Origin of the sequence: Pseudomonas sp. LRF_L74, assembly GCF_965644255.1 — a bacterium.
In the GTDB taxonomy this organism is placed as follows: domain Bacteria; phylum Pseudomonadota; class Gammaproteobacteria; order Pseudomonadales; family Pseudomonadaceae; genus Aquipseudomonas.
Window position 1 is genome coordinate 1 of record NZ_CBFFRH010000010.1, and the last position, 115,343, is coordinate 115,343.

At 64.5% G+C, this 115,343-nt stretch carries 99 protein-coding genes; 66 read left to right on the forward strand and 33 right to left on the reverse strand.

Annotated elements, in window-relative coordinates:
• Positions 1–260: 260 nt before the first annotated feature.
• The 4 genes from pssA to ACSZPK_RS21960 form a co-directional block, all read right to left on the reverse strand.
• Entirely contained in the window at positions 261–1,073 is an 813-nt protein-coding gene (gene pssA / locus ACSZPK_RS21945; RefSeq protein WP_437883715.1) for a CDP-diacylglycerol--serine O-phosphatidyltransferase, read from the reverse strand.
• 136 nt (positions 1,074–1,209) lie between these two features.
• Positions 1,210–2,226, reverse strand: a complete 1,017-nt coding sequence (gene ilvC / locus ACSZPK_RS21950) for a ketol-acid reductoisomerase (protein ID WP_437883716.1) — start codon at positions 2,224–2,226, stop codon at positions 1,210–1,212.
• Between the two features lie 48 nt (positions 2,227–2,274).
• On the reverse strand, positions 2,275–2,766 hold the full coding sequence (gene ilvN, locus ACSZPK_RS21955) for an acetolactate synthase small subunit (RefSeq protein WP_437883717.1): 492 nt from the start codon (positions 2,764–2,766) through the stop codon (positions 2,275–2,277).
• Positions 2,767–2,768: 2 nt separating this feature from the next.
• A complete protein-coding gene (locus tag ACSZPK_RS21960) occupies positions 2,769–4,499 on the reverse strand; it encodes an acetolactate synthase 3 large subunit (RefSeq protein ID WP_437883718.1) in 1,731 nt (576 codons plus the stop codon).
• Between the two features lie 402 nt (positions 4,500–4,901).
• Between ACSZPK_RS21960 and ACSZPK_RS21965 the strand changes: the two genes are divergently transcribed.
• On the forward strand, positions 4,902–5,327 hold the full coding sequence (locus tag ACSZPK_RS21965) for a DUF4124 domain-containing protein (RefSeq protein WP_437883719.1): 426 nt from the start codon (positions 4,902–4,904) through the stop codon (positions 5,325–5,327).
• On the opposite strand, the gene ACSZPK_RS21970 is transcribed toward ACSZPK_RS21965, so the two are convergent.
• Genes ACSZPK_RS21970 through mrcB form a run of 3 tightly spaced genes read right to left on the reverse strand, consistent with a single transcriptional unit; the run spans position 5,308 to position 8,728 of the window.
• A complete protein-coding gene (locus ACSZPK_RS21970; RefSeq protein ID WP_437883720.1) occupies positions 5,308–5,661 on the reverse strand; it encodes a YqcC family protein in 354 nt (117 codons plus the stop codon). The genes ACSZPK_RS21965 and ACSZPK_RS21970 overlap by 20 nt on opposite strands.
• On the reverse strand, positions 5,661–6,380 hold the full coding sequence (locus ACSZPK_RS21975; protein WP_437883721.1) for a tetratricopeptide repeat protein: 720 nt from the start codon (positions 6,378–6,380) through the stop codon (positions 5,661–5,663). The genes ACSZPK_RS21970 and ACSZPK_RS21975 overlap by 1 nt, the downstream gene beginning before the upstream one ends.
• A 23-nt stretch (positions 6,381–6,403) precedes the next feature.
• Positions 6,404–8,728 (reverse strand): penicillin-binding protein 1B, encoded by a 2,325-nt coding sequence (gene mrcB / locus ACSZPK_RS21980; RefSeq protein WP_437883722.1) that lies wholly within the window; start codon positions 8,726–8,728, stop codon positions 6,404–6,406.
• 118 nt (positions 8,729–8,846) lie between these two features.
• On the opposite strand from mrcB, the gene ACSZPK_RS21985 reads away from it, so the two are divergent.
• The 4 genes from ACSZPK_RS21985 (at position 8,847) to ACSZPK_RS22000 (ending at position 12,071) form a co-directional block, all read left to right on the forward strand.
• Positions 8,847–10,406, forward strand: coding sequence for an AAA family ATPase (locus ACSZPK_RS21985; protein ID WP_437883723.1), 1,560 nt, complete (start codon positions 8,847–8,849; stop codon positions 10,404–10,406).
• 63 nt (positions 10,407–10,469) lie between these two features.
• A complete protein-coding gene (locus tag ACSZPK_RS21990; RefSeq protein WP_437883724.1) occupies positions 10,470–10,823 on the forward strand; it encodes a pentapeptide repeat-containing protein in 354 nt (117 codons plus the stop codon).
• Positions 10,824–10,907: 84 nt separating this feature from the next.
• Positions 10,908–11,171 (forward strand): TfoX/Sxy family protein, encoded by a 264-nt coding sequence (locus tag ACSZPK_RS21995; protein ID WP_437883725.1) that lies wholly within the window; start codon positions 10,908–10,910, stop codon positions 11,169–11,171.
• Positions 11,172–11,270: 99 nt separating this feature from the next.
• On the forward strand, positions 11,271–12,071 hold the full coding sequence (locus ACSZPK_RS22000; RefSeq protein ID WP_437883726.1) for a Crp/Fnr family transcriptional regulator: 801 nt from the start codon (positions 11,271–11,273) through the stop codon (positions 12,069–12,071).
• 347 nt (positions 12,072–12,418) lie between these two features.
• Here the strand turns inward: ACSZPK_RS22000 and ACSZPK_RS22005 are convergent, their stop codons facing one another.
• The gene (locus ACSZPK_RS22005; RefSeq protein ID WP_437883727.1) at positions 12,419–13,294 is read right to left on the reverse strand and encodes a YihY/virulence factor BrkB family protein; all 876 of its coding nucleotides are present in this window, start codon (positions 13,292–13,294) and stop codon (positions 12,419–12,421) included.
• Between the two features lie 131 nt (positions 13,295–13,425).
• Here ACSZPK_RS22005 and ACSZPK_RS22010 point away from each other — a divergent pair, with 131 nt between their 5' ends.
• Positions 13,426–13,764: a zinc ribbon domain-containing protein YjdM gene (locus ACSZPK_RS22010; protein ID WP_437883728.1), complete on the forward strand. Its 339-nt coding sequence runs from the start codon at positions 13,426–13,428 to the stop codon at positions 13,762–13,764.
• A gap of 4 nt (positions 13,765–13,768) precedes the next feature.
• Here the strand turns inward: ACSZPK_RS22010 and ACSZPK_RS22015 are convergent, their stop codons facing one another.
• The 3 genes from ACSZPK_RS22015 to ACSZPK_RS22025 form a co-directional block, all read right to left on the reverse strand.
• A complete protein-coding gene (locus tag ACSZPK_RS22015; RefSeq protein WP_437883729.1) occupies positions 13,769–14,518 on the reverse strand; it encodes a hypothetical protein in 750 nt (249 codons plus the stop codon).
• Positions 14,519–14,666: 148 nt separating this feature from the next.
• Complete coding sequence (gene cysC / locus ACSZPK_RS22020) at positions 14,667–15,275, reverse strand: adenylyl-sulfate kinase (protein WP_437883730.1); 609 nt, start codon at positions 15,273–15,275, stop codon at positions 14,667–14,669.
• Positions 15,268–15,969, reverse strand: coding sequence for a sulfotransferase family 2 domain-containing protein (locus tag ACSZPK_RS22025; protein ID WP_437883731.1), 702 nt, complete (start codon positions 15,967–15,969; stop codon positions 15,268–15,270). Before ACSZPK_RS22025 ends, cysC begins: the two co-directional genes overlap by 8 nt.
• Before the next feature lie 314 nt (positions 15,970–16,283).
• Between ACSZPK_RS22025 and ACSZPK_RS22030 the strand changes: the two genes are divergently transcribed.
• Both ACSZPK_RS22030 and ACSZPK_RS22035 read left to right on the forward strand, forming a co-directional pair.
• Positions 16,284–16,622, forward strand: a complete 339-nt coding sequence (locus ACSZPK_RS22030) for a hypothetical protein (protein WP_437883732.1) — start codon at positions 16,284–16,286, stop codon at positions 16,620–16,622.
• A gap of 223 nt (positions 16,623–16,845) precedes the next feature.
• Positions 16,846–17,148 (forward strand): hypothetical protein, encoded by a 303-nt coding sequence (locus ACSZPK_RS22035; protein WP_437883733.1) that lies wholly within the window; start codon positions 16,846–16,848, stop codon positions 17,146–17,148.
• A 56-nt stretch (positions 17,149–17,204) separates the two neighbouring features.
• Here the strand turns inward: ACSZPK_RS22035 and ACSZPK_RS22040 are convergent, their stop codons facing one another.
• Together ACSZPK_RS22040 and ACSZPK_RS22045 are read right to left on the reverse strand one after the other, a co-directional pair.
• Positions 17,205–18,701: a CoA-acylating methylmalonate-semialdehyde dehydrogenase gene (locus ACSZPK_RS22040; RefSeq protein ID WP_437883734.1), complete on the reverse strand. Its 1,497-nt coding sequence runs from the start codon at positions 18,699–18,701 to the stop codon at positions 17,205–17,207.
• Between the two features lie 22 nt (positions 18,702–18,723).
• Positions 18,724–20,070, reverse strand: a complete 1,347-nt coding sequence (locus tag ACSZPK_RS22045; protein ID WP_437883735.1) for an aspartate aminotransferase family protein — start codon at positions 20,068–20,070, stop codon at positions 18,724–18,726.
• Positions 20,071–20,199: 129 nt separating this feature from the next.
• Between ACSZPK_RS22045 and ACSZPK_RS22050 the strand changes: the two genes are divergently transcribed.
• The 4 genes from ACSZPK_RS22050 (at position 20,200) to ACSZPK_RS22065 (ending at position 26,365) form a co-directional block, all read left to right on the forward strand.
• Positions 20,200–21,123 (forward strand): LysR family transcriptional regulator, encoded by a 924-nt coding sequence (locus ACSZPK_RS22050; protein ID WP_437883736.1) that lies wholly within the window; start codon positions 20,200–20,202, stop codon positions 21,121–21,123.
• A 138-nt stretch (positions 21,124–21,261) separates the two neighbouring features.
• Positions 21,262–21,921 carry a TetR/AcrR family transcriptional regulator gene (locus ACSZPK_RS22055; protein WP_437883737.1) on the forward strand — a complete coding sequence of 220 codons (660 nt, stop codon included), beginning with the start codon at positions 21,262–21,264 and terminating at the stop codon, positions 21,919–21,921.
• A 294-nt stretch (positions 21,922–22,215) separates the two neighbouring features.
• Positions 22,216–26,115 carry an EAL domain-containing protein gene (locus ACSZPK_RS22060; RefSeq protein ID WP_437883738.1) on the forward strand — a complete coding sequence of 1,300 codons (3,900 nt, stop codon included), beginning with the start codon at positions 22,216–22,218 and terminating at the stop codon, positions 26,113–26,115.
• Positions 26,116–26,185: 70 nt separating this feature from the next.
• The gene (locus tag ACSZPK_RS22065; RefSeq protein ID WP_437883739.1) at positions 26,186–26,365 is read left to right on the forward strand and encodes a hypothetical protein; all 180 of its coding nucleotides are present in this window, start codon (positions 26,186–26,188) and stop codon (positions 26,363–26,365) included.
• Here the strand turns inward: ACSZPK_RS22065 and ACSZPK_RS22070 are convergent, their stop codons facing one another.
• On the reverse strand, positions 26,366–27,550 hold the full coding sequence (locus ACSZPK_RS22070; RefSeq protein ID WP_437883740.1) for a Bcr/CflA family multidrug efflux MFS transporter: 1,185 nt from the start codon (positions 27,548–27,550) through the stop codon (positions 26,366–26,368).
• Positions 27,551–27,728: 178 nt separating this feature from the next.
• Between ACSZPK_RS22070 and ACSZPK_RS22075 the strand changes: the two genes are divergently transcribed.
• Complete coding sequence (locus tag ACSZPK_RS22075; RefSeq protein WP_437883741.1) at positions 27,729–28,373, forward strand: TetR family transcriptional regulator; 645 nt, start codon at positions 27,729–27,731, stop codon at positions 28,371–28,373.
• On the opposite strand, the gene ACSZPK_RS22080 is transcribed toward ACSZPK_RS22075, so the two are convergent.
• Positions 28,352–28,549: a heavy-metal-associated domain-containing protein gene (locus ACSZPK_RS22080; protein WP_437883742.1), complete on the reverse strand. Its 198-nt coding sequence runs from the start codon at positions 28,547–28,549 to the stop codon at positions 28,352–28,354. The two genes, ACSZPK_RS22075 and ACSZPK_RS22080, sit on opposite strands and share 22 nt — an antisense overlap.
• A 208-nt stretch (positions 28,550–28,757) precedes the next feature.
• Between ACSZPK_RS22080 and ACSZPK_RS22085 the strand changes: the two genes are divergently transcribed.
• The 3 genes from ACSZPK_RS22085 (at position 28,758) to ACSZPK_RS22095 (ending at position 33,923) form a co-directional block, all read left to right on the forward strand.
• A complete protein-coding gene (locus tag ACSZPK_RS22085; protein WP_437883743.1) occupies positions 28,758–31,130 on the forward strand; it encodes a heavy metal translocating P-type ATPase in 2,373 nt (790 codons plus the stop codon).
• A gap of 11 nt (positions 31,131–31,141) precedes the next feature.
• Positions 31,142–31,543 carry a Cu(I)-responsive transcriptional regulator gene (gene cueR / locus ACSZPK_RS22090; protein WP_437883744.1) on the forward strand — a complete coding sequence of 134 codons (402 nt, stop codon included), beginning with the start codon at positions 31,142–31,144 and terminating at the stop codon, positions 31,541–31,543.
• Between the two features lie 184 nt (positions 31,544–31,727).
• Entirely contained in the window at positions 31,728–33,923 is a 2,196-nt protein-coding gene (locus ACSZPK_RS22095; RefSeq protein ID WP_437883745.1) for a TonB-dependent siderophore receptor, read from the forward strand.
• 58 nt (positions 33,924–33,981) lie between these two features.
• Here ACSZPK_RS22095 and bfr read toward each other — a convergent pair whose 3' ends face one another.
• The gene (bfr, locus tag ACSZPK_RS22100) at positions 33,982–34,446 is read right to left on the reverse strand and encodes a bacterioferritin (RefSeq protein WP_437883746.1); all 465 of its coding nucleotides are present in this window, start codon (positions 34,444–34,446) and stop codon (positions 33,982–33,984) included.
• A 300-nt stretch (positions 34,447–34,746) separates the two neighbouring features.
• On the opposite strand from bfr, the gene ACSZPK_RS22105 reads away from it, so the two are divergent.
• The gene (locus ACSZPK_RS22105) at positions 34,747–35,073 is read left to right on the forward strand and encodes a sigma factor-like helix-turn-helix DNA-binding protein (RefSeq protein ID WP_437883747.1); all 327 of its coding nucleotides are present in this window, start codon (positions 34,747–34,749) and stop codon (positions 35,071–35,073) included.
• Positions 35,074–35,098: 25 nt separating this feature from the next.
• Entirely contained in the window at positions 35,099–35,437 is a 339-nt protein-coding gene (locus ACSZPK_RS22110) for a FecR/PupR family sigma factor regulator (protein ID WP_437883748.1), read from the forward strand.
• Positions 35,438–35,521: 84 nt separating this feature from the next.
• Here the strand turns inward: ACSZPK_RS22110 and pcaC are convergent, their stop codons facing one another.
• The 10 genes from pcaC to ACSZPK_RS22160 all read right to left on the reverse strand — a co-directional run bounded on the left by pcaC (position 35,522) and on the right by ACSZPK_RS22160 (position 47,007).
• Complete coding sequence (pcaC, locus tag ACSZPK_RS22115; protein WP_437883749.1) at positions 35,522–35,920, reverse strand: 4-carboxymuconolactone decarboxylase; 399 nt, start codon at positions 35,918–35,920, stop codon at positions 35,522–35,524.
• Positions 35,921–35,954: 34 nt separating this feature from the next.
• Positions 35,955–36,743 carry a 3-oxoadipate enol-lactonase gene (gene pcaD, locus ACSZPK_RS22120; RefSeq protein WP_437883750.1) on the reverse strand — a complete coding sequence of 263 codons (789 nt, stop codon included), beginning with the start codon at positions 36,741–36,743 and terminating at the stop codon, positions 35,955–35,957.
• On the reverse strand, positions 36,744–38,093 hold the full coding sequence (locus ACSZPK_RS22125; protein WP_437883751.1) for a 3-carboxy-cis,cis-muconate cycloisomerase: 1,350 nt from the start codon (positions 38,091–38,093) through the stop codon (positions 36,744–36,746).
• A gap of 10 nt (positions 38,094–38,103) precedes the next feature.
• Entirely contained in the window at positions 38,104–39,417 is a 1,314-nt protein-coding gene (locus tag ACSZPK_RS22130) for an MFS family transporter (protein ID WP_437883752.1), read from the reverse strand.
• Between the two features lie 190 nt (positions 39,418–39,607).
• Positions 39,608–40,813 carry a 3-oxoadipyl-CoA thiolase gene (pcaF, locus tag ACSZPK_RS22135; RefSeq protein WP_437883753.1) on the reverse strand — a complete coding sequence of 402 codons (1,206 nt, stop codon included), beginning with the start codon at positions 40,811–40,813 and terminating at the stop codon, positions 39,608–39,610.
• Positions 40,810–41,592, reverse strand: coding sequence for a CoA-transferase subunit beta (locus ACSZPK_RS22140; RefSeq protein ID WP_437883754.1), 783 nt, complete (start codon positions 41,590–41,592; stop codon positions 40,810–40,812). Before ACSZPK_RS22140 ends, pcaF begins: the two co-directional genes overlap by 4 nt.
• The gene (locus ACSZPK_RS22145) at positions 41,592–42,443 is read right to left on the reverse strand and encodes a CoA transferase subunit A (RefSeq protein ID WP_437883755.1); all 852 of its coding nucleotides are present in this window, start codon (positions 42,441–42,443) and stop codon (positions 41,592–41,594) included. Before ACSZPK_RS22145 ends, ACSZPK_RS22140 begins: the two co-directional genes overlap by 1 nt.
• Before the next feature lie 352 nt (positions 42,444–42,795).
• Positions 42,796–44,139, reverse strand: coding sequence for an MFS transporter (locus ACSZPK_RS22150; protein ID WP_437883756.1), 1,344 nt, complete (start codon positions 44,137–44,139; stop codon positions 42,796–42,798).
• 314 nt (positions 44,140–44,453) lie between these two features.
• Positions 44,454–45,296, reverse strand: coding sequence for an IclR family transcriptional regulator domain-containing protein (locus ACSZPK_RS22155; RefSeq protein WP_437883757.1), 843 nt, complete (start codon positions 45,294–45,296; stop codon positions 44,454–44,456).
• 91 nt (positions 45,297–45,387) lie between these two features.
• Positions 45,388–47,007 carry a Na+/H+ antiporter gene (locus ACSZPK_RS22160; RefSeq protein ID WP_437883758.1) on the reverse strand — a complete coding sequence of 540 codons (1,620 nt, stop codon included), beginning with the start codon at positions 47,005–47,007 and terminating at the stop codon, positions 45,388–45,390.
• Positions 47,008–47,173: 166 nt separating this feature from the next.
• On the opposite strand from ACSZPK_RS22160, the gene ACSZPK_RS22165 reads away from it, so the two are divergent.
• Both ACSZPK_RS22165 and ACSZPK_RS22170 read left to right on the forward strand, forming a co-directional pair.
• Entirely contained in the window at positions 47,174–47,578 is a 405-nt protein-coding gene (locus ACSZPK_RS22165) for a DUF4878 domain-containing protein (protein ID WP_437883759.1), read from the forward strand.
• A 58-nt stretch (positions 47,579–47,636) separates the two neighbouring features.
• Positions 47,637–48,221 (forward strand): hypothetical protein, encoded by a 585-nt coding sequence (locus ACSZPK_RS22170; protein ID WP_437883760.1) that lies wholly within the window; start codon positions 47,637–47,639, stop codon positions 48,219–48,221.
• Positions 48,222–48,414: 193 nt separating this feature from the next.
• Here the strand turns inward: ACSZPK_RS22170 and ACSZPK_RS22175 are convergent, their stop codons facing one another.
• Positions 48,415–48,792: a hypothetical protein gene (locus ACSZPK_RS22175; RefSeq protein ID WP_437883761.1), complete on the reverse strand. Its 378-nt coding sequence runs from the start codon at positions 48,790–48,792 to the stop codon at positions 48,415–48,417.
• 284 nt (positions 48,793–49,076) lie between these two features.
• Here ACSZPK_RS22175 and ACSZPK_RS22180 point away from each other — a divergent pair, with 284 nt between their 5' ends.
• From ACSZPK_RS22180 to ACSZPK_RS22285, 22 genes are all read left to right on the forward strand, one after another.
• Positions 49,077–49,742: a response regulator transcription factor gene (locus ACSZPK_RS22180; protein ID WP_437883762.1), complete on the forward strand. Its 666-nt coding sequence runs from the start codon at positions 49,077–49,079 to the stop codon at positions 49,740–49,742.
• Positions 49,735–51,141, forward strand: a complete 1,407-nt coding sequence (locus ACSZPK_RS22185; RefSeq protein ID WP_437883763.1) for a HAMP domain-containing sensor histidine kinase — start codon at positions 49,735–49,737, stop codon at positions 51,139–51,141. Before ACSZPK_RS22180 ends, ACSZPK_RS22185 begins: the two co-directional genes overlap by 8 nt.
• A 110-nt stretch (positions 51,142–51,251) precedes the next feature.
• Positions 51,252–51,452 carry a Flp family type IVb pilin gene (locus ACSZPK_RS22190; protein ID WP_437883764.1) on the forward strand — a complete coding sequence of 67 codons (201 nt, stop codon included), beginning with the start codon at positions 51,252–51,254 and terminating at the stop codon, positions 51,450–51,452.
• Positions 51,453–51,472: 20 nt separating this feature from the next.
• Complete coding sequence (locus ACSZPK_RS22195; RefSeq protein ID WP_437883765.1) at positions 51,473–52,030, forward strand: A24 family peptidase; 558 nt, start codon at positions 51,473–51,475, stop codon at positions 52,028–52,030.
• Between the two features lie 6 nt (positions 52,031–52,036).
• Positions 52,037–52,948, forward strand: coding sequence for a Flp pilus assembly protein CpaB (cpaB, locus tag ACSZPK_RS22200; RefSeq protein WP_437883766.1), 912 nt, complete (start codon positions 52,037–52,039; stop codon positions 52,946–52,948).
• A 39-nt stretch (positions 52,949–52,987) separates the two neighbouring features.
• The gene (locus tag ACSZPK_RS22205; RefSeq protein WP_437883767.1) at positions 52,988–54,445 is read left to right on the forward strand and encodes a type II and III secretion system protein family protein; all 1,458 of its coding nucleotides are present in this window, start codon (positions 52,988–52,990) and stop codon (positions 54,443–54,445) included.
• Positions 54,446–54,459: 14 nt separating this feature from the next.
• Complete coding sequence (locus ACSZPK_RS22210; RefSeq protein WP_437883768.1) at positions 54,460–55,107, forward strand: CpaD family pilus assembly lipoprotein; 648 nt, start codon at positions 54,460–54,462, stop codon at positions 55,105–55,107.
• Between the two features lie 18 nt (positions 55,108–55,125).
• Complete coding sequence (locus ACSZPK_RS22215) at positions 55,126–56,364, forward strand: hypothetical protein (protein WP_437883769.1); 1,239 nt, start codon at positions 55,126–55,128, stop codon at positions 56,362–56,364.
• Between the two features lie 15 nt (positions 56,365–56,379).
• Positions 56,380–57,738 carry a CpaF family protein gene (locus ACSZPK_RS22220; RefSeq protein ID WP_437883770.1) on the forward strand — a complete coding sequence of 453 codons (1,359 nt, stop codon included), beginning with the start codon at positions 56,380–56,382 and terminating at the stop codon, positions 57,736–57,738.
• Complete coding sequence (locus tag ACSZPK_RS22225) at positions 57,738–58,733, forward strand: type II secretion system F family protein (RefSeq protein WP_437883771.1); 996 nt, start codon at positions 57,738–57,740, stop codon at positions 58,731–58,733. Before ACSZPK_RS22220 ends, ACSZPK_RS22225 begins: the two co-directional genes overlap by 1 nt.
• The gene (locus tag ACSZPK_RS22230; protein WP_437883772.1) at positions 58,730–59,695 is read left to right on the forward strand and encodes a type II secretion system F family protein; all 966 of its coding nucleotides are present in this window, start codon (positions 58,730–58,732) and stop codon (positions 59,693–59,695) included. Before ACSZPK_RS22225 ends, ACSZPK_RS22230 begins: the two co-directional genes overlap by 4 nt.
• Positions 59,696–59,708: 13 nt before the next feature.
• Entirely contained in the window at positions 59,709–60,566 is an 858-nt protein-coding gene (locus ACSZPK_RS22235) for a tetratricopeptide repeat protein (RefSeq protein ID WP_437883773.1), read from the forward strand.
• 1 nt (position 60,567) lies between these two features.
• The gene (locus ACSZPK_RS22240) at positions 60,568–61,083 is read left to right on the forward strand and encodes a TadE/TadG family type IV pilus assembly protein (RefSeq protein ID WP_437883774.1); all 516 of its coding nucleotides are present in this window, start codon (positions 60,568–60,570) and stop codon (positions 61,081–61,083) included.
• A complete protein-coding gene (locus tag ACSZPK_RS22245) occupies positions 61,080–61,661 on the forward strand; it encodes a TadE/TadG family type IV pilus assembly protein (RefSeq protein WP_437883775.1) in 582 nt (193 codons plus the stop codon). The genes ACSZPK_RS22240 and ACSZPK_RS22245 overlap by 4 nt, the downstream gene beginning before the upstream one ends.
• Positions 61,662–61,801: 140 nt before the next feature.
• Entirely contained in the window at positions 61,802–62,248 is a 447-nt protein-coding gene (locus tag ACSZPK_RS22250; protein ID WP_437883888.1) for a YbaN family protein, read from the forward strand.
• 198 nt (positions 62,249–62,446) lie between these two features.
• Positions 62,447–64,057 (forward strand): TadE/TadG family type IV pilus assembly protein, encoded by a 1,611-nt coding sequence (locus tag ACSZPK_RS22255; protein WP_437883776.1) that lies wholly within the window; start codon positions 62,447–62,449, stop codon positions 64,055–64,057.
• Positions 64,058–64,103: 46 nt separating this feature from the next.
• A complete protein-coding gene (locus tag ACSZPK_RS22260) occupies positions 64,104–72,932 on the forward strand; it encodes a beta strand repeat-containing protein (protein ID WP_437883777.1) in 8,829 nt (2,942 codons plus the stop codon).
• 23 nt (positions 72,933–72,955) lie between these two features.
• Positions 72,956–74,659, forward strand: a complete 1,704-nt coding sequence (locus tag ACSZPK_RS22265) for a TolC family protein (RefSeq protein WP_437883778.1) — start codon at positions 72,956–72,958, stop codon at positions 74,657–74,659.
• The gene (locus ACSZPK_RS22270) at positions 74,649–75,431 is read left to right on the forward strand and encodes an efflux RND transporter periplasmic adaptor subunit (RefSeq protein WP_437883779.1); all 783 of its coding nucleotides are present in this window, start codon (positions 74,649–74,651) and stop codon (positions 75,429–75,431) included. Before ACSZPK_RS22265 ends, ACSZPK_RS22270 begins: the two co-directional genes overlap by 11 nt.
• On the forward strand, positions 75,428–76,783 hold the full coding sequence (locus ACSZPK_RS22275) for an efflux RND transporter periplasmic adaptor subunit (protein WP_437883780.1): 1,356 nt from the start codon (positions 75,428–75,430) through the stop codon (positions 76,781–76,783). The genes ACSZPK_RS22270 and ACSZPK_RS22275 overlap by 4 nt, the downstream gene beginning before the upstream one ends.
• Positions 76,784–78,934, forward strand: a complete 2,151-nt coding sequence (locus ACSZPK_RS22280) for an HlyD family efflux transporter periplasmic adaptor subunit (RefSeq protein ID WP_437883781.1) — start codon at positions 76,784–76,786, stop codon at positions 78,932–78,934. It abuts the gene before it with no gap.
• Positions 78,935–79,072: 138 nt separating this feature from the next.
• Entirely contained in the window at positions 79,073–79,666 is a 594-nt protein-coding gene (locus ACSZPK_RS22285) for a biliverdin-producing heme oxygenase (RefSeq protein ID WP_437883782.1), read from the forward strand.
• A 121-nt stretch (positions 79,667–79,787) separates the two neighbouring features.
• Here ACSZPK_RS22285 and ACSZPK_RS22290 read toward each other — a convergent pair whose 3' ends face one another.
• Positions 79,788–79,997, reverse strand: a complete 210-nt coding sequence (locus tag ACSZPK_RS22290) for a hypothetical protein (protein WP_437883783.1) — start codon at positions 79,995–79,997, stop codon at positions 79,788–79,790.
• Between the two features lie 218 nt (positions 79,998–80,215).
• Here ACSZPK_RS22290 and ACSZPK_RS22295 point away from each other — a divergent pair, with 218 nt between their 5' ends.
• The 17 genes from ACSZPK_RS22295 to ACSZPK_RS22375 all read left to right on the forward strand — a co-directional run bounded on the left by ACSZPK_RS22295 (position 80,216) and on the right by ACSZPK_RS22375 (position 101,668).
• Positions 80,216–81,220: a D-2-hydroxyacid dehydrogenase family protein gene (locus ACSZPK_RS22295; protein ID WP_437883784.1), complete on the forward strand. Its 1,005-nt coding sequence runs from the start codon at positions 80,216–80,218 to the stop codon at positions 81,218–81,220.
• Positions 81,221–81,931: 711 nt separating this feature from the next.
• A complete protein-coding gene (locus ACSZPK_RS22300) occupies positions 81,932–82,612 on the forward strand; it encodes a polysaccharide lyase family 7 protein (RefSeq protein ID WP_437883785.1) in 681 nt (226 codons plus the stop codon).
• A gap of 224 nt (positions 82,613–82,836) precedes the next feature.
• Positions 82,837–83,661 carry a class II aldolase/adducin family protein gene (locus ACSZPK_RS22305; protein ID WP_437883786.1) on the forward strand — a complete coding sequence of 275 codons (825 nt, stop codon included), beginning with the start codon at positions 82,837–82,839 and terminating at the stop codon, positions 83,659–83,661.
• An 8-nt stretch (positions 83,662–83,669) separates the two neighbouring features.
• On the forward strand, positions 83,670–84,641 hold the full coding sequence (locus ACSZPK_RS22310) for an ABC transporter substrate-binding protein (RefSeq protein WP_437883787.1): 972 nt from the start codon (positions 83,670–83,672) through the stop codon (positions 84,639–84,641).
• 201 nt (positions 84,642–84,842) lie between these two features.
• Complete coding sequence (locus ACSZPK_RS22315; RefSeq protein WP_437883788.1) at positions 84,843–87,275, forward strand: TonB-dependent receptor plug domain-containing protein; 2,433 nt, start codon at positions 84,843–84,845, stop codon at positions 87,273–87,275.
• A 52-nt stretch (positions 87,276–87,327) separates the two neighbouring features.
• Complete coding sequence (locus tag ACSZPK_RS22320; protein WP_437883789.1) at positions 87,328–88,653, forward strand: LLM class flavin-dependent oxidoreductase; 1,326 nt, start codon at positions 87,328–87,330, stop codon at positions 88,651–88,653.
• Between the two features lie 11 nt (positions 88,654–88,664).
• On the forward strand, positions 88,665–90,263 hold the full coding sequence (locus ACSZPK_RS22325) for an ABC transporter substrate-binding protein (RefSeq protein WP_437883790.1): 1,599 nt from the start codon (positions 88,665–88,667) through the stop codon (positions 90,261–90,263).
• A complete protein-coding gene (locus ACSZPK_RS22330; protein WP_437883791.1) occupies positions 90,260–91,207 on the forward strand; it encodes an ABC transporter permease in 948 nt (315 codons plus the stop codon). Before ACSZPK_RS22325 ends, ACSZPK_RS22330 begins: the two co-directional genes overlap by 4 nt.
• Positions 91,204–92,046 (forward strand): ABC transporter permease, encoded by an 843-nt coding sequence (locus ACSZPK_RS22335; RefSeq protein WP_437883792.1) that lies wholly within the window; start codon positions 91,204–91,206, stop codon positions 92,044–92,046. Before ACSZPK_RS22330 ends, ACSZPK_RS22335 begins: the two co-directional genes overlap by 4 nt.
• Entirely contained in the window at positions 92,043–93,665 is a 1,623-nt protein-coding gene (locus tag ACSZPK_RS22340; protein WP_437883793.1) for a dipeptide ABC transporter ATP-binding protein, read from the forward strand. Before ACSZPK_RS22335 ends, ACSZPK_RS22340 begins: the two co-directional genes overlap by 4 nt.
• A gap of 584 nt (positions 93,666–94,249) precedes the next feature.
• On the forward strand, positions 94,250–95,170 hold the full coding sequence (locus ACSZPK_RS22345) for an ABC transporter substrate-binding protein (RefSeq protein WP_437883794.1): 921 nt from the start codon (positions 94,250–94,252) through the stop codon (positions 95,168–95,170).
• Positions 95,167–96,318 (forward strand): phosphotransferase enzyme family protein, encoded by a 1,152-nt coding sequence (locus ACSZPK_RS22350; protein WP_437883795.1) that lies wholly within the window; start codon positions 95,167–95,169, stop codon positions 96,316–96,318. The genes ACSZPK_RS22345 and ACSZPK_RS22350 overlap by 4 nt, the downstream gene beginning before the upstream one ends.
• A 2-nt stretch (positions 96,319–96,320) precedes the next feature.
• Entirely contained in the window at positions 96,321–97,196 is an 876-nt protein-coding gene (locus ACSZPK_RS22355; protein ID WP_437883796.1) for a sulfurtransferase, read from the forward strand.
• Between the two features lie 163 nt (positions 97,197–97,359).
• Positions 97,360–99,522 (forward strand): TonB-dependent siderophore receptor, encoded by a 2,163-nt coding sequence (locus tag ACSZPK_RS22360; RefSeq protein ID WP_437883797.1) that lies wholly within the window; start codon positions 97,360–97,362, stop codon positions 99,520–99,522.
• The gene (locus ACSZPK_RS22365; RefSeq protein ID WP_437883798.1) at positions 99,522–100,346 is read left to right on the forward strand and encodes a 5'-nucleotidase, lipoprotein e(P4) family; all 825 of its coding nucleotides are present in this window, start codon (positions 99,522–99,524) and stop codon (positions 100,344–100,346) included. The genes ACSZPK_RS22360 and ACSZPK_RS22365 overlap by 1 nt, the downstream gene beginning before the upstream one ends.
• Positions 100,347–100,349: 3 nt before the next feature.
• A complete protein-coding gene (gene pnuC / locus ACSZPK_RS22370) occupies positions 100,350–100,919 on the forward strand; it encodes a nicotinamide riboside transporter PnuC (protein WP_437883799.1) in 570 nt (189 codons plus the stop codon).
• A complete protein-coding gene (locus tag ACSZPK_RS22375; RefSeq protein WP_437883800.1) occupies positions 100,916–101,668 on the forward strand; it encodes a UTRA domain-containing protein in 753 nt (250 codons plus the stop codon). The genes pnuC and ACSZPK_RS22375 overlap by 4 nt, the downstream gene beginning before the upstream one ends.
• Before the next feature lie 186 nt (positions 101,669–101,854).
• Here ACSZPK_RS22375 and ACSZPK_RS22380 read toward each other — a convergent pair whose 3' ends face one another.
• From ACSZPK_RS22380 to ACSZPK_RS22400, 5 genes are read right to left on the reverse strand one after another with little or no spacing between them, the layout of a single operon-like run.
• Positions 101,855–102,841 (reverse strand): ABC transporter permease, encoded by a 987-nt coding sequence (locus ACSZPK_RS22380; protein WP_437883801.1) that lies wholly within the window; start codon positions 102,839–102,841, stop codon positions 101,855–101,857.
• A 1-nt stretch (position 102,842) separates the two neighbouring features.
• Positions 102,843–103,835 (reverse strand): ABC transporter permease, encoded by a 993-nt coding sequence (locus tag ACSZPK_RS22385; protein WP_437883802.1) that lies wholly within the window; start codon positions 103,833–103,835, stop codon positions 102,843–102,845.
• Complete coding sequence (locus tag ACSZPK_RS22390; protein WP_437883803.1) at positions 103,825–105,342, reverse strand: sugar ABC transporter ATP-binding protein; 1,518 nt, start codon at positions 105,340–105,342, stop codon at positions 103,825–103,827. The genes ACSZPK_RS22385 and ACSZPK_RS22390 overlap by 11 nt, the downstream gene beginning before the upstream one ends.
• Before the next feature lie 19 nt (positions 105,343–105,361).
• On the reverse strand, positions 105,362–106,390 hold the full coding sequence (locus ACSZPK_RS22395) for a sugar ABC transporter substrate-binding protein (protein WP_437883804.1): 1,029 nt from the start codon (positions 106,388–106,390) through the stop codon (positions 105,362–105,364).
• Complete coding sequence (locus ACSZPK_RS22400; protein ID WP_437883805.1) at positions 106,387–107,346, reverse strand: sugar ABC transporter substrate-binding protein; 960 nt, start codon at positions 107,344–107,346, stop codon at positions 106,387–106,389. Before ACSZPK_RS22400 ends, ACSZPK_RS22395 begins: the two co-directional genes overlap by 4 nt.
• Positions 107,347–107,879: 533 nt before the next feature.
• On the opposite strand from ACSZPK_RS22400, the gene ctlX reads away from it, so the two are divergent.
• The 7 genes from ctlX (at position 107,880) to ACSZPK_RS22435 (ending at position 115,303) form a co-directional block, all read left to right on the forward strand.
• Positions 107,880–108,803 carry a citrulline utilization hydrolase CtlX gene (gene ctlX / locus ACSZPK_RS22405; protein ID WP_437883806.1) on the forward strand — a complete coding sequence of 308 codons (924 nt, stop codon included), beginning with the start codon at positions 107,880–107,882 and terminating at the stop codon, positions 108,801–108,803.
• Positions 108,800–110,008: an acetylornithine/succinylornithine family transaminase gene (astC, locus tag ACSZPK_RS22410; protein WP_437883807.1), complete on the forward strand. Its 1,209-nt coding sequence runs from the start codon at positions 108,800–108,802 to the stop codon at positions 110,006–110,008. Before ctlX ends, astC begins: the two co-directional genes overlap by 4 nt.
• Positions 110,005–111,033 (forward strand): arginine N-succinyltransferase, encoded by a 1,029-nt coding sequence (locus tag ACSZPK_RS22415; RefSeq protein ID WP_437883808.1) that lies wholly within the window; start codon positions 110,005–110,007, stop codon positions 111,031–111,033. The genes astC and ACSZPK_RS22415 overlap by 4 nt, the downstream gene beginning before the upstream one ends.
• A 10-nt stretch (positions 111,034–111,043) precedes the next feature.
• Positions 111,044–112,084: an arginine N-succinyltransferase gene (gene astA / locus ACSZPK_RS22420; protein WP_437883809.1), complete on the forward strand. Its 1,041-nt coding sequence runs from the start codon at positions 111,044–111,046 to the stop codon at positions 112,082–112,084.
• Positions 112,081–113,535, forward strand: a complete 1,455-nt coding sequence (gene astD / locus ACSZPK_RS22425; RefSeq protein ID WP_437883810.1) for a succinylglutamate-semialdehyde dehydrogenase — start codon at positions 112,081–112,083, stop codon at positions 113,533–113,535. Before astA ends, astD begins: the two co-directional genes overlap by 4 nt.
• The gene (astE, locus tag ACSZPK_RS22430; protein ID WP_437883811.1) at positions 113,532–114,518 is read left to right on the forward strand and encodes a succinylglutamate desuccinylase; all 987 of its coding nucleotides are present in this window, start codon (positions 113,532–113,534) and stop codon (positions 114,516–114,518) included. Before astD ends, astE begins: the two co-directional genes overlap by 4 nt.
• 182 nt (positions 114,519–114,700) lie before the next feature.
• Positions 114,701–115,303: a helix-turn-helix domain-containing protein gene (locus tag ACSZPK_RS22435; RefSeq protein ID WP_437883812.1), complete on the forward strand. Its 603-nt coding sequence runs from the start codon at positions 114,701–114,703 to the stop codon at positions 115,301–115,303.
• Positions 115,304–115,343: the final 40 nt, after the last annotated feature.

Genomic DNA, 115,343 nt, shown 5'->3' on the forward strand with positions numbered 1-115,343 from the left:
CCGTGCAACCTGAAAACACCTACAACCAACTGATTAACAAGGAGTTTTAAGATCAGGCCGCGCCGGAAGTGGCGCGAATTATAGGCACCACAATCCTGGCGTCAACTGTTTTGTGACACTTATTTGAATATCTTTCAGACGCCCGAATGACCACGACTGAATCAACACCATACGCCAAAGCAATAACGGCCAGCCCACAGTAGGAAATGAGCGGCGCTAGAAAAGATTACGGCCCCGAAGGGCCGTAGGTAGAAAGTGCATTATGTCGTCTTCTTACGCTTAAGCTGAATCAGGTACTGGATGGGACCCGAAGCCGCATAAGCGAGGAAGATCAGCAACAGAATTCGTGGCGGATCGCTGAACACCACGGCGAAGACCAACACAACAGCCAGGATCGCCACAAAAGGCACGCGCCCTTTCAGATCGAGATCCTTGAAGCTGTAGTACTTGATGTTACTGACCATCAGGGTACCTGCAGCGGCAACCAGCAAGGCAACGACAAAGGCCATGTTCGAGCCCTTGATGCCGAAATCGCTGAAAGCCCAGACGGTACCGGCAACCAGTGCCGCAGCAGCAGGGCTGGCCAGACCGATGAAGTAGCGCTTGTCAGCCTTGCCGACCATTGTATTGAAACGAGCCAGACGCAAGGCGGCCCCGGCTACATAGATAAAGGCGACCATCCAGCCAACCTTGCCAAGGCTGCCCAGGGCCCACTCGAAAGCGACAAGCGCAGGAGCCACGCCAAAAGCGACCATATCCGACAGTGAGTCGTACTCGGCACCAAATGCGCTTTGTGTATTGGTCAGACGAGCTACCCGACCATCCAGCCCATCGAGAATCATGGAAACGAAGATAGCGATAGCGGCATGGTCGAACTGTCCGTTCATACCATTGACGATTGCATAGAACCCGGAGAAAAGCGCAGCAGTCGTGAACAGGTTCGGCAGCAGGTAGATACCACGGTGGCGAACCTTCCGCCCTTCGGCATCGCGGCCCTCCTCTACATGTTCGTCAATCGGCAGAAGGCTTTCCTCTTCGGAGTGCTTTTCTGGTTCCTCGGGACGCTCGCTCATGAACAACACCTTGCGGTCTTTGAAGTGAATATCGCGTGGGCATGCACCACACAAACGAGAGGGCTTTATACCAGAAGCCTGGCCCAGGCATAAAAAAACGCGGCATAGCCGCGTTTTTTTGACCCTCTGACCAAGATTAGTTCTTGGTTTTGTCGACGATCTTGTTCGCTGCGATCCAAGGCATCATCGAGCGCAGTTGCTCACCGATGATCTCGATGCCGTGGGTAGCGTTGTTACGACGTTTGGCGGTCATCGACGGATAGTTGGTAGCACCTTCGCTGATGAACATCTTCGCGTACTCACCGTCCTGGATGCGCTTCAGAGCGTTGCGCATGGCCTGGCGGGATTCAGCGTTGATGACTTCCGGACCGGTCACGTACTCGCCGTACTCGGCGTTGTTGGAGATCGAGTAGTTCATGTTGGCGATACCGCCTTCGTACATGAGGTCGACGATCAGCTTCAGCTCGTGCAGGCACTCGAAGTAAGCCATTTCAGGCGCGTAGCCAGCTTCGACCAGAACCTCGAAGCCAGCCTTGACCAGTTCGACGGTACCGCCACACAGAACGGCTTGTTCGCCGAACAGGTCGGTTTCGGTCTCGTCCTTGAAAGTGGTTTCGATAATGCCGGTACGGCCGCCACCAACGCCCGAAGCGTAGGACAGTGCGACGTTCTTGGCGTTGCCGGAAGCGTCCTGGTAAACAGCGATCAGGTCAGGAATACCGCCGCCCTTGACGAACTCGGTGCGCACGGTGTGACCCGGAGCCTTCGGCGCGATCATGATCACGTCGAGGTCGGCACGCGGGACGACCTGGTTGTAGTGGATCGAGAAGCCGTGGGAGAAGGCCAGGGTTGCGCCTTTCTTGATGTTCGGCTCGATCTCGTTCTTGTACAGAGCGCCCTGGAACTCGTCCGGAGTGAGGATCATGACCAGGTCGGCAGCAGCGACTGCGCTGGCAACGTCGGCAACTTTCAGGCCATGGGCTTCGGCCTTGGCAACGGTAGCGGAGCCTTTACGCAGGCCAACGGTGACGTCGACACCGGAGTCTTTCAGGTTGCAAGCCTGGGCATGGCCCTGGGAACCGTAACCGATGATGGCGACTTTCTTGCCCTGGATGATCGAGAGGTCGCAGTCTTTGTCGTAGAACACTTTCATGGGAATTCCCCTGGTTTGTCTGGCCTCGTGGGCCGTTCGCTAAATGGATTAAACGCTCAGTACCTTGTCACCACGGGCAATGCCCGTGACACCGCTGCGTACCGTTTCCAGGATCGCGGCAGTACCGATCGCCTGGATGAAGCTGTCGAGCTTGTCGCTGGTTCCCGCCAACTGGATGGTGTAGACGCTGCTGGTCACATCCACGATCTGGCCACGGAAGATGTCGGTGGTGCGCTTGACTTCGGCGCGCTGAGCGCCGGTCGCCTTCACTTTCACCAGCATCAGTTCGCGCTCGATATGAGCACTTTCCGAAAGGTTAACCAGCTTGACCACTTCGATCAGCTTGTTGAGGTTCTTGGTGATCTGCTCGATCACATCGTCTTGCCCGATGGTGGTCAACGTCAGACGCGACAGGGTCGGATCCTCGGTCGGTGCCACGGTGAGGCTTTCGATGTTGTAGTTGCGCTGGGAGAACAGGCCGACCACTCGCGACAGAGCGCCAGGCTCGTTTTCCAGCAAAAGGGAAATGATATGGCGCATGGTCAGGTCCGCTCCGTCTTGCTCAGCCACATGTCACGCATCGCACCACCACGAATCTGCATCGGGTAGACGTGCTCGCTGGTATCGACCGCGATATCGAGGAACACCAGCCGATCCTTCATGGCGAAGGCCTCTTCCATCTTCGGCTTCAGATCCTTCAGATCAGTGATGCGGATACCCACGTGCCCATAGGACTCAGCCAGCTTGACGAAGTCAGGCAACGACTCCATGTAAGAGTGCGAGTAACGGCTGCTGTATTGCATGTCCTGCCACTGGCGAACCATGCCCAGCGCACCGTTGTTCAGGTTGATGATCTTCACCGGCAGGTCGTACTGCAGGCAGGTCGACAGTTCCTGAATGTTCATCTGGATACTGCCCTCCCCCGTCACGCAGGCGACATCGACATCCGGGAAGTTGAGCTTGACACCCATTGCCGCCGGGAAACCGAAGCCCATGGTGCCGAGACCGCCAGAGTTGATCCAACGGTTTGGCTTGTTGAAACGGTAGTACTGCGCTGCGAACATCTGGTGCTGACCGACGTCGGAGGCAACGAACGCATCGCCTCCTGTAACCTCGCTCAGTGTTTCGATCACAGTCTGCGGCTTGATGATGCTGCCGTCGCCCTTGTCATAAGGGAACAGGCCACGGTTACCACGCCACTCGTCGATCTGCTTCCACCAGGACGCCTGGGCATCCTTGTCGGCGTTGTCGTCGATCTCCTTCAGCACAGCGACCATCTCGGTCAGCACGCTGTCGACCGGGCCGACGATCGGGATATCGGCTTTGACGGTCTTGGAAATCGAAGCGGGATCGATATCGATATGGATGATCTTGGCATTCGGGCAGAACTTGGAGGCGTTCTCACCGTTGATGACGCGGTCATCGAAACGTGCGCCAACCGCCAGGATCACATCGGAATGGTGCATCGCCAGGTTGGCGGTGTAGCTGCCATGCATGCCCAGCATGCCGACGAACTGACGATCCGTCCCCGGATAGGCACCCAATCCCATCAGGGTATTGGTGACCGGGGCATTGAGGATACGCGCCAGTTCAGTCAGTTGTTCCGAAGCGCCGCCCATGATCACGCCGCCACCGGAGTAGATGATCGGACGCTTGGCGGCGAGCAGCGTTTCGGCCGCCTTGCGGATTTGCCCAGAGTGGCCGCGCACAGCAGGATTGTAGGAGCGCAGCTTGACCTTCTTCGGGTAGCTGTATTCGAACTTCTGGGTCGGATCGCCCATGTCCTTGGGAACATCGACAACGACCGGGCCTGGACGACCGGACTGGGCAAGGTAGAACGCTTTCTTGATCACCTCGGGGATTTCAGAGGGATGCTTGATGATGAAGCTGTGTTTAACGATCGGCCGGGAAATGCCGACCATGTCGACTTCCTGGAACGCATCGGTGCCAACCACGGTGCTGGCGACCTGGCCGGAGATGACCACCATGGGGATAGAGTCCATATAGGCGGTGGCAATACCGGTGACGGCATTGGTCGCACCCGGGCCGGAAGTCACCAGGACAACGCCAGGCTTGCCGGTCGCACGCGCATAACCGTCAGCCATGTGCGTGGCGGCCTGTTCGTGACGCACCAGGATATGGGTCACTTCCGGCTCTTTGAACAGAGCATCGTAGATATGCAGAAGAGCACCACCGGGGTACCCATAGATATACTTAACGCCTTCGTCACGCAGCGAGCGGACGACCATTTCAGCGCCTGATAAAAGCTCCACGTTGTTCACCTCTAGAACGCCAGATTACCACCCGACAACGAGTGGTCCTTTGAGTAGGTCTTACTGCCAGCGGACGAGCGCGACGTGTGGTCGCTGATGATGCAGGGGTCTGCTTGACGAGTAGCGGAAGGGCTCGATCTTGCGGGCCTTTCCTTCCCAGCGCGAGGTAACGCGTTGCGGGTGTAACGGGGGTCGGCACGGATAGCGCCTTTTTGTGCTGAGCTGAAGGACGCTTGCGGCGGACTCCACTACAGCAGGCTTGCGATTGTTGTGATTCGCGCCAGGCAAGTCAAGTCGTTCTTTCCGGATATTCTGGCGACGCCTGTGAAGTCGTGCCGCATGAACAAGCCCGGTTTTGGTTATAGTAACCAGCAGATCCCGCAGCCTGACGAAGGAAACAGCATGCGTCGCAAGATCCTCACCGGAAGTTTTCTGCTCCTGCTGAGTAGCACGGCCATGGCCGCCCAGGTATATAAATGGGTCGACGCCCAGGGCAACACCCACTTCGGCTCCCAGCCTCCGGAAGGCCAGCAGGCGAGCCAGGTCAACATCAATACCTCGCAACCCAAAGCACCAGCACCAGTCCCCAAGAAGGAAGTCGAAGATCCAGCCCAGGAAGTGGCTGATCAGAAAGCGCGCGACGCCAACGCCCAGCAGGAAATCGAGCGCAAGGCCTTCTGCGACCGTAGCCGCGAGACGCTTGCCCAACTCAAGGCAACCCCGCGCCTGCGCATCGAGGACAAGGGAGAGCTGCGCCGCCTGACCGAAGATGAACGCCAGCAACGCATAAAGGAACATACAGCAGCGATCAAAGAGAACTGCCTCTGAATGACTCTGGCGCCCCCTTGAGCAACCTATCGAACCCGCGCAGAGCCGTCAGTAGCGACACCATTTGCGCGAGGCGCCCCTTATAGACCTCCTCCGCCATCTCAGCGATGCCCGAGACAGACGGCAGTGCCAGATTCAGCTCGATCAACTGCTTCATTCGCGGCAACAGAATCCACTGCAACCACTGCTCAAACGACATCGAGTCAATGCAGAATGGCTGTTGACTGGCTAGGGCCTCGTCACTCGGGGGATGCGCAGACCACAGATCGAGCACGCGCAATTCGCGCTCGATCAACAGCAATTGCTCGGCAAGTGAGGGTAGCCGCGGATCCATCAGATGTTGACCCGGGCGTTCTGACGGGCCTGGGCCGCGCCTGCGGCATCGCCCTGGCGGTCACGGGACTGCGCGATGATATTCCAGAAGCTGGCCTGCAAGGTCGGACGCCCGCTGGATAGGGTCAAGCCACGTCGGGCCAATTGTTCTGCCTGGGCAGCATCCCCCTGGGCCAGGCGCACTTCAGCCAGGCGATAAAGCACCTGAGGCTCACGTGGAGCGATACGCTGGGCACGTTCGAGACTGGACGACGCGCCATTCAGATCACCACCGCTCTGCTGTTGCTGAGCAGTACTCAGCAGGGCCAGTACCGGCCCGTCCAGTTGCTCGTCGGCCGCCAGCCCCCCCGAAGAAGGAATGCCGCTTGGTGCGCTCGGCACGTTATAAGTGCTGCCTGTAGCCGCCGGGCCGGTAGTGATGGGCCCGGTCGTTATGGGTGCCGGCTGGGAAAAACCGCCTCCGGCCGGGTAGCTCTGGATCGGTGTGGATGCACTACCGCCAGGCACCATCACCACGACCCCGGAGTCCTCTGGCGCGCTCTGCACACGCGGCGCCTGCGCAGGCGCACGATAACCGGCATTGCCAGAAGAGCCATCGAGCTGATCATCAGCCGCCAGGGAGCTGGCGGAGTTGGTCACGGGAATGGAACCATGTTGCACTGTCGAGCAACCACTCAGCATTGCCGTCGCAGCGACGGCACAGATCCACCATTTACCCATTTGCATTCTCTCCAGGAGCCGGCTCAGTTATCGAGCCAGCCTTTAACCCAATCCATAACTTTCTCGGCAGGCGCGTCCAGCACGCCGCAGGCCGCGCCTGGCGTCGGTTCGCTGCCGCGAATATAAGGCATCTGCACCGCATTCGGGCAACCAGTCGCCGAGCCTTGTCCAGTGCCCGCATCGATCCAGGCTTGAGTCACGTTATCCGGCATCGGCATGTCCAGTGGCAGCGGGTCGGCCTTGACCATGAAATTGGTCCAGACCTGCAGGGAGCCGGTAGCCCCGGTGAACGGGGTCTTGCCATTGTCGTCACGCCCCATCCACACCACCGCCAGCAGATCCTGGCTGAAACCAGCGAACCAGCTGTCACGCGAATCGTTGCTGGTCCCCGTCTTGCCCGCCAGGGTCAGCGACTGCGGGAGCTGGTTGTACACCGAACGCCCGGTGCCCTCGCGCATCACTCGCTGCATGGCGTTCTGCACCAGATAGATCGCACCCGCATCGAAACGTTGCTGGATCTGGAACGGATAACGCTTGAGCGGCTCGCCTTCGGCAGTCAGTACGCTGCGAATACCACGTAGCGGCGTATTGAAGCCGCCGTTGGCCAATGTCTGGTACATGGTCGCCACTTCCATCGGACTCAACGCGCCTGCGCCCAGCAACATCGCCGGATAAGCCGGCCACTCACGGCTCACCCCCAGGCGCTCGAGCGTTTTGAGCACATTCGGCACGCCCAGTTCCAGGCCAAGCTTGGCGGTCGACAGGTTGTAGGAGTTGGCCAGGCCCTGATAGAGGTAAATGGTGCCGTGTGCCTTGTGGTCATAGTTCTGTGGTGTCCAGACCTGCCCGTCCTTGCCCTTGACCGAGAACGGCTCATCGGCGACCAAGGAGGTCAGGGTGTACTGGCTCGGGCGCTCCAGCGCAGTCAGATAGACCGCCGGTTTTACCAGCGAGCCGATCGGCCGTACTGCATCGATGGCCCGGTTGAAACCGGCAAAACGCGGCTGGCGGCTGCCAATAAGGGCCTGGACCTCACCGTTTTCCGGATTGGCCACGACCATCGCCGACTCGACCTCGTCAGCCCCCTTGCGAGCGCCAATGCGCTTGAAGGTCTCGCTGAGCGCCGCTTCAGCCTTGTTCTGCAGGATCGGATCGAAGCTGGTGAAGATCCGTAGTCCTTCCTCGGTCAGGTCTTCATCGCGATAGTCTTCACGCAACTGGCGCTTGACCAGGTCGAGAAACGCCGGATAGGAGCTGTCCGCCATGCTACCGCGTTGCGTGACGCCCAGCGGCTTCTGCTTGGCCGCCTCGGCTTCTTCAGGCGTGACGATGCCTTGTTGGGCCAGCAGGTCGAGGACCAGGTTGCGTCGTTCCAACGCCCGGTCCGGATAGCGACGAGGGTTGTAATAGGTCGGGCCCTTGACCATGCCGACCAGCAACGCCACCTGATGCAACTTCAATTCGCTCAATGGCTGGCTGAAGAAATACTGGCTGGCGAGACCGAAGCCATGCACCGCGCGCTGGCCGTCCTGACCGAGGAACACCTCATTCAGGTACGCCTCGAGGATCTCGCGCTTGTCGTAGTGCAGTTCCAGCAGCACCGCCATCATGGCTTCATTGGCCTTGCGGGTCAGGCTGCGCTCGTTGGTCAGGAAGAAGTTCTTGACCAACTGCTGGGTCAAGGTACTGCCACCCTGGCGCAGTTGTCCCGCCGTGGCGTTGATCCAGACGGCCCGGGCGATGCCCTTGGGGGAAACGCCGAAATGGTTGAAGTAGTCACGATCCTCGACCGCCACCAGGGTGTCGATCAGGTAAGGCGGCACCTGGTCGAGCTTGATCAGGATGCGGTCTTCGTGGTGCGCCGGATACAGGCCACCGATCAACAGAGGTTCCATGCGCGCCACATCGAGCTTGCCACCGTCGCCACGGGTCAGTCCGGCAACGTAGTCGCCCGAGAAGCGCACGCGCAAGCGCTGCGCGGGCTCGGCGCCCTCGTAGAATTGAAAACCGCGGGTATAGAGGTCGATCTGGTTGCCATTGACCACTGCCGCGCCCGGACCATCGGCGGCGCTTTCGCGTCGATAGCCAAGGGCGTCGAGTTCGGTGACGAAATCCTGCTTGGCCAGTTTCTGCCCGACGAACAACTCCAGAGGCCGGGCATAGACCTTGGCCGGGATGGTCCAGCGCTTGCCGGAGAATTTCTCCTGCACCACGGCATCCAGGTAGATGGCGAAACCAGCGAGAACGACCAACCCCACCAGGCAGAGCTTGAAGATCCAGCCTAGCCAGGGACGAGAGCCGCCAGAGCGGTGTTTTGCGCGCGCGCGCGGGGTTCGGGAACGAGTCATGGCGGCGCATTATACGCACTTTGACCAGCCGAGACAGGCGCCTCCAGGCGGTTTGCAGCGTGCGTCACAGCCGCCATAATGATCGCTTTCGAATATCGCCAGCACGCAAGGAATCATCGTGAGCCAAGCCCTGATCGCCGCCCTGCAGAACCCAGCCCTTTATCCACACCCCGTGGAGGGATTCCAGGTCGTCGAGACCCATATTTCCTGGGTCGTGCTCACTGGCCCGTTCGCTTACAAGATCAAGAAACCGATGAACTTCGGCTTTCTCGACTTCACGACACTGGAGGCTCGCAAGCACTTCTGCAACGAGGAACTGCGCCTCAACCAGCGCCTGACGGAAAACCTGTATCTGGACGTACTGCCGATCACCGGCAGCGAAAACGCCCCGCAACTGAATGGTGATGGCCCTGCCATCGAATATGCCCTGCGCATGCGCCAATTCCCGCAGAGCCAGTTGCTCAACGAAGTCCAGGCTCGCGGTGAATTGACGCCCGCTCACATCGATGCGCTGGCGACGCAGATTGCCAGTTTCCACCAGCGCACCCCGGCGGTCGCGATCGAGCACCCGCTTTGCTCGCCCGCCGCGATCAGGACGCCCATGCGCCAGAACTTCGAGCAGATCCGCCCGTTCCTCAGCGAGACAGCCGACCTGCAGCAACTCGACGCCCTCGAGGCCTGGACCGAAGCCAGCTTCACACGCCTGGAGCCCCTGCTGTCGCGTCGTGCCACGGATGGTCTGATCAAGGAATGCCATGGTGATATCCACCTGGGCAACGCGACCCTGCTCGACGGCAAGGTCGTGCTGTTCGACTGCATCGAGTTCAATGAACCGTTCCGGCTTATCGACATCGCCTCGGACAGTGCCTTCCTCGCCATGGACCTGGAAGACCGCGGCCTGCTGGCCCTCTCGCGCCGCTTCATCAATGCCTGGGTCGAGCAGTCGGGCGACCATGCCGCCCTGCACCTGCTGCCTTTCTACAAGGCCTACCGTGCACTGGTCAGGGCCAAGGTCAGCCTGTTCAGCCTGGGGCAAGGAACAGATGCCGCGCAGCGAGCGGCCATCCTCGAAACCTACCGCCGCTATGCCGATCTGGCGGAAACCTACAGCGCGATCCCCTCGCCATTCCTGGCCATCACCCATGGCGTCTCGGCGGTTGGAAAAAGCCATGTAGCACTACGCCTGGTCGAATCCTTCGGAGCAATCCGCGTACGCTCGGACGTTGAACGCAAACGGTTGTTCGGCGAACAGCCAAGTGACATCAATACCCTGCAGACAGGCATTTATCGTCCCGAAGCCAGCGAGGCTACCTACCAGAACCTGCACGCCCTGGCGGCCCTCGCCTTGCAGGCAGGCACGCCAGCGGTTCTCGACGCGACCTATCTGAAGCAGGCTCAGCGCAAGGCTGCGCGCCAGGTTGCCGAAGAAAACGGCGTGCCGTTCCTGATCATCGACTGCCAGGCGCCACGAGAGACCATCGCCGAATGGCTGAACCAGCGCCAAGGCGAAAACAATGACCCTTCCGATGCGACCCTGGAAGTCATCGACAGCCAACTCGCCAATCGCGAGCCGCTCGATGAAGCGGAGTTGGCCTACAGCAAACGGGTGGACACCACGGACAGCAGCAGTATCGAGGCATTGATGGAACTGATTCACCAACGCCTGCCAGGACTGTGATCAGCCACGGGCAGGGTTTGCAACGGCTTCTATACTTGCGGCAAATATCGCTGGAGCCCTGTCATGAGCCAACCTCGTCAACTCGATTCCACGCTGTATCGTCTACTACGCAGTGAGGACATAGCCGGTTTCAACGCCCAGAAACCGGCTCAGGGCCCTACCGACATGCAGGGTGGCGACTTCCGAGGCCTGGATCTGCGCCAACTGGATGCAAGTGGAGTCGACTTCGGCGACGCCTACTTCCGTGGCGCCGACCTGCGCGGCCTGGATCTTCGCGCGGCCAACCTCGAAGGCGCCAGCATCGCTCATGCCCAGATATCAGGTGCCTATTTCCCCACCGACCTGACGGCCGACGAGATTCTCCTCTCGCAACAGTTCGGTACCCGTATGCGCTATCGCGCTCCCAGTAAAGGCTGAAATGCCCATGCGAAGCGACGGACTGCTACGCCCCGTCCGGGTCAGGCACTACACTTGCCATGTCCGGCGACGGAGAGAGGCACGATGAACGATGAACTGCAAGGCCTGAAAAACCTAGGCAAGACCTCGGCACAGTGGTTACATGCCGTCGGCATCCACAATGCGAGCGACTTGCGGCGGCTGGGGGCCGTGGATGCTTATCGAGCGGTGCGCGCCAGGGGTTTTCGCGCATCCAAGGTACTGCTCTATGCCATCGAAGGCGCGTTGCTGGACATCCACTGGAACGACCTTCCTCCCGCACACAAGGCTGAACTCAATGGCCTGGTCGAGCACGGCAACAAGAGCTAGCTCACAACCTCCATCTGCCGAGATTTACCCAAAGCGTGGCACAATTTAATGTAGCCAAGGCGCCGTGCCTATCTGCCTGCCAGTCAAGGAATTACCGACATGTATCTACTCGGGGAGCAACCGGCCTACGCCGATCAGCTGATCCAGCGCCTGCAAAGCATTCCTGGGCAATTGCTCGAGGGCTTGCAGCCCAGCGGCCCGGAACTGAAGCTCGAGAGTGTCGACGATCTGGGCAAGCTCCTTCCAGTCAGCCAGCTCTACCTGATTAGTGATGGCTTGCTGCACACCCAGGTCGATGGCCGTCCGCTCTTCTATCTACAGGAAGGTGACCTGGTCGGCCTGCGCCAAGGCATCGACATGCCTTCATGCCGCCATAGCAGCGAAGAAGCTCTCACTCTCGTTCCGTATTCACGGGTCGAGGTGTTCAAACATATTCATCTGGATGAACAGCGCCAGGAGCTGTTCACCCAATACCTGATTGGCCATACGGTGCTGCTGGCCGATGCCCTGGCAAGGCTCAAACAGCCGGAAATCCACCCGTCCACGGGTTTCCAGCACTTTGCGGCGGGCGAAGAACTGATCCATCAGGGCGACGAAGCCGACCACGTATTCGTGATCATCGAAGGCCATGCCGAAGCGCATGTCGATGGACTCAAGGTTGGCGACGTACAGAAAGACGAGATATTCGGCGCCATGGCGGTATTTACCCACGAGAAGCGCAGCGCCACGGTCATCGCCAGCGAGCCTTGCACTGTCATGGTCATTCCCAAGGACCAGTTTCTCGGCCTGATGCAAAGCAACCCGCGTATCGCCCACAGCCTGATCGAAAGCATGGCCCGACGCATCGATCTGCTGAACAAGGAAGTCACCCAGCTCAGATCCCTGGATGAAGAAGCCTGAAACGTACGCGCCATCGAAGCTGAAGCCTTTCATCCGGCAATCGAAAATAATTCTCAGAAAGGGCTTGACCAAGGAATGAGAATTGTTATTATTACCACAACTGGTCGCGAGATCAGCCGGTAACTGAGAGGCCACGCAGTCGGACTCTTCAGATATCTCCTCATCAGGCTAATCACGGTTATTGACCCGGCTTTTGCCGGGTCTTTTTTTGCCTGTGAAAAACTCGTCGATACCGAAGTAGCGACGGACAGGACCATTCGCTGTTCCGGCGAAGCTCCGGCGGCAGGACAGAACCTGCCCTATGCGAGACGCGGCAAACCGAAGAACAGTCTTCTCAGGCTCAATGATCAAGCACGAGCGACCTTCTCGCCCTCCTCCTTGCCGTCGCGCGCCTTATGCTCGATCACTGCATTGAGTTCCGCGCCAAAAAGCAATACCGCCGAGGAAATGTACAAGTACAAAAGGAAAATGATGATCGCGCCGATACTGCCATAGGTCGCGTTGTAGCTGGCGAAGTTCTGCGCGTAATAACCAAACCCCAGGGACGCGATGATCCAGACCAGCACCGCCAGCACCGAACCCGGCGTGATGAAACGAAACTCCTGCTTCACGTCCGGCGCCAGATAGTAGGCAGCCGCGACCACCACCATCATCAACAGAAGGGCCACAGGCCAACGCAACCAGGTCCAAAGCACGATGACAATCTGTTCGATGCCGATTTCCCGGGCAAGCCAGTTGAGCACCTGGGGCCCAGTGACCATCAACCCGGCAGCCGTCAGCAAAACCGCGGCAACCGCGACGGTGTAGAGCAGCGACAAAGGAATACGCTTCCACAACGGTCGTCCCTCCTCGACGCCATAGGCTTTGTTCATCGCCGCCATGGCCGAGCGAACGGCTGCTGACGAGGTCCACAGCGCCAGCAGGATCCCGAAGGAGAACAGGCCGGCTTTCTGCGTCTGCAACTGGGTAATGGCAGGATCGACCAGTTCCACGGCAGCCTGAGGAAGTACCAGTTCTGCCTGCTCATGCAGCCAATCGAAAAATGGCTGCAGATCGAGAACACCGATCAGGGCGACCAGGAACAGCAGGAACGGGAACAGCGAAAAGAACATCTGAAAGGCCAGTGCCGAGGCGTACATGGGCAACTCGTCATCGATGAACTCGGTCACTGTGGCTTTGCCGATATCCCACAGGGAAAAACCACGCATGTTCGGAAAAATCATCCTTTTGCCCCTGCATTGCCTTCACCAATGGACGACCACGAAGCGCAATGAGTTCGACTGCAAATTCACCACGGCCAGGCACACGGGATAAAAACCTTATACAATGCGCGCCTTTTACCCGAGAGGTTCCCATGAGCGCGCTACCGCCCTGCCCCAAATGCAATTCCGAATACACCTACGAAGACGGCAGCCAACTGGTCTGCCCGGAATGCGCCCATGAGTGGTCAGCGCAGGCTCAACTCGACGACGATGACCGCAAGGTGGTCAAGGACTCGGTGGGCAATACGCTGCAGGACGGCGACAGCATCACCGTGATCAAGGACCTGAAGGTCAAGGGCACCTCGCTGGTGGTCAAGGTCGGCACCAAGGTCAAGGGCATCCGGTTGGTCGACGGCGACCACGACATCGACTGCAAGATCGATGGCATCGGCGCGATGAAGCTGAAGTCAGAGTTCGTCAGGAAGGTCTGAGCGGTCACTGCACCGGCAGGAAATTCATGAACAACAGGCCTTGGGCGTAACTCACGCCCATGCGCCGATAGCGCTCGTCGAGCACGTCGGTCAACAGGTCCAGGCGTGCGACGATCTTGCCGAACTCAACGGCGAAGCTCAGGTTATGCGCCTCGACGGATATTTCGTTGGACAGCAGTAACGGGTTGCCCATCGCATCACGCCGGTTAGCCAGCATCCAGGTGGCTTTTTCGATATTGCGTGCCGCATTGTGGATGAACTGCGGGTTGATCTCGTCGGTCATGTAAAACTCTGTGCGGCCGCCATGGGCGGTCACCAACATGCTGCCCAGCGAATAGATGAAAGCGCCAACACGATCGCCCTTGTAATCGGGACTCAGGGCGAAAGCCAATGCCGCGACATCCTTGCGCTCGCCCAGTTCGGGCAGGGGCCGGTTCTGCTCGATGGCCATCTGCACCTGATGCTCCGCCGCGTCCAGGCTCGGCGCCCCAGTCTTGCGCCACTCCCGCGGATTACGCCGGTAGAGCTTGTCCATCAAGCGATACAGCGCATTGAGGTTATTGCGCATGCCGATGGTAGCCATGCGGTCGGTATGGCTCTGGAAAAACTCTCCGGCCTTTATCGGGCTGCGATTGCCGATGATGGATTCGTGGTCCTGATGGGTCGCGCAGGCACCGAGCAGGCCCATCAATACCAGCAGCAAGCCCATGGACAGGCGGCCGCGATCGCGTCCTGGCAGGTTCGAGCACTCCATGAGAAACAATCATCCGCTCCGTTTCGAGACCCTAAAACTACCAACAAAACGGCGCCGATAGGGAGCGTTTGATGCCGAACAAGCGAAACGGCACAGTCGGGATGTGATCCAGGCGGAAAGCTGAAAATCCCGAGGCAGGACCAGGGAACTATTCCAATGCCAGGGTCAGCAAGGTCCGTGTGGCGCTGTGCAGGTCGAGCTTGTCGGTATCGATAGCACAATCAGCGTCATCGGGAACCTCATAGTGGCTGTCCAGTTCGACGAGGTTCTTGATGTGCCCATCCCTCGCCGCCTGATACAGCCCCTTGGGATCGCGCCTGGAGCAGACCTCCAGCGAGGTACTGACATAAATGCAACGGAACTCGTCTGGCGTGAAAAGCGCGCGGGCCGCGTCGCGCTCTGCGCGCAGCGGGCTTATCGCGGAGACGATGACGATCAACCCCGCATCCACCATCAGGCGCGCCACCTCTGCCATGCGCCGAACGTTTTCCCGACGCCCGGCTGCACATGTACCCAGGTCGCGGCACAGGCCGTTGCTCAGGTTGTCACAATCGAGAACGAAGGTATGCAGCCCGCGCCGGTTGAGCTGCACTTCCAGCGAATTGGCCAAGGTCGACTTGCCGGCACCGGACAATCCGGTCAGCCAGAGGCAACGCGGTGTCTGGTATTTGAGATCGGCACGCGCCGACGCTGGAAGTGCAAGGGTGAAGGGGGGTATCGCACGTCCTGAAGCGGGCAAGGCAATGAGCTTATTCATAACCGAGCAACTCATAGTCACGTTGATAGGCCTGGCGTACCAGTTGGTGGGTTCTGGCGGTATAGCGCTCGTCTCCAAGCATGTCGCAAGACGAGGAGGCACTGAGGTGCTGGAGCTGCGCTTCGACCCCGAGCCTTTCGCATAGCAGGCGGAAGTCCTTCAGCAGGCGCTCCTGGCGCCCGATGAAATCCACCGCCAGATGGCCGCTGGAGTCCAGCAGGAAATCGGTCTGCGGCGCGAATAGCATCTGCCTGCGCAGATTTTCCGGGTGCACCCAGCCGCTGACGAAACTGTTGAACGAATCGTAGCGGCTGACCAGTTGGTGCGCGGCCTCGTCACGTCGTCCTGGCTGAGCGAGGCGCAGGTAGTTGTACGCTGAGTGCAGGCGCTCCAGCGGATCGCGCACAAAGGTAAAGCGGAAACTTTCCCGATAGGCCTGGGGGAACTGCTGCTCGTACCAGTAGAGCGGCAGATGGCCTGGCCTCCAGCCATCGAACATGGCGTTGCAGACACTCGTGCCTGCGCACTTCGGCACGTGGATGAACAGACAGGATCGGCGAGAGAACGCCTCGGGGAACGTCATCCTGGCCGACATCGACTTGTCCACCACAGAGCGATCGACGACGGACAAACGGCCAAGCAGAAAAGCCCGCTGGGACTTGGGCAGCAGCTTCCATAAAACACGCTGGAACATCACGGCACTCACATTTCTCGATCACCCACGAAGCGAAACCGTAGCAAGCAGGTGTGAAAGGAATATTCCGCATTGGTAAAGACTGCCTGCGACTCGATACACGCAACCGTTCCAACTCACGAGAGAAATCCTGCAAGCCAGCTAAATCGTCCGTCGCAGGGGCCTGAAAGGCATTTTCGCGCACAAGTGGAGTTATCGATGCCGTTACAAAGCGGATGCTTTTACACAGGCTTTACACTCCCGATGGAAATGTCGGCCTCGGCACGCGGTCTGAATCGTTAACCGGAAGCCTCCGGTTTCAGAGGAGAACACACATGCTGTCGCGTATTCCCATTGTCGCGGGTCTGGTACTGGGGCTGGCTCTTGCCGGTCAACAGCCTGCCGAAGCGTCTGGCCGAGACGCGGCCATTGCAGGAGCAGTCGTAGGTGCAGTCGTTGGCGGGGTTATCGCCAGCCAGGCGCAGCCAGCTCCGCGCTACTACGCCCCACCGCCCCCTCCGCCGCCAGCCGTGGTGTATTACGAGCAACCGCGGGCGGTTTATTACGAACGCCCGGTGTACTACGCTCCGCCGCCACCACCGGTCTACTATCGCGGCTATCCACCGCCGCCCCGCTACCACGGCCATCGCCACCACGACCGTGGCCGCTGGTAATCCGAAAGCCCCGCCTCGCCAGACCGTGTGAAAACGTAGCGAGCGAAGGGCAGGCAAGGCAAAAAACGGCGAAAAAGCGCAGTTTACGAGCTGTAAATGAGCATTTTGAGCCGTTTTTTAACGCCGCATGATCGAGTGCAGTAGTTTTCACACAGTCTGTCGCGCGGGGCTTTTCGTTCCAGCAAGGCGTTATACTGCGCGCCTTTGATAAAGGAGCCCGTGTGTGAACTTTTCTTCCTGGACCCCGAGAGAGCGCTTCATTTCGCTGGTCTTCCTGGCGATCGCCATAGGCCTTCTGATCATCGGCCTGACGAGCGGCGTCGTGCTGTTTTCCAGCGAGTTCTTTTCCATGCTGGCACTGACCGCGCTGATGCTGGGTTTTGCCCTGACTCCGTCCTTTCTTCTCAAGCCACTCAAGGAGAGCCTGGGTCAGAACCCCGCACCTACGCTCAAGGTGGCATTCGGCGCCTTCTGCCTGATGCAACTGATTGCCGTGGCGCTCAAGATCTTCGGCCCGAGCGCCTGAAAAAACGGTAAAGAAAAAGGCCAGTCTCGCGACTGGCCTTTCTTCATCCACTCACCTCAACCATTGCTGGGGAAGGCGAATTGCGCGGCTTCATGCGATTTGCGCGCCGGCCAACGCTGGGTGATGGCTTTGCGTTTGGTGTAGAACCGCACGCCGTCAGGGCCATAGGCGTGCAGGTCGCCGAACAATGACCGCTTCCAACCACCGAAGCTGTGATAGCTGACCGGCACCGGCAGCGGTACGTTGACACCGACCATACCCACTTCGATCTCGTCGCAGAACAGCCGCGCCGCCTCGCCGTCGCGGGTGAAGATGCAGGTGCCGTTGCCGTACTCGTGGTCGTTGATCAGTTGCATCGCCTCTTCCAGGCTGCCGACGCGAACGATGCACAGCACCGGACCGAAGATCTCGTCGGTGTAGATGCTCATCTCGTTGCTGACCCGGTCGAACAGGGTTCCGCCAAGGAAATAGCCATTTTCGTGGCCCGGCACGCTGAAGCCGCGACCATCGACCAGCAGCTTGGCGCCAGCCGCGACACCGGCATCGATGTATCCCGAAACCTTGTCACGCGCAGCGGCGGTAACCAACGGGCCCATGTCCAGGCCGCTGTTGGTGCCGGCACCGATCTTCAGCGCCTTGATCTGCGGGACGATCTTCTCGACCAGCGCGTCGGCGATCTGGTCGCCCACGCACACCGCCACCGAGATGGCCATGCAGCGCTCGCCACAGGAACCATAGGCCGCGCCCATCAGCGCGCTGACCGCATTGTCCAGGTCCGCATCGGGCATCAGCACCGCGTGGTTTTTCGCACCGCCCAGAGCCTGCACGCGTTTGCCGCGCTTGGTGCCTTCGCTGTAGATGTACTCGGCGATAGGCGTCGAGCCGACGAAGCTCAGGGCCTTGACCTCCGGCGCTTCGATCAGCGCATCGACGGCCTCCTTGTCACCATGCACGACGCTGAGCACGCCCTTGGGCAGCCCGGCTTCGAGCAGCAGTTCGGCGATCAGCAGGGTCGAACTCGGGTCGCGCTCGGACGGCTTGAGGATGAAGCAGTTGCCGCAGACGATGGCCAGCGGATACATCCAAAGCGGCACCATGGCCGGGAAGTTGAACGGCGTGATGCCGGCAACCACGCCCAGCGGCTGGAAATCGCTCCAGGCGTCGATGTTCGGGCCCACGTTGCGGCTGTACTCGCCCTTGAGGACTTCCGGGGCGGCACTGGCGTACTCGACGTTCTCGATACCCCGCTTGATCTCGCCGGCAGCGTCCTCGATGGTCTTGCCATGCTCGCGGCTGATCAGCTCGGCAATCCGCGCCTCGTTTTGCTCCAGCAGTTGCTTGAAGCGGAACATCACCTGCGCGCGCTTGGCCGGTGGCGTGTTGCGCCAGGCCGGGAAGGCGGCCTTGGCGACGTCGATGGCCTGCTGCACGGTGGCACGGTCGGCCAATGCCACCTTGCCGCTGACTTCCCCGGTTGCCGGGTTGAACACATCGCTGGTACGGCCGCTGCCGGTGATTCGTTCGCCGTTGATCAGGTGTGGAACAGTGCTCATGAATAAGATCCTCTTGTTGTAATCAGTCGATCTGACCGAGGGCTTCGCCTACGGCGTTGAACAGGCTGTCCAGTTCTTCCGGCCGGGTATTGAAGGTCGGCCCGAACTGCAGGGTGTCGCCACCGAAGCGCACGTAGAACCCGGCCTGCCACAGTTTCATGCCGACCTCGAACGGGCGGATGCTCGGGTCGCCATCGCGCGGTGCCAGTTGCAAGGCGCCAGCCAGGCCACAGTTGCGGATGTCGATGATGTGCTTGGTGCCTTTCAAGCCATGGATCGCATTCTCGAAATACGGTGCCAGTTGAGCGGACTTCTCGATCAGGTTCTCGCGCTTGAGCAGTTCGAAGTTGGCCAGGCCGGCGGCACAGGCGACCGGGTGCGCGGAATAGGTGTAGCCGTGGGTGAACTCGATCATGTGCTCCGGCGTGGGCTGGTTCATGAAGGTGTCGTAGATTTCCTTCGAGGCAATCACCGCACCCAGCGGGATCGCGCCGTTGGTGATCTGCTTGGCCACGTTCATCAGGTCCGGGGTCACGCCGAAATACTCGGCACCGCTCCATTTGCCCATGCGCCCGAAGGCCGTGATCACTTCGTCGAAGATCAGCAGGATGTTGTGCTGGGTGCAGATTTCACGCAGGCGCTGCAGATAGCCGGTTGGCGGAACCAGCACGCCAGCGGAGCCGGACATCGGCTCGACGATCACCGCTGCGATGTTCGACGCGTCATGCAGCTCGATCAGCTTCAGCAACTCGTTGGCCAACTCCACGCCGCCGGTCTCGACCGCGCCACGGGTGAATGCGGTGCCTGCCTGCAGGGTATGCGGCAAATGATCGGCATCCATCAACTGGCCATACATCTTGCGGTTGCCACCGATACCGCCCAGGGCGGTCCCGGCGATGTTCACACCGTGGTAGCCACGGGCCCGGCCGATGAAACGGGTCTTGCTCGGCTGGCCTTTCAGGCGCCAGTAGGCCTTGGCCATTTTCACGGCGGTATCGGCGCACTCGGAACCGGAGCCGGTGAAGAACACATGGTTGAGTTCGCCGGGCAGCAGATCGGCAACCTCCTCCGCCAGCTTGAACGACAGCGGATGGCCGTATTGAAAGCCCGGCGAATAATCCAGGGTGCCGAGCTGCTTGCTCACCGCTTCCTGGATTTCCTTGCGGGTATGCCCCGCACCGCAGGTCCACAGGCCAGAAAGGCTGTCGAAAATACGGCGGCCCTTGTCATCGATCAGGATGTTGCCTTCGGCGGCGACGATCAGGCGTGGATCACGCTTGAAGTTGCGGTTGGCGGAAAACGGCATCCAGTGGGCATCCAGCTTGAGCTGGCTGGCCAGTGACGGGGTAGCGGTCTGCGGCATGTTCATGGCGGATTCTCGCAACGGTGGCGTTTCGGTACGCAGGCACGAGCCCGCGCTGTTGCCAAGCAAGGTGCCACGGTAATAAATTCACTAAAACATAACTTTTATAATCCTTGGTTTAAATATGGCTAAACAATGAGTACGCGCCGTTTCGAAACCCTCGCCCAGGTCAGCGACTTCGAGATTCGTCTGTTACGTCTGTTTCGCAGCGTTGTCGAAAGCGGAGGCTTCTCCGCCGCGGAAACCGTACTGGGCATCGGTCGTTCGGCGATCAGCCAGCAAATGAGCGATCTCGAACAGCGCCTCGGCCTGCGCCTGTGCCAGCGCGGGCGCGCCGGCTTCGCCCTGACCGAGGAAGGTCGCGAGGTCTACCGCGCCAGCCTGCAACTGTTCGGCGCCCTGGAAAGCTTCCGAGGCGAGGTCAACGGCCTGCACCAGCAGTTACGCGGTGAGCTGCACATTGGCCTGACCGACAACCTGGTGACCGTGCCGCACATGCGCATCACCCATGCCCTGGCGCGCCTCAAGGAGCAAGGCCCGGATGTGCGCATCCAGATCCGCATGACCCCTCCCAGCGAGGTCGAGCAAGGCGTGCTCGACGGCAGCCTGCACGTCGGCGTGGTGCCGCAGAGCCATGCCCTGTCTGGCCTGGACTACCAGCCGCTCTACGAGGAACGCTCGCTGTTGTATTGCGCGGTAGGTCACCCACTCTTTTATGTCGATGACCGGCAACTGAGCGATGAACGCCTGAATGCGCAGGATGCGGTCGCCCCGACCTTTCGCCTGCCAGCGGATATCCAGGCTCTGCACCAGATGCTCAACTGCACCGCCAGCGCCTCGGATCGCGAAGGCATGGCCTTTCTGATCCTCACCGGGCGCTACATCGGTTATCTGCCCGATCACTACGCCCGCCAGTGGGTTCAGGAGGGGCGCGTGCGCACGCTCAAGCCAACCGAGCGCTTCTACGACCTGAGCATGGCCGCCGTTACCCGCAAGGGGCGAAGGTCGCAACTGGTGCTCGACAGCTTCCTCGATGCCCTGGCCGCGACAGGCAACTGAAACGTCGAGAAAATGGCGGAAAAAACCGACGTCTACTGAGCCTCGTCAATACACTATCTTTTTTGAGAGTCTATCTTGTTAAGCCGTGTGCGCTGGGGTATTCAGTGCCCATGAGAACTCATCAGTCGGAAAACGATCATGCCAACTGCCATCGCCCTCAACGTAACCGTCAAACCCGCCGGTCGTATCCGCCAGAAGAACGAGAAAGCAATCATCGCCGCCGCCGAAGTCGAGTTTGCCCGGCATGGTTTCAAAGGCACCAGCATGAATGCCATCGCCCTGGCCGTGGGGTTGCCAAAAGCCAACCTGCACTACTACTTCAATAACAAGCTGGGCCTTTATATCGCCGTCCTGAACAACATCCTCGACCAATGGGACGCTGCGTTCAGCGACCTGGAGAAAGAAGATGACCCGGCCATCGCCCTGAGCCGCTATATCCGCGCGAAGATGGAGATATCCCGCACCCAGCCACTGGCTTCGCGCATCTTCGCCATGGAGGTGATCAGTGGCGGCGAGCACCTCAACGCACATTTCAGCCAGGACTACCGGCAATGGTTCCGCCAGCGGGCCGCAGTGCTCCAGGACTGGATCGATGCCGGCAAGATGGACCCGGTCGATCCCCTGTCGCTGATCTTCCTGCTCTGGAGCAGTACCCAGCACTACGCTGACTTCTCCAGCCAGATCTGCAGTCTCACCGGTAAAAACGCCCTGAAGAAAAGCGACTTCGAGCAAGCCGTCGACAATCTCGAACACATCATCCTCAAGGGCCTTGGCCTGAAGAAACCCGGACTGCACTGAATCTGGTGGGCCGAAGAAGTCTTTGCGGCAACTGGCCAGCAACTTAGCGAAGACTAACTAGACTCAATGCCAGCATCGCGCCAAACAGACCGAGTGAAAACGTAGCGAGCGAAGATCAGGCAAGGGCTAGGCGCCCCCGCAAAACGGCGAAAAAGCGCAGTTTACGAGCTGTAAATGAGCATTTTGACTGGGCTGGCATTCCAGCTGTTTTTTAACGCCGCATGGCCGAGCGCAGTAGTTTTCACACGGCCTGCAAAGGCGCGTTGTGCGCTCATCCGCACGAGGGTCTTAGGGATGAAAAAGCCCGCTCTGCTGTCACGGCCGGTACGTCTAGCCGGGTGTTACGTGCTGTTCAGTGCACTGTGGATCCTGTTCAGCGACCAGGCGCTGCGCCTGCTCGATCTGGACCCGACGCACCTGGCGCTGGCCCAGAGCTATAAAGGTATCGCCTTCGTCCTGGCCAGCAGCCTGTTGATCTACGTACTTGCACGGCACGACCAGCGCACTCGCCAGTTGCTGGAGAACAGCCTGCACCAGGGCGTCCTGAACCTGCAGCACACCCAGCGCGAGGCGGGCCTGGCCAGTTGGCGATACGACGGTCGCTTCCACTGGAGCGAAGAGGCCATGAGCCTGTTCGGACGCGATGTTCAAGCGAACTCGTCAAGCCTGGAAGAACTGCTCGAGTGGCTCTATCCGACCGATCGCAATGCGCTCCAGCGGGCATTCGAACACTTGTTCACCAGCGGCGGGCCGCTCCAGGTCAATGCCCGAACCGGCCAGAACGACGGTGAGGCACCGACCTGGCTGATGTTCAAAGGCGAGCAACGGACCGATGGCCATATCCAGGGCACCTTGCAGAACATCAGCACGCAGAAGCGCGATGAAATGGCCCTGCGCGAAAACGAACAACGCTTGCGCCAGATCATCGAGCAGACGCCTGGCATCGCGGTGCAAGGTTACGACCGCGACCGCCGGGTCATCTTCTGGAACCATGCCAGCGCCCAGCTCTATGGCTACAACGTGACCGAGGCCCTTGGCCAGCGCCTGGAAGAACTGGTCACGCCGCCTTCGTGCAGGGCCCAGACAATCAACGACATCACCCATTGGATGGCCGGCGGGCCAGCGGTCCCACCGGGCGAAATAACCCTGCAACGACGTGACGGCGAACCGATCCGGGTCTATTCCAGCCAGCTCCTGCTGCGTAACGGACGCAACCAGTGGGAGCTGTTTCGTATCGACATGGATCTCAGCCACCAGCAACGCCGCAACCAGGAGCTGGAAGCCAGTGAACGGCGCTATCGGGAACTGGTGGAGCAGCTTCACGAATGCATCTTCCTCACCGACGAGGCCGGTCGCCTGAGTTTCCTCAATGGAGCATGGGAAACCCTCACCGGCAAATCGATCCAGGAGAGCCTGGGTAGGTCGCTGCTGGAGTTCATCGACGATGCCTATCGCCAGCCACTGGGCGAACAGATCAGGCAGGTATTGATTCATCAGAGCGGGGGCTGGCAAGGCGACAGCCGGCTGCGCGAAGCCAATGGCCAGCGCCGCTGGATCAGCCTGAGCCTGGCGGTGGGCGGCCAGCACGAAACCGGTCTGCGCGGCAGCTTCAGCGACATCCATGAACGCCGCCAGGGCCAGGCCTTGCAGGAGGCGCGCAATGCCATGCTCGACCAGTTGCTTGCCCACCAGCCGCTGCAGCGCACCCTGGAAGACATGATCCTGCGCATGGAACGGCTCAACCCGGACATGCTGATTTCGGTGATGCTCCTGGAAAACGGCCAGTTGCGCCTGGGCGCGGCGCCCAGCCTGTCGAACAGTTACTGCGCCGCAGTGGATGGCGTTCCGGCCACCGCCGGCAATGGCAGTTGCGGTCATGCCGCGGCAACCGGCGAACTGACCATTGCCAAAGACCTGCTGAACCATCCGCACTGGGCACCCTACAGGGATCTGGTGACCAAGGCCGGGCTGCGTGCCTGCTGGTCGCTACCGTTCAAGAACGACCATGGCGAAGTGATGGGCACCTTCGGCGTCTATTATCGCCAGGTCACCCTCCCGACCCAGGGCGACATCGATCTGGTCACCGAATTCACCCGCCTGGCCGGCCTGGCCGTGAGTCAACACCAGCTCAATGCCGAGCGCCTGCAAAGCGACCTGCGTTTTCGCGCCACCTTCGAGCAGGCTGCCGTGGGCATCGCCCATCTTTCGATCGGAGGCATCTGGCTGAGGGTCAACCAGCGCCTGTGCCGAATGCTGGGCTATAACCGCGACGAGCTGCTCGAACTGAGTTTGCAATCGATCACCCATCCTGGGGATATGGAAGCGGATCGCGAGCAGTTGCAATCGCTGCTGGCCGGCGAGGCATCGAGCTACAGCATGGAAAGGCGCTACCTCAAGCGCAACGGCAAGCTGCTCTGGGCCAACCTCAGCGTCACCCTGGTCCGCCATGGCAACGGCGAACCCAGCTATTTCATCTCGGTCATTGAAGACATCAGCCTGCGCAAGCAACAGGAACAGGCGTTGCGCCAAGCCGCCACGGTCTTCGAAAGCACCCGGGAAGCCGTTGCCATCGTCGACTCACGGCGACGGATTCTCACCAGCAACCCGGCTTTCAGCACTTTCGTCGGGCAACCTGCGGAACAGACTCTTGGCAAACGTATCCCGCTAGCCGCTGGCGATCCGCAGGAGCGGATCCAGTACCGTGACGTCTGGCGCGCCGTGGACGAAAGTGGCCACTGGGAAGGCGAATTGGCCGGCACCCGCCAGGATGGCAGCCAGTTCCCCTACTGGATGACGGTCAGCCAGGTGCGTGACGGCGACCCCGAGCAGCCCCAGTACGTGCTGACGTTCACCGACCTCAGCCAATACCGCGACAGCCAGGAGCGCCTGGCCCACCTGGTGCACTTCGATCCGCTGACCGACCTGCCCAACCGCCTGTTCGCCAACGAACGCCTGCGCCATGCGGTGGAGCACGCCCATCGCCATCACGAGCAAGTCGCCGTGATGGTCTTCGACCTCGACCACTTCAAGACCATCAACGAAGGCCTCGGGCACAAGGCCGGCGACGAACTGCTGATCGCCGTGGCCCGGCGCCTGCAGAAGCGCCTGCGCAACGAAGACACCCTGGCGCGCCTGAGCAGCGATGAGTTCCTGGTGATCCTGGAAGACCTGCCCAGCCAGGAAGAAGTGGCCAGTATCGCCACATCCCTGCTGCAGTTGCTCGAACGCCCCCTGGCCTTGAGCAATGGCCGCGAAGCCTACCTGGGCGCCAGCATCGGTATCAGCCAGTACCCGGACGACGGCAATACCTGCGAAGAGCTCCTGCGCAGCGCCGATGCCGCGTTGCACCAGGCCAAGCAACAAGGACGCAACACCTACCGTTTCTATACCAAGGGCCTGACCAGCCAGGCGCAGAGTCGCCTGACCCTGGAAAGCCAGATGCGTCAGGCGCTGCGCCGCAACGAATTCATCCTCCACTACCAGCCACTGGTGGACGCCGCCTCGGGCGAGGCGTTCGGGGTCGAGGCACTGGTGCGCTGGAACAGCGAACAAGGCCTGATCTCCCCAGCCACGTTCATTCCCCTGGCCGAGGAAACCGGGCTGATCGTGCCGCTGGGCGCCTGGGTCATGCGCGAGGCCTGCCGGCAGATGCAGTTCTGGCGCCAGCAGGGCCTGCCACTGCACACCCTGGCGGTGAACCTGTCGCCGCGCCAGTTCCGCCTGGCCGACCTGCTCAAGCAGGTGCGCGATGCGCTGACCGACAGCGGCCTGCCTGCCGAATGCCTGGAGCTGGAAATCACCGAAGGTGCCTTGATGGAGAACGTCGAGCAGTCGCGCTCGGCCCTGGTCGCCCTCAAAGGCCTGGGCATCAAGATCGCCATCGACGATTTCGGTACAGGGTATTCCTCCCTGGCCTATCTGCGGCGCTTCCCGCTGGACAAGCTGAAGATCGACCAGAGCTTCATGCAGGGCGTCCCCAAGGACCAGGCCAACCTGGAGATCGTCGCCACCATCATCGGCCTCGCCCGCAACCTGAACCTGCAGGTGCTGGCCGAGGGCGTAGAGACCGAGGACCAACTACAGGCACTGCGCGACCTCGGTTGCGAGCACTGTCAGGGTTATCTGTTCAGCAAACCGCTGAGCGCCATTCAACTGGTCAACTGGCTGCGTGACGACCAACAGTCGGTCGGTTGATGCAGGGCAATATCGCAGGTGCAAACAGGCGATTACACTGCAGCCTCACGCGAATGATCGGAGGCTGGCCATGAAGATTGTCATCCGTCCCCTGACGTCCCATGAGGGAAGTCGCTGGCAGGTTTGCCTGGACCAACACGGCGTCACCTTCGCCAGCGAGCAGCAGGCCCGCCAGTTCGTGGCACTTCTGGAGAGCCGGCTCAAGGCCCCGCACCCGCTGCCCGATGAGCAACGCCGCAACGCCGGCTGATCAATAGTCGGCGGCGGGCGGTGTGAAACGCCGAATCAGCCAGACCGACAGTGCCGCGGCCAGCGCGCAGAAACACATCACCCAGGCCATCGGCCGGGCGGTGCCGTCATGTAGCGCGCCGACAGCCGAAGAGGCCAGCGCCGCCACGGCGAACTGCAGAAATCCCATCAACGCCGAAGCGCTGCCGGCCTGGCTGCCCTGGCCCGCCATGGCGCAGGCCGAGGCATTGGGCAGGATGCAGGCCAGGCTGCCCATGCACGCCATGATCGGGATCAGTAGCGGCAACAGGTGATCCGGCTGCCACAAGGCGCTGAGCAACAGGCCGGCCGCGGCGATCACGTAAATGACCACCAGGCGTGGCAGCCAATGGGCCGGGCCGCGGTGGCGCAACAACCAGCCATTGACCTGGGCGAACACCACGAAGCAGGTCGCATTGAGACCGAACAGCACACCGTACTGGCTCGGCGTCACGCCATAGAGTTCGATGAACACGAACGGCGAACCGGCGATGTAGGCGAACATACCGGCCATCCCCAGCCCACCGGCAAGGCCATAACCGATCAACTGACGGTCTCTCAGCAGGTGGCCGTAGCGCACCAGCGCGCCGCTCAAGGGCAAGCGCGGCTGATCCGTTGCCAGGGTTTCCGGCAGCCAGCGCCAGACCGCCAGCAACGAGGCACCGGCGAACAGCATCAGCACGAAGAAGATCGACTGCCAGCCGAACGCGTCCAGCAGCAGGCCGCCGCCCACCGGTGCCAGGATCGGCGCGAGCCCCATCACCAGCATCAGCTTGGAAAAGGCCCGGGCGGACTCCAGCGGGTCGCACAGGTCACGCACGATCGCGCGCGAGATCACCATGCCCGCGCAGCCGCCCAAGGCCTGGATGAAACGCATGGCGATCAGCCAATCGAGGCTCGGGCTCAAGGCGCAGCCCAGCGACGCCAGGGTGAACAGGCAGGTGCCGACCAGCAGCGGCAAGCGCCGGCCGTAACGGTCGGACAACGGCCCATAGATCAGTTGCCCAAGAGCCACGCCGATGAAATAGGAGGCCAGCGACAACTGGATATGCTCGACATCGGTGGCGAATGCGAGCGCCAGGCTCGGAAAGCTCGGCAGATAGAAATCGATGGCCATGGGCCCGAAGGCGCTCAAGGCGCCGAGGATCAGCAGGATTCTGAGTTTCATGGGATTCCGACGAGAAGGCACACTGCGCCTGCCGCAGCCTTGGCGGCCGTTGGCGAGGGTGCAAAGTAGAACACCCAGGGCCGGCCTGCGCCACCCTTCATCTGACAGCAAGCATCAGCCTCGGCACAATGACGGCAAAAACATTACAATTCGTGCCCCTTTTCTCAGCCCGTTGTCCATGCGCAGAACCAAAGAACAAGCCGAACAGACCCGCGCCGCCATTCTCGACGCCGCCGAGCATCTCTTTCTCGAACGCGGCGTCGCCAACACCAGCCTGGAACAGATCGCCAAGGCGGCTGGCGTGACCCGTGGCGCGGTCTATTGGCATTTCGAAAACAAGGCGCACCTGTTCCATGCCCTGCTCGACCAGGTCACCTTGCCGGTTGCGCAAATGGCCGAACGCCTGTCCGGTTGCGATGGCAGCGATCCGCTGATGTCACTGCGCGCACTGTGCATCGAAGCCGTCGAAAACCTGGCGCGCGATGAACAACGAAAGCGCATTTTCAAGATCATCGTGCAGCGCTGCGAATTCGCCGGCGAACTGGCGGTGATCGAACAACAATTGAACCTGATCGTCAGCCAGTTCATAAGCCTGGTAGAAGAGCTGTTCCAACGCCCGGAGTGCAATGCACGGCTACGCCCGGGCGTGACGCCCCGCCTGGCGGCACGTGGCGTGCACGCGGTACTGGTCGGCCTATTCACCGACTACTCGCGCGATCCCGACCTGTTCGATCCGCTACAGGACACCGCGCCATTGATCGATACCCAACTGCGCGGCCTGCTCCGCGACTGGCAGCCGGATCAGGCCACGCCAGCCTCATAACCTTCGTCACGGATCGCCTGCAGCAGACGCTGTGCATCCAGGCCGCTGTCGACGCGCACCAGCCCGGCCGCCAGGTCGACCTCGACCTTGGCCGCCGGGTCCTCGCCCTGAACGGCCTTGGTGATCGCCTTGACGCAGTGCCCACAGCTCATTCCGCCTACTTTGAATACCTGCATGATCGAATCTCCTCGTCGTGATGGCGTAACGATCAACCCTGACACCATGGCAAGGTCAAGCCCCCCGATCCCCTACCCGACGGCATGTCGCGGATCCCCGCGCCGCACAATTACTGAGTGCCGCATGAGCGCGGTGCGACAGCGCGCCTCTTGACCTTCCCCCTGTGTCAAGGTCGACTCTGTCGGCGAATCGAACAGGGAGTCGTCCATGAGCAGCCAGCACACCTTCGACCTGCCCGTGCAGGGCATGACCTGCGCCAGTTGCGCCAACCGTATCGAGCGGGCGTTGAGCAAGGTGCCCGGCGTACGGGGCGTCAGTGTCAACCTGGCCAGCGAACGGGCACGGGTCGAAAGCGACGCTGCCGAACTTGGCCCGCTGCTCGCGGCCGTCAGCCAGGCGGGCTATCAAGTGCCCACGCAGCGCATCGAGCTGGCCATCGACGGCATGACCTGCGCCAGTTGCGTCGGCCGGGTCGAGCGCGCCTTGGGCAAGGTGCCCGGTGTAGGCACAGTAAGCGTCAACCTGGCCAGCGAACGCGCCCACATCGAGACCCTTCCGGGCACGCCGGTTAAGGACCTGATCGATGCCGTGGCAAAAGCCGGCTATGCCGCGCGCTCGCTGGAAACAGCCGCCCCCGTGGATAAACGGGTCGAACTGCGCCGCGAACGCTGGCGCCTGATCATTGCCCTGGCCTTGGCCACGCCGCTGGTGCTGCCGATGTTCGCCCAATGGCTTGGCCTCGACTGGATGCTGCCGGCCTGGCTGCAGTTCCTGCTGGCCACCCCCGTGCAATTCATTCTCGGCGCCCGTTTCTACGTCGCCGCCTGGAAAGCCGTGCGCGCCGGCTCCGGCAACATGGACCTGCTGGTCGCCCTGGGGACCAGCGCCGGCTATGGCCTGAGCCTGCACCTGTGGGCCAATGCCGGGCACCACGGCATGCCGCATCTGTATTTCGAGGCCTCGGCGGTGGTCATCGCCCTGGTGCTGCTCGGCAAGTACCTGGAAAGCCGTGCCAAACGCCAGACCAGCGCCGCCATCCGCGCCCTCGAAGCGTTACGTCCCGAGCGCGCGCTGCGGGTGGTGGAGGGCCGTGAGGAAGAGGTGTCGATCAGCGCCCTGCGCCCTGGCGACCTGGTGGTGGTCAAACCCGGCGAGCGTTACCCGGTGGATGGCCAAGTGGTCGAGGGCCACAGCCAGGCCGACGAAGCCCTGATCAGCGGCGAGAGCCTGCCGGTCAGCAAAGGGCCTGGCGACAGCATCACCGGTGGGGCGATCAACGGCGAAGGCCGGTTGCTGCTACGCACTACGGCCATCGGCGGCGAAACCGTCCTTGCCCGCATCATTCGCCTGGTCGAGGACGCCCAGGCGGCCAAGGCGCCGATCCAGAAACTGGTAGACCGGGTCAGTTCGGTCTTCGTCCCGGTGGTACTGTTCATCGCCCTGCTCACGCTCATCGGCTGGCTGTTCGCCGGCGCCGGGATCGAAACCGCGCTGATCAATGCCGTGACCGTACTGGTGATCGCCTGCCCCTGCGCGCTCGGCCTGGCCACTCCCGCGGCGATCATGGCTGGCACCGGCGTGGCAGCTCGCCACGGCATTCTGATCAAGGACGCGCAAGCGCTGGAAATCGCCCATCGCGTCACCATAGTCGCCTTCGACAAGACCGGCACCCTGACCTCGGGGCAGCCTCGCGTCGTTCATCTGCGCGCCGCGGTCGATGACGACGATGAGTTGCTGCGACTGGCCGGCGCCCTGCAACGCGGCAGCGAACACCCACTGGCCAGGGCGGTGCTGCAGCGCTGCACGGAGTCGGACCTGCAAGTGCCCAGCGTCAGCGCCAGCCAGGCCCTGAGCGGGCGTGGCATTCGTGGCCAAGTGGAAGGCCGCGAACTGGCCCTGGGCAACGCTCGGCTGCGTGATGAACAGCACCTCGCCGCAGGCGAGCTGGAAGCCCTGGCACGGGATTGGGAGAATGAAGGACGAACCCTGTCCTGGCTGCTGGAACTTGCTCCGCAACCGCGCGTTCTTGGCCTTATCGCCTTTGGCGACAGCCTCAAGGAAGGCTCCGGCGAAGCCGTTCGCCGCCTTCACGAGCAAGGCATCGACAGCCATCTGATCAGCGGCGACAACGCTGGCAGCGCCGGCGCGGTCGGCAAGGCCCTGGGCATCGACGAAGTCCACGCCCAGGTCCTGCCGGCGGACAAGGCCGAGCACGTTGCACGCCTGCGCCAGGGCGGCGCGGTGGTGGCGATGGTCGGCGACGGTATCAACGACGCCCCGGCCCTGGCCGCCGCCGATGTCGGCATCGCCATGGGCGGCGGCACCGACGTGGCCATGCACGCGGCCGGGATCACCCTGATGCAAGGCGACCCACGCCTGGTACCGGCAGCGCTCGACATCAGCCGACGCACCTGGCGCAAGATCCAGCAGAACCTGTTCTGGGCCTTCATCTACAACCTGGTCGGCCTGCCCCTCGCCGCCTTCGGCCTCCTCAACCCGATGGTCGCCGGCGCGGCCATGGCATTATCCAGCGTCAGCGTGATGAGCAATGCCCTGCTGCTCAGGCGCTGGAAGCCATAGGAGGAATGCACATGAACATCGGTCAGGCCGCCAGGCAGAGCGGGCTCAGCGCCAAGATGATCCGCTACTACGAGTCCATCGGCCTGCTGCAACCGGCGGGCCGCAGCGACAGCGGCTATCGCCTGTACGGCCCGCAGGACCTGCATGTCTTGGCATTCATCAAGCGCTCGCGCGACCTGGGCTTCTCGCTGGAAGAAGTCGGCAAGCTGCTGGCCCTGTGGCAAGACCGCTCCCGCGCCAGCGCCGACGTGAAGGCCCTGGCCCAGGCCCATATAAACGAGCTGGACCGCAGGATCGAGGAACTGACCGGCCTGCGCGACACCCTCAACGAACTGGTCGACTGTTGCCAGGGCGATGATCGACCTGACTGCCCGATCCTGCATCGCTTGGGAACTGGATGCACATGCGAATAGCATTTCGTATTATTTGATATACATTACCATTTACTACTTATTTACCTCTCGTTACACTTCCCCTCGCCACGCACTTCTGCTTCCAAATCGCCGGCCACTCGAGCCAGCGATTCGACGTGGCTCGCCCACAGGGATGTCCGGCACAAAAAATAATCGACTACATCGACTCGACAGGATCATCCCCATGCAATCCCCTACACGCTCTCCGCTGGCGATCGCCATCGCCTTGCTGTGTGCCAGCCCGGCGCTTCATGCCGAACAAACCACCACCGAAGCCACCTCGAAAGAGGACGCCGTTCTGGAGTTGCAGAAAACCGACGTCAACGCCCAAGGCGTTCGAGGACAGGCGACGACTGAAAATACCCAGTCCTACACCACCGGCGTCGTCAACAGCTCGACCAAGCTGCCCATGTCGATCCGCGAGACGCCGCAATCGGTCAGTGTCATCACCCGCCAGCGTATGGATGACCAGGGCCTGAGCGACCTCAACGACGTAATCAAGAACACCACCGGCCTGAGCGTGCAGAAATACGGCCCCGAGCGTCAGCGCTACGTGGCACGCGGCTTCACCGTCGACAACATCATGTACGACGGCTTGCCCATGAGCATTTCCACCTATTCGCAAGACGTGATCACCGCCGCCGATACCGCCATGTTCGATCGCGTGGAAATCGTACGGGGCGCCACCGGCCTGATGCAGGGCGCGGGCAACCCCGCTGCCGCGATAAACATGGTGCGCAAGAAACCGACCGTCGCTCCGCAGGTGAGCGTGTCCGCCAGCGCCGGCAGCTGGGACACCTACCGCACCGAACTGGATGCCTCGGGAGCGCTCAATGATAACGGCACCCTGCGCGGCCGCTTCGTCACCGCCTACGAAGAACGCGGAACCTATCTCGAAGAAGGCGGCGGCGACCGTGGTCTTCTCTACGGCATCACCGAAGCCGATCTCAACGACAGCACCACGCTGACCGTCGGTGCGTCCTACCAGAACGACCACAAGGATTCCGACTGGGGCGGCCTGCCCACCGCAACCAACGGCAACGACCTGAACCTGTCGCGTTCCACCTACCTGGGCAACGACTGGGCCTACTGGGATACCAGCACCACGCACCTGTTCGGCGAACTCGAGCACCGTTTCGCCAACGACTGGAAGCTCCACCTGGCCGCGGACAAGATGTGGGGGCGGATCAATATGCTCGGTTCATACCTGGGCTACAGCGGCACCACCCTCAACCAATACAGTGGCAAATACACCTACACCAACGACTACGACAGCTACGACGGTTACCTGTCCGGCCCGGTCAAGCTGTTCGGCCGCGATCATGAAGTCGTCGTCGGCGCGAGCAATCGCCAGGAAACCTTCGATGGCCATGGCGGTTGGCTGAACGATGCGACAGGCCCGAATATCAACCCCAACACCTGGGACAGCGGCAGCGTGGCGAAACCCGGCTTCGATATGTACCGCTGGACCCTCAAGTTCCAGTCCGAGCAGAAAGGCGTCTACGCCACCACGCGCCTGAACATCGCCGACCCGCTCAAGGTCATCCTCGGCGCTCGCCTGGACTGGTACGACTACGATACCGGCGTGGCGTCGAGCAGCTACAAGATCACCCGTAACGTCACGCGCTACGCCGGCGTGATCTACGACCTGAACGAAACCTATTCGCTCTACGCCAGCTACACCGACATCTTCAAGCCGCAAACCAACCTGGACCCAAGCTACAGCGTGCTCAAACCGATGACCGGCAAGAACTATGAGGTCGGCATCAAGGGCGAGTACTTCGACGGGGCGCTGAATGTCTCCGCGGCCGTCTTCCAGATCAACCAGGAAAACCGCGCGAAACAATTGGACAAGGCCACTTACTGCCCGTCCCCCGCCTATGCGACCAACTTCAACTGCTACGAAGCGGCAGGTGAAGTCGAAAGCAAGGGTATCGACCTGGAACTGACCGGAGCCCTGAGCGAAAACTGGCAGTTCAGCGCGGGCTACACCTTCGTCGAGGCGAAATACAAGAAAGACACCAACAAGGCCAACGAAGGCAAGTTGTTCGATACCGACCAGCCACGCCATCTGTTCAAGGTCAGCACCACCTATCAACTGCCTGGCAACCTCGACAAGTGGCGCGTAGGCGGTAGCCTGAACAGCCAGAATGGCATCTACAACGCCGGCGGCAGTGGCACCTCGGCCTGGCGCATCGAGCAGGACGCCTACACCCTGGTCGATCTGATGCTCGGCTACAAAGTGAGCGAAAACGTCGATACCCGGATCAACTTCAACAACGTGTTCGACAAGAAGTACTACTCCGGCATCGGCAGTACCACCAACGTAATCTATGGCGAACCCCGCAACGCCATGTTCTCGGTGAAGTGGACGTTGTAACCGTCAGAAACGCGAACGGGGCGCCACTGGCGCCCCGCTCGTATTGCCGGCGAAGCATTCAGCCCTGCGATTGCAGGTAATTGGCCAGGCCGATGCGGTCGATCAGGCCGAGCTGCTGTTCCAGCCAGTAGGCGTGGTCTTCCTCGGTATCGTTCAGTTGCAGGACGAGGATGTCGCGGCTGACGTAGTCCTTATGCTGCTCGCACAGGGCGATGCCTTTGGCCAGGGCGCCACGCACGTGGTACTCCAGGGCCAGGTCGGAGCGCAGCATGTCCGGCACGTTGGCGCCCGGGTTGATCGCATCGGGCGTCATGTCCGGCGTGCTTTCCAGGAAAAGGATGCGTTGCAGCAAGGCGTCGGCGTGCTGGGTTTCCTCTTCCATCTCATGGTTGATGCGCTCGTAGAGCTTCTCGAATCCCCAATCCTGATACATCCGCGAATGCAGGAAATATTGGTCGCGGGCGGCGAGTTCGCCCTTGAGCAGGACCTTCAGGTAATCGACGACAGCAGTTGAGCCTTGCATGTGCACATGTCCTAAAACGATGAATCAGATGCGAAGCTTCGTCGCTGTTCGAGCAATGGTCAAGGACTAAAAACAGTCTCTCACGGAGCGATTACCATTCAGCTGGAGGCCGCGCCGTTGCTGGCTTTGAATGGTTCTCAGGCACGCTCGCGAACGCCTATTCATCCACCCCTTCCAGGGGGCTGCCGCCGGCTATTTTGAGTGGGGGCATGACACTTTTCACATTCTACAGTTGATAATGAATATCACCTGCACTAACCTCTCAATATCCTTGATCGCCTGTCAGCGAGCGTATCGTCCATGACCGTCAACAAGTCGTTTTCCATCCTTTCGCAACCGCGCCTGCAACAGCTCCTCCATCGCTTGGCCGGCATTCAGGAAGAGCACCGCCTGAATCACTGGCAAGACCAGGCACGTACGGTGCGACGCACCCCGCCATCCGGCGCAGACCTGCTCGCCCGCCTGCGCCGACTGCCACGGCGGACCCGCCAGGTGTTCCTGCTCAGGCGCCTCGACGGCTTGTCCTATGCCGCGATAGCCGATCAGTTGGGCTTGCCCCTGGATCTGGTCGAGAAAGACATGATCCGTGCCCTCGACCATTGCCAGCGAGCCTGCCTGGGTGAATAGCGAGCCTGTTTCGGAAGCGGATGCAATGCGCCTTACCGCCGTCAGTTGGTATGTGCGCTTGCAGAATCCGCAGTTGGCCGCCAGCGACCGCATCGAATTTCGCCGCTGGCTGGATAGCGACACGCAGCATGTAGAAGCCTTCAGCGACGTAGAGCGCCTGTGGCAGACACTGGATGCCCCCTCGCGCCGGCTGGGCGAAAGCGGCTGGTACCGTCCTTCCCGCTGGGCATCGGTCTGGCAACACTTGCGCGCGCCGCTGCTGGTCCTGCTTTGCCTGGCCCTGTTGTTCGCCGCCGTCGGGCTCTGGCGCGAAGCCGATCAGGCCCATCAGGTAGATCGGACTTCCTCGGAGATGCGCGGGTAGCGACCTGAACAAGCGGCTTGCTGCATAAGCCGTCGTTCTTGTCGTTCGCCTTGTCCACCGCCCGCGTTGGCCGGCGGGCTCTTGTCACTTCTCCTGCAACGACTCCACCCCCACCTCGTCCCACAGCTCCTCAGCCAGATGGAAGGTGGCGTTGGCGGCCGGGATGCCACAATAGATCGCGCTCTGCATGATCACTTCCTTGATCTCGTCGCGGGTCACGCCATTGTTCCTGGCCGACTTGAGGTGCAGCTTGAGCTCGCCCTCGCGGTTCATGCCGATCAGCATGGCGATGGTGATCAGGCTGCGGGTATGGCGCGGCAGGCCGGGGCGGGTCCAGATATCGCCCCAGGCGTGGCGGGTGATCATTTCCTGGAATTCTTCGTTGAACGGCGTCAGCTTTTGCAGGCTACGGTCCACGTGGGCATCGCCCAGCACGGCACGACGCACTTGCATGCCGGCGTCATAGCGTTGTTTTTCGTCCATTTCTGGCTCCGGTATCAAAGGGCGCGTGCAGTCGTCAGGCTTGCAGGAAGCTCAGCACACGCCGGGTGAACAGCTCGCCAGCCTGCACGTTGGACAGGTGAGCCGCGTCGAACTCGACCAGCTCGGCACCGGCGATACGCGCCTGCATGAAGCGGCCGTCGACCGGCGTGGTCACGGCGTCGCCAGTGCCGCAGACGATCAGGGTCGGGGCCTTGATCCCGACGATCTGCTCGCGGAAGTCGGCATCGCGCACGGCGGCGCAGTTACCGGCATAACCGTCCGGCGAGGTCTGCGCCAGCATGGCGACGATGGGTTCGGCCTTGTCCGGATGCGCCTCGGCGAACGGCGCGGTGAACCAGCGCGCGATGGAGGCATCGCGCAGCGCGCTCATGGCCTGCTCGCGGCCCTTGAGCACGGTGTCGATACGGGTGTTCCAGATCTCGTCGTTGCCGATCTTCGAGGCGGTGTTGCACAGCACCAGGCGCTCGATACGCTCGGGGGCGTTGATCGCCAGCCATTGGCCAATCAGGCCACCCATGGACAGGCCACAGAAACTCGCCTTGGCGATATCCAATGCGTCCAGCAGCGCCAGCACGTCACGGCCGTTCTGCTCGATGCTGTATGGCCCAGGCGTGACCAGGGATTTGCCGTGGCCACGGGTGTCGTAGCGCAGTACACGGAAATGCTTGGCAAACTCGGGGACTTGTTCGTCCCACATCGCCAGGTCGGTACCCAGGGAGTTGGACAGTACCAGCACCGGCGCCCCCGCCGGGCCTTCGAGTTGGTAGTTCAGGTCGCCATCGGCGAGTTTCACGGCAGGCATTCAATGCGCTCCTGAGGTGTGATCGGACACCGCGCGCTGTACCCACAGCCGCGCCTGTCCCAGGTAGTGAGCCGGATCGAGCAGGCGATCCAGCTCCGAATCGGAAAGTTGTGCGGTGACCTCGGCATTCGCGCCGAGCACCTTGCGCAGGTGCACGCCCTCCTTCACCGCCTGCTTGCAGCACTGCTCGATCAGGTGGTGGGCGGCGTCGCGGCCGATGCGCTGGGCCAGGGCAATGCTCACCGCCTCGGCCAGTACCAGGCCCTGGGTCAGTTCCAGGTTGTCGCGCATGCGCCGGGCGTTCACTTCCAGGCCCGGCACCACGATCAGCGCTTGTTGCAATGCACCGGAGACCAGGCAGCACAGTTCCGGCAGGGTTTCCCACTCGGCATGCCACAGGCCGAGGCTGCGCTCGTGCTCCTGCGGCATCGCCGCGAGCATGGTCGAGACCAGGCCCGGCGCGCGGGTCGCAGCACCGATCAATACGGCGGCACTGACCGGATTGCGTTTGTGCGGCATGGTCGAGGAACCGCCCTTGCCCGGCGCCGAAGGTTCGAATACCTCGCCGGCCTCGGTCTGCATCAGCAGCGACAGGTCACGACCGAGCTTGCCCAGGCTGCCGGCGATCAGGCCGAGCAGGCTGGCGAACTCCACCAGGCGATCACGCTGGGTGTGCCAGGGTTGGTCGGGCAAGGTCAGATCCAACTCATCGGCCAGCGCTTCGGCGACTGCGAAAGCCTTGTCGCCAAGAGCAGCCAAGCTACCCGACGCACCGCCGAACTGCAGCGAGAACAGGCGCGGCTTGAGTTCGGCCAGGCGCTGGCGGTGACGGGTCACGGCACCGAGCCAGCCGGCGATCTTCATGCCCAGGGTCACCGGCGTCGCGTGTTGCAGCCAGGTGCGTCCCGCCAGCGGGGTATCGATGTGCGCTTGCGCCTGGGTCGCCAGGGCATCGGCAAGCTGCGCCAGATCGGCGTCGAGAAGGTGCACCGCTGCACGTAGTTGCAGGACCAGACCGCTGTCCATCGCATCCTGGCTGGTCGCGCCGAGGTGAACGTAGCGCTCGGCCTCGGCGCTCTCCACAGCGATGCGTTTACCCAGCGCCTTGACCAGCGGAATGGCCGAGTTGCCCGCAGTCGCGATGGCCTGGGCCAACGCCGGGAAATCGAACAGATCGGCGTCGCAGGCGCCAGCAATCGGCGCCACGGCCGTCTGCGGAATCAGGCTGACGCGCGCCTCGGCGCGGGCCAGGGCCGCTTCGAAATCGAGCATGCCCTGGACCCGCCCGCGATCACTGAAGATCGCACGCATGGCCGGCTGGGTGAAGTACACATCGAAGAGTTGGTTCATGACACTCCAGTCAGTGATCGTGATGCAGGTAACTGGCCTGCTTGGGCAAACGCAGGCTGAACAGGAAAGCGACCACCATCATGATGGTGACGTACAGGTAGAACGTCTCTTCCAGGTCGATGGACTTGAGGCCCAGGGCCACGTATTCCGCCGAACCGCCGAAGATCGCGTTGGCCACCGCGTAGGCCAGGCCGACGCCGAGGGCGCGCACCTCCGGGGGGAACATCTCGGCCTTCACCAGGCCGCTTATCGAGGTATACAGGCTGACGATGGCCAGGGCCAGGATGATCAGCAGGAAGGCCATGATCGGGCTTTCCACGGTCTTCAGCGCGGTGAGGATCGGCCAGGTGCACAATGCACCGAGGGCGCCGAACCAGAGCATCGAGGCACGGCGGCCGATACGGTCGGAGAGCATGCCGAACAGCGGCTGCATCAGCATGTAGACGAACAGGGCGAAGGTCATCACGCCGCTGGCGGTCTTGGCATGCATGTGTGCGGTATTGACCAGGTACTTCTGCATGTAGGTGGTGAAGGTGTAGAAGATCAACGAGCCACCGGCGGTGTAGCCGAGCACGGTGATGAAGGCGGCCTTGTGGTACTTGAACAGGGTGGCGATGCTGCCGGACTCGTCGCTCTTGAGCTGGTCGGCCTTGGCCGTTTCGTTCAGCGAGCGGCGCAGGTAGAAGGCGATCACCGCCGTGGCCGCGCCGATCACGAACGGGATGCGCCAACCCCAGGCCCGCAGTTCTTCGTCAGTCAGCAGTTGCTGCAAAACGACCAGCACCAACACCGCCAGCAGTTGGCCGCCGATCAGGGTCACGTACTGGAACGAGGCATAGAAGCCGCGCTTGCCGCGCAGCGCCACCTCGCTCATGTAGGTGGCGGTGGTGCCGTACTCGCCGCCGACGGACAGGCCCTGGAACAGGCGCGCGAGCAGCAGCAATGCCGGCGCCCAGGCGCCGATGGTGTCGTAGGTCGGCATGCAGGCGATGGCCAGCGAGCCGCCGCACATCATCAGCACCGAGATCATCATCGACACCTTGCGGCCACGGCGGTCGGCGATACGGCCGAACAACCAGCCGCCGATGGGCCGCATCAGGAAGCCTGCGGCGAACACACCGGCGGTGTTGAGCAACTGCACGGTGGCGTCGCTCTTGGGAAAGAAGGCGCCCGCGAAATACAGGGCACAGAAGGCGTAGACGTAGAAGTCGAACCACTCGACGAGGTTGCCGGACGAAGCGCCAACGATGGCGAAGATACGCTTGCGACGCTCCTCGGGGGTGTAGGCAGGGGCGTCATTCTGGAGGGCAGTAGGGCTTGTCATGGTTTCTCCTGGCGGGCAGGAACCTGTTCGAAGGCTCCAAGGGCTGAATACGGCTATACCCTTGCTCGGACCTACCTGTTACAGAATGATTCGGACAAACGAAGCGCTGCCCTTTTTATCGTCGTTCCCGCGCAGGCGGGAACCCAGGCACTTCAACGCTGATTCTAGGTTCCCGCCGACGGCTGCATCCCTAGACGCGTTCGATCGCCAGCGCCAGGCCCTGGCCAACGCCCACGCACATGGTCGCCAGACCGAGCTTGCCGCCGGTCTTCTCCAGGTGGTGGACAGCGGTCAGCACCAGGCGGTTGCCGCTCATGCCCAGCGGGTGGCCGAGGGCGATGGCGCCGCCGTTCGGGTTGACCTTGGCACTGTCGTCGGCCAGGCCAAGGTCACGGGTGACCGCCAGGCCCTGGGCGGCAAAGGCTTCGTTCAGCTCGATGACGTCGAAGGCGTTGATATCGAGATTCAGACGAGTCAGCAGCTTGCGCACCGCCGGCACCGGGCCAACACCCATGATGCGTGGGGCGACGCCGCCGCTGGCCATGCCCAGCACCTTGGCGCGCGGCTTGAGGCCGTACTTCTGCACCGCTTCGGCCGACGCGAGGATGATCGCCGAGGCGCCATCGTTGAGACCCGAGGCGTTGCCGGCAGTGACGGTCTTGTCCGGGCCGTTGACCGGCTTGAGCTTGGCCAGGCCTTCCGCCGTGGTGTCGGCACGCGGGTGCTCGTCACGGTCGACGACGATCTCGCCCTTCTTGGTCTTGATCACCACCGGGACGATTTCCTCGGCGTAGTAGCCGCTTTCCTGGGCCGCGGCAGCGCGTTGCTGGCTGCGCAGGCCGAAGGCGTCCTGGTCGGCGCGGCTGACACCGTAGTCCTCGGCGACGTTGTCACCGGTGACCGGCATCGGGTCGACGCCATACTGCTCTTTCATCGCCGGGTTGACGAAGCGCCAGCCCAGGGTGGTGTCCTCCAGCTTCTGGCCGCGACCGAAAGCACTGTCGGCCTTGCCCATCACGTACGGCGCGCGGGTCATCGACTCGACGCCGGCAGCGATGGCCAGTTCCATCTCACCCGAGGCGATGGCACGGAAGGCGGCACCGACCGCTTCCATGCCCGAGGCGCACAGGCGGTTGAGGGTCACGCCCGGCACGCTGTCCGGCAGGCCGGCGAGCAGCAGCGCCATGCGCGCGACGTTACGGTTGTCTTCGCCGGACTGGTTGGCGCAGCCCATGAACACTTCGTCCACGGCGCTCCAGTCGACTTGCGGGTTGCGTTCGATCAAGGCTTTCAGCGGAATCGCCGCCAGGTCGTCGGCGCGTACGGCGGACAAGGCGCCATTCAGGCGGCCGATTGGCGTGCGAACGGCGTCGCAGATGAATACGTCGCGGCTCATTCGTCACTCCCCTTCTGCCCATGGGCAGCGGCGGTGCGGGCTTCCAGATCGCGCAGGGCGGCCAGTTCCTCGGCTTTCGGCGCCTCGGTGGTGGTCACGGTGTCGGCGAAGCGGATCTGCCAGCCGGTGTTCTCGATCACCTGCTCGCGGGTCACGCCCGGATGCAGCGAGGTGACGATGAATTCATTGCTGCCGGCTTCCGGCTCCATGATGCACAGGTCGGTGATGATCGCCACCGGACCGGCGCCCGGCAGGCCGAGACGCTTGCGGTGATCGCCGCCTTCGCCGTGGCCAACGGACGTGATGAACGCCAGCTTGTCGACGAAGGTGCGATGGCCCTGCTTGAGGATGATCAGCACCTTCTTCGCGCTACCGGCGATTTCCGGCGCGCCGCCAGCGCCTGGCAGGCGTACTTTCGGCGCGTGGTAATCGCCGATCACGGTGGTGTTGATGTTGCCGAACTTGTCGACCTGGGCCGCGCCGAGGAAACCGACGTCGATGCGCCCGCCCTGCAGCCAGTAGCGGAAGATCTCGCCGGTCGGCACCACGGTGTCGGCGGTCTCGGCCAGTTCGCCGTCGCCGATGGACAGCGGCAGCACGCTCGGCTTGGCGCCAATAGGGCCGGATTCGTAGATCAGCACCACTTCCGGGGCATGGGTCAGGCGCGCCAGGTTGGCGGCCTTGGACGGCAGGCCGATGCCGACGAAGCAGACACTGCCATTGCCGAGGCGGCGCGCGGCGGCCACGGTCATCATTTCATTGGTGTTGAAGTCGCTCATCACTTGGCCTCCCCGTTCACTTTCGCCTGGTACTGCGCAAAATCCTTGGTGCCACGGATGTATTCGTCGATCCAGGCGGTGAAGGTTTCGCGGTCGCGGGCGATCGGGTCCCAGGCCTGATAGAAGCGGTTGTCGCGCTCGTAGTAGCCATGGGCGTAGGACGGATGGGCGCCGCCAGGCACCACGCAGACGGCGGTGATGGCCCAGGTCGGCAGCACGCAGGCGTTCATCGGCGCCTGCAGGTCGTCGACGATTTCCTCGACGGTGACGATGCAGCGCTTGGCGGCCAGGGCGGCTTCCTTCTGCACGCCGAGGATGCCCTGGATCAGCACGTTGCCCTTGCGGTCGGCCTTCTGCGCGTGGATCACGGTCACATCCGGACGCACGCTCGGGACGGCAGCCAGCTTCTCGCCGGTAAACGGGCACTCGATGAACTTGATGTCCGGGTTGACCTTGACCAGGTCGGACCCCTGGTAGCCACGCAGCACGGCGAACGGCAGGTTGGAGGCGCCGGAGACGTAGGCGTTGGCCATCGCGGCATGGCTGTGCTCGCTGATTTCCAGCTTGTGCGGCCAGTGCTTCTCGACGGCATCGCGCAGGCGGTGCAGCGAACCGACACCCGGGTTGCCGCCCCAGGAGAACACCAGTTTCCTCGCGCAGCCGGCACCGATCAGCAGGTCATAGACCAGGTCGGGGGTCATGCGCACCAGGGTCAGGTCTTTCCTGGCCTGACGGATCAGCTCGTGGGCAGCCGCGGTGGGAATCAGGTGAGTGAAGCCTTCGAGGGCAACGGTGTCGCCGTCATGGACGAAGCGTTGCACCGCCTCGCTCAGGGAGATGATTTCAGCCATGTCGATCTCGTCTTGTTATCCAGGGCGCAAGCAGTACGCCGGGTGATGGAAAAGTACCGCTGCGGGCCTTGTCGAACAATCCGATAATCGACTATTCGTTCGATTATCGAACCATTCATTACTGAGATTTGTTCACACTCCAGCCTGAATCGCTGGAAGCGGACATTCGGAATTATGTGTCGTCACTCCCGCGAAGGCGGGAGCCCAAATAAAAAAGCGCTTCTGGATGATTCCCCTTCGGGCCAGCGCAAGCGCTGTTCAGCGATAGAGCCGCTGTCCCGCCTTCGCGGGAATGACGATTGAGGATGGACCGAGCGTTCGTAGAACGTCCGCTCTTGCCTCAAAGCTGCCGTTAAGTTGCATCCGCGTGACTGACCAGCCCCTTTATCACCACCGCCACGCTGGCGATGGCCGCCGGTACGATCAGCGCAGTGAGCACGTTCTCGAAATTCCAGCCCATGCCCAGCAACGTGGCGCCCATCCAGGCGCCGGTGATGGCACCGAAGCGGCCGATACCGAGCATCCACGACACGCCAGTGGCGCGGCCCTGGGTCGGGTAGAAGCGCGCGGCCAGCGACGGCATCGCCGATTGCGCGCCGTTGATGCACATGCCGGCCAGCAGCACCAGGGTCGCCAGCAGGGTCACTTCGCCCAGGCTCTGGCCGACGAAGTAGGCGAACACGCCGGCCAGCAGGTAGAAAGTGCCGATGACCTTGTGCGGGTTGTAGCGGTCCATGGCCCAGCCCACGCCAACCGCGCTGAGCACGCCGCCGAACTGGAACAGTGCGCCGATGAATGCCGCCTGCTCCATGCTCGCGCCGCTGTCGCGCATCAGCGTCGGCAGCCAGCTGGTGAGCAGGTAGACGATCACCAGGCCCATGAAATAGGTCATCCACAGCAGCAAGGTGCCGGCGCTGTAGGTGCCGGAGAAGATTAACCGGAGCACGTTGCCACTCTGCACGGTTTTCTGTTCTGGCACGCTGAAGCCTTCGGCGCGGGCCGCGTCGCCGCCAATGGGGGCAAGCACTTTGCGCACCTTCTCGATGCCGCGATTGCGCACGACCAGGAAGCGTGCCGACTCGGGCAGCCATGCCGCCAGCACCGCCGCCAGCGCCAGTGGCAGGATGCCGCCGATCAGCAACAGGCTATGCCAGCCGTACGCGGGAATCAGCTTGGCCGAGACGAAACCGCCGCAGGCCATGCCCAGGTTGAAACCACAGAACATGCTGGTCACCAGCAACGAACGCAGGCGCTCCGGGGTGTACTCGGAAAGTAACGTCGTGGCGTTGGGCATCGCCGCGCCCAGGCCAAGGCCGGTGAGCAGGCGCAGAACCAGCAGTTGGTCGAGGTTGCTGCTGTAGGCCGAAAGCAGGCTGAACAAGCCGAACAGGAACACCGCGCTGACCAGCACGATCTTGCGCCCGAAACGATCGGCCAGCGGGCCGGAACCGAGGGCGCCGAAGACCATACCGATCAGCGCGGCACTCATCACCGGGCCGAGGCTGGAGCGGTCGACGCCCCAGTCCTGGGTCAGCGCCGGGGCGATGAAGCCCATGGCGGCGGTATCGAGGCCATCGAGAAAGACGATGAGAAAACACAGCAGCACGACACGCCATTGGTAGGACGAAAGCGGCTGGGCGTTGATGAAACTCTGCACGTCGAGTGTGCCGGTGAGCACCTGGGTTGGGCGGTTCATGCGTCAGTTCCTGTGAGCGGTTGGCCCGGCACCGGATCGGGCGCACGGGCAAAACAGGAATGAGGACCGGTAAGGCGCCGCCCCTTTTGACAGGAGCCGGGGCAAACGACCTTGGCGAACTCTCATTGTTTTTATTGGCCGGGTCGAGGACCAGCGGCGGGCTCACGTTACGAACGCAGGATCGTCGTTTCAATTCGACAATCATCGATTTGTTCGGTAATCGAACGCTTTGATAGGAAGCTTACTTTCCTGTCCGCGATGCAGGACAGTCCCCAAGCCACGCATGAGGATGGCTGCAAGCTGGTATCCACGCCTTAGTGGAACAGACGCGTACTCAACTCCTTGCTGGCTTCGAGCAGCACCGGCAGGAAGCGGCTTTCCAGCTCCTGGCGCGAGGTACGGCCGACATGGGTGCCCACATTCAAGGCCGCCAGCACCTGGCCTGCCGAGTCCTTCAGCGGTACGGCGACGGAACGCAGGCCGACTTCCAGTTCCTGGTCGATGACCACCCAGCCCTGCTTGCGAATCTCGTCGATATTGGCGCGCAACCCCTCGGGGGTATGCAGGGTGCGGCTGGTCTTGACCTGCAGTTCGGCGTGTTCGAGGTAGTCGTCCAGCGCGGCGTCATCCAGCGCGGCCAAGAGAATCCGGCCCATGGAGGTGCAGTAGGCCGGCAGCCGGCTGCCGACGCTGAGATCGACCGAAATCAGGCGGTTGGGCGTCGCCGAACGAGCGATGTAGAGAATCTCCTCGCCCTCCAGGGTGGCCATCGAACAGGCCTCGTGCAATTGCTCGCTGATACGGTCGAGGATTGGCTGGGCGGTGACCGCCAAGGGCGTCGACGACAGGTAGGCATGCCCCAGGGTCAGCACCTTGGGCAGCAGCGAATAGGTACGCCCATCGGTGGTGACGTAGCCCAGATTCATCAGCGTATGCAGGCAACGGCGCACGGCGGCACGCGGGATTTCCGTACGGTGGCTGATCTGTGCGATGGTCAGGTGGCGCTTGCGCTCCTGGAACGCATGGATGACCGCCAACCCCCGGGCCAGCGAGGTCATGAAGTTGGGATCGCCGGCAAACGCCTCGATCCGCTTGGCCGGCGAAGCCACGATGGGCGGCGCCAGGGTCGGTAGGTGTACGCGGGTTTCGTCGTTCATTGTTATTGCTCTGCGACCTTATCAGGCGGCCGATTATCGAACCAAAGTTCGATAATCGCAAACCCGGGCCTGTTCCCGTGTCGTCAGGTTCTCAGCCTTTCTGCAAGGTCGCCTCGGCGATGTCCAGCTCACGCAGGATTTCGCTGACCACGTCGTCGTCGACCTGGTGCTGGTTACGCAGCCGATACAGTTCCAGGCGCTGGGCCCGCAGCGCCTGCAGGCGCAGACGCTGCTCCAGCGCATTGACTTCGAGCCAGTGCCGGCGCGACTCGGCCGAGTCGGTGTTGCTCAGCAGTTGGCGATACTCGGCCATGATGCGTGCCTTGACCTCCGCGCCCATGGCCGCTTCCTCGGCGTTCTCGGAGCGCTCTTCCTGTTCTTCGAGTTTGCGGATCGCCGCCTCTGCCGTTTTGTTCCAGCATTGACGCCGCTCGCGCTCGCGCAACTCGTCGCTGTCCTGCGGCAGGCCCTTGAGCAGCGAAGGCAGGCCGAAACTGGCGGCCAGCAGCGACAGCAGGATCACCCCGGCGGCAATGAAGATCAGCACTTCACGCTGGGGAAACGCTTCGCCATCGCTGATCAGCAGCGGCAAGGACAGCACGCCTGCCAGGGTCACCGCACCGCGCACACCGGCCAGCGACAGCACCAGGCTGACCCGCCATTGCGTACGCCCGCTGAAGCTGCTCGGCTGGCCACGCCAGCGCCGCACGAACAGGGAGACACGCCAGTACAGGCTCATCCAGATAAAGCGCAGCAGCATCAGCATGGCGAACACTGCCAGCACATCGAACCCCAGGCGCACGGCTTCGTTGACGTTACCGACCGCCGCCTTGACGATGTCCGGCAATTGCAGCCCCAGCAGCAGGAAGATCAAGCCGTTGAAGGTGAACTCCAGCATCGCCCAGACGCTATGACTGAGCAGGCGTGTAGAGGTTTGTCGCGGCAACAGGTCGAGGCGGCTCTGCATCATCCCCGCCGCTACCGCGGAAAGAATCCCGGACAGGCCCAGGTGCTCGGCCAGGACATAGGCGGCGAACGGCAGCAGCAACATGAACACCAGGTGCGTGGCCGGATCGTCCCAGCCGCGGCCGATCATCCAGCCGCGCAAGGTGCCGAGCAGGCGGCTCAGCAAGATGCCGACCAGCAGGCCGCCAAGGGCAACCAGGACGAACTGCAGGCTCGCCTCGCCCAGGGAAAACACGCCGGTCATCGCCGCCGCCACGGCGAACTTGAAGGCCACCAGGCCGGAGGCATCGTTCATCAGCGCCTCGCCCTGGAGGATGTTCATCAAGGTTCGCGGCAGGCGGCCATGGGCAATCGCCGCCACCGCCACGGCGTCGGTCGGCGAAAGCACCGCCGCCAGGGCGAACGCCACGGCCAGTGGCACTTCGGGCAACAGCCAGTGAATGAACCAGCCGGCACCGAGGACGGTGAACAGCACCAGGCCGAAGGCCAGCATCAGGATGGGCGTGCGCAGCTTGCGAAACTGGCCCTTGGGCATCCGCCAGCCGTCGACGAACAGCAGCGGCGGAATGAACAGCAACATGAACAGCTCGGGGTCCAGGCGCACGTGCAGCCCCAGAATCGGCAGCGCCAACAGGGCGCCGACGGCGATCTGGATCAATGGCAGGGGCAACGGCATGAGCTGCGCGAGCAAACGGGTACCGCCCACCACGAGCAGCATGATCAGAATGGTATGGAGAATCTGCATGGCACGACAAAAAGACAAGCGAGTGATTGATCGGCGATGGTCCTTGCCTGAACAGTCAGGAACGACCGCGACCAGCATCGCAGACCTGCCGGCATGACGGAAGCTATACTTGCGTACCCTGTCGCACTGCGTGGCAGTTTTTCTCCCAGCCCTATAAGGACCGTTCATGGCACAGCTCAAACATTGGTTGTTCATTTTCACCGCCGCCCTGCTGCTCTGCGCCTGCTCATCCAGCGACAAGCCCGAAGCCGTGGCCAAGGATTTTCTCAAGGCCGCCTACTCCAATGACCTGGATACCGTGCTCAAGCTCATCAACATGCCCGACAAGGACAAGCCCGGCGTCGAAGACGTGGTCCGTGGCAAGCTGAAAGCCGCCCTGACGAAGAGCGCCGAGCAGGTCAAGGCACTCGATGGCATCGACAAGATCGAAGTCGCCGATGCGACCTACAACGACGACAAGAGCATCGCCTCGGTCCAGGCGACCATCACCTTCAACAAGGATGGCGCACCACCGAAACAGGAACGCGTGCGCCTGATCAAGGTCGACGACGCGTGGAAGGTTGGCCTCTGACGCGTCGCGGCCATTGCCTTTGGCGCCCCGGAAACTGCGTTGGCTCCACGCCTGCGCAGTGCTCCTGGTTTTCAGTGTCGCGGGCTACGCCTGGCATCGGCAGGAGGTCCGCCAGCCCTTGCCTGCCGTCGACCTGGGCAGGCTGCCGCCCATGGCCACGGGCGACTGGCTGTTTCGCCGGGGCACCTCGACCGACAGCCTGTTCGTGCGCCAGGTCGGCGGCGGCGACTACTCGCATATCGGCATGGTGGTAGCGGTCGCCCCCAGGGTGATGGTCATCCACGCGACAACCGACGACGACCCACGGCACCTCGACCAGGTCCTGCTCAGCAGCCTCGACGAATTCCTCCAGCCGGAACTGGCCCAGCATTTCGCCGTGGCCCGGCCGACCTTCCTCACCCCCGAACAGAACCGCCGGATCGCCGCCCAGTTGCTCGCCAGTCGCGGCCAGCCCTTCGTCCTGGATGCGCGTAACCAGCCGCACCTGTACTGCACCACCCTGCTCGCCACAGCGATCCGTGCGCAGTTGCCGTCATTCGAGCCCGCCTGGACACGCCTCGACGCACCGCTATTCCATGGCGACTACCTGTTTCCCAAGGCCTTCGCCGAATATCCGGGCATCGAGTGGGTTTATCGGCATTGAGGCGAGGCAGTTACAAACAACAAACGGCTCGGAACGTCCGGCTGCCCGCTTAGAACTTGTTCACGATCTGCTGCGCGTCGGCTAAACGGCGTTGAAAACGGCTTCGGCATGCTCATTTACAGCACGTAAACTCCGCTGCCTCAGCCGTTTTCGCCACCGTTTATCTCTAGCTCGCGAGATCGTGAACAGGTTCTTAGAAATCCAGGCGCTCAGCCGTGTCGGCCGGATAGTGCTGCTCGCGCGCTTCGCGGGCAGCCGCGCGTAGCCGCGCATCCTCGTCGAGCGCCTGCTGGCGTTCCTGTTCGAGAATCTGGGCGGGCGAGACCAGCGTGACTTCACCCTCGAAAGCCGTCTCCGGCTCGGGCTGGGCAGCGTTGGCCTCCCAGAAGGCGGTGGAACGGGCGCGCTGATTGTCGACGCGTTGATCCTCGATCCCCGTGAACGCCCAGTACACGGAAGTGGCAAAACCGGCTCCGAGGACGAATGCCAGCAACACGTAGGTCCGAACCCTGCGTGCGACGGGGCGTTCCCCCGCTCGCACGACGCGCTGCGCATACCACTTGTTCGCCATAGGCCTTTACCTGATCCCACTGCAGAAAACACAGCCGCCATTGTGCCTCAACACGTATCAATTTTTCGTTAAAAAGTGATGCCGGCCAGCGACGGATTACCGCGCCCATGGACAACGCACCCATCGATCAATCGCCTTCTTCCGATGAAATGACATTTTGATATCAAGATAATGATTGATAACAATTCTCATTATGTTTAATAATTCTTAACCCTCTTTTTTCCCTGACGCCTGCTAAAACAGCCGGCGTCCTCCGCCATTCCCAAACGCCAAGGATCAGCAAAATGCGTGTGCTGGTAGTCGAAGATGATCCCTCCGTCAGTCACTGGCTCGGCAGCAAGCTGCACGCCAGCGGCCATAACTATCGCCTGACCGATAACGGCGAGGGGGCTCTGCACATGATCGAACAGGAAGTGTTCGACGTCGTGATTCTCGACCGGGTGATCCCGAAGATAGACGGCATCGAGGTGCTTTCACGTCTCAGCGGCAAGCCGCGCCCACCGATCCTGATTCTCTCGGCCAACGACCAGACCGCCGACCGCGTCGAGGGCCTGCGCGCCGGCGCCGACGACTACCTGGGCAAACCGTTCGACTTCACCGAGCTGCTGCTGCGCCTGGAGATTCTCGCCAAGCGCCACCAGAAGAGCGCCCCGGACGAAGTCCTGCAGATCGAAGACCTGTCCATCGACCTGGCTCGCCGCACCGTGACACGCGGCCAGCAACGCATCGACCTGACCGACAAGGAGTTCAAGCTGCTGCAGGTGCTCGCCGAGCACCATGGCCAGACCGTGACCCGCAGCATGCTGCTCGAACGCGTATGGGGTTATCACTTCGACCCGCAGACCAACCTGATCGACGTGCACCTGTCGAAGCTGCGCACCAAGATCGACAAGGGTTTCGACCGCCAGTTGATCCGCACGCTACGGGCCATAGGTTACGTGCTTGGTTAACCTCTACAGCCTGCGAATGCTGCTCAAGACCAGCAACTTCCGCCAAGCCGCGACCATCGCCTTCATCTGCCTGCTCATCGCCCTGCTCTCCATCGTCTTCAGCAACCGCCTGCTGGAACTGATCATGCGCAGCCATGTGCGCGACATGATCCTCAACGACGTGCGCGCCCAGCAGATGTACGACCGCCTGCTCAGCAGCGAGCGCGTGGTCAACGAGCTGAAGTACCGCGAACCGTTCGAGAACCGCAAGGAACGCCATCCCATCGTGATCGACCCGCAGGGCGAACCGCTGTGGGGCGACGCCTACCTGCTGCCCGAACTGAACTGCCTGGAGAACTGCACCAGCAACTGGCGCCATGCCTCGATGACGGACGCCCGCGGCAACCAGACGGAAATCCTCGGCCTGTTGGTGCCGCTGGCCGACGGCGGCCATTACTTCAGCGCCTACGACCTGCGACCGATGCTGGAAAGGACGCGGATCATCCCGCTGATCGCCGGCGCCAGCCTGCTGCTGGTGCTGCTGTCGATCCTGCTCACCAGCCTGCCGTTCAGCCGGCGCAACCTGCTGCGGATCAACCGCATCCGCGATGCCCTGGCGCAATACGCCAGCGGTAACCATCGGGTGCGCATCCTGGTCGATCGCCATGGCGACGAGTTCGACCAGCTCGGCAACGAGATCAACCACAGCCTGCAACGCATCGACCGGCTGATGGAGGAGGTGAAGACCGTCACCAGCCACATCGCCCACGAACTGCGCACACCGCTGACGCGCCTGCAGAGCCGGCTGCTCAATGCCGCCGACCAGCTCAACGGCGATGCCCGTGACGAGATCCTCCAGGCGGTCAAGGACAGCGAGCGCATCCAGAGCCTGTTCCGCGCGGTGATGCGTGTCGGCGAAGTGGAAACCGGACGCTGCGCGCACCAGTTCGAGAGCGTGCCAGCCCGTGCCCTGCTGGAGGACGTCAGGGAGTACTACCTGCCCCTCGCCGAAGAACGCGACTGCCCGCTGCAAGTGGTCTGCACCGACGACTACCGCATCTATGGCGACCGCTCGCTGCTGTTCCAGGCCCTCGCCAACCTGCTCGACAACGCCCTCAAGTACGCACCGCGCGGCAGCGCCATCGAACTGACGGCCTGCAACCGGGGCGGCTGGCAGACCCTGGCCATCGCCGACCGTGGGCGCGGCATTCCCAAGGAACTCAACCACAAGGCGATGGAGCGTTTCCAGCGCCTGGACACCAGCGGCAACATCCCCGGCAACGGCCTGGGCCTGACCCTCACCCGGGCCATCTGCGACTTGCATGGCGGCAACCTGCAACTGACCGACAACAGCCCCGGGCTACTGGCCATCCTGCAGTTGCGCACCCTCTCCCAGGACGCCTCGGCCCTGCTTCCTTAAGCATTCTTAATGAAGCCGTCCTTGTTTCACAATTGAGAACAAATCTTAATATCACCGCCTTCGCACAGCGCCCCAGGCGCGTGCCTTTTCATTCTCCAAGGGAGCCAGCCATGTCCACGCGCCTCAAGCAATTCCTCGCCGACGAGAGCGGCGTCACCGCCATCGAATACGGCATTCTCGCCGCCGCCATGGCCGCCGCCATCGGTGTGATCTTCGGTTCCGACGGCGTCTTCGTCACCGCGCTGAAGGAGCGTTTCTCGTCCATCGCCGACCAGATCACCAACACCAACAACCCTGGCTCCACCAACTGATCCGGCAGGTGGAACGCGGCATGGACAGCACATTCTCAGCCCTGGTGATGATCCCGGCGATGCTCTGGGTGATGGCCTCGGACCTGCTCTACCGCCGCATCCACAATCTGCTGGTGCTGGTGCTGCTGGCGCTGTGGCTGACCCTGCCGCTTTCCGCGCTACTGGGCTTCGGCCCCTGGTCGGGCCTGGATGCACGCGGCGTACTGGGCCAGTCGCTCAGTGGCCTGGCCGGCGGCGCCCTGGTGTTGCTGGTCGGCTATGGCCTGTTCTGCCTGGGCCGCGTCGGCGCCGGTGACGTCAAGCTGGTTGCGGTGGCCTGCCTGTGGGTCGGCCCGGACAAGCAGATGAGTTTTCTCATCGTCACCTCCCTGGCCGGCGGCCTGCTCGCCCTTGGCCTGCCGATGCTGAACCAGATCGAGCGAGTCATCGCTCAATGCGTACAACGCCTGGGAGTCACCTGGCCACGCCTGGGCATCCCGACCCCAACCGTGCTTACCGAACAGCGTCCGCAGGGGATTCCCTACGGCCTGGCCATCGCGATAGGCGCCTTCTATACCCTCCTTCTGCCGACACACTGACTCGCCATGAAAACCCCATCCGTTCTTCTCCTGGCAGGCACGTTGCTTGTCGCAGGCAGTGCCGCCCTGCTGGCGCGAGCCCTGCTCAAGCCGGCGCCCGCCCCCGTTGTCCAGCAGGTCGCGCCACCCGTTGAAAAAGCCCCGCGCCAGGCCATCCTGGTCGCTGCCCGCGATATCCAGCCGGGCGAATTCATCGACACCGCCGCCGTGCACTGGCAGGAAACCGACGAAGAGCATTCGCCGCTGCTCTATTTCCTCAAGAGCCAGGACGAGGTTTCCGTGGTCCTCGGCGCCACCGTGCGCCAGGCCCTGGCCAAGGGTCAGGCCCTGACCAGCAACCTGGTGGTACGCCCTGGCCAGCCGGGCTTCATCGCCGCCGTCCTGAAACCCGGCATGCGCGCCATCTCGGTGCCGACCAGTGCCGTGGCGAGCAACTCCGGCCTGGTCTCCACCGGCGACCGGGTCGATGTGATCCTCAGCCTCGACCGCGAGAAAGAGAACACCGGCAAGAGCACCAGCGCCCCGCGCCTGGCCTCCCAGACCCTGCTGCACAACGTTCGCGTGCTGGCCCTGAACAATGTCGCCCACGGCGAGCTGACCGTGCGCGAAGACGAACCGGCCAATGGCAAGAAAACACGTCGCGAATACTCCAGCTACGAGACCGTGACCCTGGAAGTCTCGCCGAATCAGGCCGAACGCCTGGCCGTGGCCAAGGAAGTCGGCACCCTGCAACTGGTCCTGCTCGGTGCGCGCGAGCCCGATGACATCGAGGTCGACAGCGACCAAGGCGGCGTCACCACCCTGGCCCAAGCCACCAGCATCTACAACGGTCTAGGCTCGCCCGCCGCGACACCGCCGGCAGCCAAGCTCCAACTGTTCCGTGGCCCAGCGATCGAGGTACGGGACCTGTCCCACTGACCCAGCCGCTACCCTCCGACATTCCGGAAACCCAAGATCATGAAGTTCGTTCCCTCGAAAACGCTGCTTGCCCAGGCCTGTGCCTTGGGCGCAAGCCTACTGGTCTGCCCGGCATTCGCCGACGAGCAGGCGGACATCGACCAATGGCAGGAAAGCGACGTGCAGGTCGGTACGCCGTCGATACCGCCGCGTAAGCTGACCCAGGTTCGCGAAACCGAAGAAGTGCAGTTGCTGGTCAAGCAGGGCCGGCTGATCCAACTGCCGCGCGCCGCCGCCAACGTGCTGGTGGCCGACCCCAGCGTGGCCAGTTTCCAGATGCCCTCGCCAGGCAACGTCTTCGTTTTTGCCCAGAATGCCGGGACCACCACGCTCTATGCGATGGACGCCAACGATGACGTGATCGCCGCCATCCGCCTGGTGGCGACCCACGACCTCAGCGCCCTGAGCAAGCAGATCGCCAATGAAGTCCCCGGCTCGCGGGTCGAGTTCGGCCCCTCCTCCGGCAATGGCCTGATCGTGCGCGGCACGGTGAAAACGCCGCAGCAGGCCAAGCAGGTCATCGATAGCGTCAAGGCCTACCTAGGCGCCAGCGATACCGCCACTGGCGGCGGTGGTGGTGGCGGCGGCGGAGGTGCTCCTGGCGGTGGCAGCCAGGCACCACGGGTGATCAACCAGTTGAAGGTCGAACTGTCGTCGCAGATCAACATCAGCGTGCGTATCGTCGAGGTCTCGCGCAGCCTGACCAACACTCTCGGCTTGAACTGGGAAGTCGCGCTCAAGGACGGCAACTACTTCTTCCGCAATGGCACCAGCCTGTTCGACGCGACCACCGGCGCGTTCTCCGGCAGCACGGTGACCAACGCCGTCGCTGGCGGCTCCCACACCCTTGGCTCGAGCACCGTCGCCGGCCTGCTCACCGCCCTGTCGGAAGATGGCCTGGCCACCGTGCTGGCGGAACCGAACCTGACCGCCATGTCCGGCGAGACCGCTGGTTTCGCGGCGGGCGGCGAGGTGCCGATCGTGATCACCACCAACAACAACGTGACCATCGACTACAAGCAGTACGGCGTGATCATGCGCATGACCCCGACCCTGCTGTCGCCGAACCGCATCAGCCTGCACGTGGCCCCGGAAGTCAGCGACCTCTCCGACGAGGGTTCGGTGACCCTGGATGGCAACGTGATCCCGGCGTTCAAGGTGCGCCGCGCCGATACCACCGTGGAGCTGGCCAGCGGCCAGAGCTTCGCCCTCGCCGGCATGCTGCGCAGCAACATCGACCAGACGGTCACCGGCGTTCCAGGCCTGAAGAGCATCCCCGGCGTGGGCCGCCTGTTCGAGACCGAGGCCAGCGAACAACAGGACACCGAACTGGTGATCATCGCCACCGCCTACGTGGTCGAGCCCACGGCGCCTGGCGACCTGCAGGCACCGGGTCGCGGCATTCGCGCCCTGGACAGCCAGACTCCCGCCCAGGCTTCCGCCGGCTACCTGTACTGATCGAGGTGACGACCATGCCCCGCAAGCCCCTGTTTTCACTCCTGGCCCTCAGCCTCTTGCTGACAGGCTGCGACCGCCATATCAACAGCATGCGCGAGAGCCGCTTTGCCCCCTACCCCCAGGCCGAGGCGCCGAGCGTCACGCCGTCGGCGCTGGTCGCCTCGTTGCAGGCCTCCGGCAGCGGCAGCCTCACCGCCGACTCCCTGGCCAACCTCAACAGCCTGCTGCACGCCCAGGGCCGCCTGTCGAAACAGACCCTGACCCTGCAACCCTACACCCCGTCCGGCGAGCGCATCGCCCAGCGCCTGGCCAGCGTGCTGCGTGAACGCGGCGCGCTGTCCAGCCAGGTGATCGTCATGCCCGCGCGCCTGGAAGGCGCCAAGGAAGGTTGGGACCTGCAAGTGGTGTCCGAGGCCCTGGTGGTCAAGGTGCCGGACTGCGCCATTGCCGAAGCCAACGTCTGGACGGTCAAGCCCTACCAGGCGGTCGGCCCGCTGGGCTGCGCGAACCGCGCCAACCTCGCGCAAATGGTGGCCGATCCACGCGACCTGATGCGTCCGCAGACCCTGGACGCCGGCGACGGCAACGCAGCGGTGAACGCTGTCGGCCGCTACTACGACGACGAAGTCCGCGAGTTGCTCGACATCGACTTCCAGGAATGACGGCGTACGGAGACCGACATGAACGACACTGCATCCACCTCAGTTGAAATCGCCAGCCGCCAGGACGAACTGATGCTGTTCGCCGCCAGCGCCGACGACGCTCGCCGCTTCGGCGAGCAACTCGTGCGCCTTGGCCACGCCGCCAGCCAATCCCGCCCCGGCGGGGTCGCCGCGGCCATCGCCTGGAGCCAGGGCAATCCGCCCCCCAGTGTGCTGGTGGTGGACATCGACGATGACCCGTTGCCCCTGCAATCGCTCACCGAACTGGGCGAAGTCTGCGACCCGGCCTGCCGCATCGTCGTCACCGGCAGCAAGCAGGACATCGACCTGTACCGCAACCTGCTGCACAGCGGCGTGTTCGACTACCTGGCCAAGCCGGTGCCGCTCGACCTGCTGGCCAGCACCCTGAACCGCGCCCGTGGCGCCGACCATGAACAGCCCCTGGGCGTACGCAGCGGCCGCACCATCGCCGTGGTCGGTGCCTCCGGCGGCTGCGGCGTGAGTACGGTAGCGGCCGGCCTGGCCCTGCTGCTGTCCGAGCAACGCCACACCGCCACCGCCCTGGTCGACTTCGACCGCAGCAAAGGCGATCAATCGCTGCTGCTCGGCCATGACGGCGATGCCGGCCTGGCTGCCGCCCTGGCCAACAACGAGATCGACAACCGTTTCCTGCAGCGGGCCATGGCGCGCATCAACGAGCGCCTGCACCTGCTGGCCCAGGCCACGCAATTGCGCCCCGACGCATCGTTCGCCACCGACCATCTGCTCGACCTCGGCGGCAACCTGTGCCGCCTGTTCAACCAGGTGATCTGGGACCTGCCCGCCGGCCTGCCCCACGGCGCCCTGGACGTGCTGGCCCATGCCCAGACCCGCGTCCTGCTCACCGACCTGAGCGTGCAGGACGCGCGCAACCTGCACCGCCTGCTGCGTGAGATCGGCGACGAGAGCGAAGGCCAGCGCCTGCTGCTGGTGGCCAACGCTTCGCGCGGCAACCAGGCCGGCCCGGTCGAGCGCGCCCAGTTCGAGGACTTCGTCGAGCGCCGCATCGACCTGTTCCTGCCGCATGCCGGCCAGGCCCTTGGCGCCAGCCTGCTCAGCGGCCCGCTGCGCCTCGGCGCAGCCCCCGCGTTCCAGGCTGCGCTGCTGGAGTTGGCCGACCTGGCCAGCGGCCATTCGCCACGCAAGAGCGTTCAGCCAGCCGACAGCTTCATCGGCCGCCTGAAAGGTGCCTTGCGCCGTACCGGCAACCTCGCCTGACCCTGGAGAGCCGCGATGATCATCCGCCACGCGCAAAAAACCAGCACCCGCCCGGCCCCCGCTGCGCCAGCCAGCGACAGCCAGGAAATCCGCGCCACCAGCGTGCAACGTACGCTGCAGAACAAACCGCAGGACAGCCTCGGCGCGCAGAACCGGCGACTGATCCGCGGCTACCTGTACGACCAGATCGACCCGCTCAAGGCCGCGGCCATGGGCCGCGACAAGCTGCGCGGGCAGATCGAATCGCTGATCCGCAAGATCTGCGACGAGAACCGCCTGCAACTCTCCCGCCAGGAAGAGGAAACCATCGCCGAGGAAATGCTCAACGAGATGGTCGGCATCGGCCCCATCGAGCCGCTGCTGGCCGATGACTCGGTGAACGACATCCTGGTCAACGGTGCCGGGCAGATCTTCGTCGAGCGCTACGGCAAGCTGGAGCTGTCGCCGATCACCTTCGTCGACGAAGAGCACGTGTTCAACACCGCCCAGCGCATCGCCGCCGCGGTGGGCCGGCGCATCGACGAGAGCCACCCGATGGTCGATGCGCGCCTGGCCGATGGCAGCCGGGTCAACGTCATCACCTTCCCGCTGGCCATCGACGGCACCACCATCTCGATCCGCAAGTTCATGCGCCGCAACATGTCCCTGGACCTCCTCGCCGAACGCGGCGCGTTGTCGCCGGACATGGCCGAGGTGCTGCGCCGGGCCATGCTGGCCAAGCTCAACGTGGTGGTCTCGGGCGGCACCGGCGCGGGCAAGACCACCCTGCTCAACGCGCTGTCGCAGAACATCAGCAACGAAGACCGCATCATCACCATCGAAGACGCCGCCGAACTGCAACTGCAGCAAATCCACGTGGTACGCCTGGAAACCCGCCCGGTCAGCGCCGAAGGCACCGGCAAGGTCGACCAGCGCGACCTGGTGCGCAACGCCCTGCGCATGCGCCCCGACCGCATCATCCTCGGCGAGGTGCGCGGCGGCGAGAGCTTCGACATGCTGCAGGCGATGAACACCGGCCACGACGGCTCGCTGTGTACGGTCCATGCCAACACCCCGCGCGACGCCATCATGCGCCTGGAGAACATGGTGATGATGGCCGGCATGCAGTTGCCGCTGGAAGCCATTCGCCGGCAGATCGCCAGCGCGGTCAACCTGATCGTGCAGGTCGAGCGCATGCGCGACGGCGCGCGGCGCATCGTCTCGATCACCGAGGTCTGCGGCATGGAGAACGACGTGATCCAGACCCAGGAGCTGTATGGCTTCAAGACCAGCAGCGTCGATGCCCAGGGCCGCCTGGTCGGCCAGTTCGTCGCCAGTGGCCAGCGGCCGCAGTTCTACACCGCCCACGCCCATCTGTTCGAAGGCATGCTCTGATGGACGCCGTACTCGATCTGCTCACGCTGTTGGTGTTCGCCGCGGTGGTGCTCGCCGTGCTGGCGGCGCGCAGCTTCAGCTCGCGCGGCAAGCAGGACAAGCTCATCGTCGAACGCCTGCAGGGCCTCAAGAGCCACCTCGCCGGAGAAAGCGGCGCGGCCAATGTCGATGCCATGGCCCAGGCCGAAGGCATCCTGCGTGAGATGGAACAGGCACCCGGCGCCGACCTGCCGCTGGTCGGCAAGCACCTCGCCCGGCTGTGGATGGACCTGACCCTGCTCGGCTGGCGCAAGAGCCTGCGCACCCGCGTGATCCTCATGGGCCTGGCCAGCGTGATGATCGGCACCCTGCTGGGTCGCGAAACCCCGCTGCCGCTGCTGATCGGCACGCTGATCGCGCTGCTGGCCTTCGTCGTCATCGCCACCGTGACGTTCCGCAGCGCCCAGGCCAGGCACCTGCGCGAACTGAAGCTGAGCCTGCCGGAAGCCATCGACGCGATCACCCGCACCGCTCGCGCCGGCGTGCCGGTGAGCAACGCCTTCGCCCTGGTCGCGCCGAACCTGCCGGGCCCGCTGGCGGTGGAGTTCGCCCTGATCGACACCTGGCTGCGCCTCGGCGTGCCGCTGCGCCAGGCCATGCAGGACTCGGCCAGGCGCGTGCCGCTCAACGAATACCGGTTCTTCGCGGTGATCCTGATCATCAACCAGGAAGCCGGTGGCCGCCTCGGCGAGACCCTGGACCGCCTGGCCAGCACCCTGCGCGAGCGCCAGGAGCTGCACCTGAAGATCCAGGCCAAGACCTCCGAGGCACGCGCCTCGGCCAAGATCGTCGCGTCACTGGTGCCGCTGGCGCTCGGCTACATGTACCTGAACTCGCCGAAGGACTTCCATTTCCTGCTCAACGATCCGACCGGCAACAACGTGCTGTTCTATGCCTTCGGCAGTGTCGCCCTGGGCCTGACGATCACCCACCAGATGGTCAAGAGGGTGTCATGACCAGCCTATTCGACGACTCCCAGTTCCTCGGCGCCCTCGCCGTACTCAGCGCGGGGCTTGGCATGCTGCTGATCGGCCTGCATGCACGCAAACGCCCCGCCACCCTGCGCGTGCGCCTCGGCCCGCGTGCCGTGGCCCTGGAAAAAGCACCGACCCAGGCCGACAGCATCCTGCGCGGCCAGGGCCTGCAACTGTCGCCGCGGCTGATGAAGATCCTGCTGCCCATCGCCCGTTTCGGCGACAGCCTGGCCGGCACCGACAGCGACCGCTACAAACTGCGCAAACTGCTGGCCCTGGCCGGCCTGCGCGGGCATGAGGCACTCGGCCTGCTGATGGCCGGCAAATATGCGCTGGGCATCGTGCTGGCGCTGGTCGTGCTGTTCGGCGTGCTGGAACCGGCCTCGCGCTTCGGCCTCAATGGCCTGGCCGGCGGCCTGATCGCGCTGTTCGTCGGCACCACCTTGCCCGAGCTGTGGCTCAAGGTGCGTGGCGGCAAGCGTGGCGGTCGCCTGGCGCGCAGCCTGCCGGACGCCCTCGACCTGATGGTGATCTGCGCCGAAGCCGGCCTGCCATTGGGGCGGGTACTGCAAGTGGTGTCGAAAGAGCTGGCGTTGTCCGCTCCGGAGATGGCCGACGAACTGCGCTACACCTTCGCCGAACTGCAGATTCTCAGCGACCGCCCGCGCGCCCTGCTCAACCTTGCCGAACGCACCGGGGTCAGCGGCATCGAGAGCATGGTCGCCACCCTGATCCAGGCCGAACGCTACGGCACGCCACTGTCCCAGGCGCTGCGGACGATTTCCGAAGAAAGCCGCAAGGCGCTGATCCTCAGCCTCGAAGAGCGCGCCGGCAAACTGCCCGCGCAGCTCAGCGTGCCCCTGATGACCCTGATCCTGCCCCCCATCGTGGCGATGATGGGCGCACCCGCCATGGTGCGCATCATCCGCCTGCTCAGCCAATGAACGAGACGCCAGCATGCCCCTTTCCCGTATCGCCCTGTTCCTGACCGCCATGACCCTGGCCGGCTGCGCCAGCAGCCCCCTGCCCTGGGCATCGACCACCAGCCCGGCACCGAGCGGCAAGGAAGCCAAGGAAGCCCTGCGCCTGGCCCATACCCTGCGCGACAACCAGCGCATGCAGGCGGCCTACGAGGTCTATTCACGCATGGATCAGCGCCAGCAATTGCACGGCAGCTACCTGCTGGAATACGCCAGCGTCGCCTCGACCGTGCGCCCCGGCGCCGAAGTGCTGGGCCTGTACGAGCGAGCGCGCAAGGATCTTGGCGGCGACCTGCAACGGATTGCCCCGGCCCAGCGCCTGGCCTTGTGCAACGGCAGCGGCCGCGCGCGCCTGGCGCTGGGCCAGGCCAGCCAGGCCGAGCGTGACTTCCGCTGCGCCCTGGAGGCCGAGCCGAATGCGACCCAGGCACTCAATGGCCTGGGCGTCGCCCTCGACCTGCAAGGCAAGCCAGAGGAAGCCCGTGCGCAATTCGAAAAAGCCATGGAAATCGACCCTGGCAACAACGCGGCACTCAACAACCTGGCCCTGGCCTGGCTCGCCAGTGGCGACAGCGGCCGCGCCATCGGCCTGCTCAACCAGGCACGCAACAATGGCGACGCCTCGCTACAGTTGAACCTGGCCCTGGCCTACGTCCTGCAAGGGCACGACGACACCGCGCACAACCTGTTGCTGGAATCGGCCACGCCCGAATACGCGGACAAGATCCTCGCCCAGTTCCAGTCGGCCCGCGACCGCGTCGCCAAGGGCATGCCGCTGAGCAGCGAACTGCTGGCCGCCAGCCTGCGCCCGCTGGCCCTGAACGAGCAGGACTGAGATGCAGGCGAATTCCCCGAATGCCTGGCTGCGCGACCAGCGTGGCGTCACCGCCGTGGAAACGGCGCTGATCCTGCCGGTCCTGCTGTTCGGCATCATGATGCTCTTCGAGCTGGCGCGCATCGCCCTGATGATCGGCATCGGCAACCTCGCCCTGGAACGCGCGCTGCAGGACTTCCGCCAGGACCGCTCCTTCTACGCCCAGGGCACCGCCGAATTGCAGACGGCCATCGAAGACCGCCTGGTGGAGTCCTCGTACGGTTTTCTCAACGACGAGAACTTCGTCGTCGACGTGCTCGCCTTCGACAACCTGCGCCAGTTCGGCGGCGGTACTGCCGACGAGGACGAAGATGCCAAGGACCACTCGCCGCCGATCCTCAGCGTCACCGTCGACCTGACCCAGCAATTCATGACGCCCCTGCCAGCGCTGTTCGGCCTGGGCGACGGCTTCCAGTACCAGTACCGCCACCTGCTGGGCAACCTGATCAGCGAAACCGAAGAGGACGACGACGAATGAACCGCTTCGACGGACGGCAGCGTGGCAACGCCCTGGTCGAGTTCGCCCTGCTCCTGCCCTTGCTGATCGGCATCGCCCTGGTCAGCACCGACCTGTACAACGTCAGCCAGGCACGCGCCTACCTGGAACAGTCGGCACACAACATCGCCTCGGTCCTGGCGCAGCAGAACAAGCTCGACGAGAACGGCCTGCAAGCCCTGATCGACCAGGCCGCCTCGCCAGACATCCTCGGCAACTACGAGCTGGTCATCAGCAAGGTCTCCATCGACCGCAGCATGACCTGGAACCCGCTCTACCGCGGCAGCCTCGAAGGCCTCTGCCCCAGCTACTCGCAACAAAGACGCTACATCGGCGAGTTGCCCGAAGAGCAGGAAAGCCAGGACGACGATGACGAGGAAAGCACCAGCACGGCCTCGATCATGGTCGTGCAACTGTGCCGCAGCAGTAACGACCTGGCCCTGACCAGCGGCCTGCTGGCCGACAAGGACCTGCACGCCATCGCCTTCAGCCGCATGGCCTACGACGCCCCTGAACTGGACGAGAAGCTCACCGAGGAAACCGGCCTGGAAGAGGACTGAGCAGGCATCATGAAGGCTTCTTAACTTGCCCTGCGCATGACCCCGTCCTACTGTTGCCCGTCCCTCCGAACGAGCTCTCTACGATGCCCTCGCGTGCCCAGTCCAGACGCCGCCCCGCCTCTCGTGCCCGCCTTGCGCGCATGGCGGTCGCCCGACAGGAGCGCCCGCTCATCGTCAACAGCGACAGGCCCCAACTGACGCCACCGACCCGTGGTTTCAAGCGCCTGGCCTACCTGGCCCTGGCGTACGCGAGCCTGGGCTGCGCCATTCTCGGCATCATCCTGCCCGGCCTGCCCGCCACCGAATTCATTCTGCTCAGCGCCTGGGCGGCGACCAAGAGCTCGCCACGCCTGAGCCATTGGCTGCATAACCACAAACTATTCGGCCCGCCCTTACGCAACTGGCGCGACGGTCGCCTGATCAGCCGCAAGAGCAAACTGCTGGCCAGCATGAGCATGAGCCTGTGCCTGGCCATCCTGATCTGGCATCAGCCGCCGCTCTGGGTGCTGCTCTGCGCGGCAGGCGGCATGGGCTGCGGTGCGCTGTGGATCTGGTCGCGACCGGAAGCCAGGCCCCCCCGGGCTTAGAACTGACTTATTGACGCCACGATGAGCGCAGGTCGTTTTTCAACGGCCTGCGGCGAAGGTATGCCGCTCGCCCTGAGCGCTTGCCTTAAGCATTCTTAATGAAGCGCTCATTGATCGATATTGGGAATTATTCCTATCTTTGCATCCCCACGATGCCGCCTGCCTGCAGGCGTTCACGGATAGAAAAGAAAGCCACCCATGATCGACCATTTCTCTCGCTCGCCGTCCCTCATTCGCGCCAGACAGCAGCGCGGCAGCATCGCGCCCTTCATGATCCTGGCCCTGAGTGGCGTCCTGCTGGCCACCGCCTATGCGCTGGATACCAGCCGCATGACCGACAGCGCGTCGCAGGTCAAACGCGCCACCGACGCCGCGGCCATGGCCGTGGGCAACGCCCGCCTGAGCAGCGGCGAGAAATCGCTGGATAAATTGAAAGTCATCGCCGAAGGCTACGTGCTCAACAACCTGGGCATGGACAGCAGCCTGGGCGAGCAGATCAGCCGCGAGAACATCACGCTCAGCGAATCCAGCGTATCCGTCGATGACCAGACACGCGTCCGTTACCGGGTCGACGTGGATTTCCATGCCGATCCTGAACTGCTCGGCGGCGCGCGCCAGGAACTGCAGGTGCATTCCACCGTAGAAGTGCTGCCGAGCGCCCTGGAAGTCGCCCTGGTCCTGCCCAACACCCTCAGCGAAGACGCCAGCAACCTGGCCGTGCTGCGCCGCCTCGGCAACGCCTTCGCCCAAGAGCTGATCAGCGACCGCGACGACGCCTGGCTGTCGCTGGTGCCCTACAGCCAGGCGGTCAGCGTCTACGATGCCGAGCATCCCACCCGCATCCGCCAGTGGGCGGCTTCCGGCGCGCTCAACCCGGTGGAACTGAGTTCGCTGTTCAGCAGCGGCTACGGCAGCCTGGCCGACCGGCGGATGCCCGATCGCCGCGCCAACCTGCTGTGCCTGTATCGGGGTCTGAACCAGGGCGAAAACTACTTCTGGGATCAGGCGCCAGCCGGGCAGTTCAACGTCTACTACCGCGCCGACCTGCCGGAGAATGACACCGTCTACGGCATCACGCCCTACACCATCAGTTGGGTCGGCCCCAACCCTACCTTTGGCCAGGCTTCCGGTGCCAACGACACACGCTACCTGATCGCCGACCGTGGCTGCCCCAGCGCGCCCCTGCTGCCGCTGACCAACGACCTGGACAAGATCGAAGAACGGCTGGACGCAATGTCCACCCGCTTCAACGTCAACTACGCCATCGCCATGGGCTGGGGCGCCATGGCCCTGGCCCCGGCCTTTCGCGGTTCGAGCGGCTGGGGCGCCGAGGACGATTTGCCCAAGGACTTCAAGGACGACGGCGGCGACAGCTACAAGGCCATCGTCATGCTGGTCAACTCCAGCGACCAGGACTGGTTCGACAGCGACGCCTACAACCGCTATGTCGGAGAGACGACCGATGGCTGCCCCAGCGATGGCAGCACATGCAGCAACGAGGCACTCATCACCCGTCGCTTCGCCAACCTCTGTAGCAGCCTGCGCGAGCGCGACGTGCGCGTGTTCCTGATCGTGGTCGGCAACGACGAATCCGAAGACTCCGACGACGATGACGGCAGCATGTCCGATGCCTCGGGCTTTCGCCGCATCGCTGGCGCCGGCCTGAGCAGCTGTGCCGTCGAATCCGACGACCTCACCTACTACAACGGCCGCGACTTCGCCGACGCCGAAGACCGTATCCAGGATCGCCTGGACAAGATCAACGAAGAACTGCTGCAAGCCAGCGCCTATGTCCGGCTGATCGAGTAACGACCGCCCCTTACGTCACCTTCTTCTCCATTCCGGGAAAACCGCCATGACCACTCGCAAACATCCGCAACGCTACGCCCGCGCCCTGGCCCTGGAACCGCGCATCCTGCTCGATGCCGCCGCCGTGGCAACAGCCGCCGAAGTGGTCACTGCCACCGACACCACGCCCGGCGTCACCGCCAGCGGCGTCGCCGCCACCATCAGCATCGACGATGCTTCCGGCCAGCAGAGCATCGACCTGTTCAGCAACGTCAGCGTCAGCCTCGACAGCAGCAGCGAGGAATTGACCGACCTGGTGATCACCGTGGACAGCAGCGGCGCCAACCAGGCACTGATCATCGACGGCAGCACCATCGCCCTGGTCACTACCAGCTACACCAGCACGACGGACAATGCCTACACCTATTCGGTCGCCGTCAGTGGCAACACCACCACCATTACCATCAGCATCGCCTCGTCGGAAACCGGCTACACCGCCGCCGCCACCGCCAGCCTGATCGACAGCATCGCCTACGCGACCCTGGACAATACGGTGGAAAGCGGCACCGTCAACGTCACCCTGAGCACCCTCAGCGACGACAACGACACGGCAACCCTGGACATCAGTTCCTCCATCAGCATCACCAGCACCATCAGCGTGGCCCCTACCCTGAGCGAAGAAAACACCCTGGAAGCCACGGAAAGCTTCAGCATCGACGATGCCGATGACGACACCCAGGTGGTCTACTCCAGCGACGGCAACTATGCCTACGTAGTCAGCAATGGCTCCCTCTCCGTATTCGAAGCGGACGACAGCGGCCGGCTGAGCCTGGTGCAGGAGTTGGTCGTCGACGACCTCGACCAGTTGCGCATTGGCGAGTTGGTGATCAGCCCGGATAACTCGACCCTCTACGTCTATGTCGTCACCGCGTCGGAAACGGTCAGCAACACGGCCAGCATCGTCCAGCTCAACATCGCCGACGACGGCACGGTCAGCTATGCCGCGACCACCTACATCAGCTACGCCGTGCAGTCCGGCGGCGGCCTGGCGATCTCCGACGACGGCCTGTACCTCTACGTCGGCACCTGGATCGACGGCACCCGGGTCTACAGCCTCGACAGCAGCACCGGCGCGCTGAGCGAAAGCTACACCCGGGTATCGACCAGCAACCGCAACAGCATCATCGCCACCAGCGGCGACTATGTTTACGTGGCCTACGGAAACGTCAGCGACCATACCCTGGTGGTCTACTCGCGCAACGATGACGGGTCACTGAGCGAGGTCACCAGCTACCTGTTCTCCAGCACCGGCGGCAGCGTGGATTTCAGCCTGGCGATCTCCGACGACGGCCAGTACCTTTACCTCGCCGACCCCTCGACCGACACGATCAGCGTCTACCAGTTCGACGGCAGCACCCTGACCCTCCTCGAAACGGCCACGCTCGCCAACGTCACCGACATCGCCCTGAGCGACGACGGCAGCCTGCTCTTCGCCTCCAGCTCCGACGACATCCTCACGATCTATGCGGTCTCCGCCGATGGTGCCCTGAGCCAGATCAGCCAGATCGAAGGCGTCAGCGCCGGCGATATCGCCGTGTCCAGCGATGGCCTGTCGCTGCTGGTGGCCGGCAGCAGCGGCGTCACCCGCTACAGCCTGGCGAAGACGCTCAACACCGGCGAATCCGTGACCGTCGCCAGCGGCGTGACGCTCGCCGACAGCAACTCCGACATCCTCAACAGCGGCGCCGGCAACTACAACGGTGCCAGCATCGTCATCACCACCAGCGTCACCGGCGGCACCTTCGACTTCGCCGAAGACAACGGCCTGCGCCTGGCCAACGGCTACATCCTGCGCAACGGCTCGCCCATCGCCAGCTTCACCACCGCCAGCGACGGCACCCTGACCATCACCTTCAGCGCCAACGTCAGCACCGAAGTGGCCAACCAGGTGCTGCAACAGATCACCTACAGCAACGACGACGCCACCGCCGGCAGCTATATCGCCCTGGGCATCAGCGTCAACGACGGCACCCTGACCAGCAGCGTGACCACCGTGACCCTGCGCGTGAACACCCTGCCGCAACTGGATAGCGCGGTCGCCACCGGCTACACCCTGCGCAGCGCCACCAGCGAGACCGCGTACAGCTTCACCCTGTTCTCCGGGCTGTTCAGCGACGCCGACGGCGACGCCCTGACCTGGACGGTCTCCGGCCTGCCGGACGGCCTCACCTTCGACGCCGAGACCCTGACCATCTCCGGCGCGGCCCTGGAGGCCGGCACCTTCACCCTCACCGTGACGGTCACCGATGCCTCGGGCGCCAGTGCCTCGCTGGAACTCAGCCTGGAAGTCGAGCAGATCGCCAACCGTGCGCCGGAGGTCGACAGCAGCGTCTCGACCAGCCTGGCCCTGGCCACCGAAAGCACGGCCTACAGCACCACGCTGGATAGCGCCCTGTTCAGCGACGCCGACAGCCTCTACGGCGACAGCCTGACCTGGACGGTCTCCGGCCTGCCGGACGGCTTCACCTTCGACGCCGACACCCTGACCATCAGTGGCACGTCCAGCACGGTAGCCGACTACACGCTGACCGTCACCGTCACCGACGAATCGGGCGCCACCGCCTCCACCGAGTTGACCCTGCGGGTGATTTCCACCGAGGAAGCCAACAACAACGCGCCGAGCCTGAGCACGGACGACGTCAACCTGACCTATACCGTCGACGGCAACCTGACCGGCTTCAGCCAGTACGTCTACAGCCTGGAACTGTCATCCGACGACAGCACCCTGCTCGTCGTGGGCAGCAGTTCCGGCGGCCATAGCGTAACGCCCTCCGGCAACAGCACGCTGTACGTCTACAGCCGTGACAGCGACGGCAACCTGACCCTGGTGCAGACCTTCGTGCAGGGCACGAGCGACGACGGCGACGCCAGCAACGGCATCGAGATCGACGGCCTGGACAGCGCTACCTCGGCGGTGTATTCCGCCGACGGCCAGTATGTCTATCTGGTGGGCAAGAACAGCTCCGGCACGTACACCGTCACCACGCTACAGGTCAACGACGACGGTACTCTCAGCAGCACCGGCCTGAGCGTGACCATCAGCGACTCATCCACCGTGCGGCAGATGGTGGTATCGGACGACGGCAAGGCGCTCTATATCGTTTCCAACAGCTACCTCTACGCCTACGCCACCGCCGACGACGGCTCGCTGACCCTGCTCGGCAGCTACACCGACGGCATCAGCAGCTCCAACGCACTCACCATCGCCAATGGCGTGGTCTATGTGGCCGGCAGTTCCCGGGTGGCCATCTACACCGTCAACGACGACGGCAGCCTGACATGGGCCACCACCTGGTCCGGCGGCAGCACCTTCATGCGCAGCATCGCCGCCACCGACGACGGCTATGTCTATGTGTCTCGCGGCACATCGGGTATCCAGGTGTTGTATTACGACAAGGACAGCAACACTGTCACCAGCGTGGGCCAGTACGCCTCTTCCACGCAGTTCTGGGGCCTGACACTGTCGGCCGATGGCACGGCGCTCTATGCCGGTCAGAACTCCGGCCCCATTTACGTCTACCAAGTCAATGACGACGGCACATTGACACTTAGCCAGACCCTGGCCAACAGCAGCGGCCGCGCCTTCCGCTTTGCCATGTCTGCCGACGGTTCTTCCATCTATTACGGCGGCTTCTACCTGTTTACCGGGATGGGCCAGATCAGCACGGCCGTCGGCGCCGCCTACACCGAGGGCGGCACCACCTCGCCCTTCTCCGTCATCGAACTGTCCGACGTCGAATACGATGCCCTCAACGACGGTGCCGGCAACTACAACGGCGCCGTCATCAGCGTCGTGCGCAGTGGCGGCGCCAACGCAGCGGACAGCTTCGGCTTCGCCGACGGCAACGACCTGACCTACAGCGACGGCGTGATCTACCTCAGCGGCACGGCCATCGCCACCCTCAGCAACGCGAGCGGCACGCTGACCCTCACCTTCACCGCCGACGTCACGACCGCCACCGCCAACCTGGTGCTGCAACAGATCACCTACAGCAACACCAGCAACGACCCCGGCAGCAGCATCACCCTGGTGCTGTCGCTCAGCGACCAGTACACCACCAGCTCGTTGAACGTGCTGCTGACCGTCGCCGAGATCAACGACGCGCCGACCCTGGAGACCGAGGCCATCGCCGCCACCTACGTGAGCGGCGCCAGCGGCGTGCGGCTGTTCGAAGGCACCAGCGTTTCCGCGCTGGAAGAAGCGCAGTCCATCAGTTCGCTGACCCTGACGGTCGCGGGCGTGAGCAGTGGCGCCAGCGAAACCCTGACCATCGACGGCACCAGCATTGCCCTGGTGGCCGGCACCACCACCACGACCAGCGGCTACAGCGTCACCGTCACCCTGGATGGCAGCACCGCCAGCGTGACCATCAGCAGCAGCGCCGGTATCGCCGTGGCCGATGCGGCCAGCCTGGTGGACAGCATCACCTACAGCAACAGCGCCGACACCAGCGGTAGCCGCACCGTGACCCTGACTGCGGTGAAGGACAACGGCGGCACCTCCAACGGCGGTGTCGACACCACCACCCTGAGCATCGCCACCACGGTGACGCTGAGCGCCACCAACAGCGCCCCGACCCTGACCAGCACGGCGGCAACCGTCAGCTACACCGAGAACGGCGCGGCCACCACGCTGTTCAGCGGCACCAGCGTGTCCACGGTAGAAGGCGGCCAATCGATCATCGCACTGACCCTCAGCGTCAGCGGCGTGACCGATGGCGACAGTGAAACGCTGCTCATCGACGGCACCAGCATCGCCCTGGTCGACGGCACCACCACCACGACCAACGGCTACAGCGTCACGGTCAGCCTCTCCGGCACGACCGCCACCCTGAGCATCACCAGTGCCAGCGGCATCCCCGCCAGCACCCTGGCCACGCTGGTCGATGGCATCGCCTACGCCAACAGCAGCGACGACCCGACGGCGGGCAACCGCAGCGTGACCCTGACCAGCGTGCAGGACAACGGCGGCACCAGCAACAGCGGCAGCGACACCACCACCCTGAACATCGCCACGACCATCAGCGTGGTGGCGGTCAACGACGCGCCAGTGCTGGAAGCCAGCGCCACCACGGCCGTCTACGCCGCCAGCGGCAGCAGCGCGACGCTGTTCAGCGGTACCCAGATCGACCTGGTGGAAAGCGGCCAGACTATCACCAGCATTACCCTGACCGCCTCCGGCCTGCTCAACGGCCGCAACGAGACCCTTCTGGTCGACGGCACCAGCATCGCCCTGGTCGACGGCACCAGCGGCACCACCAGCAACGGCTACAGCTACAGCGTCAGCGTCGATGCCGACGGCGTGGCCACCCTGAGCATCAGCGCCAGCGGCGGCATCGCCGCCGACGCCGCGGCCACGCTGATCGATGGCATCGCCTACGTCAACCTCAGCGGCACCTACACCGCGGGCGAACGCAGCTTCACCCTCAGCGTGAGCGACAGCGGCGGCACCGCCAACGGCGGCAGCGACACCAGCACGCTGGCCAGCAGCGCCAGCCTGACCCTGGTGAACAACAGCGCGCCGGTGCTCGGCAGCACGCCGGACAACGAAACACTGGCCATTATCGAGAGCCTGACGAGCGTCAGCGGTCTCGACGACGTGACCGCCACCGTCCTGAGCAGCGACGGCAGCACCGTGTATGCGGTGTCCAGCGACGGTACCATCGCCATCTTCAGCCGCAACCTGAGCACGGGCGCCCTGGTCTACCTGGAAACCCTCGACAGTGGCCTGAGCGACGTCAGTGACATACAACTGAGCCCGGACGACGGCACCTTGTACGTGCTGGGCAACTCGGGCGACGCCATCGCCATCTTCACCCGCTCCAGCGTCGATGGCAGCCTGGAGGCGGTCCAAGTGCTGGCGACCACCAGCGTGAGCGACTTCGCGGTCGCCGACGATGGCACCCTGTACGTGGTCGACGGCAACTACTCCGGCCTGCTGGTCTACAGCCTCGACAGCGCTGGCCAGTACGTGCTGACGCAGCAGATCAGCGCCTCCGCCAACAGCGAGCCCTACCTGTTCACCGCCGTGGACATTGAGGTAGTGGGCGACTATGTCTACGTCATCACCAACCCGGTCTCCAGCGCCCTGGCCGATACCCTGATCGTCTACACCCGCAACAGCGATGGCAGCCTGGGTGACGCCGTGTACCTGCGCGACAGTGACGACGTCGACCTGAGCGACCCGCTGGACCTGGTCGTTTCCGCCGACGGCAGCACGATCTACGTGGCCACCACCAGCGGGGTGAGCATTTTCACCTTCGCCGATGGCAGCCTGACCCTGACCGGCACCATCGACGGGCTGACCAGCGTCAGCGCCATTGCCCTGGCCGCCGACGGCATCAACCTCTACGTCAGCAGCACCGAGGGCCTCAGCCGCTACGACGTCAGCGACGCCAGCGCCGCCGTCCTCCTGCAAACCCTGAGCGACGTGAGCGGCGTGACCGACCTGAGCGTGGCGGTCAACGGCGCCCTGCTGGCGAGCACCGGCAGCAGCCTGGTCAACCTGCGCACCAGCCTGCCGGCGAGCCTGTCCTTCGCCTACGACGAACAGGGTGAACTGCTGGTCGCCAGCAACCTGACCCTGAGCGACGTGGAACACGACGCCATGAACGACGGCGCCGGCAACTACAACGGCGCCAGCATCAGCATCTCCCGCTCCGGCGGCGCCAACGCCGACGACAGCTATGGCCTGAGCGAAGGCAACGGCCTGAGCCTGGTGGACGGGCAAATCCTCTACGACGGCGTGGCGATCGCCAGCTTCGTCGTGCAGGACGGCACCCTGACCATCACCTTCAGCGCCGATGTGAGCAGCGCCGTCGCCAACGCCGTGCTGCAACAGATCACCTACACCAACACCAGCGACGACCCCGACAGCGCACTGACCCTGGTGCTCAGCGTCAGCGATGGCTACGGCGCGCTCGACAGCGTGGAACTGGCCGTCACTGTCACCGCGATCAACGACGCGCCGACCGCCAGCAGCACCGTACTCAACCCGAGCCACCTGGAAGGCGGCGCGGCGGTGCAACTGTTCCAGGACAGCACGATCTCCGCCGTGGAAGCCGGCCAATCGATCACCTCGCTGACCCTGACCATCGACGGCCTGAGTGACGGCGCCAGCGAAACCCTGACCGTGGACGGCACCCTCATCACCCTGACCGTGGGCACCAGCGGCACCACCACCAACGGCTATGCGTACAGCGTGAGCGTGGACGACAACGGTACCGTCACCCTGCTGATCACTACCGGCAGCGGGATCGACGGCGCCGCTGCGGCCGCGTTGCTCGACTCCATCACCTACGCCAACAGCAGCGACGACCCCACCGCGGGCACGCGCAACATCAGCCTGGTCGCCCTGAGCGACGATGGCGGCAGCGACAACGGTGGCAGCGACAGCGCCACCCTGAGCCTCACCAGCAGCGTCATGGTCCTGGCAGTCAACGATGCGCCGACCCTGACCAGCACCGGCGCCAGCGTCACCCACAGCCTCGGCGGCAGCGCGGTCTCGCTGTTCAGCGACACCAGCATCGACACCATCGAGGCCAACCAGACCATCCTCTCGCTGACCCTGAGCGTGGGCGGCCTGCTCGACGGCGCCAGCGAAACCCTGCTCATCGACGGCACCAGCATCGCCCTGGTGGCGGGCACCAGCGTGGTCAACGGCTACACCATCACGGTGGTCCTCGACGGCGACATCGCGGTCGTCACCATCAGCAGCGACAGCGGCATCAGCACGGCCGACGCCATCGCGCTGATCAACGGCATCGCCTACGCCAACACCAGAGGCACCCCGAGCGAAGGCGTGCGTAACATCACCCTCAACGCCATCCGCGACAGCGGCGGCACCGACAACGGCGGCAGCGACAGCAGCACGCTGGCGATCTTCGCCACGGTCACCGTGAGCGCCACCGAGGACAACACCGACAACGGTGGCTCGGACGACGATGACGACACCGACAATGGCGGCTCGGACGATGGCGACGGCTCGGACGGCGGCGACGACACCGATGATGGCGGTTCTGACGACACCGACAACGGCGGCGCGGACGACGGCGATACCGACAACGGTTCGACTGACAGTGGCAGCACCACTCGGACGGTGACGCCGACCCTGACCACCACACACGGTTTCATCCCATACGGGCCGACGCCCAACCGCGCGTTCGATGTCTCGCCGTTCCGCTTCGACAACGCGGCTGGCAACGTCGCGGCCAGCGTCGAGACCGCCACGAAAACCCCGGCAGCCGGCGCTGGCAGCCATGTGCGCAGCGGCGGCCTGGCCGATGGCCTTGGCTCTCTGAGCCAGCAATTGGCCGAGGCCGATGGCGTACTCACCGACAGTGGCAGCCAGAGCAACCTCGGCAGCTTCAGTTTCGACGGCACCACTCTGCGCAGCAGCGTCGACCCGAGCCAGGGCGACGCCCGCCGCATCAGCCTGCAACTGCCCGTCGAACTGCCCAATGGCGCTACGCCGCAACGCGTCACCCTGGGCAACGGCCTGCCACTACCAAGTTGGGCCTCCTTCGACGCGCGTACCGGCGAACTGAGCATCGACCGCTCGCGCCTGCCGAATGGCACGGTGCTACGCCTGACCCTGATCAGCCGCGACGCCGAGGGCAAAGAGCAACGCACGGCGGTGGAAATCAGCGTCGACCAGACACCCGCCAACGCCCAGCGCGAGGCAACGCAAGCCGTGCAGACGCAAGCCGAATCGCTGCCGCAACGCCTGCGCCAGGAAACCTCCGGCGCCCTGCTCAGCGACGCCCTCGCCCTGCTCGACCAATTGAGCGACCTGGCCGCAGAGCCAGCCGCCGTCACCACCCGCCACATTGCCTGAACACTGCCAAGGACTTTCGACACATGAGCCGTACCACTTTCAACCGTTCCTCCCTGCGCCTGGCCATCGCCTGTGCCACCCTCGGCCTGTCGGCCTGCGCCGTCACCCCAGAGGCGCTGACACCCGAGCAACAGATGGCCGAGGCGCAAAAAGACCGCAACGTGATGTTCGACAGCCAGGAGCCGGTGACCCGTGCGATCAGCCTGGAAGAAGCCATGGCACGTGCCGTGAAGTACAACCTGCAACAACGCCTGGGCCTGATGCAGCGCGCCCTGGAAGACAACAACCTGAGCGCCAGCAACCTCGCCATGCTGCCGCAACTGGCGGCCAGCGCCGGCTGGAAGGGCCGCGACAACGTGGCCGGTTCCTCCAGCGAGTCGGTCAACAGCGGCCAGCAATCCCTGGAACCCTCGACCAGCAGCGACCGCTCCAGCCGCGACGCCAGCCTGCGCCTGTCGTGGAACGTGCTCGACTTCGGCGTCAGCTACTTCAGCGCCAAGGCCCAGGCCAACAAGGTGCTGGCCGCCGAGGAAGCGCGGCGCAAGGTGGTCGCCGACATCGTCCAGCAGGTGCGCGAAGCCTACTGGCAGGCCGCCAGCGCCGAACGCCTGCAACCTGAAGTGACTCGCGCCCTGGCCGATGCCCGTGGCGCCCTGGAGCAGGCTCGGCAGACCGAGCGCCAGCGCCTGGTCGCGCCGCTCGAAGCGCTGCGCTACCAGAAGAGCCTGCTGGAAATGATCCGCCAGCTGGAAGTGGTCGAGGGTGAACTGGCCATCGCCAAGTCGCGCCTGGCCGGCCTGATGAACCTGCCGCCGGCCAGCAACTATGCCCTGGTCCTGCCGAACGAAGCGAGCTACGCCCAGCCGACCCTGGCCTACAACCTGGCCGACCTGGAAGTCACCGCCATGACCCAGCGCCCGGAGATCCGCAGCGAGAGCTACCAGGCGCGCAACGCCGTGCTGGAAACCCGCGCGGCGATGCTCAAGCTGCTGCCGGGGGCCAACCTGTTCGTCGGCGCCAACTACGACAGCAACAGCTACCTGGTCAACAACAACTGGGCCGACGCCGGCATGCAGGTGAGCTGGAACCTGTTCAACGTGCTCGCCTACCCGACCATCAAGAAGACCGGCGAAACCCGCCTGCAGGTCGCCGAACTGCGCCGCCAGGCCATGCGCATGGCGGTGCTGACCCAGGTCAACGTCTCCTGGCGTGAATACGAGCGCTCCAGCCAGGTGTTCGCTCGCTCCAATGAACTGCAACAGGTCCAGCGCGGCATCTTCCAGCAGAGCGAGAGCGCCTATTCCAGCCAGGCCCAGAGCCGCCTGGAACGCGTGCGCACGGCCACCGAGACGGTGCTCGCCACGCGTACCCGCGACCGTGCCTTCGCCGAACTGCAGGTCGCCCATGGCGCGGTGTACCAGGCCGCCGGCCTCGACCCGCTGCCCGAGCGCATCGCCGGCAGCAGCATCGACGAGCTGACCCGCGCCATCGTCGGCAACAGCCGGCAACTCGACCAGGGCCTGGGCAAGGTGCCGGCCGGCATCGCCAACGCCCAGCAACTGGCCTACGGCATCCCGGCTCCGGCTGCGTCAGCCGCCGCTCGGGCCCCGCTGGTCGCCCAGGCCCCAGGCACGCAAGTCACCACTCTGCGCCTGGACATGTGGGAAAGCCTCGGCTCCCTGCGTGGCGCCGAACTGGTCCCCGTGGAGCACGTCAATGGCCGCTGACCGCGCCCCGTCGATGGAGGGCCGCTGGCCTTCCATCCTGGCGATCCTGATCGCCACCTGTGCCAACCTGGCCCATGCTGATGAGCCGAACGGCGAACCGAACGGCGAACTGCGCGTGCAGCTCAGCCCGATCCGCCAGACCGTGCTGTCCAGCGAGATCGCCGGCAAGCTGATCGAACTGTCGGTCAAGGAAGGCGAGGCCTTCAAGAAGGGCCAGAACCTGGCGGCCTTCGACTGTTCGGTACAACGCGCCCAGCTCAGTCGCAGCGCGGCGGTGCAGAATGGCGCGCAGAAGAAACTCGACGTGGCCAGGCGTCTCGACGCCCTGGCCTCGATCAGCCAGAGCGAAGTCGCCCAGGCCCAGGCCGACATGGCCGTGGCCCAGGCGGAAAGCAGCGTCGGCCAGGCCATGCTCAAGCGCTGCACAATCAGCGCGCCCTTCGACGGTCACGTCGCGCGGCGCCTGGTGCAGCGCTGGCAGCACGTCGCCGAGGGCACCGAGTTGCTGGATATCTACGACGACAGTGCCTACCAGCTGGAACTGATCGTGCCGTCGGCCTGGTTGTCCTGGCTCAAGCCCGGCCAGGACTTCGAGGTGCGCCTGGACGAAACCGGCCAGCGCTACCCGGCCAAGGTCGAGCGCCTGGGCGCGGTGATCGACCCGCTCAGCCAGTCGCTGAAAATCTTCGCCCGCATCACCGGCGACAACGCCGGCCTGCTGCCCGGCATGAGTGGCGTCGCCCTGCTGCAACCCGCGGCGCAAGACCAATGAACGCCACGGTTTCCCCCTTGCACGACAAGCGCACCGAGCGCCTGGCCCTGCTGCTGCAACTCGAACGCCGCGCCCGCGCCCGCGATGACATCGCCGGCCTGGGCTTCCTGATGGTCAATGACAGCCGCCAGTTGCTCGACTATCAGGAGGCCTTCCTGTGGCAGGCCGATGAGCAGCGGATCGTCGCCTGCTCCGGCCTGGCCCAGGTCGAAGCCAATGCGCCGCTGATGCTGTTCCTCGCCCGCCTTTGTCGTCATTGGGAACTGCACCCGGAGCCGGGCGAACTGCGCGACCTCGGCGCGCCGGACGCCCCCGCCGAGCTGCGTGACGAGTGGCCGCACTACCTGGCGGCGCAGTTGCTGTGGTTGCCGTTGAATGACCGCGACGGCCAGCGTATCGGCAGCCTGCTGCTGAACCGCGAGCAAGCGCTGCAACGGGCCGACCGCGCCCTGCTGGAGCTGTTGCAGGATGCCTACGCCCATGCCTGGAGCGCCCTGCGCGGCAACCGTCCGCAGTCGCTGCGCGGCCTGTTGCGCAAACGCCCCCGGCGCCTGCTCGTGGCGGGCGCGGTAGGCGCATTGCTGCTGGCCGTCCTGCCGGTGCACCAGAGCGTACTGGCGCCAGCCGAGCTGGTCGCCCGCGAGCCCGCGGTGCTACGCGCGCCCCTGCAAGCCGTGGTCGAGCGGGTGCTGGTGCAGCCCAACCAACTGGTCAAGGCCGGCGAGCCGCTGGTGCAATTGGACCGCCGCGAACTGGAAAGCCGCCTGGAGTCGGCGCGCCAGGTCCTCACGGCTGCCGATGCCCAGCTCCGGCAGACGCGCCAGCAGGCCCTGTTCGACGAGCGCGCCAAGGCCGCTCTGGCCGAACTGACCAGTCGCCGTGACCAGGCCCGGGTCGACCAGACATTCCTGCAGGACAACCTGCAGCGCAGCCTGATCCTCGCCCCCCGCGACGGCGTGGCGATATTCGACGATCCAAGCGACTGGATCGGCCGCCCGGTCAACCTCGGCGAGCGCATCATGCAGGTCGCCGATCCCCACGACACGCGCCTGGAAATCCAGCTGCCGGTGGCCGACGCCATCGCCCTGGATAACGGGGCCGAGGTGCGCCTGTTCCTCAACAGCCTGCCCGGCAGCCCGTTGCCGGCAACGCTGGAGCGCTATGGCTACCGCGCCTCTCCGGCGGCTGACGGGACCATGGTCTACCGCCTGCTGGCCGGCTTCGACGAAGCCGACCCGCGCCTGCGCGTCGGCCTCAAGGGCACGGCCAAGTTGTACGGCGAGCGCACCCTGCTGATCAATTACCTGCTGCGCCGGCCACTGGCCGCCCTGCGTGCACACCTGGGTTGGTAAATGAACGCACCTGTGAACCTGCCGCCAGCCAGCAGCGCGCAACGTTTGCCGGCGTTACGCCGCAGCCTGCGCCTGCACCCCGGCCCGTGCGGACGAGACGGCTCGCCGAGCTGGACCCTGGAGGACGGCACGCGCGGCCGTTTCTTCCGCATTGGCTGGGCCGAGGCGGAAATCCTCTCGCGCTGGTCGCTCGGCAATGCCCCGGCCGTGGCGCAAGCGGTGAGTGCCGATACCCCCCTCGCCCTGACCCGCGAAGACGTCGAGGCCTTCGTCCAGTTCCTGCGCGCCAGCCAGTTGCTCGAAGTCAGCGGCGATGCCGCGCTCAAGGACCTGGGCCAGCGCAGTGCAGCGGGCAAGAGCAGTGGCTGGGCGGCCTGGCTGCTGAGCAATTACCTGTCGATCCGCATTCCGCTGATCCGCCCGGACCGCTTCCTGTCGCAGACCTATCGCTTCGTCGCCCCGTTGTTCAGCCGTGGCTTCGCCCTCGCCACGCTGCTCGCCGCCCTGCTCGGCCTGTACCTCGCGGCCCGCCAGTGGGACAGCTTCGTGCACACCTTCCTGCACTTCTTCAGCCTGGAAGGCGCCGTGCTGGCCGCGGCGACCCTGAGCGTAACCAAGATCCTGCACGAGTTCGGCCACGCCTACACCTGCAAGCACTATGGCTGCCGGGTGCCGACCATGGGCGTGGCCTTCCTGGTCCTGTGGCCGGTGCTCTACACCGATGCCAGCGGCGCCTGGCGCCTGACCCGCCGACGCCAGCGCATGGCCATCGGCGCCGCCGGCATGGGCGTGGAGCTGTGCCTGGCGGCGTGGGCCACCCTGGCCTGGAGCTTCCTGCCCGACGGCATGCTGCGCAGTGCCGCGTTCATGCTCGCCAGCACCACCTGGATCATGACCCTGGCGGTCAACCTCAATCCGCTGATGCGCTTCGACGGCTACTTCCTGTTCTCCGACCTGATCGACGTGCCCAACCTGCAGGAACGCGCCTTCGCCCTGGCCCGCTGGCGCCTGCGCGAGGCATTGTTCGGCTTCGGCGAGGCACCGCCCGAATACTTTCCGGCCGCGCTGCAACGCGTTCTGCTGGGCTACGCCTTCGCCACCTGGGTCTACCGCTTCTTCCTGTTTCTCGGCATCGCCCTGCTGGTCTATCACTTCGCCTTCAAGCTGCTCGGCCTGCTGCTGTTCGCGGTCGAGATCGTGCATTTCATCCTGCGCCCGATCTGGGGCGAACTGCGCCACTGGCACCAACGCCGCAAGGACTACCGCATGAACCGCAACACCCTGATATCCGCTGGCGTCCTGCTGGGCGGCCTGTTCCTGCTGGCTTGGCCGTGGCGCAGCCAGGTCGAGGCACCGGCCCTGCTGCGGGCCGAGCAGCAGGCCATTCTGCTGGTCCCGACCGGGGCGCGCCTGGCCCATATCGATGCACGGGCCGGGCAGCGGGTGACCGCCGGGCAGACGCTGTTCAGGCTGGAATCCACGGAGTTGCGGCATGAAGAAGACAGCCTGGAACGCGAGATCGAACGCCTGCGCCAGCAAAGCAGCCTGCAGGTGCGCGCCGACGAAGACGCCGCCCGCCAGGCCGTGGCCCTGGAAGAACTGCGCGTGGCCCTGGAACGCCGCCAGGCCTTGCGCCAGCGCCTGGAACAATTGCAGGTCAGAGCGCCCTTCGATGGCGTGCTGGCCGACCTCGCCGAACCGCTTGCCGAAGGCGAGTGGCTGCCGCCCGGCGAATGGCTGGGTACATTGACCGGCAATGCTGGCGAGCGCGTCGAGGCGTTCGTTGGCGAAGCGGATCGCGAGCGCCTGCAAGTCGGCGCCGAAGCCTGGTTCCTGCCCGAAGACCCCGGCCGTCCGCGTCGCCGCCTGGTCGTCGAAGACATCGGCCAGACCGCCGTGCGCCAGCTCACCGCCGCACCGGAACTGGCCTCGGTCTATCAGGGCCGGCTGGCCAGCCAATTCGACGAACACCGCGTACCAGTCCCCGAGCAAGCGCTGTATCGCGTGCAACTGCGCCTTCAGGACGCGCATGCCGATGGCACGCCCCAGGCCCTGCGCGGCAACGCCAGCATCGACGCCGACGCACGCAGCCCGTTGCTGCAAGGCTGGCGCTATGTGTTGACCGTGCTGATCCGCGAGTCGTCGTTCTAGGGTCTGTTGACGTGTCAGAACGACAACAGCCCCGAGCGTGCCGCTTTAAGCATTCTTAATGATCCCGCGATTGTCCCGGAGCGCTACGCTGCCCATCATCGCAGGCACTGCAACTTCCCGAGCGGATACACCGAAGCCATGAACGCCATCGTCCAGCACGCCCCCGAACTGCCCCTGAGCAAACGCCTGAAAAGCGGCACCACCAACGACCACGACAGCGTCGACAGCCTGGTCATGGGCTCGCAGCCGTTCCAGGACCTGAACCGCTACGGTCGCTTCCTGCTGCTGCAACATCGCTTCCATGGCGCGATCAACGCGCTGTACCAGGACCCGGCGCTCAACGCCCTGCTGCCCGGCCTGAGCGAACTGCCGCGCTTCGACGCGGTATGCGCCGACCTGCGCGACCTGGGCCTGGACGTTCCCGCCACACCCGCAGCCGTACACCCGGCCAGCAGCTACGCCGCCCTGGGCTGGCTGTACTGCAGCGAAGGCTCGAACATCGGCGCCGCCTTCCTGTTCAAGGAAACCCAGCAGATCGGCCTCGGCGCCGACAACGGTGCGCGCCACCTGGCCGCCCACCCGGACGGCCGCAAGCTGCACTGGCGCCAGTTCGTCGCCCTGCTCGACGGCCTCGAACTCAGCGGCGAGCAACAGGCCCAGGCGATCCAGGGCGCGCGCGATGCGTTCGATTTCTACAAGGCGGCGTTGAAGGATGTGTTCGCGGGCGTGTAAGCCGAAGCCCCGCGATCAGAAACGCTGGCGGCTGGAAGACTGAAGCACCCGCCACGGCGTGAACGGGCGCCTCGGCCGTCGATGTGCGCTCCAACTTGCGGCTTGTGGCTTACAGGTGCCGCTATTGCCCAACCCTGTTGAGCAGCGTTCGTTGCAGATCGGTCATCACCGTCTCCAGCAGAACGCTGTTGCGCAACTGGCCATGGCTGACCGTGCGGCTGGCGACCAGCTTGCCGTCGTGGTCCTTGCAGAAGATACCGAGGCCGTTGCCGGTTTCCTCGCTGAGGATTTCGTAATGGCCCTTGGTGGCCTGGATCAGTTGCGTGAGCATCCGTTGCATCGCGTCGTACTCGAAGGTGCATGTCGCTTCGAGTCGGCCCTTGTTGGAAAGTGCCGTGCCTAGCTCATCAGTACTAAGCTCGCGTCGATGCTCGGCAACGACAGCCTGGAATACTCCGTACCTCCTCTCCCGACGCCGCTCGAAGCATGTCGCGGCCTCTGCCAACACGCGTATGCTGGTCAGCCTGAGCCCCCGACCAGGAGCATACGATGACCGCCCCCATCCCCTTTTCCGGCAATCATCCGGACGCACCGCTACGTTGCGTCATCCTCGACGACTACCAGCACGTGGCCTTCGCCATCGCCGACTGGAGCCAGATCGCAGCGCGTATCGGCATCGAGCGTTTCGACCATCACCTCGGCGACGCCGATAGCGTCGCCGAGCGCTTGGCCGACTATGACGTGATCATCGCCATGCGCGAACGCACGCCATTCGATGCCGGCCTGCTGGCGCGCCTGCCCCGCCTCAAGCTGCTGGTCACCACCGGCATGCACAATGCGGCCATCGCCATGCAGGCCGCCGCCCGCCTGGGCATCACCGTGTCGGGAACGCGCGGCGTGGTCGGCCCGGCAGCGGAGATGACCTGGGCCCTGTTGCTCGGTCTGGCTCGCCATATCCCCACGGAAACCGCCAACCTGCGCGCGGCCGGAACGCAGTGGCAGAAATCCGTGGGCTTCGACCTGCAGGGCAAGGTGCTCGGTATCGCCGGCCTGGGCAAACTCGGCAAACGGGTCGCCGGCTATGGGCGGGCCTTTGGCATGCGCGTGGTCGGCTGGTCGCGCTCGAACACGCCGGAAATCAGCGCGGAACTGGGTATCGAATACGCGGCCTCGCTGGACGAACTGTTGCGGGTCAGCGATGTGCTGAGCCTGCACCTGCCACTCAACGAACACACCCGTGGCATCGTCGGCGCTCGCGAATTCGCCCTGATGAAGCGCGGCGGCATCCTGCTCAACACTTCGCGCGGGCCGCTGGTGAGCGAGCCGGCGCTGCTTGCCGCCCTGCAGGACGGCACGCTGTACGGCGCCGGCCTGGATGTGTTCGACCAGGAGCCGCTGGCGGCCGATCATCCCCTGCGCCACCTGCCCAATGTGGTGGCGACGCCGCACCTGGGCTACGTCACCGACGACACCTACCGCACCTTCTTCCCCGACGCGCTGGAGAGCGTGCGCGCCTGGCTCGACGGCGCGCCCGTCAGGGTGCTGAACGGCTGACAGCAGCGCCGGGCACGCCGCCGCCCCGATGAGGCTCAGTGGCCAGGCACCAGCAGATCCTCGAGGGTCGACCAGGGTCGTTCACGATCGCCCTGGCCAACGGCCTGTTCCTGGCCCGTAGCGCCACTTTTCGCACGCCGCTCGCCTCATGGCGCGGGTCAGTTTTCTTGAATCGCCCTTTCATGGGTGTCACCCGATTCCTCATCTGCTGCGGTCTTGTCGCAGTGGACCACACGATGCTCTTTCCCGCTTCCCTGTTTCCTGCTCCGGCTCGTTCGGGTGCTGAAAAAACGATGTGCCATTTTTTGCCAAAAGTGACCATAACGGATACTGGCAAATAGCCTATATACCGCGCCACGCCTAGCTCTCAGCGCTTTCAGCCGTCGTCATCGGGCAACTTTTCTGGCCCTCTCGCGGCGCCCGAAAAAACAGACGAACCTGAAAAAACCTTACCCATCAGTAAAGGCCTATTTATTCATCGAAAATAGTCATTTTTATGGCGCCAATAAATAGACGAACGGCGCTTACCTTTACCTGACGAGAATCCTATAAAACACCCGTGATCACCGCGAAGCCTCTGGCACGGGGGATACGGCGAGCGATCACGCGATACTCATCGCGCGTGAATGAATCCGGCAACCACTGCGGATTCTGTCCAGGACGACCCATGGCGAATGAATTTTTGATTCCTGCACCGGAGCCGCCCCCATCATGATCGACCTCAGCACCTGGAACCTCAGCATCCCCGTCGGCACCCCGGCCACCACCATCACCACCACCCAGTTGACTGGCGGTTATCAGGACGACTATTTCAAGGCCGCCAATGGCGCCCTCTTCTTCTGGGCGCCGGTCACCGGCACCACCACCAAGAGCGCCAAGTACCCGCGCAGCGAATTGCGCGAGACCTATGCCGACGGCACGCTGCGCAACTGGAAATACCAGGATGCCGACAACACCCTCGATGGCACCCTGAAAGTCACCCAGGTGCCCTCGACGGGCAAGATCGTCATCGGCCAGATCCACAATGCCGAAGGCGACAACCCTCCGGTCAAGCTGTCTTACCAGTACAAGACAAGCACCGGGACCGGCAACATCGTCGCCCTGGTACGTCTCAAGCCCAGCGACGACACCACCAGCTACACCCTCGTCAAAGGCGTGGCGCTGAACCAACTGTTCTCCTACACCATCCGCCTGACCCCGAGCGGCACCCTGGCGATCTACGTGAAACCCTCGTCCAGCGCCGCCACCGTGAAATGGAGCGACAAACTGGATAGCACCTGGAAAGCCAGCACCCTGTACTTCAAGGCCGGCTCCTATGTGCAGGACAACGCGGGGGATGCCAGCGAAGCCGGCGCGGTGAGCTTTACCAACCTGGTGATCAAGCACAGTTGATCACCGTGGCTGGCGGCGTCAGGCCCGCAGCGGCCGTTCTTCATATGCAAAAAATAAATAATAACCCTATACCTAAATAATATTTTCAAAAGATATAGCGCTTCATTAGATTCGTCTCACCCGACCCCTCGCACGGTGGAGGCTCAGAAGAAACGAAGCGCGCGAGGAGCAATGCCAAGTCCTCTCATGCGCGTTCGATAACGAACATGACCGTGAGAGCATCCATGACCACTGCCTTCGACCAAAGCATCTACCGCCTGCCTTACGCCGATAATCGCCTCACCCTGGGCGCAGTGCCGAAAAATCCGGACCTGCTCGCCGAACGCCTGCACCGCAAGCAGCGCCTCGCCGCATCCTATCGATTGTTCGCCGAACTCGGCTTCGAAGTCGGGGTGGCCGGGCACTTCACCGCCCGCGACCCGGTCGAGACCGGCCACTACTGGATCAACCCGCTGGGCGTGCCGTTCTCGCAGATCAGCGTGTCGCACCTGTTGCGCGTCGACCAGGACGGCAAGGTGGTCGAAGGCGATGGCGTGCTCAACACCAGCGCCCTGGACCTTCACGACCAGTTGCAGCGGGCCCGCCCGGACGTGGTCGGCATCGCCCATGTGCATGGTTTCCATGGCCGCGTGTTTTCCTCCCTGGGCAGGCTGTTGCAGCCGATCACCGCAGAGTCCGCCGCCTTCGTCGACGATCAGGTGATCTTCGTCCGCCACGGCCTGCGCGCCGCCGACGGCCGCCTGGAGCAGGACCGCGAAATCGTCACCCGCGCCTTCGTCGAGACCTTCGCCGAGCACAACCTGCTGGTCTGGCAGAACCATGGCCTGTGGACCACCGGGCAAACGGTGGAAAGCGCGGCCTGGCGCTTCATCCAGGCCGACGACAGCGCACGCGCCCACCTGCTCGCCTTCGCCGCCGGGCAGCCGGTGATTCCCGAACTCGATCCGGCGGACGCGCCCTCGCGGGAGCGCCATGAATTCTTCGGCTGGCTGAACTTCCTGCCGCTGTGGGATCGCATCGTCCGCGAACAGCCCGACCTGCTGGAGTGAGCCGCGCCATGCACACCCTCCTGTCGCGCCGCGAGCTGTTGAGCAGCGCCAGCCTCCTGGCCCTGGGTGCGGCGCTGCCTGCCGCGCTCATGGCCGAGCCCCAGGAAGCCCTGCGCGTCTGGCGCTACAAGAGCACCGCCGCCTACTACCTGGAGGACGCCGGGCAGGCGCAGACACCGTACCCCATCGAGTGGGTCGACGTGGCCGGCGGCAACCTGGTGCTGGAGGCGTTGACCAGCGGTGCCCTCGACTACAGCTTCATGAGCGAGATCCCGCCGATCTTCGCCAGTGTCGCCCATGCGCCGCTGGTACTGATCGCCAGCTACAGCGGCGACAACAACAAGACCGGCATCGTGGTCAAGCGCGGCAGCGGCATCCGCAGCGTCGCCGACCTCAAGGGCAAGCGCGTCAGCTACGTGCGGGCGACCAACACCCACTACCTGGTGCTCAACATGCTCAAGCGCAACGGCCTGGCCCTGAGCGATATCCAGGCCGTGCCGCTGCCGTCCCAGGACGCCCTGACCGCGTTTCAGAACGGCCACCTCGACGCCCTGGTCACCGGCGGCGTCAGCGCCATCTACGCCGAGGCGCACATGGATGGCGTCATCCTGGAGAATGCCGAGGGCTACTACTCCGGCAACTACCTGATCGCCACCACCCGCCAGGCCCTGGAGAAACCCGGCAAGCGCGAAGCCATCGGCGACTTCCTGCGCCGGGAAAAAGCCACCTGGGACTGGATCGAACATCACCCCCGACAGTGGGCAGAACGCAGCGAGGCGCTGACCGGCATCCCGCGCGAGCTGTACCTCAGGCAGTTCGAGCAACGCACCCAGCCGGCCCGCCTGAAACCTGTGGACAACACCGCCATAGCGGCCCAGCAGCAAGTCGCCGACCTGTTCTTCGAGAGCGGCCTGATCCGCCAGCAGGTCGATGTGAAACCGCTGTGGGACGACAGTTTCACCCCAGTGCTGGACGGCTGAACGCCCGACCGGCCCCTTTCATCGTACCGGCACGCGTCGGCCGAAACCGCCAACCACTTCGGACGGGCATTCCTGCACCGGAGGGCTGACTTTGCCCGGATTCGGCGCGCCAACCGCCGACGAGGCAGCAAGAAACGGCGTCCGCCCACCCCTGCACCCGGGTAGGCGGACATACAAGACCTTTACGCCTTAGGAACATCGATGAAGTCCACTTGCCTCCCCCATGTCGCGCCAGCCTTGCTGGCCGGCTTCCTGATCACCCCGCTGGCCGAGGCCGCGCAGAGTGACCAGGCCCTCGACACCGTCATCGTCACCGGCTCGCGCGGCAGCGAAGCGCGCACCGTTACCACCAGCCCGGCGCCGATCGACGTGATCGACGGCAAGCAACTGGAGAAAGACAGCTCCGGCAGCCTGCGCAACGCCTTGCAGAAGGCCCTGCCGTCGTTCTCCCAGCGCCCGTCCGGCTCGTCCAACGACAGCATCGCCAGGCCCTACAGCCTGCGTGGCCTCAACGGCTCCAACGTGCTGGTGCTGGTCAACGGCAAGCGCCGCCACAACAGCGCGGTGATCAACCTCGACACCACCGCCGCCTATGGCACCAACCCGGTCGACCTGGACATGATCCCGGTCAGCGCCGTCGACCATATCGAGGTGCTGCGCGACGGTGCCTCGGCCCAGTATGGTTCGGACGCCATCGCCGGGGTGATCAATATCATCCTCAAGCAGCAGGACAATGGCGGTTCGCTCAGCACCCAGTACGGCGAGTACTACAAGGGCGACGGCGGCACCATTCGCCAGACCTTCAACAAGGGCCTGGAACTGGGCGCCAACGGCGGCTTTCTCAACCTGTCGCTGGACGCCAAGTCGCAGCAGACCGCCGTGCGCTCGCGCGATGCCACCGGCAACCTGTACTTCGCCGGCGACTCGCGCAACGACACCGCCGACCGCGAGGTACAGAAGAACGGCCTGCCGAAGATCAAGGCGATCAACCTGGGCTACAACGCCGAACTGCCGATTGCCGATGACCTGACCCTGTATTCCTTCTCGACCTTCAGCAAGCGCGACGCCCGTGGCGGCCAGAACTACCGGCGGCCCAACTCGACCAACATCATCCCCGAGATCTACCCGGACGGGACCGCGCCCTTCTATACCCTGGAAGAAACCGACTACCAGGCGGCCGCGGGCGCCAAGGGCAAAGTCGTCGAGTGGAATTGGGACCTGAGTTCCACCTTCGGTCGCGCCAAGGGCCAGGCGGGCACCGACGAAAGCCTCAACGCCTCGCTGGGTCCGAGCAGCCCGACCCACTTCGACACCTACAGCAATCTCTTCGACCAGTGGACCAACAACCTCGACGTCACCCGCGCCTTCGAGATCGGCCTGCCCAAGCCGCTGCAGGTCTCCTGGGGCGCCGAGCACCGCCACGAGCGCTACAAGACCGAGTCGGACGACCCGCTCTCCTACATCAACGGCGGCTACGTCTACAGCAGCGGCCCACTGGCCGGCCAGCCCGCTGCGGTAGGCGCCCAGGGCGCCATCACCCTGACCCCGGAAGACGCCGGCCAGGCCAGCCGCAACAGCTACGCCACCTATGCCGACCTGGGCATCAACCCGACGGAAAAACTCTACCTGGGCGTGGCCGGGCGCTTCGAGAAATACGACGACAGCGCCGGCAACACCACCAGTGGCAAGTTCACCGCCCGCTATGACTTCACCCCGACCTTCGCCCTGCGCGGCACCTTGAGCAACGGCTTCCGCGCACCTTCGCTGTCACAGTCGGTGTACGCGCAGACCTCCAACCAGTACACCTCGGTCGGCGGCGTGGCGCAGTTCGTCGAAGCCAAGACCCTGCGCGTCGACTCGCCGCTGGCCAAGGCCCTCGGCGCCGAAGACCTGAAGCCGGAGAAGTCGCGCAACATCAGTCTTGGCCTGACCTGGAAACCACTGCCCCAGGCCAACGTCACCCTCGATGCCTACCAGATCGAGATCCGCGACCGCATCGCCCTAACCGGTTTCCTCTACGGCGCCGGGGTCGACACGGCCCTGGTCAACTACGGCTACAAGGCCGGCTACCGGGTGAAGTACTTCACCAACGCCGCCGACACCACCACCCGTGGCGTCGACCTGGTGACCGACTACAAGGTCGACTACGGCCGCTTCGGCCAGGTCAAGTACGGCGTGGCCTTCAACTACAACAAGACCGAGATCGACGCCATCAAGGAAACCCCGTCCAGCCTGCGCGCGGCGGGCAACAATCTGGAGCTGTTCGACCGGGTCGCCCAGGGCTACCTGACGGTCGCCAACCCGAAGACCAAGCTGATCCTCAGCGCCGACTGGCAGATCGAACGGTTCACCATCAACGCCGCCGTGACCCGCTACGACAAGGTCGTGGCCCGCGATGCCAACCCGGTCTACGACGTGACCTACGGCGCCAAATGGCTGACCGACCTGGAGGTCGCCTACGCCGCCACCGACAACCTGGAAGTGGCGGTCGGCGCCAACAACCTGTTCGACGTCAGAGCCGACGACAACGGCTACCCGGCCGGCGACATCAACGGCTTCCCGCGCTTCGGCAGCATCTCGCCGTTCAACCCCTACGGCGGCTTCTGGTACGCCCGCCTCGCCTACAACTTCTGACCACGCGCGTCTGCGGCCAAGGCGGCCGCAGACGGCCTTACGGGATATCGTCATGAGTACGCAACCGCACAAGATCATCCTCGGCGCCTTCGTTCCCGGTGTCCTGACCGGCTCGGCCTGGCGCCTGCCGGAAGCGCCGAAAGACAGCTTCCGCGACTTCGACCACTACCGCTACATCGCCGAAAAGCTCGAAGCCGGCCGCTTTCACTCGCTGTTCTTCAACGACAGCGTGCAGTTCGACCTCGACCCCGGCCTGGAAAAAGGCCCCAACAGCGTGCGCTGGGACCCGCTGATCCTCGCCCCGGCCCTGGCCCTGGTGACCCGCCACATCGGCCTGATCACCACCGGCAGCACCACTTACAACGAGCCCTACAACCTGGCGCGCAAATACGCCTCGCTGGATCACCTCAGCAACGGCCGCGCCGGCTGGAACCTGGTGACCTCGCTCGGCGGCGGCGAGAACTTCAACCGCGCCGCGCACACCCAGCATGGCGACCGCCACGAACGCGCCGAAGAGTTCTTCGACGTGATCAGCGGCCTGTGGGACAGTTGGGGCGAGGATGCCTTCCCCCAGGACAAGGACTCCGGCACCTGGCTCGACCTGGACAAGCTGCACGTGCTCGACCACCAGGGCAAGCACTTCCAGGTCAAGGGTCCGCTCAACGTCGCGCGGCCGATCCAGGGTTACCCGGTGATCGCCCAGGCCGGCTCGTCCGAAGCCGGTATTCGCCTCGGCGCGCGGGTCGGCGAGCTGATCTTCACCGCCCAGCAAACGATTGCCGAAGGCCGCGACTTCTACGAGAACATCAAGGCCCAGGCCCTGACCTTCGGCCGTCCGCGCGATCATCTGAAGGTCCTGCCGGGCGTCTCGCCCATCGTCGGCAAGACCCAGGCCGAAGCCGAGGCCAAGTACGAGCGCCTGCAGGAGCTGCTCGATCCACAGTCCTTCCTCAGCCGCATCTCGCGCTTCGCCAGCCTCGACTACGACCTTGCCGAACTGCCGTTCGACGAGGTGGTGCCGCTGCCACCCGAGCACTTCAGCACCGACAGCCACCCGAGCCGGCAGAAGCTGGTCTACGACCTGATCCGCCGCGAACGGCCGACCGTGCGCCAGCTGTTCAACAAACTGACGGCGGGCGGCCACCGCGTGCTGATCGGCACCCCCGAGAGCATCGCCGACGACTTCCAGCAATGGACCGAAGCCGGCGCGGCGGACGGCTTCAACATCATGTTCTCCGGCCTGCACTCGCAGATCGACGACTTCGTCGACGGCGTGGTCCCCGAACTGCAACGCCGTGGCGTGTTCCAGCGCGAATACGCCGGCGGCACCCTGCGCGAGAACCTCGGCCTGCCGTACCGGCAGAACCGCAACAGTTGATGGAGCGCCTCATGTCCTTTCGCCTCGGCGCCCTGTGCGCCGCCCTTGCGCTGATCCTCTCTGGCTGCGGCGATGACACGCCGCCAGTCGCCCAGACAGCGGCGCCCAGCGCAGCGCAGCGCGGCGGCGTGCTCAAGGTCGCCATCGACGGCGATCCGCTGTGCATCGACCCGCAACAGGCCGGCAACAGCAGCGCGCTCAACGTCGGCCGGCAACTGGTCGACTCGCTCACCGACCAGGACCCCGAGACCAGCGAGATCGTGCCTTGGCTGGCGCAGCGCTGGGAAGTCAGCGAAGACTCGCGGCAATTCACCTTCCACCTGCGCGAAGGCGTGACCTTCAGCGATGGCAGCCTGCTGGATGCCGCCGCCGTGAAGGCCAACTTCGAAGCGATCCGCGCCCTCGGCGCGCTGGCGCAACTGGGCGGCACCTACCTCAGCGGCCTGCAATCGATCGATACGCCCGATGCGCGAACCGTGGTGATCCGCTTCGAGCAAGCCAACGCCCAGTTCCTCCAGGCCAGCTCGACCATGAGCCTCGGCCTGTTTGCCAGGGACACCCTGCAACGCAGCGCCGAAGAGCGCTGCCAGGGCGCCTTGATCGGCTCCGGGCCGTTCACCCTGACAGGGTTCCAGCACAACCAGAGCGTGCGCCTGCAACATCGCGCCGACTATGCCTGGCCCTCGTCCCTCGCCGGGCACCAGGGCCGCGCCTGGCTGGACGGCCTCGAGTTCCTGGTCATTCCCGAGTCCGGCGTGCGCCTGGGTAGCCTGCTGTCCGCGCAGATCGACGTGAACACCAGCGTGGCGGTGCAGGACGAGGCCATTCTCGACGCGCAGCAGATCCCCTTCATCGCCCGACCCAATCCGGGCATCGTGTACAACCTCACGCCCAACGAATCGCGCCCGCCGCTGGACCAGTTGGCGGTGCGCCAAGCGCTGAACAAGGCCATCGACCGCCAACAGTTGCAGGGCGTGATTTCCCGCTACCAGAAGCCGGCCAGTTCGGTGCTGGCCAGCAGCACGCCGCACTACCACGACGACGCGGCGCTGCTCGGCCATGACCCGCAAGGCGCGGCCAGGCTGCTCGACGAGGCCGGCTGGCCGCTCGGCGCCGACGGTTGGCGCAGCCAGGACGGCAAGCGCCTGAGCTTCCAGGTCGACTACTGGCAGGCCAGCACCCCGGTGCTGGAACTGGTGCAGCAGCAGTTGCGCCAGCTCGGCGTCGAACTGCGCCTGAACAAGACCACCATCAGCCAGGTCAGCGCCCTGCAGAACGAGCGCAACTACAGCCTGTGGTTCTTCAACCTGACCCGTGCCGACCCGGACGTGCTGCGCACCGTGTTCCTCGCCAGCGGGCGCAACGTCAACGGCCGCCAGGCATCCGAGGTCGATACGCTGCTGCAGCGCTCCGCCACCCTGCTCGACAAAACGCAACGGGGCGCCCTGGTCGAGCAGGCGAGTACCCGCCTGATCAGCGAAGCTCACGTGTTCCCGCTGTTCGAGGCGGCCACGGTCACCGCGTTCCGCCCGGCCGTGCATGGCCTGCACTACGAGGCCTCGACGCGCCTGCAGTTCTACGACACCTGGCTCAGGCAGGACGCGCCATGACCCTCGGACCGCTGGCCGCGCGCCTCGGCCAGGCACTGTTCGTGCTGTGGGCGGCATTCAGCCTGTCCTTCGTGATCCTCTACGCGCTGCCCAGCGACCCGGTGAGCATCATGCTCAGCCAGAGCGGCGAGATGAGCGCGGTGGACCAGGCCCAGGTCGCCGCGCTCAAGGCGCGTTATCACCTCGACCAACCGCTGCCGGTGCAATACGCCAGCGCCCTGTGGCAAGCCGTGCGGCTCGACCTGGGCACCTCGATCCAGAGCGGCAAGAGCGTGCTCGGCATGCTCGCCGCCGCCCTGCCGGCGACCGCCGCGCTGAGCCTTGCGGCGCTGCTCATCGCCCTGCCGCTGGGCGTCGGCATCGCCCTGCTGGCCAGCCTCAGCCGCCGGCGTAGCGTACGCTCGGCCCTGCTGGCGGCACCGGCAGTGGGTGTGTCGCTGCCAACCTTCTGGGTCGGCCTGCTGCTGTTGCAGGGGTTGTCGTTCAAGCTGCACCTGCTGCCGGCCATGGGCAACCAGGGCCTCGCTTCGCTGGTATTGCCGGCGCTGACCCTGGCGATTCCCACCGCGGCGATGATCGCCCAGGTCCTGGCCCGCTCGATTGCCAATGTCAGCCACCAGCCCTTCATCGACGCCCTGCGCAGCAAAGGCGTCGGGCGCCTGCGCCTGCTGCTGGTGCACGTGCTGCACAACGCGGCGATCCCGCTGCTGACCCTGTCCGGCAGCCTGATCGGCAACCTGCTGGCTGGCGCGGTGGTCACCGAGACGGTGTTCTCCCGCGACGGCATCGGCCGCCTGGCCCAGGGCGCGGTGTCCAGCCAGGACATCCCGGTGGTGCAGGGCGTGGTGCTGCTGGCCGCGGCGCTGTACATCCTCACCAACCTGCTGGTCGACCTGGTCTACCCGCTGCTCGACCCGCGCCTGTCCGCGAGGCCCCGCGCATGAGCCAGACCATCACCCTGACCCGACGCGCGCGGCCCTTCGCCTTGCCCGGTGCGGCCACCATGCTGAGCCTGTCGCTGCTCGCCCTGGTGATCGGCTGGGCCTTGCTGCCGGCCGCCTTCGCCTCGCTCGACCCGCTGCTAGCAGACCCACGCCAGGCCCTGCAGGCACCGTCTGCCGCGCACTGGTTCGGCACCGACCATCTGGGGCGCGACCTGTACGCCCGTACGGTTCACGGCACCGCCCTGTCGATGCAGGCCACCACCCTCGCGGTGCTGATCGCCCTGCTACTGGGCGCCGTGCTCGGCACCCTCGGTGGCTACTTCGGCGGACGCGCCGATGCCGTGCTGATGCGCTGCGTCGAAGTGTTGATGGCGATTCCGCCGCTGCTGCTGGCCATGGCGGTGATCACCGTGCTCGGCTTCGGCACCCTCAACATCGCCCTGGCGGTCGGCCTGTCCTCGGTCGCCGTCTTCGCCCGCCTGAGCCGTGGCGAAGTGCTGCGCTGGCGCCACAGCGTGTTCGTTGAGGCGGCGCAGGCCTGCGGGGTCGGCCACTGGACGATCATCGCCCGCCACATAGTGCCGCATGCCGCTGGCCCGGTACTGGCCCTGGCCGCGCTGGAATTCGGCAGTGCGGTGCTGGCGGTTTCGTCCCTGAGCTTCCTCGGCTTCGGCGCGCCACCGCCGCAACCGGAATGGGGCCTGCTGATCGCCGAAGGACGTAATTTCATGGTCGCCGCCTGGTGGTACACCACCCTGCCCGGCCTGGTGGTCGCCGCCGTGGTGCTGGCCTCCAACCAGGTCGCCCGCCACTTGCACGAACGAGGTCAACACCGATGAGCACGCCGTTACTCAGCATCAGCAACCTGCGCATCGACTACGGTACGAACACGGCGGTGCACGGCATCGACCTGCATATCGACGCTGGCGAATGCGTGGCCATCGTCGGCGAGTCGGGCTCCGGCAAATCCAGCACCGCGGCCGCCATCACCGGCCTGCTGCCGGGCGACGCACGGCGCCAGGGCCGGCTGCGCCTGGGCGATACGGCGCTGGAACGGCTCGACGAGCGCGAGTGGCGCGCGCTGCGTGGCAAACGCATCGGTTTCGTGCCCCAGGACCCCGGCCTGTCGCTCGACCCGGTCAAGCGTATCGATGCGCAGTTGCTGGAGGCCTTGCTCGTCCATGGCGTGCCGCTGGGCCAGGCCTGGACGCGCGCACGGCAACTGCTGGAGCACGTCGGCCTGCAGGACGTCGAGCGAGTCCTGGCCAGTTATCCACACCAGTTGTCCGGCGGCATGTGCCAGCGCGTGCTGATCGCCATCGCCCTGGCCAACAACCCACCCCTGATCGTCGCCGACGAGCCGACCAGCGCCCTGGATGTCAGCGTGCAGCGGCAGATCCTCGATCACCTGGAGAGCCAGGTGCGCGAACAGGGTCGCAGCCTGCTGCTGATCACCCATGACCTGGGCGTGGCCCTGGACCGCGCCGACCGCATCATCGTCATGCGGCACGGACGCATCGTCGAACAGGGGCCGACCCGGCACCTGTTCGAACAGCCGGAGCAGGCCTATACCCGCCAGTTGCTGAGCGCCTCATCGGGCCAGGCGCTGACCCGGCGACGCCAGGCAAACGCAGCGGGCGGCCCGACATTGCTGGCGGTGTCCGACCTGGGCAAACGCTGGAGCGCCGGAAGCGCGGCGGCGGTCGAGCAGGTCTCGTTCGAGCTGCCGCGCGGCACCACCACCAGCCTGGTGGGCGAATCCGGCTCGGGCAAGTCGACCACTGCGCGCATGCTGCTGCGCCTGGAAAGCGCCAGTTCGGGCCGGGTGTCGTTCGACGGGCTCGACGTACTCGCTGCCGATGGCCGGCAGTTGCGTGACTATCGGCGCCGGGTGCAGGTGGTCTATCAGAACCCCTACGCATCGTTGAACCCGCGCCTGGACCTGCTGACGCTCATCGGCGAGCCGTTGCGTGCCTACAGGATCGGTAACCGGCATAGCCAGCGACGACGGGTCGAACACTTGCTGCAGCGCGTCGGCCTGCCTGCGACGCTGCTGCTACGACGTCCGCACCAGCTCTCCGGCGGTCAGCGCCAGCGCGTCGCCATCGCCCGCGCCCTGGCGCTCGAACCGGAGTTGCTGATCCTCGACGAGCCCTTGTCCGCCCTGGACGCCTCGGTGCAGGCGCAGGTTCTCGATCTGCTCGACGAGTTGCAGCGCGAACTGGGCCTGACCTACCTGTTCATCTCCCACGACCTGGCCACGGTACGGCGCATCTCCGACCAGGTGTTGGTGATGCACAAGGGACGGATCGTCGAGCAAGGCAGCAGCGAGCGGGTGTTCGATGCGCCGCGCAGTGCCTATACCAAGCGGTTGCTGGAGGATATTCCGGGGCAAAGGATACGGCGGGAGGTGGTGCTGGATGAGGCAGTGCCGAGGTATTCCAGTGCGGCGTATTGAAACGGGACTGCCCTTTCTACCTCTGGGAGAGGGATGGGCGTCCCGCATAGGATGAGAGCTATCCGGCAGAGCAACAGCATTCACTCGCCCTGCCATTTTTAGCAGTGGATTGATAGCTTGGGTTTCGCCCTGCTGGGCGAGTCACTTTTTCCAAACGCGGAAAAAGTAATCAAAAACGCTATGCCCCTGCATCCGGCCCCGGCTGCGCCGGGGTTCCCTTGCTCCATCAACACTCCGAGGGCCCGCTGCGATAGGCCATCCCTGCGTGCCCCCGTAGCGGCGCTGGAAGGAACCCGTAGCGAAGCGCAGGGCCGGATGCCGGGAAAAAGACCTTTTGGTTACTTTTGCGCCGGCCGGGTAGGTGCATTTGCCAAAAGTGACTCGCCCAGCAGGGCGAAACCCAAGCTATCAACCCACGTAGGCAAACGGCCCACGCCTCGCTGATCCAAAATGCTCAGCCCTTCAACCCCCAAAACCCCACGCATTTATGCAGTAACCGCATAAACCTAGCGTCAATCGATATTGGTATATACCAGCAGCCATCTCCTTAAATCCGCGGCATCAACTCTTGAGGTCGCCACCCGATGCCTGCTGTACGCGTGATGCTGGAATACTTCCACCCCTGGCCCAACTCGGCGGGCTTCTACCTGGCGCGCGAACGCGGCTGGTACCGCGATGCCGGCCTGGACGTACAGCTCAGCGTGCCCGACCCCTACCATGGCGATACCCTGGAACACCTGCTGCGCGGCGCTGCCGACTTCGGCGTGTTCCCCAGCAACCGCCTGCTGGTACGCCGGGCCCTCGGGCAGCCCCTGGTCGGCGTGGCGGCGATCAACCACCGAGGCTTGGAGTCGATCCAGACCCTCGCCGACTTCGGCATCCAGCGCCCGCGTGACCTGGCCGGCAAGCGCCTGGCCCTCAATCCGACGCCACGTGGCCTGGCCATGGTCCGTCATCTGGTCGAAGCCGATGGCGGCGATCCGGACGCCGTGATCCTGGTCGACAGCGGCGTGCGCGAACTGCGTCCCGAGCAACTGGCGGCCGGGATCGCCGACGCCAGCTTCGGTGGCTACTGGGCCTGGGAAGCGCTGATGGCCAGCGGCATCGCCGACGAACGTCGCGTGGTGTGGCCGGTCGATGAAATCGGCGCGCCGGCCTACCACAGCTACCTGCTCGGCACGCGCCAGGAACTGCTCGACCAAGACCCCGAGTGGGTTCGCACCTTCCTGGCGGTCACCGCCCGTGGCTTTCTCGCCGCCGCCGCCGAGCCATTGAGCGCCCTGCCCGCCTATGAAGCCGCGACGCCGTATTTCCCCAGCGAACTGCTGGCCGGCTCGTTGCAGAAAATCGCCCCCTCCTGGCTGCACGCAGGCCATTGGGGCGAGCAGCGCGAGGAACTGATCGCGCCCTATGCCCAGTGGTTGCACTACCATGGCGTGCTCAAAGACGCCGACGCCTGGCGCGGCGCGACCCGCAACGACTACTTGCCGGAATTTCCCGCATGACCGAAGACACCCGTATCGCCCACGGCCTGGGCCTCGACCCGGTGGCGGCCGACTGGCCGGCCCTGCGCGACGAGGACGCCGAGCGCGTATTGCAGCATTACCCGCAGCTCGGGGCGCTGCGCGAGATGGACTGGCACAGCCCGCGCCCGTTTTCCGCAGCGGCACGGGTGCATGCGCAACACGCCACGGTGATCGTCAAACGCCATCACCGTCTGGTCCGCGAAGCCTCGTGGCTGGAAGAAGAACACGCCTTCGTGCGTCATCTGCATAGCCGTGGCGCACCTGTGGTGGCACCCTTGCGCACCCTCGACGGACGCAGCGCCCTGACCCTCGATGACTGGACCTACGAGGTCCTGCCGATTGCCCCGGGCCACGACCTCTACCGCGATGCGCTGTCCTGGACGCCCTTCCTCAGCCTGCCGCACGCCCGCTCGGCCGGCAGCGCACTCGCCGCCCTGCATCGCGCCGCAGCGGATTATTCGGCCGGGCAGCGGCAGACGCCGGTACTGCTGGCCAACCTGCGTCTGTTCAGCCAGGCCGACCCGCTGGCGGCCATCGACGCCGAGCTGGCGAACCGTCCGGCGCTGGCAGCCTACCTGGCCAATCAGGACTGGCGCCGCACCTTGAACGAGCTGCACCTGCCCTATCACCGCGTGCTGTACCCGATGCTCGCGCGCCAGCCTTCGCTGTGGACCCACAACGACTGGCACGCCTCGAACCTGCTCTGGCAGGCAGACCGCGCCGACGCCGAGGTCGCCAGCGTGCTGGACTTCGGCCTGAGCGATCGCACCTTCGCCCTGTTCGACCTGGCCACCGCCATCGAACGCAACTGCGTGCCCTGGCTCGACCTCGACAGCGGCGGCAAGGCCAGCGCCGACCTCGACGCCGTCGACGCGTTGCTCGCCGGCTACGAACACGTGCATCCGCTCGGCCGCGACCAACTGCAGACGCTTGCCGTCCTGCTGCCGCTGGTGCACGCCGACTTCGCGCTGTCCGAAATCGATTACTTCGAAGGCGTCGTCGGCTCCCGGCCAAGCGCCGACATCGCCTACCACGCCTTCCTGATCGGCCATAGCCAATGGTTCGACGATGCCGAAGGGGCGCGCCTGCTGGCGCACATCCGTCGCCTGGCGCAAGCGAGGACCTGAGCATGAGCCGTCAAGACATCCTGATCAGCGCGCACGACCTGGCACAACGACTGCCCGGGGTGACCCTGCTCGACGCCAGCGTCGACCTGGCCGCTCCGGCGTTCGATGGCGACTACCGCGTCGTCAGTGGCAAGACGGCCTGGCACGAGGCCCATATCCCCGGCGCGCGGCATGCCGATTTGCTGGACGCCCTGGCCGACTCGTCCGCCTCATTCAGCTTCGCCCTGCCATCGGCCGCGCACTTCGCCAAAGGCCTGAGCGAACTGGGTGTCGACAGCACCAGCCCGGTCGTGGTCTACGACCGTCATGACGGGTTCTGGGCCGCCCGCCTGTGGTGGATGCTGCGCAGCGTCGGCCTCGCCGCGCAGGTGCTGGATGGCGGCTTCAAGGCCTGGCGCGCGGCGGGCTTGCCCGAGCGCAGTGGCGATGAACCCGCCGTCGGCGCAGCGCCTGTGCACGAGCTGACGCTGGATCGCCGCTACTGGTCCAGCCAGCAGGACGTGGCCGCCGTGGTGGAGGGGCGCGCCAAAGGCGTGCTGATCTGCGCCCTGTCCGCCGCCCTGTTCGATGGCAGCGCGGTGACCCGCTATGCCCGGCGCGGCCATATTCCCGGCAGCCTCAACCGTCCGGCACGTGGCCTGTTCGACGAAAAGGGCCGCTACCTGGCCGACGCCGAGCTGGCCAAGGCACTCGGCGCGGCGCTGCTGGCCGGCGACGAGCAGCTGATCCTCTATTGCGGCGGCGGCATCTCCGCCGCCGCCACGGCCCTGGCGCTCAGCGTGCTGGGCCGCGACAACCTGTCCATCTACGACGGCTCCCTGCAGGAATGGGCCGCGGACCGAGCATTGCCAATGACCACCGGAGCAACTCCGGCCTGAAACGCCGTCCGTTCATGAGCGGATAGCACTCGAAACGCTGCCATGCCAACCCGGCGCGGCGGCGATTCCAACGCCTCAATGTCGTCGTCCTCGCCAACAGATGAGAAGCAGTCGCATGTCCGCTGCAATCGCTGCAAAATGGCGGACTTTTCAGGAGCTTTCCATGGCATCACCTTTGTTTCTGCGGCCGCGCCGGCACTTCGCCCTCGGCCTGCTCAGCCTCGCCCTGCAACCGGCCTGGGCCGATGAGGTCACGCTGGATACCGTCACCGTCACCGGCGAAAAGACCGACAGTTACCAGGCCAAGAGCGCCTCGGTCAGCGGTTTCGGTGAAGCGCCGTTGCTCGACACCCCAGCCTCCGTCGCGGTGGTCAACCGACAGTTGCTGGACGACCAGCAGGCGCGCCTGCTCAGCGACGTGCTGAAGAACGATGCCTCGGTTGGCCAGAGCTACGCGCCCATCGGCTACTACGAGAACTTCGCGGTGCGCGGTTTCTCGCTCAACGAGGCCAGCAGCTACTGGATCAACGGCCACAGCATCACCGGCGAGCAGAACGTGGCGCTGGAGAACAAAGAGCAGGTGGAACTGCTCAAGGGCCTGTCCGGCTTGCAGAGCGGCATGTCCGAACCCGGCGGGCTGGTCAACTACGTGACTAAACGCCCGGATGACGTGCGCTCGGTCAGCCTGGCGCTGAACGACGATGGCGAGCGTTACATCGCCACCGACCTCGGCACCTGGATCGGCGCGGAAAAACAGGTCGGCGTGCGCATCAACCTGGCCCACGAGGACATCGGCACCTACGTCGAACACGCCGATGGTCGCCGCGATTTCGCCTCCCTGGCTCTGGACTGGAACATCAGCCCCAACGCCCTGCTGCAGTTCGACGTCGAGTACCAGAAGCGCAAGCAACGCTCGGTGCCCGGCTATCAATTGCTTGGCGGCACCACGGTGCCCCACGATGTCGACCCGGAAAAACGCCTGGGCGACCAGAGCTGGGGCAAGCCGGTGAGTAGCGATTCGCTGAACCTGGGCGGACGTTTCGAATACCGCTTCAACGATGCCTGGACCGGCAGCATCGACGCCTCGCGCAGCAAGGTGGTGGTCGATGACTACAGTACGTTCGCCTGGGGCTGCTACGGCGCCGCGAGTTGCGCCAGCGCCGCAGTGCCCAACTATTTCAGCGCCGAAGGTGATTACGACGTTTCCGACTATCGCAACCCGGACGATACGCGCCGTAACGACGAACTGCAGCTGGCCCTGGCGGGCCGCTTCGACACCGGCGTTCTCGCCCACCAGCTGACCGTTGGCACAGGTGTGTTGCGCCGTACCATCGACCGGCGCAAGTCGGTCAACGAATACATCGGCACCGGCAACATCTACCAGGACAACGTCGAGTACGAGCCGACCGACGAACCGCTGAAGCCCAGCTATCGCACCCTCGACAGCCGCCAGTACAGCCTGTTCTTCAGCGACCGCATCAGCTACGGCGAACACTGGCAGACCGTGCTGGGCGGACGCCTGGTACACGTCGATGAAAAGGCCTACAGCAACAGGGACGGCAGCCGTGAGCGGCACACCCAGCGCTCCGAATTCCTGCCGGACGTGGCACTGATCTACAAGCCGCGCGCCGATATTTCCCTCTACACGCGCTACAGCGAGGGCCTCTCGCTGGGCAAGGCCGCAGACTGGTACACCACCAACGACGGAGAAACCCTGCCGCCAACCCTTTCGCGCCAGATCGAACTGGGCATCAAGCGCGACTGGCAGCGCGCCAGCTTCGGCGCCGCCCTGTTCCAACTGCGCCAGGCCTACGCTTATTCGCAGCCCAATGGCGATGGCACCTTCACCTACGTGCAACAGGGCGAGCAGAAAAACGTCGGCCTGGAACTCTCCGCCAGCGGTTGGCTGACCCAGCGCCTGCAACTGGCCGCCACCGCCACGGCGATTCGTGCGCGGGTCTCCGGCAGCGGCACCGACGCCTATGACGATCACCAGGCGATCAACGTGCCGAAATACCGCGCCAGCCTGTCCGCCGACTACCGGGTGCCTGGCATCGACGGCCTGGCCCTGCTCGGCGGGGTGCAATACAGTGCCAGCAAATACGCCAACCAGGCCGGTACGGTGGAAGTCGGTGATTACGCGATCTTCGATATCGGCAGCCGCTACACCACCAAGATCGAAGGCTACGAAACCGTGCTGCGCCTGACCGTCGACAACCTGTTCGACAAGCGCTACTGGCGTGACGTCGGCCTGTTCGCCGGTGACGGCTACCTGTTCCCCGGCGCGCCGCGCACCGCACGCCTGTCGGCCACGGTGAACTTCTGATGAAGCGCCTGTCGCCCGTGCTGCTGGTCGTCGCCCTGGGCGGCTGCCAGCAGACACCACCTGCCAACGACCAGCTCGACGCGGTGCTGTGGACACAGACCTCCATCGAGCACGAGTTGATCTACCGCCAGGTGTTCGCCAGCGCCACCCGGCAACTCGATGCGGCCTTGGCCGACCCGAGCTGGGACGCCCTGCCGCAAGCGCCACGCGATCTCGCCGGGTTGCCGCCGGCGCTGATCGTCGACATCGACGAAACCCTGCTCGACAACACCGCGATCAACGCCCAGGCCATCGTCGACGACACGCCCTACAGCTACCCGCGCTGGTACCGCTGGGTCGACAATGCCCAGGCACCTGATTTGCCCGGCGCGAAGGATTTTCTTCAGGCCGCAGCCCAGCGCGGCATCACCACGTACTACCTGACCAACCGTGAACCGGGCCAGGAACAGGCGACCCTGGTCAACCTGCAGCGCCGCGGCTTTCCGGTCAGTGATGTGCAGCAGATTCTCACCGCGGGCACCACGGTCGGCGGCTGCCAGGCACAAGGCTCGGACAAGACCTGCCGGCGCCAGTGGGTCGGCCAGCGCGCCCGTGTGCTGATGCTGGTCGGCGACAGCTTCGGTGACCTGGTCGGTGCCGACAACCGCCTCGCAGCCCAACGTCAGGCTGCCGCGCCCTACCTGACCTGGCTCGGCCAGCGCTGGTTCCTGCTGCCCAACCCCACCTACGGCGGCTGGTACACGGCGCCTTATGGGGACCAGGAAACACTGCCCGACAGCCGCAAGCGCGAGCTGAAACAACGCGCCCTCAACCTGCAGGACTGATCGATGTCGCCCATGGAAATCATCGCCGTCATCTTCAACATCGTCGGCGTCTGGCTCACCGCCCAGCGCATCCGCTGGTGCTGGCCGGTGAGCGTGGTCGCGGTGCTGCTGTACGCCTGGATCTTCTTCGAGGTGAAGCTCTACTCGGACATGCTCCTGCAACTGATCTTCGCCGTGCTCCAGGGCTACGGCTGGTGGCGCTGGAGCAGCGGGCGCATCGACGCCGGCAAGGTGCATGTCGAACGCCTGCGCCCGCAGGAAGCCTGGGCCAGCCTGGCGCTCGGCCTGGTGGCCGCCGTGACCCTGGGTGCGCTGATGCACCGCTTCACCGATGCCGCGCTGCCCTGGCTGGACTCGCTGCTCACCGCCTTCAGCCTGGTCGCCAGCTTCTGGGCGGCGCGCAAGTACGTGGCCAGTTGGTGGCTGTGGATCGTCCTCGATACCGCCTACGTCGGCATGTTCCTGTACAAGGACCTGCTGCTCACCGCCGCGCTGTATGCCGGTTTCATCGTCCTGGCCATCTACGGCCTGCGCGCCTGGCAGCGTGACCTGCTGCGCCAGGAAGCCGGATGAGCGCGCCCGGCGAGCGCCGCCTGACGCTGCGCGCAGCCCAGCCGCTGTACCTGCGCATCCGCGATCAACTGGTCGCCGACCTCAACGGGGGGCTGTTCGCCACAGGCAGCAAGCTGCCGTCCGAACGGGAGCTGGCCGAGCGCTTCACCTGCACCCGGGTGACCTTGCGCCAAGCCCTGCAACTGCTCGAAACCGACGGCCTGATCTACCGCGAAAACCGCCTCGGCTGGTACGTCAGCCCGCCACGGATTCGCTACGATCCGCGCGGCATCACCGGCTTCATGGACTACGTGGCGGCCCAGGGCCGGGTGCCGGTCACCGAATGCCTGCACGCCGAACGCCGCCCGGCAGGTGCCTGGATGGCCACGCGCATGGGCCTGGATCATCCCGAGGAAAGCGTGTTTCATCTGCAACGCCGACGCTGGGTCGATGGTCGCCCGGTGCTGGTGGAATACAACACCCTGGCCACGCGCTGGTGCCCGCAATTGCTCGAAGAGGACCTCAACACCTCGCTGACAACCTTGCTGCGCGAACGCTTCGGCCTGATCCATTCGCGCTGCGAACTGATCATGCACCCCGGCATCATGGAACAGGCCCAGGCCGACTTGCTGCAAGTCTCGCCCGGCTCCAGCAGCTTCTACCTGGAACGGCTGAACTTCGGCGAACGCGGCCAGCCGGTCGAACTGGACCAGGAATTCTGGCGCCCGGACGCCCTGGCGGTGGTATTGGATGCGCATTATCCGGGGTGAAAAAGCGGGTAAAGACCGCTTCCACGTAATGTTCAAGAGCTGCTTTAGACAGGAGCAGACGTAGGGTGGACAACGCGAAGCTTGTCCACCACTCTGCATGGCCAATGGTGGACAAAAAAAGCGTTGTCCACCCTACGTCCGCTTTGGCCTTGAAGCGGCCTATCCGAGCCTCCAGCCCTCAGCACCTCACGCGCCCTTGAACACCCGCTTGCCCAGATAACTGAACGACAGCACCAGCAGAATCAGCGCGCCGGTCGCCACCTGTTGCCAATAGAAATTCCAGCCGATCAGCAGCAGGCCGTTGGCGGTGATGTTGAGGAACAGCACGCCGAGCAAGGTGCCAGGGATGTTGGCACGCCCCTGGCGATGCAGGGTGGTGCCGATGAACACCGCGCCGATGGCGTTGATCAGGAAGGCGTTGCCGGACATCGGCACATAGGCGTTCACCGTGCTCGCCAGGAGAATGCCGGCCAGCGAGCAGGCCAGGGCCACGGCGATGAACACCACGGCGGTCACCCGCTGCACCGCCACGCCGCTGTAACGCGCCACCTCCGGCTGTTCGCCGAGTGCCAGCACTTGCCGCCCCAGACGCCCCTTGGCCAAGGTCACGCCATACGCCAGCGCCAACCCGGCAACGACCAGCAGCGGCAAGGGAATGCCCACTACGCCATAGCTCGCCAGCTCCGGGCGGGCACCGTTGGCGACGTAGATCGGCTGGCCGCCGTCGGACAGCAGTTGCTGCACGCTGGTGCCGATGAACAACGTGCCGAGCGTTGCCAGGAACGGTGAGATGCGCAGGCCGGCGATCAGCACGGCGTTGAACGCACCGGTCAGGCCGCCGGCGAGAATCGCCAGGGCAATCGCCAGCGGCAAAGCGATGCCGGCATTCAATGCGCTGACGAAGGTCAACGCCGCCAGGTCCAGCGCCACGCCCACCGATAGGTCGATGCCGCCGGCGCTGATCGCCAGGGTCATGCCGGTGGCGACGATGGCCAGCAGCACGAAGTTGTTCAGCAACACGCTATTAAAGTTGCCCCAGCTCAGAAAGCCCGGCGCGCTCACGGCGAAGAACACCAGCAAGGCGAGGAACACTGCCGGCAGCACCAAACGCAACCAGCGCCCGCGCTCGGCCGTCGGCACGGCACCGGGCAGGGTCAACGTCGATTCGCTCATTTCAAGACCTCCCACGCAGCAGACTGGAACTGGCCACCACCAGCAGGATCAGCACGCCCTGCACGCCGTTGACCCAGAAGCTGGAGATGTTCAGCAACTGGAAACCGTTGACCAGAAAACCCACCAGCAACGTCGCCAGCAAGGTGCCACCGATGCTCGGACGCAGGCGCCGGGAGAACACCGTGCCGAGAAAGGCGATGGCGACGATCGACAACAGCATCTCGCCGGAACCGGTGGTGCTGCCGCTGAACCAGGCCGACGAGCAGAACGCCGCCAGGCTGCCGCACAGGCCACTGAGCAGGTAGCTGGAGAACTGATAGCCAGCCACCGGCAAGCCGGCGGCGGTCGCCGCTTCCGGGTATTCGCCGACGGCATACAGTCGCAGGCCGTAGCGGCTGAACTGGATCAGCAGGATCAACGCCAGCGCCACGCCGAGAAACACCCAGGCCAGCGCCGGTTGTCCCAGCCACTGGCCGAAGCTGAGCAGCTCCAGCAGCGGCGAATCGGTGGGCAGCACGGTGTTCTCGGTCAGCACCAGTTCCAGGCCGGCGATCAGGTTCATGCTCGCCAGCGTTGCCAGCAGCGGCGGCAGGCGCAGGCCGACCACCACCAGGCCATTGAGTGCGCCGATGGCCAGGCCGGTGGCCAGGGTCAGGCCGATGCTGGCGAGCGCACCAAGGCCGGCGTTGTTCAAGCTGGCATAGACCGCCGCCGACAGGCCGAGGTTGGCCGCCAACGACAGGTCCAGGCCGCCGGACACCACATTGGAACCACCGCCAATGATGACGATGGTCAGGCCGAAGGCGAGGATGCCAAGGATCGCCGACTGGGCGAACACGTTGGAAATATTCGCCGGTGCCAGAAAATTCGGCGCGCTCACTGCGAACACCACGAGGATCAGCAGGAACGCCAGGGATGCGCCGTGGCGTAGCAGCGCCAAACGCCAGTTGCCATTGAGCCGCGACGGCGCGGCAAGCGAAAGATCAGCGGACATGACGGACCTCCTGTTCTTCGTGGGTGGCGGACGCCAGGGCCAGCAGGCTATCGGCGTCGAGGTCCGTGGCCTTGCGCTCGGCGACGATGGCGCCACGGTGCATCACGTAGATGCGGTCGCACAGGCCGAGCAATTCCGGCAGGTCGGACGACAGCAACAGCACACCGGCGCCCTGCTCCACCAGGGTGCCGATCAGTCGATAGATCTCGACCTTGGCACCGATGTCGATGCCGACGCTGGGCTCGTCCAGCAGGTAAAGGTTCGATTGCCGGCTCAGCCACTTGGCCAATGCCACCTTCTGCTGATTGCCGCCGCTGAGCTGGCGCACCGCCGCCAGGGGACCAGAGGTCTTGATCGCCAGGTCGTCGATCAGCGCCTCGGTCTGGCGCCGCTCGCTGTCGGCGGAAACCAGGCCCAGCCGGGTGAAACGCGAGAGACTGGCCAGGGTGGTGTTCTCCTGCACGGTCAGGTCCAGGGCCACGCCTTGCCGGCGCCGTTCCTCGGGCAGTAGGGCAATACCTTCGCGCACCGCCTGGTGGGCGCTGCCGAGGTCCAGCGGCTGACCGTCCAGGCGAATCTCGCCCTGCTGCGCCGGCGCCAGGCCAAACAGACTCTTGAGCAATTCCTTGGCCCCGGAGCCAACCAACCCGGTGAGCCCGACGATCTCGCCACGCCGGACTTGCAGGTCAACGTCGCGATAAACCGGCGACCTGCCCAGCCCCTTCACCTCCAGCAACGGCTCGCCCAACGCGACCGCTTGCTTGGGATACATCTCGGCCACCTCACGGTTGACCATCAAGCGGGTGATCTCGGCCAGGGAGGTTTCACGCGGGTCGACGTCCGCCACGTCGCGACCGTTGCGCAGCACCGTCACCCGGTCGCACAGGTGCTCGATCTCCTGCAAATAATGGGAGATGTAGATGATCGCCAGGCCTTGCTCGCGCAGGCGCCTGACGATGCCCAGCAACTGCTCGACCTCACGCTGCACCAGGGCCACGCTCGGCTCGTCGAACACCAGCACCTGGGGTTTGGCGATCAACGCGCGGGTGATCTGCACCACCTGCTGCTCGGCGCAGCTCAGCTCACCGATCAGCGCGCCGCTGGGCAGGCTCAGGCCGAAATGCTCATCGAGCAGGCGCTCAGCCTCGCGCTGCTGGGCCCGCCGCTGCACGAACGGCCCACGGTGGATTTCCTGGCCGAACAACAGCGCCTCGCCCACCGTGAAACTGGCCGGTAGCAAGCGTTCCTGATGGATGAACTGGATGCCCAGTTTCGCCACCTGGCGCGGGCTGAAATGGCTGTACGGCTGGCCATCGACCCACAGGCTGCCGGCGTCCGGGCGATGGATGCCGGCCAGTACCTTGATCAGCGTCGACTTGCCCGCGCCGTTCTCGCCGACCAGGCCATGCACACTGCCGCGTCGCACCCGCAGGCTGGCATCGTCCAGCGCGCGGGTCACGCCGAAGTGCTTGCTCAGGTTGCGCAGCTCCAGGGCGAATTCGCTCATCGTCGGTCCTCCCGTTCAGTCACACGTCACCACGAATGCGCCGAACCTCATCGACGTTGTCCGCCGTGGTCAGCAGGGTTTCGACGAAGGTCTCTTTCGGCAGGTCGTGCTCGCCGGCCAGGTAGCGGGCAACGTTGTGCACGGCGAGGCGGCCGATCAGGGCCGGCTGTTGCGACACCACCGCCGCCACTGGCGTGTTCGGCCTTTTGAGCAAGTCGAGCACCTCCGGCGTGCCGTCGACGCCGTAGGTGCGAACCTCGCTGCGCCCAGCGTCGATCAGCGCCTGGCTGGCACCGAGTTGCGGCAGGTCCCAGGCCGTCCAGATCGCGTCGATCTCGCCCTTGGGGTACTTGTTGAGCAGCGCCGCCACCTGGCTGCGGGCGTCCTGCACGGTGTTGGGAATGACGTCGCGCAGCTCCGGCTGGATGAACTCGATCTGCGGGTAGTACTTGGTCACCAGCTTCAACTGGTCGTAGCGAATGCCGCAGCTCGGCACCCCGTAGAAGCCGTTGAACACCAAGACCTTGCCCTTGCCGCGCAGGTCGGCCACCAGTTTCTTGGCCAGGATCAGGCCGGTGCTCCAGTTGTCCGCCGAGATGGTGTTGATCGCGTATTGCGACGGCACTTCGATGGTGAACAGCGGGATGCCGGCGGCGGCGATGCGCTTGAACCAGGGGTCGATGATGCTCAGGGTGCCGAGGGTGTGGATCACCGCGTCGGGCTTCTGTGTCACCAGGTTCTGCAACTGGGTGACCATGGCCTTGTCGTTGCGCCCGGCATCCAGGGTGATCGGCGTGCCGCCGAGGCGCTTCACTTCTTCGATCTGCGCGGCGAAGGCGCGGCTGTCGAAATAGATGCTGGTGCCCACGGTGCTGATGGCGATGCGTTTACCGGCCAGCGAAGGGATCGGCTTGTCCTCGCCGCTTGCCACGCTCGCGCCCGGCTCCGCCGCGCGAGCCAGGGACGACAGGCCAAGGCCGGCGGCCAGGGTCAGGCCGGCGCCGAGCAGGCTGCGGCGGCCAATGCCGAAATCGTTGTCGTGGCTCATTGGTCACCTCGCAGTTGTTGCACTTGGTCCAAGTTGGCGTGGGTCGTCAGCAGCGTGGCGACATGGGTTTCCTTGGGCAGGTCTTTTTGCCCGGCGAGGTAACGGGCGACGTTCTGCACCGCCGTCTTGCCGATCAACGCCGGCTGCTGGGCGACCACCGCACCAATGGGCGAATCGTCGCGGCGCAGCAGGTCGAGCACCTCGGGGGTGCCGTCGACGCCGTAGGTCTTGATCTCGGTGCGGCCGGCATCGATCAGCGCCTGGCTGGCGCCGAGCTGGGGAATGTCCCAGGCCGCCCAGATCGCCGCGACCTCGCCTTTCGGGTACTTGTTGAGCAGCGCGGCGATCTGCGAACGGGCGTCCTGCACGGTGTTGGGGATCACGTCGCGCAACTCGGGCTGGATGATCGACAGCTCGGGATGCTCGGCCAAAACCGCTTTCAATTCGTCGTAGCGGATCTGGCACACCGGCACGCCGTAGAAGCCGTTGAACACCAGGATCTTTCCCTTGCCGCCGGCGTCCTTGACCAGTTGCTCGGCCAGTTGCCGGCCAGCGGCATGGTTGTCCGAGGTGGTGTTGTTGATGCTGTACTGCGACGGCGCGTCGATGGTGAACAGCGGGATGCCGGCGGCGCTGATGCGCTTGAGCCAGGGGTCGATGACGCTGAGGGTGCCGAGGGTCTGGATCACCGCGTCGGGACGCTGGGTGACCACGGTCTGCAACTGGGTGACCAGGTTCTTGTCGTTGCGCCCGGCATCCAGGGTGATCGGTGTGCCGCCGAGGCGCTTCACTTCATCGACCTGGGCCTGGAAGGCCTTGACGTCGAAGTAGTGGCTGGTGCCGGTCATGCTGATGGCGATGCGTTTGCCGGCCAACGAAGGTACATCTTCATCGGCGGCGTGGGCGCTGCCAGCGATCACCAGCGCGGCGCAGAGCAGGGTTTTCAGCAGTTTCATGACGCCACCTCGCAGACGGCGAGCGTGGGCGTGGGCAGTAAGGCATGGGTCATCATGATCCCTTTCTATGGGCAACACGTTCTTGTGCTGCCGGGATCATTGCGAGAAGCGCGCCAACTTGTTTTTTCAACAAAATCAGTCAGTTGAATCTAGTCAATGAATCCCGAACACAAGCCAAAGCGGACAAAGTGTTGGAGAAGTGTGTGGAAATGATCAGCCTCCCTCCCCCGTCAACGCGCCTTGAACACGCCGCCTGGACCTGGAAAGCGCCAAGGAGCACCCGCTGTTCATCTGTGCCCACCAGCGCGACCAGTCGCGGCTGTGGACCTCGGCGTTGTGCGTGACGCGCTGATTCGTCCACCGGCCTGGCGGCCATGGGGGCCAGGCCGGGGGCACTTCCAGCGCACAGCGGATTCGGCTGTACGGCCTATGAAATACAGCCTGGACAGGTTGCCCCGCCGCCGAACTCGAAGGATTCGGTTTCGCCATTGCAGGGATGATTTCCTCGCTGAAATCATCTCTGGATGCCCGCCATGCAAACCACCTCTAGCGTGCTGATGGTTCGCCCCGCGAACTTCTCCTTCAACCCGGATACCGCCGACAACAATCCTTTCCAGCATGACGACCTGCCCGCCGCCCAGGTGCAGCGTCAGGCCCTGGAGGAGTTCGACGGCTACGTCGCCGCCTTGCGCGAGCACGGCATCGAGGTGCTGGTCGTACAGGACACGCCCGAGCCGCACACGCCAGACTCGATCTTTCCCAACAACGGCTTCAGCACCCATGCCGACGGCACCCTGGTGCTCTACCCGATGCAGGGTGAAAACCGGCGCCTGGAACGCGGCAAGCCGATTTTCCAGGCGCTCGACGGCTTCCAGATCAGCAAGCGCATCGACCTGAGCGCACACGAACAGCAGAGCCGCTTCCTCGAAGGCACCGGCAGCCTGGTGCTCGACCGCGAGGCGCGCATCGCCTATGCCTGCCGCTCGATCCGCACCCACGACGCGCTGCTCGACGAGTTCGCCAAGCGCCTCGGCTACCGCGTGCAAGCCTTCGACGCGGTGGACCGCCAGGGCGTACCGATCTACCACAGCAACGTGATGATGAGCGTTGGCAGCCGCCTGGCACTGGTGTGCCTGGTCAGCCTGCCCGACGACGCCCAGCGCGAGAGGCTGCGCAATGGCCTGGAGGCCAGCGGCAAGCAGGTGATGGCCCTGAGCTGGGATCAACTGGAACAGTTCGCCGGCAACATGCTGGAACTGCATGACGCCAGCGGCCAGCCCCTGCTGGTGATGTCACGCAGCGCCTGGCGATCGTTGGACGATGCGCAACGCACGCTGATCGAGGCGCACGCCCGGCCACTGGTGGTGAACATCGACACCATCGAGCGCGTCGGCGGCGGCAGTGCCCGCTGCATGCTCGCCGAAATCCATCTGCCACGCCGGGAGGTGCGCCCATGATCCGCCGCGAAGACTTCGACCAACTGATCGTACCGACCTACAACCCGTCGTCCTTCGTTCCGGTACGCGGCCTCGGCTCGCGCCTGTGGGATGCCGAAGGCCGCGAGCGCATCGACTTCACCGGCGGCATCGCGGTGAACGTACTCGGCCATTGTCATCCGCAACTGGTCGAGACGCTGCGCGAACAGGCCGCAACGCTCTGGCACGTGTCCAACGGTTTCACCAACCAACCCGTGCTGCGCCTGGCCCGCCGCCTGGTCGAGGCGACCTTCGCCGAGCGCGTGTTCTTCTGCAACTCCGGCGCCGAAGCCAACGAGGCCGCCTTCAAACTGGCACGGCGTATCGGCTTCGACCGACGCGGGGCGGAGTGCCACGAGATCATCGCAGCCAGCGGCAGCTTCCATGGACGCTCGCTGTTCACCGTCAGCGTCGGCGGCCAACCGGCCTATTCGAGTGGCTTCGGCCCAGCCATCGCCGGTATTCGCCACGTGCCGTTCAACGACCTCGCCGCCTTGCAGGCGACTATCTCCGAGCACACCTGCGCCGTGGTCCTCGAACCGATCCAGGGCGAAGGCGGCGTGCTGCCAGCCGCACCGGGCTATCTGCAAGCCGTGCGCGAGCTGTGCGACCGTCACGGCGCGCTGCTGATCTTCGACGAAGTGCAGACCGGCGTCGGCCGCACCGGCGAGCTGTACGCCTACCAGCACTATGGCGTGGTGCCGGATCTGCTGACCAGCGCCAAGGGCCTGGGGGGCGGCTTCCCCATCGGCGCCCTGCTCACCCGCGCCGAGCTGGCCGCGCACTTCACACCGGGCACCCATGGCACCACCTACGGCGGCAACCCGCTGGCCTGCGCCGTGGCCGAACGAGTGCTGAGCCTGGTCGACAGCGCCGAGGTGCGTGACGGCGTCGCGCAGAGGCACCAGCAATTCGTCTCGCGCCTGACCCTCATGGCCGAGCGCTTCGGCGTCTTCGAGCCGCCGCGCGGCCTGGGCCTGCTGCTCGGCTGCCCGCTGCGCGATAACTGGAAAGGCCAGGCCCGCAGCCTGGTGGGCGCCGCCTCGGAGGCCGGCGTGCTGCTGCTTCAGGCCGGCCCGGATGTGCTGCGCTTCGCGCCCAGCCTGATCATCGAGCCCGAGCTGATCGACGCAGGCCTGCAGCGCTTGGAACAGGCCCTGCACAGGGCCACGGAAGCGACGCCATGAGCGCCTGGGTCGTGCGCCCGGCCCAGCCCGGCGATCTCGATGCGCTGCAACGCATGGCGCGCCAGAGCCTGACCGGGGTCACCTCATTGCCCGACGATCGTGCCAGCCTGGAGCGCCGCCTGGCGCAGTCATCCTGCTCGTTCGCCAGTGCCGTGACCTTCCCCGGCGAGGAGGAATACCTGTTCGTCCTGGAGGACCTCAGCAGCGGCGCCCTGCTGGGGTGCTCCGGCCTGCAGGCCAACTGTGGCTTTGCCCAGCCGTTCTACAGCTTCCGCCATGAGGTGTTCATCCACGCCTCGCCGGCCCAGGGCATCAAGCACAAGGTGCACGCCCTGGCGCTGTGCCACGACCTGGGCGGCAACACCCTGCTCAAGGGGTTTCACATCGATGCGAACCTGCAGGACGCCACCGCGGCGCAACTGATTTCACGCGCCCGCCTGCTGTTCGTCGCCAGCCAGCCACAGCGCTTCGCCACGCAACTGGTCGCCGAGATGGTCGGCTGCACCGACGAGCAGGGCCACTCGCCGTTCTGGGACGCGCTCGGCAGCCACTTCTTCGGCCTCGACTACGCCGCCGCCGAAGCCCTAGGCGCCTTTCAGGAGCGCACCTACCTGGCCGAGCTGCTGCCGCACTACCCGATCTATGTGCCGCTGCTGCCCGAGTCGGCCCAGGAGGTCATGGGCCAGGTGCATCCCAAGGCCCGCCGGCCCTACGAGATTCTCCTGGCCGAAGGCTTTGCCGGCGAACGCTACATCGACGTGTACGACGCCGGCCCGACCCTGGAGGCGGAGACCGCGCAGATACGCAGCATCGCCGGCAGCCTGGTCACCCAGGCGCGCATCGCCCCCCGGGCAAGCAGCGCGGACGCCCCGGCCTGGCTGGTGTGCAACGAGGGTAGCAGCGCTTTCCGCGCACTCACCGTGCACGCCAACTGGCTGCCCGGGCGCCCGCTGACCCTGAGCCCGGCCGAAGCCGATGCCTTGCAGCTTGGCGAAGGCGACAGCCTGCGCCTGGTTCGACTCTAGGAATTCCACCATGATCATTCGCCCCGTCCACCACGCCGACCTGCCGTCCCTGCTGGCGCTGGCCAAGAGCGCCGGTTCCGGCCTGACCACCCTGCCCGCCGATGAAAAGCGCCTGGCCCATCGCGTGGCCTGGGCCGAGAAAACCTTCGCCGGCGAGGTCGAGCGCGCCGACGCCGACTACCTGTTCGTGATGGTCGACGACGCCGAGCAAGTGGTCGGGATCACCGGCCTGGCCGGCGCCGTCGGCTTGCGCGAGCCCTGGTACAACTACCGGGTCGGCATGACCTTGAGCGCCTCGCCCAAGCTCGGCATCTACCGGCCCATTCCCACCCTGTTCCTGGTCAACGACCTGTGCGGCCAGTCCGAGGTGTGCTCGCTGTTCCTGCGCGCCGACCAGCGCACCGGCAGCCACGGCAAGCTGCTGTCGCGTTCGCGCTTTCTGTTTCTCGCCGAGTTTCCGCAGTTGTTCAGCGAACGCATCATCGCCGAGATGCGCGGGGTTTCGGATGCGCAGGGCAAGTCACCGTTCTGGGAGGGGCTGGGCCGGCATTTCTTCAAGATGCCATTCACCGATGCCGACTACCTCACCGGCGTCGGCAACAAGGCGTTCATCGCCGAGCTGATGCCGCGTTTTCCGCTGTACGTGCCGCTGCTGGCGCCCACGGCCCAGGCGGTGATCGGCCAGGTCCACCCGGCCACCGAGCCCGCGCTGCGCCTGCTGCAAAGCGAAGGCTTCGGCCATCGTGGCTATGTCGATATCTTCGATGGCGGCGCGGTGGTGGAGTGCGAAACCAACCGTATCCGCGCGGTGCGCGACAGCCGCACGCTGGTCCTGGCCGTCGGCACACCGGCTCAGCCAGGCAGCGAATACCTGATCTTCAACCGCAGCCTGCGTGACTGTCGCATCACCAGTGCCCCCGCCCACGTTGCCTCGGGCACCCTGGTGGTCAGCGCACTCACCGCCAGGCGCCTGCGCCTGCGCGCCGGTGATCCGGTACGCGCGGTGCCCCTGTCGCCCGCCCGCAATTCCCCCCAGGAGATAACCGCATGACTACCCACCTGATCGACGGCTGTTGGTGCGCGGGCGAAGGCGATGCCTTCGAATCGCTCAACCCGCTGAACCAGCAGGTACTCTGGCGCGGCCGCAGCGCCAGCGCACGCCAGGTGCATGACGCGCTTGGCGCGGCCCGCTCGGCCTTTCCCGCCTGGGCGCTGCGCCCCCTGGCCGAACGCATCGCCTGTGTCGAACGTTTCGCCGACTGCCTGCGCGCCCAGGCCGAGGCCCTGGCCTTCGCCATCGGCGAGGAAACCGGCAAGCCGTTGTGGGAGGCGCGCAGCGAAGTCGTCAGCATGATCAACAAGGTGGCGATCTCGATCCGCAGCCAGGCCGAACGTGCCGGCGAACGGCACAGCGCCGACGGCAGCGCCAGCCTGGGCCATCGCCCCCACGGCGTGGTCGCGGTACTCGGTCCGTACAACTTTCCCGGCCACCTGCCCAATGGCCACATCGTGCCGGCCCTGCTGGCAGGCAATTGCGTGCTGTTCAAACCCAGCGAACTGACCCCGCGCGTCGCCGAACTCAGCGTGCAGTGCTGGCAGCAGGCCGGCCTGCCACGGGGCGTGCTCAGTCTGCTGCAAGGCGGTCGCCAAACCGGTGAGGCGCTGGCAGGTGTCGAGGGCATCGACGGGCTGTTCTTCACCGGTTCCAGCAGCACCGGCGCGGCGCTGCACCGGCAGTTCGCCGGGCATCCCGAGCGCCTGCTGGCCCTGGAGATGGGCGGCAACAATGCGCTGCTGGTCGAGCCGGTGGCGGATCGTGCCGCCGCGCTGCAGATCATCCTGCAATCGGCGTTCATTTCCGCCGGCCAGCGCTGCACCTGCGCGCGCCGCCTGCTGGTGCCGGAAGGCGAATGGGGCGACGCGCTGTTGCGCGATCTGGTCGCCGCCGCCGCGCGCCTGCGCCTGGGCGCCTTCGACGAGACGCCAGAACCGTTCATGGGCACGGTGATTTCCCTGCGTGCCGCCGCCCAGTTGCGTGAGGCGCAACAGCACCTGATCGAGTGGGGAGCCAAGCCGCTGTTGCCGCTCACGCAACCGCGCCCTGACTCGGCGCTGCTCACGCCCGGCATCATCGACGTCACGCCGCTGGAGTGCGCGCCGGACGAAGAGTATTTCGGCCCGCTGCTGCAAGTGCGCCGCTACCGCGATTTCGACCAGGCCATCGAACTGGCCAACGCCACCCGCTTCGGCCTGGCGGCCGGGCTGGTCAGCGACTGCGCCGAGCGCTTCGCGCGCTTCCACAGCCTCAGCCGCGCCGGTATCGTCAACTGGAACAAACCCCTGACCGGGGCCTCCAGCAGCGCCCCCTTCGGCGGGATCGGCGCCTCCGGCAACCATCGTCCCAGCGCCTGGTACGCCGCCGATTACTGTGCCTATCCGGTGGCCACGCTGAAGGCTGAAACACTCAGCGCACCACCCGCGTTGCCGGGGTTGAACGGATGAGCCTGGTCGACCTGCTACCACTGACACTGGCCGCTCGCAAACCCGCACGGGTCGAGCAACGCCTGGCCCATGGCCTGACGCTGCGCTGGCTGGCCGAGGGCGTCTTGAGGATCGACCCGGACGACGCGCTGGCGGGCCACTTGCTGCTTTCCGCCGGTGTCCATGGCAACGAAACCGCCCCCGTCGAGTGGCTCGATCGCCTGCTACGCGCCATCGTGGCGGGCACCCTGCGTCCACGCCGCCGCCTGCTGCTGATACTCGGCAACCCGGCGGCACTGCGCGCCGGCACACGCTTCATCGAGCAAGACATGAACCGCCTGTTCAATGGCGTCCCGCGCGACACGTCAATTGCCGAACAGGCCCGCGCCGCCGAACTGGAGGAGCAGGCCCGCCGGTTCTTCGCCGAAGCCGACGGCCCCCGCCTGCACTATGACCTGCACACGGCCATTCGCGGCTCACGGTTCGAACGCTTTGCCCTGTATCCCTGGCACCCGCAGCGCCCACTCAGCGCCGAGCAAGAACAACGCCTGGGGCACGCCGGCATGCAGGCGTTGCTCTGTCACAGCCAGCAGGGCCATACCTTTTCCGCATACACCCAGGCGACGCTGGCGGCAGACAGCTTCACCCTGGAACTGGGCAAGGCACGCCCCTTCGGGGAAAACACCGGCCTCGACCTTGCCGCCCTCGACCAGGCGGTAACGGGCTGGCTGCACGCCAATCCGCTGCGTCCTGGCACGCACCGGCCACTGCGCTTTCGCATCGCCAGCAGCGTGATCAAGCACACGCCGGATTTCGTTCTGCACCTCGATGCCGATGTCGAGAACTTCACGCCACTGCCGCCGGGCAGCCTGCTCGCCGAAGATGGTGACACGCGCTGGACGGTGGAGCAGGCGAACGCCTGCATCCTGTTTCCCAACCCCAAGGTCGCCTGCGGGCAACGCGCCGGCCTGATTGTGGTGCACGACCCCCACGGCACGCGCTGAAACGGGGCAGAAAAGTAACAAATCAAGTTGCCTATAGGTTCACAAAAAACCAGGCGAGTTTCGTAATACGCAACAGAACCACCGAGATAAAGGCGCCAAATCCTTTATTCACGGAGAAAACCAATAATGGCCTGTTGCTTGCTTAGCCTCATAAAGTTCTCTATTAGGCAACCTATATCGCCATGCAGAAGCCTTCGAAATCCACTGCGCTCACCGTCGAGCAGCCCACATCGGGTATCGACGGTTTCAACGTCGGCAGTCGCCTGCGCGCCGCACGCCTGGCCAAGGGCCTGCGCATCGAGGAGGTCGCCCAGCGGGTCGGCGTGAGCAAGTCGTTCATCAGCCGCTTCGAGCGCGATGTGGTGCAAGCCTCGGTCGCCACCCTGCTGCGCGTGTGCGACGCCATCGGCATCAAGCCGGCCCAGTTGTTCTCGCCACCGACCACGGCCTATGTACCGGCCGGCGAAGGTACGCCGATCAGCCTGGGCGGCGAGAAGATGCGCGAGTACCTGATCGGCGGCGACGGCAACGCGCACATGATGAGCCTGTACTCGGTGATCGAACCAGGCGGCGGCTCCGGCTCGGAGCCCTACACCCTGAATGCCGACTCCGACATGGTGCATGTGATGAGCGGGCAACTGGAAATGCGTGTCGGCGACGACACCTACCTGCTCAAGACCGGCGACACCCTGACCTTCCCACCGAGTATCCCGCACACCTGGCACAACCCCTCGGCGAAGGAAACCTGCACCGCCGTCTGGGTGATCGTGCCGCCGCCATCCTGATCGCCAGCAGCGCCTCTCCCCCTTCCGAACGACGAGACGA

Excerpts from the sequence above, each read along its gene's own strand:
- pssA (WP_437883715.1), bottom strand. The coding sequence starts at position 1,073 with ATGAGCGAGCGTCCCGAGGAACCAGAAAAGCACTCCGAAGAGGAAAGC.
- ACSZPK_RS22065 (WP_437883739.1), top strand. The coding sequence starts at position 26,186 with ATGAAGATTGTCATCCGTCCCCTGACGTCCCATGAGGGAAGTCGCTGG.
- ACSZPK_RS22105 (WP_437883747.1), top strand. The coding sequence starts at position 34,747 with ATGACCGTCAACAAGTCGTTTTCCATCCTTTCGCAACCGCGCCTGCAA.
- ACSZPK_RS22080 (WP_437883742.1), bottom strand. The coding sequence starts at position 28,549 with ATGCAGGTATTCAAAGTAGGCGGAATGAGCTGTGGGCACTGCGTCAAG.
- ilvC (WP_437883716.1), bottom strand. The coding sequence starts at position 2,226 with ATGAAAGTGTTCTACGACAAAGACTGCGACCTCTCGATCATCCAGGGC.
- ACSZPK_RS22205 (WP_437883767.1), top strand. The coding sequence starts at position 52,988 with ATGAAGTTCGTTCCCTCGAAAACGCTGCTTGCCCAGGCCTGTGCCTTG.
- ACSZPK_RS22320 (WP_437883789.1), top strand. The coding sequence starts at position 87,328 with ATGAGTACGCAACCGCACAAGATCATCCTCGGCGCCTTCGTTCCCGGT.
- ACSZPK_RS22155 (WP_437883757.1), bottom strand. The coding sequence starts at position 45,296 with ATGAACGACGAAACCCGCGTACACCTACCGACCCTGGCGCCGCCCATC.
- pcaC (WP_437883749.1), bottom strand. The coding sequence starts at position 35,920 with ATGGACGAAAAACAACGCTATGACGCCGGCATGCAAGTGCGTCGTGCC.
- ACSZPK_RS22040 (WP_437883734.1), bottom strand. The coding sequence starts at position 18,701 with ATGAGCACTGTTCCACACCTGATCAACGGCGAACGAATCACCGGCAGC.
- ACSZPK_RS21970 (WP_437883720.1), bottom strand. The coding sequence starts at position 5,661 with ATGGATCCGCGGCTACCCTCACTTGCCGAGCAATTGCTGTTGATCGAG.
- ACSZPK_RS22130 (WP_437883752.1), bottom strand. The coding sequence starts at position 39,417 with ATGACAAGCCCTACTGCCCTCCAGAATGACGCCCCTGCCTACACCCCC.
- ACSZPK_RS22220 (WP_437883770.1), top strand. The coding sequence starts at position 56,380 with ATGATCATCCGCCACGCGCAAAAAACCAGCACCCGCCCGGCCCCCGCT.
- ACSZPK_RS22060 (WP_437883738.1), top strand. The coding sequence starts at position 22,216 with ATGAAAAAGCCCGCTCTGCTGTCACGGCCGGTACGTCTAGCCGGGTGT.
- ACSZPK_RS22150 (WP_437883756.1), bottom strand. The coding sequence starts at position 44,139 with ATGAACCGCCCAACCCAGGTGCTCACCGGCACACTCGACGTGCAGAGT.
- ACSZPK_RS21990 (WP_437883724.1), top strand. The coding sequence starts at position 10,470 with ATGAGCCAACCTCGTCAACTCGATTCCACGCTGTATCGTCTACTACGC.
- ACSZPK_RS22000 (WP_437883726.1), top strand. The coding sequence starts at position 11,271 with ATGTATCTACTCGGGGAGCAACCGGCCTACGCCGATCAGCTGATCCAG.
- ilvN (WP_437883717.1), bottom strand. The coding sequence starts at position 2,766 with ATGCGCCATATCATTTCCCTTTTGCTGGAAAACGAGCCTGGCGCTCTG.
- ACSZPK_RS22355 (WP_437883796.1), top strand. The coding sequence starts at position 96,321 with ATGAGCCGTCAAGACATCCTGATCAGCGCGCACGACCTGGCACAACGA.
- ACSZPK_RS22005 (WP_437883727.1), bottom strand. The coding sequence starts at position 13,294 with ATGATTTTTCCGAACATGCGTGGTTTTTCCCTGTGGGATATCGGCAAA.
- ACSZPK_RS22335 (WP_437883792.1), top strand. The coding sequence starts at position 91,204 with ATGAGCCAGACCATCACCCTGACCCGACGCGCGCGGCCCTTCGCCTTG.
- ACSZPK_RS22235 (WP_437883773.1), top strand. The coding sequence starts at position 59,709 with ATGCCCCTTTCCCGTATCGCCCTGTTCCTGACCGCCATGACCCTGGCC.
- ACSZPK_RS22395 (WP_437883804.1), bottom strand. The coding sequence starts at position 106,390 with ATGAGCCACGACAACGATTTCGGCATTGGCCGCCGCAGCCTGCTCGGC.
- mrcB (WP_437883722.1), bottom strand. The coding sequence starts at position 8,728 with ATGACTCGTTCCCGAACCCCGCGCGCGCGCGCAAAACACCGCTCTGGC.
- ACSZPK_RS22300 (WP_437883785.1), top strand. The coding sequence starts at position 81,932 with ATGATCGACCTCAGCACCTGGAACCTCAGCATCCCCGTCGGCACCCCG.
- ACSZPK_RS22360 (WP_437883797.1), top strand. The coding sequence starts at position 97,360 with ATGGCATCACCTTTGTTTCTGCGGCCGCGCCGGCACTTCGCCCTCGGC.
- ACSZPK_RS22315 (WP_437883788.1), top strand. The coding sequence starts at position 84,843 with ATGAAGTCCACTTGCCTCCCCCATGTCGCGCCAGCCTTGCTGGCCGGC.
- ACSZPK_RS22140 (WP_437883754.1), bottom strand. The coding sequence starts at position 41,592 with ATGAGCGACTTCAACACCAATGAAATGATGACCGTGGCCGCCGCGCGC.
- ACSZPK_RS22215 (WP_437883769.1), top strand. The coding sequence starts at position 55,126 with ATGAACGACACTGCATCCACCTCAGTTGAAATCGCCAGCCGCCAGGAC.
- ACSZPK_RS22400 (WP_437883805.1), bottom strand. The coding sequence starts at position 107,346 with ATGAAACTGCTGAAAACCCTGCTCTGCGCCGCGCTGGTGATCGCTGGC.
- ACSZPK_RS22290 (WP_437883783.1), bottom strand. The coding sequence starts at position 79,997 with ATGCTCACGCAACTGATCCAGGCCACCAAGGGCCATTACGAAATCCTC.
- ACSZPK_RS22415 (WP_437883808.1), top strand. The coding sequence starts at position 110,005 with ATGAGCGCCTGGGTCGTGCGCCCGGCCCAGCCCGGCGATCTCGATGCG.
- pnuC (WP_437883799.1), top strand. The coding sequence starts at position 100,350 with ATGTCGCCCATGGAAATCATCGCCGTCATCTTCAACATCGTCGGCGTC.
- ACSZPK_RS22230 (WP_437883772.1), top strand. The coding sequence starts at position 58,730 with ATGACCAGCCTATTCGACGACTCCCAGTTCCTCGGCGCCCTCGCCGTA.
- ACSZPK_RS22210 (WP_437883768.1), top strand. The coding sequence starts at position 54,460 with ATGCCCCGCAAGCCCCTGTTTTCACTCCTGGCCCTCAGCCTCTTGCTG.
- ACSZPK_RS22340 (WP_437883793.1), top strand. The coding sequence starts at position 92,043 with ATGAGCACGCCGTTACTCAGCATCAGCAACCTGCGCATCGACTACGGT.
- ACSZPK_RS21965 (WP_437883719.1), top strand. The coding sequence starts at position 4,902 with ATGCGTCGCAAGATCCTCACCGGAAGTTTTCTGCTCCTGCTGAGTAGC.
- ACSZPK_RS22365 (WP_437883798.1), top strand. The coding sequence starts at position 99,522 with ATGAAGCGCCTGTCGCCCGTGCTGCTGGTCGTCGCCCTGGGCGGCTGC.
- ACSZPK_RS22250 (WP_437883888.1), top strand. The coding sequence starts at position 61,802 with ATGGCGGTCGCCCGACAGGAGCGCCCGCTCATCGTCAACAGCGACAGG.
- ACSZPK_RS22145 (WP_437883755.1), bottom strand. The coding sequence starts at position 42,443 with ATGGCTGAAATCATCTCCCTGAGCGAGGCGGTGCAACGCTTCGTCCAT.
- cueR (WP_437883744.1), top strand. The coding sequence starts at position 31,142 with ATGAACATCGGTCAGGCCGCCAGGCAGAGCGGGCTCAGCGCCAAGATG.
- ACSZPK_RS22265 (WP_437883778.1), top strand. The coding sequence starts at position 72,956 with ATGAGCCGTACCACTTTCAACCGTTCCTCCCTGCGCCTGGCCATCGCC.
- ACSZPK_RS22375 (WP_437883800.1), top strand. The coding sequence starts at position 100,916 with ATGAGCGCGCCCGGCGAGCGCCGCCTGACGCTGCGCGCAGCCCAGCCG.
- ACSZPK_RS22310 (WP_437883787.1), top strand. The coding sequence starts at position 83,670 with ATGCACACCCTCCTGTCGCGCCGCGAGCTGTTGAGCAGCGCCAGCCTC.
- ACSZPK_RS22390 (WP_437883803.1), bottom strand. The coding sequence starts at position 105,342 with ATGAGCGAATTCGCCCTGGAGCTGCGCAACCTGAGCAAGCACTTCGGC.
- ACSZPK_RS22380 (WP_437883801.1), bottom strand. The coding sequence starts at position 102,841 with ATGAGCGAATCGACGTTGACCCTGCCCGGTGCCGTGCCGACGGCCGAG.
- ctlX (WP_437883806.1), top strand. The coding sequence starts at position 107,880 with ATGCAAACCACCTCTAGCGTGCTGATGGTTCGCCCCGCGAACTTCTCC.
- ACSZPK_RS22280 (WP_437883781.1), top strand. The coding sequence starts at position 76,784 with ATGAACGCACCTGTGAACCTGCCGCCAGCCAGCAGCGCGCAACGTTTG.
- astD (WP_437883810.1), top strand. The coding sequence starts at position 112,081 with ATGACTACCCACCTGATCGACGGCTGTTGGTGCGCGGGCGAAGGCGAT.
- ACSZPK_RS22030 (WP_437883732.1), top strand. The coding sequence starts at position 16,284 with ATGCTGTCGCGTATTCCCATTGTCGCGGGTCTGGTACTGGGGCTGGCT.
- cpaB (WP_437883766.1), top strand. The coding sequence starts at position 52,037 with ATGAAAACCCCATCCGTTCTTCTCCTGGCAGGCACGTTGCTTGTCGCA.
- ACSZPK_RS22345 (WP_437883794.1), top strand. The coding sequence starts at position 94,250 with ATGCCTGCTGTACGCGTGATGCTGGAATACTTCCACCCCTGGCCCAAC.
- ACSZPK_RS22050 (WP_437883736.1), top strand. The coding sequence starts at position 20,200 with ATGAGTACGCGCCGTTTCGAAACCCTCGCCCAGGTCAGCGACTTCGAG.
- pcaD (WP_437883750.1), bottom strand. The coding sequence starts at position 36,743 with ATGCCTGCCGTGAAACTCGCCGATGGCGACCTGAACTACCAACTCGAA.
- ACSZPK_RS22095 (WP_437883745.1), top strand. The coding sequence starts at position 31,728 with ATGCAATCCCCTACACGCTCTCCGCTGGCGATCGCCATCGCCTTGCTG.
- ACSZPK_RS22075 (WP_437883741.1), top strand. The coding sequence starts at position 27,729 with ATGCGCAGAACCAAAGAACAAGCCGAACAGACCCGCGCCGCCATTCTC.
- ACSZPK_RS22305 (WP_437883786.1), top strand. The coding sequence starts at position 82,837 with ATGACCACTGCCTTCGACCAAAGCATCTACCGCCTGCCTTACGCCGAT.
- bfr (WP_437883746.1), bottom strand. The coding sequence starts at position 34,446 with ATGCAAGGCTCAACTGCTGTCGTCGATTACCTGAAGGTCCTGCTCAAG.
- ACSZPK_RS22055 (WP_437883737.1), top strand. The coding sequence starts at position 21,262 with ATGCCAACTGCCATCGCCCTCAACGTAACCGTCAAACCCGCCGGTCGT.
- ACSZPK_RS22175 (WP_437883761.1), bottom strand. The coding sequence starts at position 48,792 with ATGGCGAACAAGTGGTATGCGCAGCGCGTCGTGCGAGCGGGGGAACGC.
- ACSZPK_RS22295 (WP_437883784.1), top strand. The coding sequence starts at position 80,216 with ATGACCGCCCCCATCCCCTTTTCCGGCAATCATCCGGACGCACCGCTA.
- ACSZPK_RS22385 (WP_437883802.1), bottom strand. The coding sequence starts at position 103,835 with ATGTCCGCTGATCTTTCGCTTGCCGCGCCGTCGCGGCTCAATGGCAAC.
- astC (WP_437883807.1), top strand. The coding sequence starts at position 108,800 with ATGATCCGCCGCGAAGACTTCGACCAACTGATCGTACCGACCTACAAC.
- ACSZPK_RS22045 (WP_437883735.1), bottom strand. The coding sequence starts at position 20,070 with ATGAACATGCCGCAGACCGCTACCCCGTCACTGGCCAGCCAGCTCAAG.
- cysC (WP_437883730.1), bottom strand. The coding sequence starts at position 15,275 with ATGAATAAGCTCATTGCCTTGCCCGCTTCAGGACGTGCGATACCCCCC.
- ACSZPK_RS22110 (WP_437883748.1), top strand. The coding sequence starts at position 35,099 with ATGCGCCTTACCGCCGTCAGTTGGTATGTGCGCTTGCAGAATCCGCAG.
- ACSZPK_RS22190 (WP_437883764.1), top strand. The coding sequence starts at position 51,252 with ATGTCCACGCGCCTCAAGCAATTCCTCGCCGACGAGAGCGGCGTCACC.
- astE (WP_437883811.1), top strand. The coding sequence starts at position 113,532 with ATGAGCCTGGTCGACCTGCTACCACTGACACTGGCCGCTCGCAAACCC.
- ACSZPK_RS22025 (WP_437883731.1), bottom strand. The coding sequence starts at position 15,969 with ATGTTCCAGCGTGTTTTATGGAAGCTGCTGCCCAAGTCCCAGCGGGCT.
- ACSZPK_RS22180 (WP_437883762.1), top strand. The coding sequence starts at position 49,077 with ATGCGTGTGCTGGTAGTCGAAGATGATCCCTCCGTCAGTCACTGGCTC.
- ACSZPK_RS22160 (WP_437883758.1), bottom strand. The coding sequence starts at position 47,007 with ATGCAGATTCTCCATACCATTCTGATCATGCTGCTCGTGGTGGGCGGT.
- ACSZPK_RS22255 (WP_437883776.1), top strand. The coding sequence starts at position 62,447 with ATGATCGACCATTTCTCTCGCTCGCCGTCCCTCATTCGCGCCAGACAG.
- ACSZPK_RS22435 (WP_437883812.1), top strand. The coding sequence starts at position 114,701 with ATGCAGAAGCCTTCGAAATCCACTGCGCTCACCGTCGAGCAGCCCACA.
- ACSZPK_RS21975 (WP_437883721.1), bottom strand. The coding sequence starts at position 6,380 with ATGGGTAAATGGTGGATCTGTGCCGTCGCTGCGACGGCAATGCTGAGT.
- ACSZPK_RS22270 (WP_437883779.1), top strand. The coding sequence starts at position 74,649 with ATGGCCGCTGACCGCGCCCCGTCGATGGAGGGCCGCTGGCCTTCCATC.
- ACSZPK_RS22240 (WP_437883774.1), top strand. The coding sequence starts at position 60,568 with ATGCAGGCGAATTCCCCGAATGCCTGGCTGCGCGACCAGCGTGGCGTC.
- ACSZPK_RS22350 (WP_437883795.1), top strand. The coding sequence starts at position 95,167 with ATGACCGAAGACACCCGTATCGCCCACGGCCTGGGCCTCGACCCGGTG.
- ACSZPK_RS22165 (WP_437883759.1), top strand. The coding sequence starts at position 47,174 with ATGGCACAGCTCAAACATTGGTTGTTCATTTTCACCGCCGCCCTGCTG.
- ACSZPK_RS22330 (WP_437883791.1), top strand. The coding sequence starts at position 90,260 with ATGACCCTCGGACCGCTGGCCGCGCGCCTCGGCCAGGCACTGTTCGTG.
- ACSZPK_RS22125 (WP_437883751.1), bottom strand. The coding sequence starts at position 38,093 with ATGAACCAACTCTTCGATGTGTACTTCACCCAGCCGGCCATGCGTGCG.
- ACSZPK_RS21995 (WP_437883725.1), top strand. The coding sequence starts at position 10,908 with ATGAACGATGAACTGCAAGGCCTGAAAAACCTAGGCAAGACCTCGGCA.
- ACSZPK_RS22285 (WP_437883782.1), top strand. The coding sequence starts at position 79,073 with ATGAACGCCATCGTCCAGCACGCCCCCGAACTGCCCCTGAGCAAACGC.
- ACSZPK_RS22225 (WP_437883771.1), top strand. The coding sequence starts at position 57,738 with ATGGACGCCGTACTCGATCTGCTCACGCTGTTGGTGTTCGCCGCGGTG.
- ACSZPK_RS22245 (WP_437883775.1), top strand. The coding sequence starts at position 61,080 with ATGAACCGCTTCGACGGACGGCAGCGTGGCAACGCCCTGGTCGAGTTC.
- ACSZPK_RS22015 (WP_437883729.1), bottom strand. The coding sequence starts at position 14,518 with ATGGAGTGCTCGAACCTGCCAGGACGCGATCGCGGCCGCCTGTCCATG.
- astA (WP_437883809.1), top strand. The coding sequence starts at position 111,044 with ATGATCATTCGCCCCGTCCACCACGCCGACCTGCCGTCCCTGCTGGCG.
- ACSZPK_RS22010 (WP_437883728.1), top strand. The coding sequence starts at position 13,426 with ATGAGCGCGCTACCGCCCTGCCCCAAATGCAATTCCGAATACACCTAC.
- ACSZPK_RS22260 (WP_437883777.1), top strand. The coding sequence starts at position 64,104 with ATGACCACTCGCAAACATCCGCAACGCTACGCCCGCGCCCTGGCCCTG.
- ACSZPK_RS22070 (WP_437883740.1), bottom strand. The coding sequence starts at position 27,550 with ATGAAACTCAGAATCCTGCTGATCCTCGGCGCCTTGAGCGCCTTCGGG.
- ACSZPK_RS22325 (WP_437883790.1), top strand. The coding sequence starts at position 88,665 with ATGTCCTTTCGCCTCGGCGCCCTGTGCGCCGCCCTTGCGCTGATCCTC.
- pcaF (WP_437883753.1), bottom strand. The coding sequence starts at position 40,813 with ATGAGCCGCGACGTATTCATCTGCGACGCCGTTCGCACGCCAATCGGC.
- ACSZPK_RS22195 (WP_437883765.1), top strand. The coding sequence starts at position 51,473 with ATGGACAGCACATTCTCAGCCCTGGTGATGATCCCGGCGATGCTCTGG.
- ACSZPK_RS22275 (WP_437883780.1), top strand. The coding sequence starts at position 75,428 with ATGAACGCCACGGTTTCCCCCTTGCACGACAAGCGCACCGAGCGCCTG.
- ACSZPK_RS22085 (WP_437883743.1), top strand. The coding sequence starts at position 28,758 with ATGAGCAGCCAGCACACCTTCGACCTGCCCGTGCAGGGCATGACCTGC.